Origin of the sequence: Pseudomonas zeae (assembly GCF_014268485.2) — a bacterium.
In the GTDB taxonomy this organism is placed as follows: Bacteria; Pseudomonadota; Gammaproteobacteria; order Pseudomonadales; family Pseudomonadaceae; genus Aquipseudomonas; species Aquipseudomonas neuropathica.
Window position 1 is genome coordinate 5,373,080 of sequence record NZ_CP077090.1, and the last position, 115,343, is coordinate 5,488,422.

Annotated in this window: 92 protein-coding genes and 2 pseudogenes (2 of these 94 running past the window's edge); 54 read left to right on the forward strand and 40 right to left on the reverse strand. The window is 59.2% G+C overall.

Annotation, left to right across the window (positions count from 1 at the left end):
• The 5 genes from HU754_RS23685 to HU754_RS23705 form a co-directional block, all read left to right on the forward strand.
• On the forward strand, positions 1 to 361 hold the final stretch of the coding sequence (locus tag HU754_RS23685) for a di-heme oxidoreductase family protein (RefSeq protein ID WP_186622843.1). It extends 1,067 nt beyond the left edge of the window; only the last 361 of its 1,428 coding nucleotides appear in the window; its start codon lies off the left edge, out of view; its stop codon occupies positions 359 to 361.
• Positions 362 to 387: 26 nt separating this feature from the next.
• Complete coding sequence (locus tag HU754_RS23690; RefSeq protein ID WP_038366849.1) at positions 388 to 1,452, forward strand: imelysin family protein; 1,065 nt, start codon at positions 388 to 390, stop codon at positions 1,450 to 1,452.
• 14 nt (positions 1,453 to 1,466) lie between these two features.
• A complete protein-coding gene (locus HU754_RS23695; protein WP_095048271.1) occupies positions 1,467 to 2,567 on the forward strand; it encodes a DUF1513 domain-containing protein in 1,101 nt (366 codons plus the stop codon).
• Positions 2,568 to 2,747: 180 nt separating this feature from the next.
• Positions 2,748 to 3,896 carry an efflux RND transporter periplasmic adaptor subunit gene (locus HU754_RS23700; protein ID WP_186622845.1) on the forward strand — a complete coding sequence of 383 codons (1,149 nt, stop codon included), beginning with the start codon at positions 2,748 to 2,750 and terminating at the stop codon, positions 3,894 to 3,896.
• Positions 3,897 to 3,909: 13 nt separating this feature from the next.
• Complete coding sequence (locus HU754_RS23705) at positions 3,910 to 6,945, forward strand: multidrug efflux RND transporter permease subunit (protein ID WP_186622848.1); 3,036 nt, start codon at positions 3,910 to 3,912, stop codon at positions 6,943 to 6,945.
• A gap of 84 nt (positions 6,946 to 7,029) precedes the next feature.
• On the opposite strand, the gene HU754_RS23710 is transcribed toward HU754_RS23705, so the two are convergent.
• The 5 genes from HU754_RS23710 to colR form a co-directional block, all read right to left on the reverse strand.
• Positions 7,030 to 7,257, reverse strand: a complete 228-nt coding sequence (locus HU754_RS23710; RefSeq protein WP_093430557.1) for a hypothetical protein — start codon at positions 7,255 to 7,257, stop codon at positions 7,030 to 7,032.
• 2 nt (positions 7,258 to 7,259) lie between these two features.
• Positions 7,260 to 7,976, reverse strand: a complete 717-nt coding sequence (locus HU754_RS23715; protein ID WP_093430558.1) for a lipopolysaccharide kinase InaA family protein — start codon at positions 7,974 to 7,976, stop codon at positions 7,260 to 7,262.
• 4 nt (positions 7,977 to 7,980) lie between these two features.
• On the reverse strand, positions 7,981 to 8,649 hold the full coding sequence (locus HU754_RS23720) for a class I SAM-dependent methyltransferase (RefSeq protein WP_116255106.1): 669 nt from the start codon (positions 8,647 to 8,649) through the stop codon (positions 7,981 to 7,983).
• 161 nt (positions 8,650 to 8,810) lie between these two features.
• Positions 8,811 to 10,085: a sensor histidine kinase gene (locus tag HU754_RS23725; RefSeq protein ID WP_099757045.1), complete on the reverse strand. Its 1,275-nt coding sequence runs from the start codon at positions 10,083 to 10,085 to the stop codon at positions 8,811 to 8,813.
• A complete protein-coding gene (gene colR, locus HU754_RS23730; RefSeq protein WP_186622850.1) occupies positions 10,075 to 10,758 on the reverse strand; it encodes a two-component system response regulator ColR in 684 nt (227 codons plus the stop codon). The genes HU754_RS23725 and colR overlap by 11 nt, the downstream gene beginning before the upstream one ends.
• Before the next feature lie 202 nt (positions 10,759 to 10,960).
• On the opposite strand from colR, the gene HU754_RS23735 reads away from it, so the two are divergent.
• Both HU754_RS23735 and HU754_RS23740 read left to right on the forward strand, forming a co-directional pair.
• The gene (locus HU754_RS23735; RefSeq protein WP_186622851.1) at positions 10,961 to 12,910 is read left to right on the forward strand and encodes an LTA synthase family protein; all 1,950 of its coding nucleotides are present in this window, start codon (positions 10,961 to 10,963) and stop codon (positions 12,908 to 12,910) included.
• Positions 12,911 to 12,964: 54 nt separating this feature from the next.
• Complete coding sequence (locus HU754_RS23740; protein ID WP_093430562.1) at positions 12,965 to 13,708, forward strand: phosphatase PAP2 family protein; 744 nt, start codon at positions 12,965 to 12,967, stop codon at positions 13,706 to 13,708.
• Between the two features lie 10 nt (positions 13,709 to 13,718).
• Here the strand turns inward: HU754_RS23740 and HU754_RS29525 are convergent.
• The 5 genes and pseudogenes from HU754_RS29525 to HU754_RS23760 form a co-directional block, all read right to left on the reverse strand.
• A pseudogene (locus HU754_RS29525) lies at positions 13,719 to 13,844 on the reverse strand (metal ABC transporter ATP-binding protein); the annotation flags it as partial.
• Between the two features lie 56 nt (positions 13,845 to 13,900).
• Positions 13,901 to 15,547 carry a chaperonin GroEL gene (groL, locus tag HU754_RS23745; RefSeq protein WP_093430563.1) on the reverse strand — a complete coding sequence of 549 codons (1,647 nt, stop codon included), beginning with the start codon at positions 15,545 to 15,547 and terminating at the stop codon, positions 13,901 to 13,903.
• A gap of 50 nt (positions 15,548 to 15,597) precedes the next feature.
• The gene (locus HU754_RS23750; protein WP_007916610.1) at positions 15,598 to 15,891 is read right to left on the reverse strand and encodes a co-chaperone GroES; all 294 of its coding nucleotides are present in this window, start codon (positions 15,889 to 15,891) and stop codon (positions 15,598 to 15,600) included.
• Positions 15,892 to 16,151: 260 nt separating this feature from the next.
• Positions 16,152 to 16,628 carry an FxsA family protein gene (locus tag HU754_RS23755; protein WP_186622853.1) on the reverse strand — a complete coding sequence of 159 codons (477 nt, stop codon included), beginning with the start codon at positions 16,626 to 16,628 and terminating at the stop codon, positions 16,152 to 16,154.
• A gap of 65 nt (positions 16,629 to 16,693) precedes the next feature.
• Positions 16,694 to 17,425 (reverse strand): HugZ family pyridoxamine 5'-phosphate oxidase, encoded by a 732-nt coding sequence (locus HU754_RS23760; RefSeq protein ID WP_186622855.1) that lies wholly within the window; start codon positions 17,423 to 17,425, stop codon positions 16,694 to 16,696.
• A gap of 163 nt (positions 17,426 to 17,588) precedes the next feature.
• Between HU754_RS23760 and HU754_RS23765 the strand changes: the two genes are divergently transcribed.
• Positions 17,589 to 18,347 carry an SDR family oxidoreductase gene (locus tag HU754_RS23765; RefSeq protein ID WP_053123391.1) on the forward strand — a complete coding sequence of 253 codons (759 nt, stop codon included), beginning with the start codon at positions 17,589 to 17,591 and terminating at the stop codon, positions 18,345 to 18,347.
• A gap of 165 nt (positions 18,348 to 18,512) precedes the next feature.
• Here HU754_RS23765 and apbC read toward each other — a convergent pair whose 3' ends face one another.
• Positions 18,513 to 19,607: an iron-sulfur cluster carrier protein ApbC gene (gene apbC, locus HU754_RS23770; RefSeq protein WP_186622857.1), complete on the reverse strand. Its 1,095-nt coding sequence runs from the start codon at positions 19,605 to 19,607 to the stop codon at positions 18,513 to 18,515.
• Positions 19,608 to 19,832: 225 nt separating this feature from the next.
• Here apbC and metG point away from each other — a divergent pair, with 225 nt between their 5' ends.
• The 8 genes from metG to HU754_RS23810 all read left to right on the forward strand — a co-directional run bounded on the left by metG (position 19,833) and on the right by HU754_RS23810 (position 26,858).
• Complete coding sequence (gene metG, locus HU754_RS23775) at positions 19,833 to 21,884, forward strand: methionine--tRNA ligase (RefSeq protein WP_186622865.1); 2,052 nt, start codon at positions 19,833 to 19,835, stop codon at positions 21,882 to 21,884.
• Positions 21,885 to 22,015: 131 nt separating this feature from the next.
• The gene (locus HU754_RS23780) at positions 22,016 to 22,585 is read left to right on the forward strand and encodes an electron transport complex protein RnfA (protein ID WP_186622867.1); all 570 of its coding nucleotides are present in this window, start codon (positions 22,016 to 22,018) and stop codon (positions 22,583 to 22,585) included.
• The gene (rsxB, locus tag HU754_RS23785; protein WP_186622869.1) at positions 22,582 to 23,790 is read left to right on the forward strand and encodes an electron transport complex subunit RsxB; all 1,209 of its coding nucleotides are present in this window, start codon (positions 22,582 to 22,584) and stop codon (positions 23,788 to 23,790) included. The genes HU754_RS23780 and rsxB overlap by 4 nt, the downstream gene beginning before the upstream one ends.
• On the forward strand, positions 23,777 to 24,760 hold the full coding sequence (locus HU754_RS23790) for an RnfABCDGE type electron transport complex subunit D (protein WP_186622878.1): 984 nt from the start codon (positions 23,777 to 23,779) through the stop codon (positions 24,758 to 24,760). The genes rsxB and HU754_RS23790 overlap by 14 nt, the downstream gene beginning before the upstream one ends.
• Positions 24,757 to 25,362, forward strand: coding sequence for an RnfABCDGE type electron transport complex subunit G (locus tag HU754_RS23795; protein ID WP_186622880.1), 606 nt, complete (start codon positions 24,757 to 24,759; stop codon positions 25,360 to 25,362). Before HU754_RS23790 ends, HU754_RS23795 begins: the two co-directional genes overlap by 4 nt.
• Positions 25,359 to 25,940 (forward strand): Rnf-Nqr domain containing protein, encoded by a 582-nt coding sequence (locus tag HU754_RS23800; protein ID WP_186622882.1) that lies wholly within the window; start codon positions 25,359 to 25,361, stop codon positions 25,938 to 25,940. The genes HU754_RS23795 and HU754_RS23800 overlap by 4 nt, the downstream gene beginning before the upstream one ends.
• Entirely contained in the window at positions 25,937 to 26,575 is a 639-nt protein-coding gene (nth, locus tag HU754_RS23805; RefSeq protein ID WP_008079405.1) for an endonuclease III, read from the forward strand. The genes HU754_RS23800 and nth overlap by 4 nt, the downstream gene beginning before the upstream one ends.
• Before the next feature lie 106 nt (positions 26,576 to 26,681).
• Positions 26,682 to 26,858: a PA3496 family putative envelope integrity protein gene (locus HU754_RS23810; RefSeq protein ID WP_093430574.1), complete on the forward strand. Its 177-nt coding sequence runs from the start codon at positions 26,682 to 26,684 to the stop codon at positions 26,856 to 26,858.
• 89 nt (positions 26,859 to 26,947) lie between these two features.
• Here HU754_RS23810 and HU754_RS23815 read toward each other — a convergent pair whose 3' ends face one another.
• Positions 26,948 to 27,574 carry a response regulator transcription factor gene (locus HU754_RS23815; protein ID WP_064119001.1) on the reverse strand — a complete coding sequence of 209 codons (627 nt, stop codon included), beginning with the start codon at positions 27,572 to 27,574 and terminating at the stop codon, positions 26,948 to 26,950.
• A 511-nt stretch (positions 27,575 to 28,085) separates the two neighbouring features.
• Here HU754_RS23815 and HU754_RS23820 point away from each other — a divergent pair.
• Positions 28,086 to 28,802: a hypothetical protein gene (locus tag HU754_RS23820; RefSeq protein WP_095048288.1), complete on the forward strand. Its 717-nt coding sequence runs from the start codon at positions 28,086 to 28,088 to the stop codon at positions 28,800 to 28,802.
• Positions 28,803 to 28,934: 132 nt separating this feature from the next.
• Here HU754_RS23820 and HU754_RS23825 read toward each other — a convergent pair whose 3' ends face one another.
• Both HU754_RS23825 and HU754_RS23830 read right to left on the reverse strand, forming a co-directional pair.
• The gene (locus HU754_RS23825; RefSeq protein WP_007916658.1) at positions 28,935 to 30,152 is read right to left on the reverse strand and encodes an argininosuccinate synthase; all 1,218 of its coding nucleotides are present in this window, start codon (positions 30,150 to 30,152) and stop codon (positions 28,935 to 28,937) included.
• Between the two features lie 129 nt (positions 30,153 to 30,281).
• On the reverse strand, positions 30,282 to 31,190 hold the full coding sequence (locus HU754_RS23830) for a flagellar protein MotY (RefSeq protein WP_186622884.1): 909 nt from the start codon (positions 31,188 to 31,190) through the stop codon (positions 30,282 to 30,284).
• A 160-nt stretch (positions 31,191 to 31,350) separates the two neighbouring features.
• On the opposite strand from HU754_RS23830, the gene pyrC reads away from it, so the two are divergent.
• The gene (pyrC, locus tag HU754_RS23835) at positions 31,351 to 32,397 is read left to right on the forward strand and encodes a dihydroorotase (RefSeq protein WP_093430577.1); all 1,047 of its coding nucleotides are present in this window, start codon (positions 31,351 to 31,353) and stop codon (positions 32,395 to 32,397) included.
• A complete protein-coding gene (gene rnt, locus HU754_RS23840; protein WP_007916667.1) occupies positions 32,394 to 33,071 on the forward strand; it encodes a ribonuclease T in 678 nt (225 codons plus the stop codon). Before pyrC ends, rnt begins: the two co-directional genes overlap by 4 nt.
• A gap of 78 nt (positions 33,072 to 33,149) precedes the next feature.
• Here the strand turns inward: rnt and HU754_RS23845 are convergent, their stop codons facing one another.
• The gene (locus tag HU754_RS23845; protein WP_003227723.1) at positions 33,150 to 33,752 is read right to left on the reverse strand and encodes a peroxiredoxin; all 603 of its coding nucleotides are present in this window, start codon (positions 33,750 to 33,752) and stop codon (positions 33,150 to 33,152) included.
• Positions 33,753 to 34,066: 314 nt separating this feature from the next.
• On the opposite strand from HU754_RS23845, the gene HU754_RS23850 reads away from it, so the two are divergent.
• Both HU754_RS23850 and bfr read left to right on the forward strand, forming a co-directional pair.
• On the forward strand, positions 34,067 to 34,285 hold the full coding sequence (locus HU754_RS23850) for a bacterioferritin-associated ferredoxin (RefSeq protein ID WP_093430580.1): 219 nt from the start codon (positions 34,067 to 34,069) through the stop codon (positions 34,283 to 34,285).
• A 201-nt stretch (positions 34,286 to 34,486) separates the two neighbouring features.
• The gene (bfr, locus tag HU754_RS23855) at positions 34,487 to 34,960 is read left to right on the forward strand and encodes a bacterioferritin (RefSeq protein ID WP_007916671.1); all 474 of its coding nucleotides are present in this window, start codon (positions 34,487 to 34,489) and stop codon (positions 34,958 to 34,960) included.
• 187 nt (positions 34,961 to 35,147) lie between these two features.
• On the opposite strand, the gene grxD is transcribed toward bfr, so the two are convergent.
• The 3 genes from grxD to plzR form a co-directional block, all read right to left on the reverse strand.
• A complete protein-coding gene (gene grxD / locus HU754_RS23860; RefSeq protein WP_186622885.1) occupies positions 35,148 to 35,489 on the reverse strand; it encodes a Grx4 family monothiol glutaredoxin in 342 nt (113 codons plus the stop codon).
• A gap of 97 nt (positions 35,490 to 35,586) precedes the next feature.
• Positions 35,587 to 37,692: a molybdopterin oxidoreductase family protein gene (locus tag HU754_RS23865; protein ID WP_186622887.1), complete on the reverse strand. Its 2,106-nt coding sequence runs from the start codon at positions 37,690 to 37,692 to the stop codon at positions 35,587 to 35,589.
• A gap of 134 nt (positions 37,693 to 37,826) precedes the next feature.
• On the reverse strand, positions 37,827 to 38,117 hold the full coding sequence (plzR, locus tag HU754_RS23870; RefSeq protein WP_016986650.1) for a PlzR type 4 pili assembly inhibitor: 291 nt from the start codon (positions 38,115 to 38,117) through the stop codon (positions 37,827 to 37,829).
• Between the two features lie 403 nt (positions 38,118 to 38,520).
• Between plzR and argF the strand changes: the two genes are divergently transcribed.
• Both argF and HU754_RS23880 read left to right on the forward strand, forming a co-directional pair.
• Complete coding sequence (argF, locus tag HU754_RS23875) at positions 38,521 to 39,441, forward strand: ornithine carbamoyltransferase (RefSeq protein ID WP_093430582.1); 921 nt, start codon at positions 38,521 to 38,523, stop codon at positions 39,439 to 39,441.
• Positions 39,438 to 40,547, forward strand: coding sequence for an ABC transporter ATP-binding protein (locus HU754_RS23880; protein WP_099757053.1), 1,110 nt, complete (start codon positions 39,438 to 39,440; stop codon positions 40,545 to 40,547). The genes argF and HU754_RS23880 overlap by 4 nt, the downstream gene beginning before the upstream one ends.
• Positions 40,548 to 40,665: 118 nt before the next feature.
• Here the strand turns inward: HU754_RS23880 and HU754_RS23885 are convergent, their stop codons facing one another.
• Together HU754_RS23885 and ybaK are read right to left on the reverse strand one after the other, a co-directional pair.
• The gene (locus tag HU754_RS23885) at positions 40,666 to 41,448 is read right to left on the reverse strand and encodes a PhzF family phenazine biosynthesis protein (RefSeq protein WP_186622889.1); all 783 of its coding nucleotides are present in this window, start codon (positions 41,446 to 41,448) and stop codon (positions 40,666 to 40,668) included.
• Positions 41,449 to 41,543: 95 nt separating this feature from the next.
• The gene (gene ybaK / locus HU754_RS23890) at positions 41,544 to 42,014 is read right to left on the reverse strand and encodes a Cys-tRNA(Pro) deacylase (RefSeq protein ID WP_090285884.1); all 471 of its coding nucleotides are present in this window, start codon (positions 42,012 to 42,014) and stop codon (positions 41,544 to 41,546) included.
• A 362-nt stretch (positions 42,015 to 42,376) separates the two neighbouring features.
• Between ybaK and HU754_RS23895 the strand changes: the two genes are divergently transcribed.
• The 11 genes from HU754_RS23895 to HU754_RS23945 all read left to right on the forward strand — a co-directional run bounded on the left by HU754_RS23895 (position 42,377) and on the right by HU754_RS23945 (position 55,193).
• Positions 42,377 to 43,228 (forward strand): MIP/aquaporin family protein, encoded by an 852-nt coding sequence (locus HU754_RS23895; protein ID WP_186622891.1) that lies wholly within the window; start codon positions 42,377 to 42,379, stop codon positions 43,226 to 43,228.
• Positions 43,229 to 43,305: 77 nt separating this feature from the next.
• Entirely contained in the window at positions 43,306 to 44,808 is a 1,503-nt protein-coding gene (gene glpK / locus HU754_RS23900; protein ID WP_093430586.1) for a glycerol kinase GlpK, read from the forward strand.
• Between the two features lie 238 nt (positions 44,809 to 45,046).
• Positions 45,047 to 45,802, forward strand: a complete 756-nt coding sequence (locus HU754_RS23905; protein ID WP_007916700.1) for a DeoR/GlpR family transcriptional regulator — start codon at positions 45,047 to 45,049, stop codon at positions 45,800 to 45,802.
• A gap of 309 nt (positions 45,803 to 46,111) precedes the next feature.
• Positions 46,112 to 47,650 (forward strand): glycerol-3-phosphate dehydrogenase, encoded by a 1,539-nt coding sequence (gene glpD, locus HU754_RS23910; protein ID WP_093430587.1) that lies wholly within the window; start codon positions 46,112 to 46,114, stop codon positions 47,648 to 47,650.
• 520 nt (positions 47,651 to 48,170) lie between these two features.
• Positions 48,171 to 49,097, forward strand: a complete 927-nt coding sequence (locus tag HU754_RS23915) for a glutamate/aspartate ABC transporter substrate-binding protein (RefSeq protein WP_093430588.1) — start codon at positions 48,171 to 48,173, stop codon at positions 49,095 to 49,097.
• 193 nt (positions 49,098 to 49,290) lie between these two features.
• A complete protein-coding gene (locus HU754_RS23920) occupies positions 49,291 to 50,037 on the forward strand; it encodes an amino acid ABC transporter permease (protein WP_016986630.1) in 747 nt (248 codons plus the stop codon).
• Positions 50,037 to 50,708 (forward strand): amino acid ABC transporter permease, encoded by a 672-nt coding sequence (locus HU754_RS23925; RefSeq protein WP_003227756.1) that lies wholly within the window; start codon positions 50,037 to 50,039, stop codon positions 50,706 to 50,708. Before HU754_RS23920 ends, HU754_RS23925 begins: the two co-directional genes overlap by 1 nt.
• Positions 50,705 to 51,439, forward strand: a complete 735-nt coding sequence (locus HU754_RS23930; protein ID WP_007963947.1) for an amino acid ABC transporter ATP-binding protein — start codon at positions 50,705 to 50,707, stop codon at positions 51,437 to 51,439. The genes HU754_RS23925 and HU754_RS23930 overlap by 4 nt, the downstream gene beginning before the upstream one ends.
• Before the next feature lie 177 nt (positions 51,440 to 51,616).
• A complete protein-coding gene (gene aauS, locus HU754_RS23935; RefSeq protein ID WP_186622893.1) occupies positions 51,617 to 53,518 on the forward strand; it encodes a two-component sensor histidine kinase AauS in 1,902 nt (633 codons plus the stop codon).
• Complete coding sequence (aauR, locus tag HU754_RS23940; protein ID WP_007949592.1) at positions 53,515 to 54,843, forward strand: two-component response regulator AauR; 1,329 nt, start codon at positions 53,515 to 53,517, stop codon at positions 54,841 to 54,843. Before aauS ends, aauR begins: the two co-directional genes overlap by 4 nt.
• Before the next feature lie 11 nt (positions 54,844 to 54,854).
• Positions 54,855 to 55,193 (forward strand): GlpM family protein, encoded by a 339-nt coding sequence (locus HU754_RS23945; RefSeq protein ID WP_186622895.1) that lies wholly within the window; start codon positions 54,855 to 54,857, stop codon positions 55,191 to 55,193.
• Between the two features lie 223 nt (positions 55,194 to 55,416).
• Here HU754_RS23945 and HU754_RS23950 read toward each other — a convergent pair whose 3' ends face one another.
• Positions 55,417 to 56,082 carry a DsbA family oxidoreductase gene (locus HU754_RS23950; protein WP_186622904.1) on the reverse strand — a complete coding sequence of 222 codons (666 nt, stop codon included), beginning with the start codon at positions 56,080 to 56,082 and terminating at the stop codon, positions 55,417 to 55,419.
• Positions 56,083 to 56,260: 178 nt separating this feature from the next.
• Positions 56,261 to 57,295 (reverse strand): alpha/beta fold hydrolase, encoded by a 1,035-nt coding sequence (locus HU754_RS23955; protein WP_095048301.1) that lies wholly within the window; start codon positions 57,293 to 57,295, stop codon positions 56,261 to 56,263.
• A 218-nt stretch (positions 57,296 to 57,513) separates the two neighbouring features.
• Here HU754_RS23955 and HU754_RS23960 point away from each other — a divergent pair, with 218 nt between their 5' ends.
• Positions 57,514 to 63,060, forward strand: coding sequence for a dermonecrotic toxin domain-containing protein (locus tag HU754_RS23960; RefSeq protein WP_186622906.1), 5,547 nt, complete (start codon positions 57,514 to 57,516; stop codon positions 63,058 to 63,060).
• Positions 63,061 to 63,209: 149 nt separating this feature from the next.
• A complete protein-coding gene (gene metR, locus HU754_RS23965; protein WP_007916739.1) occupies positions 63,210 to 64,127 on the forward strand; it encodes a transcriptional regulator MetR in 918 nt (305 codons plus the stop codon).
• A 110-nt stretch (positions 64,128 to 64,237) separates the two neighbouring features.
• On the opposite strand, the gene HU754_RS23970 is transcribed toward metR, so the two are convergent.
• The 4 genes from HU754_RS23970 to nosR all read right to left on the reverse strand — a co-directional run bounded on the left by HU754_RS23970 (position 64,238) and on the right by nosR (position 67,263).
• A complete protein-coding gene (locus HU754_RS23970) occupies positions 64,238 to 64,735 on the reverse strand; it encodes a GNAT family N-acetyltransferase (RefSeq protein ID WP_186622908.1) in 498 nt (165 codons plus the stop codon).
• A gap of 2 nt (positions 64,736 to 64,737) precedes the next feature.
• A complete protein-coding gene (locus HU754_RS23975; RefSeq protein WP_093430595.1) occupies positions 64,738 to 65,376 on the reverse strand; it encodes a LysE family translocator in 639 nt (212 codons plus the stop codon).
• A 23-nt stretch (positions 65,377 to 65,399) separates the two neighbouring features.
• Positions 65,400 to 65,834 carry an NUDIX hydrolase gene (locus tag HU754_RS23980; protein WP_186622910.1) on the reverse strand — a complete coding sequence of 145 codons (435 nt, stop codon included), beginning with the start codon at positions 65,832 to 65,834 and terminating at the stop codon, positions 65,400 to 65,402.
• 67 nt (positions 65,835 to 65,901) lie between these two features.
• Positions 65,902 to 67,263, reverse strand: a complete 1,362-nt coding sequence (gene nosR / locus HU754_RS23985; protein ID WP_186622912.1) for a response regulator c-di-GMP phosphodiesterase, NosR family — start codon at positions 67,261 to 67,263, stop codon at positions 65,902 to 65,904.
• Positions 67,264 to 67,515: 252 nt separating this feature from the next.
• On the opposite strand from nosR, the gene HU754_RS23990 reads away from it, so the two are divergent.
• From HU754_RS23990 to HU754_RS24010, 5 genes are read left to right on the forward strand one after another with little or no spacing between them, the layout of a single operon-like run.
• Positions 67,516 to 69,771 (forward strand): GGDEF/EAL domain-containing response regulator, encoded by a 2,256-nt coding sequence (locus HU754_RS23990; protein WP_186622914.1) that lies wholly within the window; start codon positions 67,516 to 67,518, stop codon positions 69,769 to 69,771.
• Positions 69,768 to 71,642: a putative bifunctional diguanylate cyclase/phosphodiesterase gene (locus HU754_RS23995; RefSeq protein ID WP_186622916.1), complete on the forward strand. Its 1,875-nt coding sequence runs from the start codon at positions 69,768 to 69,770 to the stop codon at positions 71,640 to 71,642. Before HU754_RS23990 ends, HU754_RS23995 begins: the two co-directional genes overlap by 4 nt.
• A gap of 40 nt (positions 71,643 to 71,682) precedes the next feature.
• Entirely contained in the window at positions 71,683 to 72,636 is a 954-nt protein-coding gene (locus HU754_RS24000) for a cytochrome-c peroxidase (RefSeq protein ID WP_186622919.1), read from the forward strand.
• Positions 72,633 to 74,447 carry a DAHL domain-containing sensor histidine kinase gene (locus HU754_RS24005; protein ID WP_186622921.1) on the forward strand — a complete coding sequence of 605 codons (1,815 nt, stop codon included), beginning with the start codon at positions 72,633 to 72,635 and terminating at the stop codon, positions 74,445 to 74,447. The genes HU754_RS24000 and HU754_RS24005 overlap by 4 nt, the downstream gene beginning before the upstream one ends.
• Entirely contained in the window at positions 74,444 to 75,847 is a 1,404-nt protein-coding gene (locus HU754_RS24010) for an ATP-binding protein (RefSeq protein ID WP_186622923.1), read from the forward strand. Before HU754_RS24005 ends, HU754_RS24010 begins: the two co-directional genes overlap by 4 nt.
• A 7-nt stretch (positions 75,848 to 75,854) precedes the next feature.
• Here HU754_RS24010 and HU754_RS24015 read toward each other — a convergent pair.
• Both HU754_RS24015 and HU754_RS24020 read right to left on the reverse strand, forming a co-directional pair.
• A pseudogene (locus HU754_RS24015) lies at positions 75,855 to 76,704 on the reverse strand (APC family permease).
• A 206-nt stretch (positions 76,705 to 76,910) separates the two neighbouring features.
• The gene (locus HU754_RS24020) at positions 76,911 to 77,732 is read right to left on the reverse strand and encodes a carbon-nitrogen hydrolase family protein (RefSeq protein ID WP_186622925.1); all 822 of its coding nucleotides are present in this window, start codon (positions 77,730 to 77,732) and stop codon (positions 76,911 to 76,913) included.
• 125 nt (positions 77,733 to 77,857) lie between these two features.
• Between HU754_RS24020 and HU754_RS24025 the strand changes: the two genes are divergently transcribed.
• Both HU754_RS24025 and HU754_RS24030 read left to right on the forward strand, forming a co-directional pair.
• Positions 77,858 to 78,658 carry a helix-turn-helix transcriptional regulator gene (locus tag HU754_RS24025; RefSeq protein ID WP_186622927.1) on the forward strand — a complete coding sequence of 267 codons (801 nt, stop codon included), beginning with the start codon at positions 77,858 to 77,860 and terminating at the stop codon, positions 78,656 to 78,658.
• Positions 78,659 to 78,830: 172 nt separating this feature from the next.
• A complete protein-coding gene (locus HU754_RS24030; RefSeq protein ID WP_186622929.1) occupies positions 78,831 to 80,450 on the forward strand; it encodes an FMN-binding glutamate synthase family protein in 1,620 nt (539 codons plus the stop codon).
• Here HU754_RS24030 and HU754_RS24035 read toward each other — a convergent pair.
• The 4 genes from HU754_RS24035 to HU754_RS24050 form a co-directional block, all read right to left on the reverse strand.
• Positions 80,359 to 82,035: a glycosyltransferase family 39 protein gene (locus HU754_RS24035; protein ID WP_186622931.1), complete on the reverse strand. Its 1,677-nt coding sequence runs from the start codon at positions 82,033 to 82,035 to the stop codon at positions 80,359 to 80,361. The two genes, HU754_RS24030 and HU754_RS24035, sit on opposite strands and share 92 nt — an antisense overlap.
• Positions 82,035 to 82,394, reverse strand: coding sequence for a GtrA family protein (locus HU754_RS24040; protein WP_186622933.1), 360 nt, complete (start codon positions 82,392 to 82,394; stop codon positions 82,035 to 82,037). The genes HU754_RS24035 and HU754_RS24040 overlap by 1 nt, the downstream gene beginning before the upstream one ends.
• A gap of 225 nt (positions 82,395 to 82,619) precedes the next feature.
• Positions 82,620 to 84,041 carry an amino acid permease gene (locus HU754_RS24045; RefSeq protein ID WP_186622935.1) on the reverse strand — a complete coding sequence of 474 codons (1,422 nt, stop codon included), beginning with the start codon at positions 84,039 to 84,041 and terminating at the stop codon, positions 82,620 to 82,622.
• Positions 84,042 to 84,381: 340 nt separating this feature from the next.
• Positions 84,382 to 87,507: a dermonecrotic toxin domain-containing protein gene (locus tag HU754_RS24050; protein WP_186622937.1), complete on the reverse strand. Its 3,126-nt coding sequence runs from the start codon at positions 87,505 to 87,507 to the stop codon at positions 84,382 to 84,384.
• Positions 87,508 to 87,799: 292 nt separating this feature from the next.
• Here HU754_RS24050 and HU754_RS24055 point away from each other — a divergent pair, with 292 nt between their 5' ends.
• Positions 87,800 to 90,943: a transglycosylase domain-containing protein gene (locus HU754_RS24055; protein WP_186622939.1), complete on the forward strand. Its 3,144-nt coding sequence runs from the start codon at positions 87,800 to 87,802 to the stop codon at positions 90,941 to 90,943.
• Positions 90,944 to 91,135: 192 nt separating this feature from the next.
• Positions 91,136 to 96,250, forward strand: a complete 5,115-nt coding sequence (locus HU754_RS24060; RefSeq protein WP_186622941.1) for a dermonecrotic toxin domain-containing protein — start codon at positions 91,136 to 91,138, stop codon at positions 96,248 to 96,250.
• Positions 96,251 to 96,392: 142 nt separating this feature from the next.
• Here HU754_RS24060 and HU754_RS24065 read toward each other — a convergent pair whose 3' ends face one another.
• From HU754_RS24065 to HU754_RS24085, 5 genes are all read right to left on the reverse strand, one after another.
• Positions 96,393 to 96,896, reverse strand: a complete 504-nt coding sequence (locus HU754_RS24065) for a CS1 type fimbrial major subunit (RefSeq protein WP_186622944.1) — start codon at positions 96,894 to 96,896, stop codon at positions 96,393 to 96,395.
• A 33-nt stretch (positions 96,897 to 96,929) separates the two neighbouring features.
• A complete protein-coding gene (locus HU754_RS24070; RefSeq protein WP_093430612.1) occupies positions 96,930 to 97,673 on the reverse strand; it encodes a pilus assembly protein in 744 nt (247 codons plus the stop codon).
• A 44-nt stretch (positions 97,674 to 97,717) separates the two neighbouring features.
• The gene (locus tag HU754_RS24075) at positions 97,718 to 98,932 is read right to left on the reverse strand and encodes a hypothetical protein (RefSeq protein ID WP_186622946.1); all 1,215 of its coding nucleotides are present in this window, start codon (positions 98,930 to 98,932) and stop codon (positions 97,718 to 97,720) included.
• Between the two features lie 4 nt (positions 98,933 to 98,936).
• Positions 98,937 to 101,459: a CS1-pili formation C-terminal domain-containing protein gene (locus HU754_RS24080; protein ID WP_186622955.1), complete on the reverse strand. Its 2,523-nt coding sequence runs from the start codon at positions 101,457 to 101,459 to the stop codon at positions 98,937 to 98,939.
• 123 nt (positions 101,460 to 101,582) lie between these two features.
• Positions 101,583 to 102,062 carry a CS1 type fimbrial major subunit gene (locus HU754_RS24085; RefSeq protein WP_099757076.1) on the reverse strand — a complete coding sequence of 160 codons (480 nt, stop codon included), beginning with the start codon at positions 102,060 to 102,062 and terminating at the stop codon, positions 101,583 to 101,585.
• A gap of 499 nt (positions 102,063 to 102,561) precedes the next feature.
• Here HU754_RS24085 and HU754_RS24090 point away from each other — a divergent pair, with 499 nt between their 5' ends.
• Both HU754_RS24090 and HU754_RS24095 read left to right on the forward strand, forming a co-directional pair.
• Positions 102,562 to 103,137, forward strand: coding sequence for a PadR family transcriptional regulator (locus tag HU754_RS24090; RefSeq protein WP_093430616.1), 576 nt, complete (start codon positions 102,562 to 102,564; stop codon positions 103,135 to 103,137).
• Positions 103,134 to 103,919 (forward strand): siderophore-interacting protein, encoded by a 786-nt coding sequence (locus tag HU754_RS24095; RefSeq protein ID WP_186622957.1) that lies wholly within the window; start codon positions 103,134 to 103,136, stop codon positions 103,917 to 103,919. Before HU754_RS24090 ends, HU754_RS24095 begins: the two co-directional genes overlap by 4 nt.
• Before the next feature lie 102 nt (positions 103,920 to 104,021).
• Here HU754_RS24095 and HU754_RS24100 read toward each other — a convergent pair whose 3' ends face one another.
• Entirely contained in the window at positions 104,022 to 104,663 is a 642-nt protein-coding gene (locus HU754_RS24100) for a Pr6Pr family membrane protein (protein ID WP_186622958.1), read from the reverse strand.
• A 1-nt stretch (position 104,664) separates the two neighbouring features.
• A complete protein-coding gene (locus HU754_RS24105; RefSeq protein WP_007916799.1) occupies positions 104,665 to 104,895 on the reverse strand; it encodes a VF530 family protein in 231 nt (76 codons plus the stop codon).
• A gap of 300 nt (positions 104,896 to 105,195) precedes the next feature.
• Between HU754_RS24105 and HU754_RS24110 the strand changes: the two genes are divergently transcribed.
• The 4 genes from HU754_RS24110 (at position 105,196) to HU754_RS24125 (ending at position 110,744) form a co-directional block, all read left to right on the forward strand.
• Positions 105,196 to 106,557 carry a carbohydrate porin gene (locus tag HU754_RS24110; RefSeq protein WP_186622960.1) on the forward strand — a complete coding sequence of 454 codons (1,362 nt, stop codon included), beginning with the start codon at positions 105,196 to 105,198 and terminating at the stop codon, positions 106,555 to 106,557.
• Between the two features lie 219 nt (positions 106,558 to 106,776).
• Positions 106,777 to 109,188 (forward strand): glucose/quinate/shikimate family membrane-bound PQQ-dependent dehydrogenase, encoded by a 2,412-nt coding sequence (locus tag HU754_RS24115; RefSeq protein WP_186622962.1) that lies wholly within the window; start codon positions 106,777 to 106,779, stop codon positions 109,186 to 109,188.
• A gap of 331 nt (positions 109,189 to 109,519) precedes the next feature.
• Entirely contained in the window at positions 109,520 to 109,855 is a 336-nt protein-coding gene (locus tag HU754_RS24120; protein WP_186622964.1) for a hypothetical protein, read from the forward strand.
• 523 nt (positions 109,856 to 110,378) lie between these two features.
• Entirely contained in the window at positions 110,379 to 110,744 is a 366-nt protein-coding gene (locus HU754_RS24125; RefSeq protein WP_099757082.1) for a DUF6124 family protein, read from the forward strand.
• 61 nt (positions 110,745 to 110,805) lie between these two features.
• On the opposite strand, the gene HU754_RS24130 is transcribed toward HU754_RS24125, so the two are convergent.
• Positions 110,806 to 110,994, reverse strand: coding sequence for a hypothetical protein (locus tag HU754_RS24130; RefSeq protein WP_186622966.1), 189 nt, complete (start codon positions 110,992 to 110,994; stop codon positions 110,806 to 110,808).
• A 690-nt stretch (positions 110,995 to 111,684) separates the two neighbouring features.
• Between HU754_RS24130 and HU754_RS24135 the strand changes: the two genes are divergently transcribed.
• From HU754_RS24135 to HU754_RS24145, 3 genes are all read left to right on the forward strand, one after another.
• A complete protein-coding gene (locus HU754_RS24135) occupies positions 111,685 to 112,059 on the forward strand; it encodes a DUF6124 family protein (protein ID WP_093430622.1) in 375 nt (124 codons plus the stop codon).
• Between the two features lie 243 nt (positions 112,060 to 112,302).
• A complete protein-coding gene (locus HU754_RS24140) occupies positions 112,303 to 112,755 on the forward strand; it encodes a hypothetical protein (RefSeq protein WP_186622968.1) in 453 nt (150 codons plus the stop codon).
• 206 nt (positions 112,756 to 112,961) lie between these two features.
• A protein-coding gene (locus HU754_RS24145; RefSeq protein WP_186622970.1) for a membrane-targeted effector domain-containing toxin crosses the window boundary here: on the forward strand, positions 112,962 to 115,343 show its 5' portion. Its footprint extends 3,345 nt past the window's final position; 2,382 of the gene's 5,727 nt are visible here — the first part of the coding sequence; its start codon is at positions 112,962 to 112,964; its stop codon lies off the right edge, out of view.

Genomic DNA, 115,343 nt, shown 5'->3' on the forward strand with positions numbered 1-115,343 from the left:
TTGCGATTCGTGCCACACGCCGAAATACACCACCGTCGCCAACGCGGCCGAACCTGAACTGGCCAATCAAGTGATTCGTCCGTACAGCGATCTGTTGCTGCATGACATGGGCGACGGCCTGGCCGACAACCGTACGGAATTCCAGGCCTCTGGCCGCGACTGGCGCACGCCGCCGTTGTGGGGGATCGGCCTGACGCAAGCCGTCAGCGGCCACACACAGTTTTTGCATGACGGTCGCGCGCGCAATCTGCTCGAAGCGGTGCTTTGGCATGGCGGCGAAGCGCAAGCCGCGCAGCAACAGGTTTTGTCTTTCAATGCCGAGCAGCGTGCCGCGCTGCTGGCGTTTTTGAACTCACTTTAAACACTGAAAAGAATCGGGAGCCCGACATGTTCCGTCCCAAGCTACTGTTCACCAGCCTTGCCGCGCTCGCCCTCGGTGCCTGCTCGCCGCAGGATCCGCAAGCGGTCACGTCGGCGGCCATCGCCAAATCGGTGATCCTGCCGACCTACACCCGTTGGGTCGAGGCCGACAAGCAACTGGCGGTCAGCGCCCTCGCCTATTGCCAGGGCAAGGAAACCCTGGAAACCGCCCGCGCCGATTTCCTGCACGCGCAGAAAGCCTGGGCCGAGCTGCAACCGCTGCTGATCGGCCCGTTGGCTGAGGGCAACCGTTCGTGGCAAGTACAGTTCTGGCCGGACAAGAAGAACCTCGTCGGCCGTCAGGTCGAGCAACTGGTCGTCGCGCAGCCGCAGATCGACGCCGCCGCCCTGGCCAAATCGAGCGTAGTCGTTCAAGGTCTGTCGGCGTACGAGTACATCCTGTTCGACGCCAAGCCTGACGTGGCCAACGCCGAGCAGAAAGCCAAGTACTGCCCACTGCTGATCGCCATTGGCGAACGACAGAAGCAACTGGCCGAAGAGATTCTGCAGGGCTGGAACAACACTGACGGCATGCTCGCGCAGATGACCAAGTTCCCCAACCAGCGCTACGCCGACTCCCACGAAGCGATCGCCGATCTGCTGCGTGTGCAAGTCACTGCACTGGACACTCTGAAGAAAAAACTCGGCACGCCAATGGGCCGTCAGAGCAAAGGCGTGCCTCAACCGTTCCAAGCCGATGCCTGGCGCAGCCAGTCCTCGCTGACCGCACTGGAGGCCAGCCTCGCCGCTGCCAAAACCGTCTGGGAAGGTGTCGACAACAAAGGCCTGCGCGGTCTGTTGCCGGCTGAGCAGAAGCCACTGGCGGACAAGATCGACGCTGCCTACGCCGCTTCGCTGAAACTGTTCGACAGCACTCAGCGTTCGCTCGGCGAAATGCTCGAAGACGACGCCGGTCGTCAGCAACTGAACGACATCTACGACAGCCTCAACGTGGTCCATCGCCTGCACGAAGGCGAACTGGCCAAGGCGCTGGGCATCCAACTGGGCTTCAACGCCAACGACGGTGACTGATGAGGGCAAGTGCCATGCTGCGACGTCAGGTTCTGACTTTAGGTAGTGCACTGCTGGGAGCAGTGACGCTGGGCGGCTGGACGCTGTTCAAACGCAAGGATCAGAGCCCGCTGTTGCTGTCGGCGCGCGACGACACCGACGGCAAGCACTACGCCGTCGGCTATCGGCTGGATGGCACGCGGGTGTTCGCCACCGAAGTCGGGCAGCGTTGCCACGACATCATCAACCATCCGACGCAGCCGATTGCACTGTTCGTCGCGCGGCGTCCGGGCACCGAGAGTTACCTGATCGACCTGCGCGACGGTAAGTTGCTGCAGACCGTGACCTCGCAGCCGAACCGGCACTTCTACGGCCACGCCGTGGTGCACAAGGACGGCGAATACCTGTACGCCACCGAGAACGACACCACCGATCCTGGCCGTGGCCTGCTCGGCGTCTACAAGTTCGAAGGCGAGCGACTGGTGCACACGGGCGAGATTTCCACCCACGGTCTCGGTCCGCATCAGGTGTCGTGGATGCCTGACGGCGAGACGCTGGTGGTGGCCAATGGCGGGATTCGTACCGAGGCAGAAAGCCGCGTCGACATGAACCTCAACGCCATGGAGCCAAGTCTGGTCTTGATGCAACGTGACGGCACTTTGCTGAGCAAGGAAACCCTCGCCCAGCAGATGAACAGCGTGCGCCATCTGGGCATCGCCAGCGACGGCACCATCGTCGCCGGTCAGCAGTTCATGGGCGCCTCGCATGAGCGTTCGGAGTTGCTGGCGATCAAGCGTCCGGGGCAGCCGTTCGTGGCGTTCCCGGTGCCGGAGCATCAGTTGCAGTCGATGGGGCATTACACCGCCAGTGTTGCGGTGCACAGCGACTTGCGCCTGGTTGCGCTGACGGCGCCGCGTGGCAACCGCTTCTTTATCTGGGATCTGGACAGTGGCGAGGTGCGCCTCGACGCGCCGTTGCCCGATTGCGCGGGTGTGGGTGCGGTGAAGGACGGTTTTGTCGTGACCTCCGGGCAAGGACGTTGCCGTTACTACGATTGCCGTCAGGATGAGCTGCTGGCCAAGCCACTGGAATTACCGGCGGGGCTCTGGGACAACCATCTGCACTTGATGGCGTAAAACTGCCTTAAAAGATCGCAGCCTGCGGCAGCTCCTGCATTGGAATGCACTCCTCTGCAGGAACTGCCGCAGGCTCCGGTCTTTTTGCGCCCCCCTGTAAGAACTGCCAGTTGGAATCCCCCCTGTACTCGGAGTAATGTGCCCGCCTGTCTCACCTGATTTATCCAAGGAACTGGAAATATGCTGCGTCGCCGCATGCTGATCATGTTGGGTGTTGTTTTGTTGATCGTCCTGGTGCTGGGCGGATACAAAGCCTTTTCGATCTACACAATGATCCAGGGCTTTTCCAAGCCGAAACCGCCGATCAGCGTTGCCGTGGCCAATGCCACCGAGCAGCCGTGGCAGATGCGTTTGCCCACCGTCGGCTCTCTCAAGGCGCTGCAAGGTGTCGAGCTGAGCCTGGAAGTGGCCGGCACCGTCACCGAACTCAAGTTCGAGTCCGGACAGAAGGTCAAGGCCGGGCAACCCTTGCTGCAACTCGACAGTGGCGTCGAAACTGCCCTGCTGGAAACCGCCAAGGCTGATCTCGGGCTGGCGCAACTGGACTTCGGCCGTGGCGCGCAACTGGTCGATAGCCGCGCAATCTCCAAAGGCGAGTACGACCGGCTCTCCGCTGTACTGCAGAAAAATAAAGCCACGGTCAATCAGCTCAACGCTTCGCTGGCGAAAAAACGCATCCTCGCACCGTTCAGCGGCACCATCGGCATCCGTCAGGTCGACGTCGGCGACTACCTCGCCAGCGGCACCAAAATCGCCACGCTGCAAGATCTGAGCAGCCTCTACGCCGACTTCTACCTGCCCGAACAATCGGTGCCGAAACTGGCCATCGGTCAGCCGGTGCAGATTGCAGTCGCCGCCTATCCCAAGCAAAACTTCGCCGGCAAGATCAGCGCGATCAACCCGATCGTCGAAAGCACTACGCGCAACATTCTGGTTCGCGCCACGCTGGCCAACCCCGACGGCAAATTGCTGCCGGGCATGTTCGCCAGCCTCGAGGTATTGCTGCCGGATCCACAGAAGCACATTGTCGTGCCGGAGAGCGCGATCACCTACACCCTCTACGGCAACTCGATCTACGTGGTCGGGCAAAAGAAGGCCGAAGACGGCAGCGTCGAAAAGGACGACAAGGGCCAACCGGTGCTGATCGCCGAACGCCGCTTCATCGAAACCGGTGAGCGCCGCGATGGCCTGGTGATGATCAAAAAGGGCGTGCAAAGTGGCGAACAAGTGGTGACGGCTGGCCAGATCAAACTGGACAACGGTGCCCACATTGCCATCAGCGACGACAAGACCCTCGGCGAGCAGAACAGTTCGCCGCGCGCCGACTGATCAAGGAAATCCCATGGCTTTTACTGATCCGTTCATTCGCCGCCCGGTGCTCGCCACCGTGGTCAGCCTGTTGATTGTGCTGCTGGGCTTTCAGGCCTGGAGCAAGTTGCCGCTGCGCCAATACCCGCAAATGGAAAACGCCCTGATCACGGTGACCACCGCTTATCCCGGAGCCAACGCCGAAACCATTCAGGGCTACATCACCCAGCCGATGCAGCAGAGCCTCGCCAGCGCCGAGGGCATCGACTACATGACTTCGGTCAGCCGGCAGAACTTCTCGGTGATTTCGATTTACGCCCGTATCGGTTCCAACACCGACCGTCTGTTCACCGAACTGCTGGCCAAAGCCAACGAGGTGAAAAACAAGCTGCCACAGGACGCCGAAGACCCGGTGCTGAGCAAGGAGTCCGCCGACGCCTCGGCGCTGATGTACATCAGTTTCTTCAGCAAGGACTTGAGCAACCCGCAAATCACCGACTACCTGTCACGGGTGATCCAGCCAAAACTGGCGACCTTGCCGGGCATGGCCGAGGCGGAGATTCTCGGCAATCAGGTGTTCGCCATGCGCTTGTGGCTCGACCCGGTGAAACTCGCCGGTTTCGGCCTCAGCGCCAGCGATGTGACCAACGCCGTGCGCCAGTACAACTTCCTCTCCGCCGCCGGCGAAGTGAAAGGCGAGTATGTGGTCACCAGCATAAACGCCAACACCGAACTGAAATCCGCTGAAGCCTTCGCGGCGATTCCGCTCAAGGTCAGTGGCGACAGCCGCGTGTTGCTGAGTGATGTCGCGCGGGTGGAAATGGGCGCGGAAAACTACGATTCGATCAGCTCGTTTGGCGGCACGCCGTCGGTGTACATCGGCATCAAGGCCACCCCGGGCGCCAACCCGCTGGACGTGATCAAGGAAGTGCGCAAGCTGATGCCCGAGCTGGAAGCGCAACTGCCGCCGAACCTGAAAAGCGAGATCGCCTACGACGCCACGCTGTTTATCCAGGCCTCGATCGATGAAGTGGTAAAAACCCTGTTCGAGGCGGTGCTGATCGTCATCGTCGTGGTGTTCCTGTTCCTCGGCGCATTGCGCTCGGTGCTAATCCCGGTGGTGACCATTCCGCTGTCGATGATCGGCGTGATGTTCTTCATGCAGATGATGGGTTACTCGATGAATCTGCTGACGCTGCTGGCGATGGTGCTGGCCATCGGTCTGGTGGTGGACGATGCGATTGTCGTGGTGGAAAACATTCACCGGCATATCGAGGAAGGCAAGACGCCGTTTGATGCGGCGCTGGAAGGCGCACGGGAAATCGCCATGCCGGTGGTGTCGATGACCATCACCCTGGCGGCGGTGTATGCGCCGATCGGTTTCCTCACCGGGCTGACCGGAGCGTTGTTCAAGGAGTTTGCGCTGACCCTGGCCGGCGCCGTGGTGATTTCCGGAATCGTCGCCCTGACCCTGTCGCCGATGATGTGCGCGTTTTTGCTGCGCCACGAGGAAAATCCCAGCGGCCTCGCGCATCGCCTCGACCGCATTTTTGACGGCCTCAAGCGCCGCTATCAGAGCATGCTGCACGGCACGCTGAACACGCGGCCGGTGGTGCTGGTGTTCGCAGTGATCGTGTTGTGCCTGATCCCGGTGTTCCTCAAGTTCACCAAATCGGAACTGGCCCCGGACGAAGATCAGGGCATCATTTTCATGATGGCCACTGCGCCGCAGCCAACCAACCTCGATTACCTGAGCACCTACACCGACGAATTCATCAAGATCTTCAAAGAGTTCCCGGAGTACTACTCCTCGTTCCAGATCAACGGCTACAACGGTGTACAGGCGGGGATCGGCGGCTTCCTGCTCAAGCCGTGGAATGAGCGCAGTCGCACGCAGATGCAAATCCTCCCCGAGGTACAAGGCAAACTGGAAGGCATTCCGGGCTTGCAGATCTTTGGTTTCAACCTGCCCTCCCTGCCCGGCACCGGTGAAGGCTTGCCGTTCGAGTTCGTGGTCAACACCGCCAACGACTATGAACTGCTGCTGCAAGTGGCTGACCGGATCAAGAAGCGCGCGATGGAATCGGGCAAGTTCGCTTTCGTCGACCTCGATCTGGCGTTCGACAAACCCGAGGTGGTAGTCGATATCGACCGCGCCAAAGCAGCGCAGATGGGCGTGTCGATGCAGGATCTCGGCGGTACGCTGGCGACGCTGTTGGGCGAGGCGGAAATCAACCGTTTCACCATTGATGGGCGCAGCTATAAGGTCATTGCCCAGGTCGAGCGCCCCTATCGCGATAACCCGGACTGGCTGAACAACTACTACGTGAAAAACACTCAGGGCGAGTTATTGCCGCTGTCGACGCTGATCAAGGTCAGCGACCGCGCACGACCGCGCCAGCTCAATCAGTTCCAGCAACTTAACGCCGCGAAGATCTCCGGTTTCCCGTTGGTGAGCATGGGTGAAGCCATCGACACCGTGTTGCAGATTGCCCGCGAGGAAGCACCGGCCGGGTTTGCTTTCGACTACGGCGGCGCCTCACGCCAGTTCGTGCAGGAAGGCAGTGCCCTGTGGGTAACCTTCGCGCTGGCGCTGGCGATTATCTTTCTGGTGCTGGCGGCGCAGTTCGAAAGCTTCCGCGATCCGCTGGTGATCCTGGTGACGGTGCCGTTGTCGATCTGCGGCGCGCTGATACCGCTGTTCCTCGGCTGGTCGAGCATGAACATCTATACCCAGGTCGGGTTGGTGACGCTGATCGGGCTGATCAGTAAACACGGGATTCTGATCGTCGAGTTCGCCAACCAGTTGCGCAAGGACAAAGGCCTGACGGCGCGTGAAGCCGTTGAGGAAGCGGCAGCGATTCGTTTACGACCGGTGTTGATGACCACGGCGGCGATGGTGTTTGGCATGGTGCCGTTGATTCTCGCCACGGGTGCCGGCGCGGTCAGTCGGTTTGATATCGGCATGGTGATTGCCACGGGGATGTCGATTGGCACGTTGTTTACGCTGTTTGTGCTGCCGTGCGTTTACACCCTGCTGGCGAAACCCGATCCCAAACAAACAGCGTAACCCTGTGTGGGAGTGAATCCACAAAATCCGCGCATAAAAAAAGGCCTCGCATCTGCGAGGCCTTTTATGTGGGCTTCAATCGGTTCAACTCTGCGGCCTCATCCCTTGAGAAAGTCCGAACATGAACAACAACAGATCATGATCGGGTTTGGTCGCCACGGAGGCTTTTGCCACCCGTGGGACTGCGCAGTGGGCGTCGTCTACGGACGAGCCCACTACCTGCATGCGGGGCTGCTCCCAGGCAGCCACCGCCAATGACGCAACTGCCAAGGCTCCAACCAAAAACAAACCTCGTGCAATTTCTAGTTTCATCGCTATAAACCTTTGATAGCGCTGCCAAACGCCGTCTCATAAAAGTAGACGAGTTTTTTCCAGTCCGTGTCGCGGAACGACGAATGGCGGCGCAATTGCTTCATGTCGTGGGAAGCGGCGCGATAGGCGGTCAGACGCTGGCGGCATTTCTCCAGATCGATCAACGCGACTTCGACCTTGGCCGACTCGCCTTCGCCCGTCACACGCACAAACACGTGCTTGATGTAGATGCAGCTGTGCTGCCAACGGCCCTTGTGCATGCGCGCCAGGTTCTCGGCGAGGTCCTTGAGCACGCGCTCATAAACCACATCACCGCACTGATCGCGACCGCCGGCGGCTGCCAGCCAATGTTCCAGTTCCTGGAAACCGTCCAGGGACTTGGTGACCAGCAGAGCGCGCCATTTGTGCTGCGGATCAGGCTGAGCGCCGCAGAAAACGATTTGCGGCACGCGCACACCGAGCTTGCTCACGCCGGTCAGCGCATCAAGTTCACGCAAAACAGTAGGACGGCCAAAAGGGTGCAACCAACTGCGATAGATGTGACCGGTCTGGCGCTTGGCATACAGCAGTTGACCATCGCGCCCCACGACCCTTTGCACGCCACTTTCCCCGCCACGTCGAACGTTGGGTTCTTCCACCCACTCGCCGCGCTGGTTCCAGTAAAAGTCAAAGCGATCTTGCGGAGCGACATCCGTTTCTGCTGCAAATTGCACTGCCATCCTGTTACCTCTTGCGTAATACGTAAACCCGCCACATGGCGTAGAGCGGAATAAAGTCCAGTTGTTCCTGAATCCGAAAACCTGCTTCCTCGAACTCCTTTTCCACCGTAGCGGCCGGTAACACAAAGCGATTCTGATACTCGCGTTTGTCACGGTTGCGCTCGGCTCGCTGGCGTTTCCAGGCTTTGAAATTGCCATCAACCCACAGCGAAACGATCACACTGTCCCGGGTAACGCGCTCGAATTCGCGCAGAATCGCCCGGCGATGCTCGGCTTCACCGATGTGGTGGAGCAGACGCATACAGAAAATGCTGTCGACGGCGTTGTCAGGCAAGGCAATGTCGAAGGCAGAGGTGTGCAAGGGTTGTACCCGTTTCACTACATCCGCCGGTTGCGACTCCATGGCCGTCTTGATCATCGACTCGGAATTGTCCGCGCCGATAATCACCCGGTTGGCCTTTTCGCCCAACAACGGCCAGAAACGCCCGGCACCGCAAGGCAGATCCAGCACCAGTCCCGGTTCACCCACCGACGCCAGCGCCTTGCGGGCCAGCTGTTCGTCACGCCAGTGGGAGAGACGCCGTCCAAGGCTTTCTTTGTGCTTGCGCAGGTATTTCTGCGCGTGTTGATCGTCGTACTTCTCGGAAAAATCGAGTTTGATCGGACCGGCCATCACCTGGACTCCTGAATTGCTGATGTCACCACCTTAAGGAGCGGCGTGTCAGCGTCAGGTCATCCATTTGTGAAAAAAATGTCCGGTAAACAGACAAATTATTACAGCGTTATACAGGAATTAGACAGGAAGGAGGGAGTAGCATCGAGCCACTCCGTGCGTCAGATTTTGCCCAGATCCACCTCGAAGCGGCAGCCATTGGGTTCCATCGTGCTCAGGCTGACAGTCCAGCCCTGGTTCTCGCAGATCCGCTGCACCAGCGACAATCCCAACCCCAGGCCTTCGCCGCGCTTTTCGCTGCCACGCACGAAAGGCTCGAACATGGCTTCGCGTTTTTCTTCCGGAATGCCGACACCGGAGTCTTCCACCACAAAGCCGTTGGTCGTCAGTGTCAGGCGAATGAAGCCCTTCTCGGTGTAGTGACAAGCGTTGCGCAACAGGTTGCCCATCACCGCGGTCAACAACGTTGCGTTGTAGCACGTGGTCGGCGGATTTCCCGGCTCGAACTGCAAGGTCAGCCTTTTGCTTTCGATCGGCTCACGCCACACGCACAACAAGCTGTCCGCGACTTGAGCGAGATTCTGTTGCGGCGCCGAACCAGCATCTTCGCGTTGAGAGCGGGCGAGCATCAGGAAGGTCTGCACCAGCTCGCGCATTTCCTCACTGGCCCGGGCAATGCGCTCGACCTGATTGCGCCCACGCTGATCGATGGCCGGGTTTTCCATCAGCAGCTCACAGGAGCTGGCCAATACCATCAACGGCGTGCGCAACTCGTGACTGACATCGCTGGTGAACAATCTTTCACGTGTCAGCGCCTGACGCAGACGCCCCAGCGTGGCATCGAACGCCACCGCCAGTTCGCCTACTTCGTCTGCCGCGTAATCCGGTGCCAGCGGCGGCGCCAGACCAAGCAACTGATCGCGATGGCGAACCTGCCGGGCCAGGCGCACCACCGGCGCCATTACCTTGCGCGCCAGCACCCAACCGAGGAACACCGCCAGGGCCAGGCTGAGCACAAAGCCCACCAGTACCACGGCAAACAGCACCCGCTCGCGCTCTTCGAAATCGCTTTGATCCTGCAGCAGCACATAACGCCGACCGTCGACGACTTCGACCATCGCGTGATACGACAGCTGCTCGCGGAACACTTCATGGAAACCCGCATCGAGGTGACGCAGGTCCTTGGGCAGCTCGAAATCGCCCGGGCCGCCACTGAAATAGAACAACTGGTCGGGTTCCGGGCGATGGCTCCAGTCCGAAACGTTGTCCATCAGCAGAAGCCGTTGCAGATCGCCGCCCAACCCCGCCGAAATCAGTTTTTCTTCCACCAGGTGCACGGTCGCGACGATGCCCATGGCAAAGGCCCCCGCGACCAGCGCGCTCATCAGCGCAAAGGCAATGATGATCCGCTGGGAAAGGCTTTGCTTAAACTCCATCGCGGCCCTCGGCCAAGCGATAACCGACGCCGTGCACGGTTTGCAGCAATGGCTTGGCAAACGGTTTATCGATCACCTGACGCAATTGGTGGACGTGGCTGCGCAGGCTGTCGCTGTCCGGGCAATCATCGCCCCACAGCGCTTCTTCGAGAATTTCCCGGCGCAGGACGTGCGGGCTCTTCTGCATCAACACCGCCAGCAGCTTGAGGCCGACCGGATTGAGTTTCAGCAGTTTGCCTTCGCGGGTAACCTCGAGCGTGTCGAGGTCGTAGCTCAGATCACCGACCTGCAGCGACCGGCGCCCGCCACCCTGGGTCCGCCGCATCACTGCTTCGACGCGCGCGGCCAGCTCGGACAAGGCGAAGGGTTTGACCAGGTAATCGTCAGCCCCGGACTTGAAACCCTGGAGACGATCGTCCAGTTGATCGCGAGCGGTCAGCATGATCACCGGCGTGTCCCGACGAGCGTCTTCACGCAGACGTTTGCACAGGGTGTAGCCATCGATGCCGGGCAACATGATGTCGAGCACGATCAGGTCGTAATGCTCGGTGGCCGCCAGGTGCAGGCCCGACAGACCGTCCTGGGCGCAATCGACGGTATAGCCTTTGAGGCCCAGATAATCGGCCAGATTAGCCAGGATGTCGCGGTTGTCTTCGACCAATAAAATTCGCATGGGCACCTCCTCCGTACGGGGTAACGGCCGTCTTGGCCCGCGCAGCTTAAGGCCAGATTCAGCTCAGAGCTAGGGCTGAGAGCCTCTTGAAGCGACTCTCACAGGCAAAATCAAACCTTAACAAGTTTTTCACTATCGGTTCACAACCTGACTACAGTGACACCGCGACACTCTCGCGCCATTGATATAAGGAAAGTGGACAATGGACTTTTTCAAGACGGCGCCCATGCGCCTTCTGTTGCTGGTCACCGGTGTGTGGCTGCTGGTATTTCTCCTGACTCGAACCGTTCTGTTGCTGACTCATCTGGATGAGGCCGGCGGTGGCACGCTTTCGCTGTTTGGCATCGGCTTGCTGTATGACTTGGGGTTTCTTGCCTATGCGGCGTTGCCGATGGGCCTGTACCTGCTGCTCTGCCCGCCGGCCCTGTGGCGCCGCCGTGGCCATCGCTGGTTTCTGCAAGGGCTGCTGACCGTCAGCCTGTTCGCCATGCTGTTCGTGGCGGTGGCCGAGTGGCTGTTCTGGGACGAGTTCGGTGTGCGCTTCAACTTCATCGCGGTCGACTATCTGGTGTATTCCGACGAAGTGCTGAACAACGTGCTGGAGTCTTACCCGATCGGCACGCTGCTGAGCATTCTGGCATTGCTGGCCGTCGCGCTCGGTTTTGCCCTGCGCAAGCCGTTCAATGCCGCGCTGAATGCGCCATTGCCGCCGCTGCGTGGGCGCCTGCTCAATGCCCTGGGGCTGTTGATCATTGCCGGTCTGAGCCTGCAACTGCTCAGCCAGGATGCGCCACGTGCGCAAGGTGGCAATGCCTATCAGAACGAACTGGCCAGCAACGGCCCGTATCAGTTCTTCGCCGCGTTCCGGAACAACGAACTGGATTACACGCAGTTCTACAGCAGCCACACGCCCGAGGTGGTCGCCCGACAGATTCGCGCCGAACTGAGCGAGCCCAACGCGCGCTTCATCGGTCAGGACCCACAGGACATCCGCCGGATGATCGATAATCCCGGCACTGCGCGTACACCCAACATCGTCCTGGTCACCATCGAAAGCCTCAGCGCCAAATACCTGGGCAGTAACGGCGACAAACGCGACCTGACGCCCAATCTGGATGCGCTGCGTAAACAGAGCCTGTATTTCAGCAATTTCTACGCCACCGGCACCCGCACCGACCGCGGCCTGGAAGCCATCACACTGGCCATCCCACCAACCCCGGGGCGTTCGATCGTCAAGCGTATCGGTCGCGAGAGCGGTTTTGCCAGCCTTGGCCAGCAACTCAGCGCGGTGGGTTACGACAGCGTGTTCGTTTACGGTGGCCGCGGCTACTTCGACAACATGAACGCGTTCTTCAGTGGCAACGGCTATCGGGTGGTCGACCAGAGCAGCGTTGATGAAACCGAGATTCACTTCAAGAACGCCTGGGGCATGGCCGACGAGGATCTGTACAAACAGACGCTGAAGCTGGCCGATGCCGACTATGCCAAACAGCAACCGTTTCTGTTGCAGTTGATGACCACCTCCAACCATCGTCCCTACACCTACCCGGACGACCGGATCGACATCAAATCCGGTAACGGTCGCGATGGCGCGGTGAAATACACCGACTATGCGATTGGCCAGTTCCTCGACCAGGCGCGGCAAAAACCGTGGTTCGACAACACGATCTTCATCTTCGTCGCCGATCACACGGCGGGCAGCGCCGGTAAAGAAGACTTGCCGATTGCCAACTATCAAATTCCGCTGTTCATTTATGCACCGAAGCTGATCGAGCCTCGCGAGAATGGCCAACTGGCGAGCCAGATCGACCTGGCACCGACGCTGCTGGGCTTGTTGAACATGGATTACGAGTCGACGTTCTTCGGGCGCAACCTGCTGCAGGACAACCCGCTGCCACCACGCGTCGTGGTCGGCAACTACCAGCATCTGGGCCTGTTTGACGGCAAGAATCTGGCGATCCTCAGCCCGCGCCAAGGCTTGCGTCGGCATGACGATGCGCTGACCGAGAGCCGCGAATCGCGGGCCTCCAGCGATGATCCGTTGATCAGCCGCGCCATCACCTATTACCAAACCGCCAGTTATGGCTTCAAGCAACAGCTGCTTGCCTGGAAAGCACCCAAGGAGGGTGTTCCACAAGTCAGCGAACGTTAATTGAAACGCCCCGGGCTGATGCCCCGGGGCGTTTTCTTTTGTTCAGGATCCGACATGTCATCAAGTGTTGTACGCCCTACCCCTCGCCCGCTGAATCTGTGGCTGTATCTGGGTATTCCAATCATCGCGGCGATAAGCCTGATTCTGCTGGAAATGACCGACCTGGACATGGTGCTGGCGCGGTTGTTCTATGACCCGGTGGCTGGCGACTTCATTGGCCGCCACAGTTTTTTCCTGGAAGACATCCTGCACGATCGCGCCAAGCAGGTGGTGATCGCGTTTTCGGTGTTTGCGGTGCTGGGGTTTCTCGGCTCGTTCTTCGTCGGCAGACTGAAACCGTTCAAGCGCGAACTGGGTTGTCTGGTGCTGTCGCTGGGCCTGGCGACCTCGTTCGTCACCCCGGTCAAAGCCGTAACGGCGGTGCAGTGCCCATGGAGCCTGGAGCAATTTGGCGGCCATGAAACCTACAGCAAACTGATGGAACATCGTCCACAAACCGACAAACCTGGCCGTTGCTGGCCTGGTGGTCATGCGGCGACGGGGTTCACCTTGTTTGCGCTGTTCTTTGTCCTGCGTGATCGCCGTCCGCGTCTGGCCCGTCAGGCGTTTATCTTTGCCTTTGCGCTGGGTTCGGTGTTTTCGATCAGCCGGATGATGCAGGGTGCGCACTTCTTTTCGCACAACGTGTGGACGGCGATTTTCTGCTGGCTGATTTGCCTGGGGTCGTATTATTGGGTGCTGTATCGCCCGGCGGTGAAAACCGAGGCCGTGGTCAAGGCACAACCGGTCAGCGCCTGACATATAAATCCAATTGTGGGAGCCAGCCTGCTCGCGAATGCGGTGTGTCATTCAACATTAATGTTGGCTGATCCGACGCCTTTGCGAGCAGGCTCGCTCCCACAGGGGATTGGTGTGAAGCTGAAATTTGGGCAATAAAAAACCCCGCTGGCTTGCGCCAGCGGGGTTTTGCGTTACAGGGGTAAGGCTGGCTTACATCATGCCGCCCATGCCACCCATACCGCCCATGTCTGGCATGCCGCCGCCTGCAGCGCCGTCTTTCTTCGGCGCGTCAGCTACTGCTGCTTCGGTGGTCAGGATCAGACCGCCGATCGACGATGCCGCTTGCAGAGCGGAACGAGTCACCTTGGTTGGGTCCAGGATGCCCATTTCGATCATGTCGCCGTATTCGCCAGTCGCAGCGTTGTAACCGAAGTTACCTTTGCCGTTCTTGACTTCGTTGACGACAACGCTTGGCTCGTCGCCGCTATTGGCAGCGATCTGACGCAGCGGTGCTTCAACAGCGCGACGCAGCACAGCGATACCCACGTCCTGATCAGCGTTGTCGCCTTTCAGGTCAACCAGGGTTTGCAGAGCGCGGATCAGCGCAACGCCACCGCCAGGTACCACGCCTTCTTCAACGGCTGCACGGGTTGCGTGCAGGGCGTCTTCAACGCGGGCCTTCTTCTCTTTCATTTCAACTTCGGAACCAGCGCCAACCTTGATCACTGCAACGCCGCCGGACAGCTTGGCCAGACGCTCTTGCAGTTTTTCACGGTCGTAGTCCGAGGAAGTTTCAGCAACCTGAGCACGGATCTGAGCGATACGCGCCTGGATGTCGGAATCTGCACCGGCACCGTCAACGATGATGGTGTTTTCCTTGGAAATGGTCACACGCTTGGCGCTGCCCAGGTTTTCCAGGGTAGCGGCTTCCAGGCTCAGGCCGATCTCTTCGGAGATAACGGTACCGCCGGTCAGAACTGCGATGTCCTGCAGCATGGCTTTGCGACGGTCGCCGAAGCCTGGCGCCTTGACGGCTGCGACTTTGACGATGCCACGCATGTTGTTCACAACCAGAGTCGCCAGGGCTTCGCCTTCAACGTCTTCGGAAACGATCAGCAGTGGACGGCCGGCTTTGGCAACGGCTTCCAGCACTGGCAGCATTTCACGGATGTTCGAGATCTTTTTGTCGACCAGCAGGATCAGCGGGCTGTCCAGCTCGGCAACCATGGTCTCTGGCTTGTTGACGAAGTACGGGGACAGGTAGCCACGGTCGAACTGCATGCCTTCAACAACCGACAGTTCGTTTTCCAGGCCAGTGCCTTCTTCAACGGTGATCACGCCTTCTTTACCGACTTTTTCCATGGCTTCGGCAATGATGTCGCCGATGGAGTTGTCGGAGTTGGCGGAGATGGTGCCTACCTGAGCGATTGCCTTGGTGTCAGCGCATGGCTTGGACAGGTTCTTCAGCTCTTTGACGATAGCGATGGTCGCTTTGTCGATACCGCGCTTCAGGTCCATCGGGTTCATGCCGGCAGCGACGGCTTTCAGGCCTTCGTTGACGATCGACTGAGCCAGAACGGTAGCGGTGGTAGTACCGTCACCAGCGTCATCGTTGGCACGGGAGGCAACGTCTTTGACCAGCTGCGCGCCCATGTTTTCGAAGCGATCTTCGAGTTCGATTTCTTTGGCGACGGAAACGCCGTCCTTGGTGATGGTCGGAGCGCCGAAGCTCTTCTCGATGATCACGTTACGGCCTTTCGGGCCCAGGGTCGCTTTTACTGCGTCAGCCAGGACGTTGACGCCCTTGAGCATTTTTTTACGGGCGGAATCGCCAAACAGAACTTCTTTAGCAGCCATGATCGATATTCCTTAAATACTTTGTAGTAGCGGGAAAATGAACGGGGTTATCAGCCTTCGATAACAGCGAGGATTTCGTTCTCGCTCATTACCAGCAGGTCTTCGCCGTCGACTTTCACTGTGTTGCTGCCGGAGTAAGGACCGAACACAACCTTGTCGCCTTCTTTAACGGACAGTGCGCGCACTTCGCCGTTTTCCAGAGCTTTGCCCGGGCCTACAGCGAGAATCACACCGTGGTTGGCTTTTTCAGCAGCCGAACCTGGCAGGACGATACCGCCAGCGGTTTTCTTTTCTTCTTCGCTGCGACGGATTACGACGCGGTCATGCAGAGGACGAAGCTTCATTGTCGATCTCTCCTAATTGTGGTTTTCATCGGCCGGTGTAGTCCCGGCGGGTTTAACAAATCCGGCCTGCGCCGGTTGCGATTCGTCGAGCGAACCGCGGAAGTCTGTCCGGTTCAAATACCGGAAACCTTTCGGTGACCGATACATAAGGGCGCATAAGCTGATTACAAGGGCGAGGCGAAAAATTTTTCACCGATGTGTTGCACAAAAGCAGCCCATAAACGAACACGGCACCCGAAGGTGCCGTGTCGATGCAGATGTTACTTGGAGTCGCGATGTTCGAACTCGCCTTCGATCACATCACCCTCGCGGCCCAGAGGCTGGCGCGGTGCAGGACCGCCACGGGGTTGCAGGTCGTCGGCGAACGCACGCTGGCGCATGGCCTGTTCTTCGGCGCGCTGGCGCATTTTGTTCGCCAGCAATCGACGGCTGACTGGCAACAACATGACCAGACCGACCACGTCGCTGATGAAGCCCGGCAGGATCAACAGGCCACCGGCCAATGCCAGCATCAAACCTTCCAGCATGGTTTGTGCGGGCAATTCGCCGCGGTTCAGGCTTTCACGGGCACGCAATGCAGTGGCCAGACCGGCGACGCGCAGCACGAACACGCCGAACATCGAGCCGACAATGATCAGCAGCAGGGCCGGGAAAAACCCGATAGCCCCTGCCACTTTGACGAATACGAACAGCTCCAGCACCGGAAACAGCAGAAAGAGCAACAGAAAAGGGCGCATCAAAGTTTCCTCAACGCAAGAAATGCCTTGCAGTAAGCCTTAGATGACGTCGCCCTTTCGTGAATTCAAGCACCAGCCACCTCATTTTTTGGCCAGACCTCGGCGTGAGCCAGAGAAACCAAGGCTTCGCGCACTTGTGTCGGCGTATTACAAGGTGCCGGGAACGGCAGCCAGAACAACGCCTGACCGATGCGCAGGTGCATGCCCTCGGTGTCGATCCCGGCCAGTTGCGCCGGCACGGTTTTCGGCAGACCGGCCAGGTCGACGTAGTGCGCGATGGCTTTGGCGTGGTCGCTGTTCATGTGCTCGACCATGCTGATTTCAGCCTTGCCGGCGAACGGGTTGGCCAGCGTCAGTTGGTCGACCCAGTGAATCGCGCCGAAACCGCCGATATAGCGATGGCGCACCGGGGTCAGCACCCAGAAGTCAAAATCGTGGGCCTTGTGGTAATTCTGCGAATCCGGGAAATAACGGTAGTAACGCTCGGCGGCGGCTTCGATGGCAGCGGCGTCTTCGAGCTTTTGCGCTTCGGCCAGATAGGTCAGCCGCCCCACGGCTTGCACGTCGTCAGCCTCGCGCTCGCCGACGAGCATTGAGCACTTCGGGTCTTTTTGCAGGTTGTGGGTGTGCTGGGCGATGCGGCTGATCAGGATCAGCGGCCGGCCCTGCTCGTCCAGGCAGTACGGCACCACGGAGCCAAAAGGAAAACCGGGCATCGATTTGGAGTGGGTCGACAGCACTCCACGGTATTCCTTGAGAAGCAATTCTCGGGCATTCTTCGCCACTTCAACGCTCAATTTATGACTCCTTAAATAGAATCCGTCGAAAAAACGGACAGGTGCCCGGGATCAAGTCCCAGTCACGCCGGCGGGCAACTCTCATGTGCAACCCAGCCACGGCCGGTGCAGATCGGGAGTCGCTGAAAACAAAAACGACTCAGACTGCTATCGGGGCATGCGAATGCAACTCAACGACAAAGTAATCATTATCACCGGCGGTTGCCAGGGTTTGGGCCGTTCGATGGCCGAGTATTTCGCCGGCAAAGGCGCCAAGCTCGCGTTGGTCGACCTCAATCAGGAAAAACTCGACGACGCGGTCGCGGCCTGCAAAGCCAAGGGCGTCGAGGCGCGCAGCTATCTGTGCAACGTGGCCAATGAAGAGCAGGTCGAGCACATGGTCGCCCAGGTCGCCGCCGACTTCGGCGCGATCCACGGCCTGATCAACAACGCCGGGATCCTCCGTGATGGCCTGCTGCTCAAGGTCAAGGACGGCGAAATGACCAAGATGAGCCTGGCACAGTGGCAGGCCGTCATCGACGTCAACCTGACCGGCGTGTTCCTCTGCACCCGTGAAGTGGCGGCAAAAATGGTCGAGCTGAAGAACAGCGGCGCGATCATCAATATCTCGTCGATCTCGCGTGCAGGCAACGTTGGCCAGACCAACTATTCGGCGGCCAAGGCCGGTGTAGCGGCGGCGACGGTGACATGGGCGAAAGAACTGGCGCGATATGGCATTCGTGTGGCGGGGATTGCCCCGGGCTTCATTGAAACCGAGATGACCCTGGGCATGAAGCCGGAAGCGCTGGAGAAGATGACTTCGGGGATTCCGCTCAAGCGCATGGGCAAGCCGGAAGAGATCGCCCATTCGGCGGCGTATATTTTCGAAAACGACTACTACACCGGGCGGATTCTGGAGATGGATGGCGGGCTGCGCATCTAACCCACACTACAAAACCAAATGTGGGAGCGACGGTGCGACGATTCGACCTGCTCGCGAATGCGGTGGATCAGCCAACTAATGAGTTGAATGACACTCCGCTTTCGCGAGCAGGTCGAATCGTCGCACCGTCGCTCCCACAGTTTTGCCCGGCGTTTACAGATAGATTTAATCGTCGCTGATGGTGATGTTCGGCATCGCCGGCGTCGCCGCTTCCTGCAACACAATCCGCGCGCCGACATGGCGGGCCAGTTCCTGATAGACCATGGCAATCTGGCTGTCCGGCTCAGCAATCACCGTTGGCTTGCCGCCATCGGCCTGCTCGCGAATCAGCATCGACAGCGGCAGTGAAGCCAGCAGTTCGACGCAGTACTGGGTCGCCAGCTTCTCACCACCGCCCTCACCGAACAGATGCTCGGCATGCCCGCAGTTCGAGCAGATGTGCACGGCCATGTTTTCCACCACGCCCAGCACCGGAATGTTGACCTTGCGGAACATTTCCACGCCTTTGCGCGCGTCGAGCAAGGCCAGATCCTGTGGTGTGGTGACGATTACCGCGCCAGCCACCGGGACTTTCTGCGCCAGGGTCAGCTGGATATCGCCAGTGCCGGGCGGCATGTCGATGACCAGATAATCCAGATCGCCCCACGCGGTTTGCGTGACCAGTTGCAGCAACGCCCCGGAAACCATCGGCCCACGCCAGACCATCGGCGTGTTGTCGTCGGTCAGGAACGCCATCGACATGACTTCCACGCCGTGCGCCTTGAGCGGCACAAACCACTTCTGGTCCTTGACCTCCGGACGGGTGCGCTCGGGAATGCCGAACATGATGCCTTGGCTCGGGCCGTAGATATCGGCGTCGAGAATGCCGACCTTGGCGCCTTCACGGGCCAGGGCCAGGGCGAGGTTGGCGGCGGTGGTCGATTTGCCCACGCCGCCCTTGCCGGACGCTACGGCGACCACGTTCTTGACGTTGGCCAGCCCGGGAATCTGCGCCTGCGCCTTGTGCGCGGCGATCACGCTGTTCACTTCAACCTTGGCGATCACCACGCCGTCGAGGTTTTCAATGGCCAGTTGCAGCAGTTGCGCCCAGCCGCTCTTGAACAGGCCGGCGGCGTAACCGATTTCCAGCTGCACGTTGACGCGATCACCGACGATCTCGATGTGCTTCACGCAACCGGCGCTGACCGGATCCTGGTTAAGGTAGGGGTCGGTGTATTGGCTGAGGACGGCTTCCACCGCTGCGCGAGTGACGGCGCTCATGGGCAACTCCGATAACAAGACTGGGAATAGATGGCGGGTATCGTACCTGAAAAAGATCGCAGCCTTCGGCAGCTCCTGCAGGAGATCGACGTACATCTGCAGGAGCTGCCGCAGGCTGGGATTTTTTCCGTCTGCTCATCCAATGAAACAGGCGCACAGGGTGAAAAATATGCGCCAGCGCTTTATAGTGGCCGACCTCCGTTTCATCAAGTAGCGAAGCCCCACATGTCCGAACCACGCAAGATCCTCGTCACCAGCGCCCTGCCCTACGCCAACGGTTCGATTCACCTTGGCCATATGCTGGAATATATCCAGACCGATATGTGGGTGCGCTTCCAGAAGCATCGCGGCAACCAGTGCATTTATGTCTGCGCCGACGACGCCCACGGTTCGGCGATCATGCTGCGCGCGGAAAAGGAAGGCATCACCCCGGAACAACTGATCGCCAATGTACAGGCTGAACACAGCGCCGACTTTGCCGAGTTCCTGGTCGATTTCGACAACTTCCACTCCACTCACGCCGAAGAAAACCGTGAGCTGTCGAGCCAGATCTACATCAAGCTGCGTGACGCCGGGCACATTGCCCAACGCTCGATCACCCAGTATTTCGACCCGGAAAAGAAAATGTTCCTGGCCGACCGCTTCATCAAGGGCACCTGCCCGAAATGCGGCACTGAAGACCAGTACGGCGACAACTGCGAGAAATGCGGTGCAACCTACGCTCCAACCGATCTGAAGGATCCGAAGTCGGCGATCTCCGGCGCCACGCCGGTGCTCAAGGATTCCCAGCATTTCTTCTTCAAACTGCCAGACTTTCAGCAAATGCTGCAGACCTGGACCCGCAGCGGCACACTGCAAGACGCCGTGGCCAACAAGATCGCCGAATGGCTGGACGCCGGCCTGCAGCAGTGGGACATCTCCCGCGATGCGCCGTACTTCGGTTTCGAGATTCCGGGCGAGCCGGGCAAGTATTTCTACGTGTGGCTGGACGCGCCGATCGGTTACATGGCCAGCTTCAAGAACCTTTGCGACCGCACGCCGGAGCTGGATTTCGACGCGTTCTGGGCCAAGGATTCCACCGCCGAGCTGTACCACTTCATCGGCAAGGACATCGTCAACTTCCACGCGCTGTTCTGGCCAGCGATGCTTGAAGGCGCCGGCTACCGCAAGCCGACCGGCATCAACGTGCACGGCTACCTGACCGTCAACGGCCAGAAAATGTCCAAGTCGCGCGGCACCTTCATCAAGGCCCGTACGTATCTGGATCACCTGTCGCCGGAATACCTGCGCTACTACTACGCGGCCAAGCTGGGCCGTGGCGTCGATGACCTCGACCTGAACCTCGAAGACTTCGTGCAGAAGGTCAACTCCGACCTGGTCGGCAAAGTGGTCAACATTGCCAGCCGTTGCGCCGGTTTCATTCAAAAAGGCAACGCTGGCCTGCTGGTTGACCAAAACGCTGCGCCAGAGCTGACCGAGGCTTTCCTCGCCGCTGCGCCAAGCATTGCCGACGCCTATGAAGCCCGCGACTTCGCCCGCGCCATGCGTGAAACCATGGCCTTGGCCGACCGCGCCAACGCGTGGATCGCCGACAAGGCACCGTGGTCGCTGAACAAGCAGGAAGGCAAACAGGATGAAGTCCAGGCGATCTGCGCCACCGGCATCAACCTGTTCCGCCAACTGGTGATCTTCCTCAAACCGGTGTTGCCGTTGCTGGCCGCCGATGCCGAGGCGTTCCTCAACGTCGCCCCGCTGACCTGGAACGACCACACCACCCTGCTGGCCAACCACCAGTTGAACGAATTCAAACCGTTGATGACCCGCATCGACCCGGTAAAAGTGCAAGCCATGAGCGACGCCTCGAAAGAAGACCTGACCGCCAGCCAGACCGACACCGGCGCCGCCGCTCCGGCCGGCAACGGCGAACTGGCCAAGGATCCGCTGTCGCCGGAAATCGACTTCGACGCCTTTGCCGCGATCGACCTGCGCGTCGCACTGATCGTCAAGGCCGAACACGTCGAAGGTGCTGACAAGCTGCTGCGCCTGACCCTGGACATCGGTGACGAGCAACGCAACGTGTTCTCCGGGATCAAGAGCGCGTACCCGGATCCGTCGAAACTCGACGGGCGCCTGACCATGATGATCGCCAACCTCAAGCCACGGAAAATGAAGTTCGGCATCTCCGAAGGCATGGTGATGGCCGCCGGCCCTGGCGGTGAAGAAATCTACCTGCTGAGCCCGGACAGCGGCGCCAAGCCGGGTCAACGCATCAAGTAAGGCCCGGCAACAAATCGATCCCACCGGCGTGCCCCGCATGCCGGTGGGATTTTTCATATCTGGCCCACCCTGCGTAGCTGCCGGATAATGCCTAACCTTATGAGATAGCCGACCGTTTCTCTGGCAGAACCATGACCGAACTCGTGCTTACGCTTATCAGTGCTGCGCTGCTTAACAACTTCGTGTTGCACTGGCCCCTGGGCGTCGATCCGCTGCTGGCGGGCAGTCGTCGCCAGGTGCATGCGCTGGGACTGGCGACGTTGTGGCTGATGCTGGTTGTGGGCGTAACCGCTTACGGGATCTGGCATTGGCTACTGGTGCCGCTTCATCTTGAAGCCCTGCGGCTGTTCGTGTTTCTGCCCTTGAGTGTGTTGCTGATCGCACCGCTGCTGAAACTGTTGTCCGGCGGCTTTCCCGGTCTGCCTTTCGACGGGCTATGGCCATTGTTGCTGGGCAATGCCGGAGTGCTCGGGCTGGCACTGATCAACGCGCAAAACGATCAAGGCCTGCCGCAGGCAATAGCGCTAAGTCTTGGCGCCGGGCTGGGTTTCTGGCTGGTGCTGAGCCTCTTCAGCGATTTACGCGAGCGCACGGTCGACAACGATATTCCCCTGCCCTTTCGTGGCCTGCCGATTGATCTGATCGGCGCCGGACTGATCGCAGTGATTTTTCTCGGATTCAGTGGACTGATCAAAACATGAGTCTGATTCAACGCATCGATGCTCTCCTGCCGCAGACCCAATGCGGCAAGTGCGGCCATCCCGGATGCAAACCGTACGCACAAGGCATCGCCGAGGGCGAGCCGATCAACAAGTGCCCGCCGGGCGGTGACGAAACCATCGCGGCGCTGGCTGAACTGTTGAAAGTGCCGGTGCTGGAACTGGACATCAGTCGCGGCTCGGCACCGCCGCAAGTGGCGTTTATCCGTGAAGCCGAATGCATTGGCTGCACCAAGTGCATTCAGGCCTGCCCGATCGACGCGATCGTCGGCGCGGCGAAACTGATGCACACGGTCATCGTCGACGAGTGCACCGGTTGCGATCTGTGTGTCGCACCGTGCCCGGTGGATTGCATCGAAATGCATCCATTGTCGCCGGGCACGTTGCCGGTGGTGGGCGGCCTCGCCGTCAGTCTCGACGAGCAGCGCGCGCGCGCGGCCAAACGCGATCACGCGCGTCAACGCTTCGAGCGCCGAAACGAGCGCTTGCACCGCGAAGAACAACAGAAACAGGCTGAGCGTGAAGCGCGAGCGAAACGGGCGGCGCAGCCTCAAGTGACCGCGACCGATCCGGTGCAGGCGGCACTGGAACGCGTGCGTGCGCAGAAAGCCGCCACCGTAGACGCGGCGCTGAAGAAAGCCAAAATCGATGTAGCGATGAGCCGCGCGCAACTGCACAAAACGCTGAAAGCCTTCGGTCATCCACCGACGTTCGAGCAGCAGGCACAATTGATCGTGTTGCAGCAGCAGTTCGAAGCGGCCGGGCAGGCCTTGGCGAAACTTGAAAGCAGCGCACCGCCTGCCCCGGCAGTCACGGCTCCGGCGAAAGATGCCGACTTGAAACGGGCAAAAATCCAGTTGGCAATGCGTCGTGCCGAACTGAAAAAAGCCCAAACCGCCGAAGTGGCGCCCGAACAGATCGCCGCGCTGGAACAAGCACTGCGCGATGCCGAACAGGCCCTGCACGCCGCCGAAGCTACAAGCGATCAGCCGTTGCCTGACCTGGTGCGCGTCGAAAAACGCCCGGTCGACAGCCAGCTTCGCCAGTTGAAAACCGAATTGGCCTACGCCCGCGCCGACCTCAACAAACTCGAACGGCGCGCCGACACGCCCACCGAAACCCTCGCCAAGGCCCGCGCCCGCCTGCAAGACGCCGAGCGCCAGGTGCAAGATCATGTTGCCCCTTGAGGCACCGGACAATCGCCTGCAACAGGCAATGAAGCTGGTGCTGCTGGCCGCTTTGCCGGGGCTGCTCGCACTGTTCTGGCTGTACGGTTGGGGGATGTTGATCAATCTGATTCTGGCGGCCACCACAGCATTGATTGTCGAAGCAGCGGTCCTACACCTGCGTCGACAGCCCCTGCAGCCAGCGCTGAGCGACGGCAGCGCGCTGGTCAGCGCGACATTGCTGGCTGCTGCCCTGCCACCTTATTGCCCCTGGTGGCTGACGGTAACGGCCATGGCTGCGGGTCTGCTGTTCGGCAAGCACGTGTACGGCGGCGTCGGCAAAAACCCGTTCAATCCGGCAATGCTCGGGTTTGCCCTGGCCATGGTGATGTTCCCGCAACCGATGACCCATTGGCCGGCTCATGGCCTGGATCTGACGGCAACGTTTCAACAAGTGTTCGGCGCAGGTCAGGCGCCGGATGCCTGGGTCCAGGCCACCGTACTGGACAGTCTGCGCATCAATAAAAGCCTGACCATGGACGAGCTGTTCACCAGCAATCCAGGCTTCGGTCGATGGGGCGGACACGGAGTGGAATGGGTGAATCTGGCGTTCCTCGCCGGTGGGGTGTTTCTGCTGCAGCGCCGCGTTTTCAGTTGGCATGCGCCAGTGGGCATGCTCGTCAGCCTGTTTGTCATCAGTCTGCTGTGCTGGAACGGTTCCGGGTCGGACTCGCATGGGTCACCGCTGTTTCACCTGCTCAGTGGCGCGACCATGCTGGGGGCGTTCTTTATCATCACTGAACCGGTCTCTGGCGCTAAGAGCGCGCTTGCCCGTCTGCTGTTCGGAGGCAGTGTCGGGCTGCTGACTTACGTGATTCGAACCTGGGGTGGATACCCGGATGGCGTGGCGTTCGCAGTGCTGCTGATGAATCTTTGCGTGCCTGCGCTGGAGCGATTTGCCGCGAGCCGCCAGTCAGAGGTGCGCCCATGAATCGCACGGCCAGCGCGTCTATTGTGCTGCTGTTGGCGGTCATCGGCGTCGCTGCGACTTATGTTTTATACCGTAGTTCTGCAGCGCAAATTGCCAGCGAGCAGCGCTTGATCGAAAGCCGCAAACTGCTGGATCTGCTTCCACTCGATGCCTACGACAATCAACCGCTCGAGCAGCCTTTGGCCTTGGCAGACTTGAACTTGAGCCATAGCACCTTGACGGGTGGTTATCGCGCGACCGAACACGGCCAGACCGTCGCAATCTTGCTGCACAGTCAGACCCAGGGTTATGCGGGCGCCATCGAACTGTTGATCGCCATCGATGCCAACGGCAAATTGCTCGGTGTAAAAACCCTTAAACAAAGCGAAACGCCAGGACTCGGCGGGCACCTGGGGGACTGGCCGAATACCTGGCTACAGTCGTTTATCGGCACATCGAGCAAGGAGCCGACAGATGCGGGATGGGCGCTGAAAAAGGATCAGGGACAATTTGATCAAATAGCTGGCGCGACCATCACCTCGCGCGCAGCCATCAGCGCGATCCATGATGCCCTGCGCTACTTCGATGAACATCGGGCCGCGCTGCTGGGGAGCGGAACATGAACCGATCAGCAGTCCTCTCGAACACTTTGATGCTGACATTGCTGCTTGGCACCAGTGACTCACTGGCAGGTGGTGTGGGGACATTATTGATGTTCGCTACTGTCGCAGGCATGTATGGCCTGTGCATGACTGCTTTGCGACCACGGCTCACAGAAAAAAGCGTGTTGCTCGCCAGCGTGTTGCTCGCCGCGACCCTCACCAGTTGCGCAGATCTTTTGGCGCAACGCTGGTTTCTGCCCTGGCAGCAAACCTTCGGCCTCTATGTCGGCCTGATCGCCTTGCAATGCGTGGTGCTGGAGCACAACGGTTTCTGGCGGCAGTCGTGGATCGAGCGGCTCAAACTCTGCGGCATGTTCGGCGGATTGCTGCTCGGGCTCGCCGGGCTGCGTGAACTCGTCGGTCACGGCAGTCTCGGCCGGGGACTGTTCGAACACTGGCCAGGTCTTGTTGTATTTGGCGAAGGGCTGCACCTGATCACGTTGATCCCCGGTGCTTTTATTTTGTTGGCGCTGCTGCTGGCGGCGCGTCAGGCGATAGTTCGCCCGAACTCGATATCCAAGGAAACACATCGCTCATGAATGCAGCAAAACGCCTGGAGATTTTCCGCCGCCTGCACGAAGACAACCCGGAACCGAAGACCGAACTGGCCTACTCCTCGCCGTTCGAGTTGTTGATCGCGGTGATTCTTTCTGCGCAATCGACAGACGTCGGCGTCAACAAGGCCACGGCAAAGCTGTTCCCGGTTGCCAACACGCCAGCGGCGATCCACGCTTTGGGCGTCGAGGGGCTATCCGAATACATCAAGACGATCGGCCTCTACAACAGCAAGGCCAAGAACGTCATCGAGACCTGCCGCTTGCTGGTCGAACGCCATGGCAGCGAAGTCCCGCAAACCCGTGAAGAGCTCGAAGCCCTGCCAGGAGTGGGTCGCAAGACCGCCAACGTCGTACTCAACACGGCTTTCCGCCAACTGACCATGGCCGTCGACACTCATATCTTTCGGGTCAGCAACCGCACCGGCATTGCGCCGGGTAAAAATGTGGTCGAAGTGGAAAAGAAGCTGATGAAGTTTGTACCTAAAGAATTCCTTCTCGACTCTCATCACTGGCTGATACTTCATGGCCGTTATGTGTGTCTGGCCCGCAAGCCACGCTGCGGCAGTTGCCGGATCGAAGACCTGTGCGAGTACAAGGACAAAACTTCGGACGATTGACCCGCTATTGGAATAATTGATAAGTCGATTGAAAAAATCTTTTTTACCCGCCGCAGGAATATCGATATAAGGAGCGCCAAAGGCATTCTTAGCCGGGAGTTAGCTGATGAGTAGCGACAAAGAGCCACTTGATGTAGATGATGATATCGCTGCGGAAACTGAGGACACCGAACCTGTGGTCGAAGTCGCCAAGACCAATCTCAGCAAGCGCCGTACGATCGATAACCTGCTTGAGGAGCGCCGACTGCAAAAGCAATTGGCCGATTACGATTTTGATGACTGATATTTGAAAGCCTCCCGAAATGGAGGCTTTTCACTTTCTGCGGCTAGCTGAGTTCGACCGGCCCATCACCCTGTCAGCCATCGATACATTCAGACCAGACCATTACGCTGCGCCAACTCGATCAGATCAACCAGGGATCGCGCATTGAGCTTCAACAACAGGCGCGTCTTGTAGGTGCTTACGGTTTTGTTGCTCAAAAACATGCCATCGGCGATTTCCTTGTTTGTCTTGCCTCGCGCCAACTGCTGCAACACCATCATTTCCCGACCGGACAGACGATCCACCATGTCGGCTTCACTGGCATTGCCCAGACTGGTGCGGACTGTATGCAAAGCCTGATTGGGAAAATAACTATAGCCCGACAATACCGCCTTGATCGCACTGAGCAACTCGGTCAGGTCCTGTTGTTTACAGACATAGCCGGCCGCTCCCGACTGCATGCAGCGCATTGAAAAGTGCCCGGGAGCCTGGGAGGTCAACACCAGAACTTTAATAGGCATGGCCGTCGTAGTCAGGCGCGCGATAACTTCCAGACCATCAAGCTTGGGTATTCCAATATCCAGAATGACAATATCCGGCATTTGTTCTCGAGCAAGTTGTAACGCATCCACACCGTTATCAGTTTCTGCGATGACTTCGTAGCCATGACGTTCCATCAGCATACGTACCGCAAGACGAATGACAGGGTGATCATCCACGATCAGCACTTTATTCATGGGCAAGTCCAGTTTCGCTGTTCGAATTTTTAGAACACGCACAATAGCCCAGTCACTTGCTCTATGGCATGCCAGGGTTAACACGCACCTGCATCGAGAGACATACCCTACAGTCATTGCGGACTATTCCTACAAAAAGCCGCTACCCCCAGTAAACATCCGACGTTATTTCCTCCTCCGCTCACGAAAATAGTTCGCTTTTAACTTGTTACAGACTAAGTCTAACGACACAGAAATCATGCCTTGTCGTTGAGTTTCACGATGCCCGAAAGGCCATGACACCTGCGAATCTGCGCTCGGCCGAGAACTTTTATTATCAACCCGAAACACCATGCAACAGCCGACACACCCACCTCACAACTTCAAACCCGATATAAACACTTGAAACAAGATATTTATACCCAACACAATACTTTTGCTATAAATACAAGTATTTGAAACCCGATTACCAAGCTACTCAACTCATACCAACTTATCACCAACGAGACAGATCAAACACAAGAGCACAAGCATGCTGAAAATAAAAAACAAAATCACTAATCCAATGACGGTAATTGCCATATTTGCAGCCATTTCGGAAACATCAGCCGCCATTTCGCTGCCTTTCCTGGACAATAAGGACAGAGAGATCTACGTGTGGTTTCTGATCAGTTTTCCGTTCTACTTGCTGTTTCTATTCTTTATAACTTTAAACTTTAACTACCGTTCCCTTTACTCACCTTCGGACTTCGGCAAGGACAAAAACTTCCTTAAGGTAATCGATAACAACGACCGCGAGAACAAACGAAACACACCACCCCTGGAGCCAGCCACACAAGGGACATTTGGACTATCAAGTTGTATCGTGCCCAGCGAGTCAGGCCCAACCGAATGCAAGGACGCGTGCAAAGTCCACAACGCGCCTGACCCGCCCTCGGCCATCAACTCAAAATCGAACCTGATTGTTCAGCACAACATTCAGTTGCCCGCGTGGGTCAGTGACCTGCACCTCATCGACGTTCGGGGTGTCGATGCATCGAGAGAGTTAGCCACGATTCTGGAAAACATCCGGAACCTGGACCGGAAAACTCCCCGGGTGGTGGTGTTTCTTTCCAATCATGTATCGGATGTTTTACTGACGCAGCATTCATTGCTGAAGATCAGGCACGTCAGGAAAGGCTCAGGCAAAACGATTTGTATTGTTTATAACCTTTGCGCACAGGCGGTAACGCTGCTGGGACGGGCATGAAAGATGAGTCGTAGCCACAGATGCCAAGACCAGGAACAGGCTTCAATCAGACGCAAACAAAGAATCATGCAAAAGGGCGGCCTTGTCTCGATGACAAGGCCGCCCTTTTCATTACGCTTCAGACCAGAACGCTTAGAACAGCTTGCGGCCCTTGTTGGCAGCAATGCGCATGCGCAGCGCGTTGAGCTTGATGAAGCCAGCGGCATCAGCCTGGTTGTAAGCACCGCCGTCTTCTTCGAAGGTCGCGATGTTGGAATCGAACAGCGAATCGTCGGACTTGCGGCCGGTAACGATCACGTTGCCTTTGTACAACTTCAGGCGCACAACGCCGTTCACGTTGACCTGCGAAGCGTCGATCATCTGCTGCAGCATCAGACGCTCTGGGCTCCACCAGTAACCGGTGTAGATCAGGCTGGCGTATTTCGGCATCAGCTCGTCTTTGAGGTGAGCGACTTCGCGGTCCAGGGTGATCGATTCGATAGCGCGGTGAGCGCGCAGCATGATGGTGCCGCCCGGGGTTTCGTAGCAGCCACGGGACTTCATGCCGACGTAACGGTTTTCGACAATGTCGAGACGGCCGATACCGTGAGCGCCACCGATCTTGTTCAGCGTCGCCAGCACGGTGGCCGGAGTCATTTCGACGCCGTCCAGTGCAACGATGTCGCCGTTGCGGTAGGTCAGTTCCAGGTATTGCGCTTTGTCAGGAGCGTTCTCCGGGGAGACGGTCCATTTCCACATGTCTTCTTCGTGCTCGGTCCAGGTGTCTTCCAGCACGCCGCCTTCATAGGAGATGTGCAGCAGGTTGGCGTCCATCGAGTACGGGGACTTCTTCTTGCCGTGACGCTCGATCGGGATCGCGTGCTTCTCGGCGTAGTCCATCAGCTTCTCGCGGGACAGCAGGTCCCACTCGCGCCAAGGCGCGATCACTTTCACGCCTGGCTTGAGCGCGTAGGCACCCAGTTCGAAACGCACCTGGTCGTTACCCTTGCCGGTGGCGCCATGGGAAATGGCGTCAGCGCCGGTTTCGTTGGCGATTTCGATCAGACGTTTGGCGATCAGCGGACGTGCGATGGAAGTACCCAGCAGGTACTCGCCTTCGTAAACGGTGTTGGCGCGGAACATCGGGAACACGAAATCACGCACGAACTCTTCGCGCAGGTCGTCGATGTAGATTTCTTTGACGCCCATGGCCTGAGCCTTGGCGCGGGCCGGCTCGACCTCTTCGCCTTGACCGAGATCAGCGGTGAAGGTCACCACTTCACAGTTATAAGTATCCTGCAGCCACTTGAGGATCACCGAAGTGTCCAGGCCGCCGGAATACGCCAGAACGACCTTGTTTACGTCCGCCATGCCATCACTCCACGGGGTTCTACGGAAAGCCGAGGAGTCTACCGCCCAAACGCGATAATTTACAGAGGCGCGACAGCTTAAGACGACAAAGCGACAGAATCTGTCGAGAGCGCGACGATGACCGGAGGGTCAGGAAGTCGCCGCAGTATTGGCTGGCGTGCTCGCTTGCGGTGCCGGAGCCGCGACCGGCGCCACGCGCGCCAGTTTGACATTGACCCGACGGTTCTTCGCGCGATTGGCCGCGTTGGTGTTCGGCACAATGGGATATTGCTCGCCATGGAAACGCACGGTGATCTGCGATTCCTGAATGCCGTTGGCCTTGAAGAAGTCGACCACCGCCAGCGCGCGGCGGCGCGACAGTTCACGGTTGGTCAGGCGATTACCGCTGTTGTCGGAATGGCCGTCGAGTTCGATGTGATTGACCGTCGGATCGGCCTTCATGTATTCGAGCATCACTTGCAGCTTGGCTTTAGCGGCAGGATCCAGGTCAACGCCTTCGCCGGGGAAGCCGATCTGCGACTGTTTGATCTGGTCGAAATTCTGCGGCAGCAATTTCGCCACACATGTCTGGTAATCATTGAAGGCTTTGCTGAACTTGACCGGCAACAGGCGTACTTCAGAGACACGGCCATCGCCTGAAGCGCGCCGTACGACCGGGCTGCGACCGTCCAGCAGGCCACTGATCAAACCGCCGGCCTGGGACTGCGAACTGCTGAACAAAACGTTGCCGCTGCCGAGCCTTACAGAGCCCAGATTGATGTCACCACGGCCCGGCTGCCAAGGTGCAGCCGCTGCCAGCAACGTTGCAGAGCCGCCGCCGAGCATGGCGTTGTAGGCGTTCAGACGGAATATCGCCTGCTCGCCGGCCTTGCGCACGAACTCACCCGAGCCGAAATCAGTGATCGGTTGGGTCAGACGACATTCGAACTTGTCGCCGGCGACCGTCCACTCAATGTTCTCCAGACGGGTCTGGTACGTGAGCGCCATCGCCGGAAGGCTGGCAAACACACTGAGCAAGGCTAAATAACGCTGGCGCACGGGAGGCTCCATTGGCTTCTGAAACACAAAGACCGATTCACACTATGTTTACGGCATACCTACGGGATATCGGAAGGTTCCGGCAAAACTTGATAGCGAGTGCCTGCAAGAGTCTTTTCCGGTAGCATTCGCCTCAGTTTGACCCGCCTGGAATCCCCTCATGTCCGACCGCCTGACCCTGCTGCGTCCCGACGACTGGCACATTCATCTTCGCGATGGTGCCGTGTTGACCAATACCGTTGCCGATGTTGCGCGCACTTTTGGCCGCGCCATCATCATGCCCAACCTGGTACCACCGGTGCGCAACGCCGCTGAAGCCGACGGCTATCGCCAGCGGATTCTCGCTGCCCGCCCGGCCGGCAGTCGCTTCGAACCGCTGATGGTGCTGTACCTCACCGACCGCACCCAGCCCGAAGAAATTCGTGAAGCCAAGGCCAGTGGTTTTGTGCACGCAGCCAAGCTGTACCCGGCCGGTGCGACCACCAACTCCGATTCCGGGGTAACCAGCATCGACAAGATCTTCCCGGCACTGGAAGCCATGGCCGAAGTCGGCATGCCGTTGCTGATCCACGGTGAAGTCACCCGAGGCGACGTCGATGTGTTCGACCGCGAAAAGATCTTCATCGACGAGCACATGCGCCGCGTGGTCGAGCGCTTCCCGACGCTGAAAGTGGTGTTCGAACACATCACCACCGGCGACGCCGTGCAGTTCGTCAACGAGGCTTCGGCCAACGTAGGCGCGACCATCACCGCGCATCACCTGCTGTACAACCGCAACCACATGCTGGTGGGCGGGATTCGGCCGCACTTCTATTGCCTGCCGATCCTCAAGCGCAACACGCACCAGGAAGCCCTGCTCGACGCCGCCACCAGTGGCAGCGCGAAGTTCTTCCTCGGCACCGACTCGGCGCCGCACGCCCAGCACGCCAAGGAAGCCGCTTGCGGCTGTGCCGGCTGCTACACCGCGTACGCCGCCATCGAGATGTACGCCGAAGCCTTCGAACAGCGTAATGCGCTGGACAAACTCGAAGCTTTCGCCAGCCTCAATGGCCCGCGCTTCTACGGCCTGCCGGCGAACACCGATCGCATCACCCTGGTTCGTGAAGAATGGACCGCCCCGACCAGCCTGCCGTTTGGCGAGCTGACCGTTATCCCGCTGCGCGCCGGTGAAAAACTGCGCTGGCGCCTGCTGGAGGAACACGCGTGAGTGAAGACCATTTCGACGACGAACTGGACGGTCAAAGTGGTGGTGGCGGCTCCCGTCACCCGATGGCAGCACGCTTTCGCGGCTACCTGCCGGTTGTCGTTGACGTAGAGACCGGTGGCTTCAACTCGGCCACCGACGCTCTGCTGGAGATTGCCGCGACCACCATCGCCATGGATGAAAAGGGTTTTGTTTACCCCGATCACACCTACTTCTTCCGCGTTGAACCGTTCGAAGGCGCCAACATCGAAGCAGCGGCGCTGGAGTTCACCGGAATCAAACTGGATCACCCGCTGCGCATGGCGGTCAGCGAAGAAACCGCGCTGACCGACATCTTCCGTGGCATTCGCAAGGCGCTGAAGGCCAATGGCTGCAAGCGCGCGATTCTGGTCGGGCACAACAGCAGCTTCGATCTTGGCTTCCTGAACGCGGCCGTTGCGCGTCTGGACATGAAACGCAACCCGTTCCACCCGTTCTCCAGTTTCGACACTGCGACGCTGGCCGGTCTGGCATACGGTCAAACGGTACTGGCGAAAGCCTGCCAGGCCGCCGACATCGATTTCGACGGTCGTGAGGCGCACTCGGCACGTTACGACACCGAGAAAACCGCTGAGCTGTTCTGCGGCATCGTCAACCGCTGGAAACAGATGGGCGGCTGGGAAGATTTCGACGACTGATTGAGGGTCGTCGGGTAAATCCCGCGCATGAAAAAACCGGCCACGTGGGCCGGTTTTTTTGTACCTCGATGTTGCGCCTTACAGGGCAGCAGCGTTCTCGGTCAGGTAAGCCGCAACGCCTTCTGGCGAAGCGTTCATGCCTTTGTCGCCTTTTTTCCAGTTGGCAGGGCAGACTTCGCCGTGCTCTTCGTGGAATTGCAGAGCGTCGACCAGACGGATCAGCTCTTCCATGTTACGGCCCAGCGGCAGGTCGTTGATGATCTGCGAACGGACAACGCCTTTGTCGTCGATCAGGAACGCGCCACGGAAAGCCACGCCGCCTTCGGATTCAACGTCGTAAGCCTTGGCGATGTCGTGCTTCATGTCGGCAGCCATGGTGTATTTCACCTGGCCGATGCCGCCATTGTTTACTGGGGTGTTGCGCCATGCGTTGTGAGTGAAGTGCGAGTCGATCGACACAGCGATCACTTCAACATTGCGAGCCTTGAAGTCGGCCATGCGGTTGTCCAGAGCGATCAGCTCGGACGGGCAGACGAAGGTGAAGTCCAGTGGGTAGAAGAACACCAGGCCGTATTTGCCTTTGATGGCCGAGGACAGGGTGAAGCTGTCAACGATCTCGCCATTGCCGAGTACGGCCGGGACGGTGAAGTCAGGGGCTTGTTTGCCTACGAGTACGCTCATTGATATCTCCTGGTGTAAAAACTTGAAGTTCAGGGTCCGCGCCAGCCTGCCACCCTCAGGCGACAGCCCTGTGACACGAACCCCCTTCGCAAGGGCCGACCATCATACACTGCGAATTTGGCCTGTCCTTAACGGTTTTTCAAAGCAGGCGCAGAACGGCACTGCATTTACGGGGCCAGGCAAAACGCCAGCAAATACCGTTCGTCAGTCACGGCTGAGAATCAGCAAAAGCCTTCCGAAAGCACTTTGACAATCATTCTCGTTAACATTAAGATCCATCGCAATTGAGTCACAACCAGCGACGGTTCTCACTTATGTATGTTTGTCTCTGCACTGGCGTCACCGACGGACAGATCCGCGATGCGATCTATGAAGGTTGCTGCAGCTATAAAGAAGTCCGCCAGGCCACCGGCGTCGCCAGCCAATGCGGCAAATGCGCGTGCCTTGCCAAGGAAGTCGTTCGCGAAACCCTGACCAAGCTGCAAACCGCTCAGGCTGCGATCCCCTACCCCGTAGAATTTACCGCCGCTTGATTGCCCCCCATTTCAAAGAACCGGACTTATGTCCGGTTTTTTTATGCCTGTAAATCAACTGCTTAGCACCCAGACGCGGAACACAAACATTCTTATTCCGATTAATTTTCATATATTATTCAATAACTTAGGTTTGACACTTATAAGTACGAAGCTCAAACTCCGCCGTATATACAGCTAATACAGGGCAGGACTCCGATCATGAAAGGCGACATTACAGTCATCCAGCATCTCAACAAGATCCTTGCCAATGAGCTGGTCGCGATCAATCAGTACTTCCTGCATGCACGCATGTATGAAGATTGGGGCCTGAACAAGCTCGGCAAGCACGAATACAAAGAATCCATCGACGAGATGAAACACGCGGACAAGCTGATCAAGCGCATCCTGTTCCTCGAAGGCCTGCCGAACGTGCAGGACCTGGGCAAGCTGCACATCGGCGAGCACACCAAGGAAATGCTGGAGTGCGACCTGCGTATCGAGAAGACCGGCCATGCTGACCTGAAGACCGCAATCGCCCATTGCGAAACCGTTGGCGATTTCGGCAGCCGTGAACTGCTCGAAGACATTCTCGAATCCGAAGAAGAACATATCGACTGGCTGGAAACCCAACTGGGCCTGATCGACAAAGTCGGTCTTGAGAACTATCTGCAATCGCAGATGGGCGAAGAGTAGGAGCTGCCGAAGGCTGCGATCTTTTCAGGTTGCACCGGCAACTTGCAGTAACTTTTCGAACGCACTAAAAAGCCCCGCCCTCTTTCGAGTGGCGGGGCTTTTTATTGGCTGAAGATCAAAAGATCGCAGCCTCGTTTCACTCGACAGCTCCTACACAAGCAGCAGCTGTCGCATGAAACCTGGCCGATCAGGCTTCGGACTTGTTCGCCGCTGCCGCTTCAACAGCCGCCTTGATGGTGCTTTGCAGCGAACCGTCTGCAGCCATCTCGGTCATGATGTCGCTACCGCCGACCAGTTCACCGCCGACCCACAGTTGCGGGAAAGTCGGCCAGTTGGCGAACTTCGGCAGGTTGGCGCGGATTTCCGGGTTCTGCAGGATGTCCACGTACGCAAACTTTTCGCCACAAGCCATCACAGCCTGCGCAGCTTTCGCAGAGAAGCCACACTGTGGGGCATTCGGCGAGCCTTTCATGTAAAGCAGAATGGTGTTGTTGGCAATCTGCTCTTTAATCGTTTCGATGATATCCATGGAGCACCTCGGCTGAACTTTCCGACTCATGGGTCGGCACGGTGACGCATTGTAACGGAATCCCGAGCGCCATGCTCGGTCTCCCCGACGGTCACATTCAGGCCGCCGCCACCGTCACCGGCACACCATTAAGTGCGGCGTTACCCGACAGCTCATCTAGCTGGCATTCATCGGTCAGATCGTTTGCGCTCGACCCAGGCTGACTGCTGGCAATCGCCATTTGCACGCCCGGCCGCGCATGCCCCCAACCATGCGGCAGGCTGACCACGCCTTTCATCATGTCCAGACTGCCGAGCACCTCGACCTCGATCTGCCCCACCCGCGAGCTGACGCGAACCAACTGACCATCGTTAAGCCCACGGCTGGCGAGATCATCCGGGTGCATCAGCAGTTGATGGCGTGGCTTGCCCTTCACCAGACGGTGATAGTTGTGCATCCACGAGTTATTGCTGCGCACATGACGACGGCCAATCATCAACAGCTCATCGGCGGCCGGCGCCTGCAATGCGGCAAAGCGTGCGAGGTCAGCAAGGATCTCTGGCGGAGCAGCCTGCACGCGCTGATTCGGCGTTTTCAGGCGCGCAGCCAGGTTCGGCTTCAACGCGCCCAGATCAATCCCGTGGGGATGATCGAACAACGTCGCCAACGAAAGCTTCTGTTCGGACGCGTCACCGTACAGGCCCATGCGCAGGCCCATATCGATCATCTTCGCCGGTGGCATGGTCGGTTTCAGTTCCTTGCCAGTCTTCTCGGCAAAGGCCTTGGCCAGGCCCACGAAGATCTCCCAGTCATGCAAGGCGCCCTCGGGTTTGGCGAGGATCGCGCGGTTGAAGCGGGTGACGTTGCGCACCGCGAACAGGTTGAACGTCGTGTCGTAGTGATCGTTTTCCAGCGCCGAGGTTGACGGCAGAATCAGGTCGGCATAGCGCGTGGTTTCGTTGATGTACAGGTCGACGCTGACCATGAACTCCAGGCCATCCAGCGCCTGCTCCAGTTGCCGCCCGTTCGGCGTCGACAACACCGGGTTGCCAGCGACGGTGATCAGCGCACGAATCTGGCCCTCGCCTTCGGTAAGCATCTCTTCGGCCAGGGCCGAGACCGGTAGCTCGCCGCCGTACTCGGGACGCCCGGAAACGCGACTCTGCCATTTGTTGAAATGCCCGCCCGAAGTCGACGCCACCAGATCCACTGCGGGTTCCGTGCACAGTGCACCGCCGACGCGATCAAGATTACCGGTGACCAGGTTGATCAATTGCACCACCCAGTGACACAAGGTGCCGAAGGCCTGCGTCGAAACGCCCATGCGTCCGTAGCACACGGCACTCGGCGCGGCGGCGAAATCCCGGGCCAGTTGGCGGATCTGCTCGGCAGGAACCGCACACAACGGGCTCATGGCTTCAGCGGTAAACGCAGCGACAGCGGCGCGCACGTCATCCAGCCCATCGACCGGCAAATGACTTTCGCTGGTCAAGCCTTCGCTAAACAGGGTGTTCAGCACACCAAACAACAACGCTGCATCGCCCCCCGGACGCACGAACAAATGCTGATCAGCCATGGCCGCCGTCTCGCTGCGCCGTGGATCGACGACCACCACTTTGCCGCCGCGCGCCTGAATCGCTTTCAAACGCTTCTCAACATCCGGCACGGTCATGATGCTGCCGTTGGACGCCAGCGGATTACCGCCGAGAATCAGCATGAAGTCGGTGTGATCGATATCTGGAATCGGCAACAGCAAACCATGGCCATACATCAGATAACTGCTCAGGTGATGCGGCAACTGATCGACCGAGGTCGCCGAGTAGCGATTGCGCGTCTTCAGCAACCCCAGGAAATAATTGCTGTGGGTCATCAGCCCGTAGTTATGCACGCTCGGGTTGCCTTGATAGACCGCCACGGCGTTCTGGCCATGACGCTCCTGGATGGCCGCCAGCTTCTCGGCCACCAGCGCAAAAGCCTCGTCCCACTCTATCGGTAGCCATTCGCTGCCCACACGGCGCATTGGCTGGCGCAGGCGATCAGGATCGTTCTGGATGTCTTGCAGGGCCACAGCCTTGGGGCAAATGTGTCCACGACTAAACGTGTCGAGTGCGTCACCCTTGATTGAAGTGATCGCGACGTTGCCCTCGGTTTCGGTGGTTTCGATGGTCAGCCCGCAAATGGCTTCACACAGATGGCAGGCACGGTGATGGAGAGTCTTGGTCATGGCCAGTCTCTGTCTTGTTCTGGGCAGGCATTCACGCCCGCGGGAACAAAACTATGGCCCCGGCGCCGATCCTGCGCCAGCGACGTTCGTCCTGTGAATCGGCGGTTATCAGGCGAGCCGATAAACCGCCATGATCAGTTCGACGGCAGCTGAGGCGGTGCGGCCAGCTGAATCTCCTGAATGGTTTCAATCTGCTCGTGGGCGACATGTACGCCGGTGAGCTCGCCGATCAATCGCCAGTGTTCGTCGAGCCCGGCACTGATGGTCGCCATGCGATCGATCATGTGGCGGCCGGCGCTCTTCACCACTTCGTCTTCGCTGCGCAGCAGTTCGAATGACATTGAAGTGACTGAGGCGGTGAGATGGGTCAGTGAGCGAGCCGTGTGGCCCAGCAGTTCCATTAACAGTTTTTCTTTCGATTCCATGCGGAGGCTTCCTGCGTCGCTCGAAACTTATTTATAACCCAGCACTTTGCTTTAGCAAATGTTTCAGCCTGAGCATCCGACCAAGTGATGGCATGGCGCCACGGTGGTAAACCGACCCAAGCGACGCGATCCCCGCCACGCCGCATTGCCAAGCCCTGCAAGGCCAGTGTACAAAGAGGCTCGCTGCTGTCCTGAACCCGGCTTCAAATGCGCGACTGCAACATTCAGTGCGCCCTCCGAATCCCGCAAAAACCGTAGCCTATTGGAAAAACGCGACATTTAGTGTCAATATCGCGCCTTCCCCTATTTCGTCGCCCCGTGCGGCTTACGCCGCAGGTCTCGCCCGTTGTTCCGTTAAACAAGGCTTTGAGCATCTGCGGTTTGTAGCAAAAGGTAGTCAATGATGAGCGCAAGGCACTTTCTCTCCCTGATGGATTGCACGCCCGAAGAGCTGGTCAGCGTGATCCGTCGAGGCGTTGAGCTCAAGGACCTGCGTAACCGCGGCGTACTGTTCGAGCCTCTGAAAAACCGCGTGCTGGGGATGATCTTCGAAAAATCCTCGACCCGCACCCGGATCTCGTTCGAGGCCGGCATGATCCAGCTCGGCGGCCAGGCAATCTTCCTGTCGCCGCGCGATACCCAACTGGGCCGTGGCGAGCCGATCGGCGACTGCGCCATCGTCATGTCGAGCATGCTCGATGCGGTGATGATCCGAACCTTTGCCCACAGCACCCTGACCGAATTCGCCGCCAACTCGCGCGTGCCAGTGATCAACGGCCTGTCCGATGACCTGCACCCGTGCCAGTTGCTGGCCGACATGCAGACGTTCCTTGAACACCGTGGCTCGATCCAGGGCAAAACAGTCGCCTGGATCGGCGACGGCAACAACATGTGCAACAGCTATATAGAAGCGGCGATCCAGTTCGACTTCCAGTTGCGCGTTGCCTGCCCGGAAGGCTACGAGCCAAATCCTGAGTTCGTCGCCAGAGCCGGCGATCGCGTGACCATCGTCCGCGACCCGCAAGACGCCGTGCGCGGCGCGCATCTGGTGAGCACCGACGTCTGGACTTCGATGGGTCAGGAAGAGGAAACTGCCAAGCGCCTCAAGCTGTTCGCGCCGTTTCAGGTCAACCGCGCCCTGCTCGACCTCGCTGCCGAGGACGTGCTGTTCATGCATTGCCTGCCGGCGCACCGTGGCGAAGAAATCAGCCTCGACCTGCTTGATGACCCGCGCTCCGTCGCCTGGGATCAGGCAGAAAACCGTCTCCACGCACAGAAGGCCCTGCTCGAGTTCCTCGTTGAACCGGCATATCACCACGCATGAGTCATGAATTACTGCTGAACCTGCGCAACCTCGCTTGCGGCTATCAAGATCAACGTGTGGTGCAGAACCTCAATCTGCACCTCAACGCCGGCGACATCGGCTGCCTGCTCGGCTCGTCCGGCTGCGGCAAGACCACCACCCTGCGTGCCATTGCCGGATTCGAGCCGGTGCACGAAGGGGAAATCACCCTCGGTGGCGAAACCATTTCCAGCGCCGGCTTCACCCTCGCCCCGGAAAAACGCCGGATCGGCATGGTGTTCCAGGACTACGCACTGTTCCCGCACCTGAGCGTCGCCGACAACATTGCCTTTGGCATTCGCAAGCACCCGAACAAGGAACGCGTCACCGAAGAGCTGCTCGAACTGGTCAACCTGAAAAACCTCGGCAAGCGCTTCCCGCACGAGCTGTCGGGCGGCCAGCAACAGCGCGTCGCCCTCGCCCGTGCGTTGGCGCCAGAGCCGCAATTGCTGCTGCTTGATGAGCCGTTTTCCAACCTCGATGGCGAACTGCGGCGCAAGCTCAGCCATGAAGTGCGCGACATCCTCAAGGCGCGTGGCACCAGCGCAATTCTGGTGACCCACGACCAGGAAGAGGCTTTTGCCGTCAGCGATCACGTTGGCGTGTTCAAGGAAGGTCGACTGGAGCAGTGGGACACGCCGTACAACCTGTATCACGAACCGGCAACGCCTTATGTGGCCAGCTTCATCGGTCAGGGTTACTTCATTCGTGGTCAGCTCGGCAGCCCGGAATCGGTGCAGACCGAACTGGGTGAACTGCGTGGCAATCGAGCCTATACGTGGCCGATTGGCGGCGCAGTGGATGTGCTGCTGCGCCCGGATGACATTGTTTATGCACCGGACAGTGGGTTGAAAGCGCGGATTGTCGGCAAGACGTTCCTTGGCGCTTCGACGCTGTATCGCCTGCAATTGCCAACGGGTGCGCAGCTGGAATCGATTTTCCCCAGCCATGCGGATCATCAGGTGGGTGCGGAGGTGGGGATTCGGGTTGCCGCTGAGCATCTGGTCTTGTTCCAGGCTTCCGGCAGCACCGCCGCACAGATCCCGGCATTGGAAAACGGTGTTCGCCGCTACAGCGCCGCACTCTGATCCGGCCCGGATCAAAACTATGGGAGCGCCCTGCTCGCGAATTCGATGTATCAGTCACAGATGATTTGACTGACCGACCGTATTCGCGAGCAGGCTCGCTCCCACAGGTGTTTTTGGGCTAGCCCAACAACAATGTGCCGCTGGCAACCAGCGTCGCATTACCGCCGATTTTCACCCGCTCTCCTTCCAGCCGACAGAACAACTCCCCACCCCGTGCCGAACGCTGGCAGGCGGTCAGGCTCGATTTGCCCAGACGCTTGGACCAATACGGGATCAGGCTGCAATGCGTCGACCCGGTCACCGGATCCTCGTTGATGCCAATCGCCGGCGCAAAATAGCGCGAGACGAAGTCGTGCTGATTGCCGCGCGCGGTGACGATCGCGCCCAGCCACGGCAATTTGGCCAGCGCGACCATGTCCGGTTTGCAATCGAGCACCGCCTGCTCCGACTCCAGCACCACAAACAGTTCGTTGGAGCCGAGCACATCCACCGCCTCGACCCCCAGCGCTCGCTCGACATCCAGCGTCACGCCAATTTCCGAGGGCACGATCGACGGGAAGTCCAGCCACAAACGGCCCTCTTCACGGCTGACACTCAACGGCCCGGACTGGCTGGTAAAGTCGATACGCTCGGCGCTTTCCTTGTAGATCTCGAACAGCACATAAGCACTCGCCAACGTGGCGTGCCCGCACAACGGCACTTCAGTGGTCGGGGTAAACCAGCGGATATGCCAGGCCTGACCTTCGCGCACCAGAAATGCGGTTTCCGCCAGATTGTGTTCGGCGGCGATCTTCTGCATCAGCTCATCCGCGAGCCACGTCTCCAGCCGATAAACCATCGCCGGATTACCACTGAACGGCCGATCACTGAACGCGTCGACCTGATGAAACTCGAGCTGCATAATTTTCTCCCTGAGTCAGTCGTCAGAGGATGCAGCCACGCCGTGATCAGCGCCAGTGACAGAACCCGTCAATTTTTTACATACAGCATTAATGACTAAGGACGGCCGATGTCGGCAAATTTGGCCTGGGTGTGTTCGGCGAGCACCGCGGGCGCCAGCTCCACTTCCAGGCCACGCCGACCGGCGCTGACATAAATAGTCGCAAAACCCTGAGCCGAGTTGTCGATAAAGGTACGCAGGCGCTTCTTCTGTCCCAACGGGCTGATGCCGCCCAACAGATACCCGGTGGAGCGCTGAGCGGCTGCCGGGTCAGCCATCTCGACTTTTTTTACGCCAGCGGCATGGGCAAGACCTTTGAGGTCGAGGCTTCCGACGACCGGCACCACCGCCACCAGCAACTCGCCTTTTTCACTGGCCGCGAGCAGGGTTTTAAACACCTGTGCCGGTTCAAGTGCCAGCTTCTCTGCGGCCTCAAGGCCATAGGACGCGGCCTTCGGGTCATGTTCGTAACTGTGCACACGATGTTCGGCACGAACTTTTTTCAACAAGTCCAACGCAGGGGTCATGGCAGCTCCAGGCTCGGCAATGGCAAAAAAAACCTCCGCCGGATTCTAGGTGATCAGCCTCCAAAAGGCTCTATCCCAAGCCACGATTCCCGCGGCTCGCAGACATTCAGCGCACGTTGTCGCACCCGGGCCACAAAGGATCATTCACCCAGCGAATAGTTTTATTGTGACCGACGGTTCACTTTCGACCTTTGACAGGTTTGTTTCTTGTCTATATTTTTTCGAATCTGAATAATGTAAGAATTGTCGTCACAGCGACACCCAGCAGTAAACCGGGAACGGAATGGGGATTCCTACTCGGGGAAAATCGCGCCTTGCCCTGTTGGCAAACGCGCCAGACAACAACAAAAACGAGGTTTTCAATGACAACTGCTTTACAGCAACCATCGCTCTCGAGCCAATGCATGGCCGAGTTTCTGGGTACTGCTCTTCTGATCTTTTTCGGCACCGGCTGTGTCGCCGCGCTCAAAGTCGCGGGTGCCAGCTTCGGCCTGTGGGAAATCAGCATCATCTGGGGCGTCGGCGTGAGCATGGCGATCTACCTCACCGCCGGAGTTTCCGGCGCGCACCTGAACCCGGCCGTGAGCATCGCCCTGGCGATCTTCGCCGACTTCGAAAAGCGCAAACTGCCGTTCTATATTATTGCCCAGATCGCTGGCGCCTTCTGCGGCGCGCTGCTGGTTTACACGCTGTACAGCAATCTTTTCTTCGATTACGAACAAACTCACCAAATGGTCCGCGGCTCGGCCGCCAGCCTTGAGTTGGCCTCGGTGTTCTCGACCTTCCCGAACCCGGTGCTGTCCACCGCCCAGGCATTCCTGGTCGAGATGATCATCACGGCGATCCTGATGGGCGTGATCATGTCCCTGACCGATGACAACAACGGCCTGCCGAAAGGCCCGCTGGCGCCGCTGCTGATCGGCTTGCTGATTGCCGTTATCGGCAGTTCGATGGGGCCGTTGACCGGTTTCGCCATGAACCCGGCGCGTGACTTCGGTCCGAAACTGATGACTTTCTTCGCCGGCTGGGGTGAAATTTCCTTCACTGGCGGCCGTGATATTCCGTATTTCCTGATTCCGATTTTTGCACCGATTGTCGGTGCCTGCCTCGGCGCTGCCGGGTATCGCGGGCTCATCGCCCGTCACCTGACCGGCGCCACACCTGCTACAAAGGATGCAGAACCGGCCATTGACGGCAAACCAAGAACTTCTTGAAACAGTCGGCGCCGGCTCCTGCCCTATAGAGCCTGCGCCACGGCCCACTCTCCCTTATTTCGTCCAAGGCAATCGACATGACCGACATTCAGAATAAGAACTACATCATTGCCCTCGATCAGGGTACGACCAGCTCCCGCGCGATCATTTTCGACCGCGACGCGAACGTGGTCTGCACCGCGCAGCGCGAATTCGCCCAGCATTACCCGCAAGCCGGTTGGGTTGAACACGACCCGATGGAAATCTTCGCCACCCAGAGCGCGGTGATGGTTGAAGCCCTGGCCCAGGCTGGCCTGCATCACGATCAGGTGGCTGCCATCGGCATCACCAACCAGCGTGAAACCACCGTGGTCTGGGACAAGACCACCGGCCGCCCGGTGTACAACGCCATCGTCTGGCAGTGCCGCCGCAGCACCGAGATCTGCCAGCAGCTCAAGCGCGATGGCCACGAAGACTACATCCGCGACAACACCGGCCTGGTCACCGACCCGTACTTCTCCGGCACCAAACTGAAGTGGATCCTCGACAACGTCGAAGGCAGCCGCGAACGAGCGCGCAACGGCGAACTGTTGTTCGGCACCGTCGATAGCTGGCTGATCTGGAAATTCACCGGCGGCAAGGTGCACGTTACCGACTACACCAACGCCTCGCGCACCATGCTCTTCAATATCCATTCGCTGGAATGGGATTCGAAGATGCTGGAAATCCTCGACATCCCGCGCGAGATGCTTCCGGAAGTGAAGGCTTCTTCGGAAATCTACGGCCGCACCAAGAGCGGCATTGCCATCGGCGGTATCGCCGGTGACCAGCAAGCCGCATTGTTCGGGCAGATGTGCGTGGAGCCGGGTCAAGCGAAAAATACCTACGGCACCGGCTGCTTCCTGCTGATGAACACCGGCGACAAAGCGGTGAAATCCCAGCACGGCATGCTCACCACCATCGCTTGCGGCCCGCGTGGCGAAGTGGCTTATGCGCTGGAAGGCGCGGTGTTCAACGGCGGTTCGACCGTGCAGTGGCTGCGCGATGAATTGAAAATCATCAACGACGCCCACGACACCGAATACTTCGCCAATAAAGTGAAGGACAGCAACGGCGTGTACCTGGTGCCGGCCTTCACCGGTCTGGGCGCGCCGTACTGGGACCCATATGCCCGTGGCGCGCTGTTCGGCCTGACTCGCGGCGTGCGCGTGGATCACATCATCCGCGCCGCACTGGAGTCGATTGCTTACCAGACTCGCGACGTGCTCGACGCCATGCAGCAAGACTCCGGCGAACGCCTCAAAGCCCTGCGCGTGGACGGCGGCGCGGTGGCGAACAACTTCCTCATGCAGTTCCAGGCCGACATCCTCGGCACGCAGGTCGAGCGTCCGCAAATGCGCGAGACCACTGCACTTGGCGCCGCGTATCTGGCCGGTCTGGCGTGCGGTTTCTGGGGCAGCCTGGACGAACTGCGTGGTAAAGCGGTGATCGAGCGTGAGTTCGAGCCGAGCCTGGACGAAACCGAGAAAGAGAAGCTGTACAAAGGCTGGAAAAAAGCCGTCAGCCGCACCCGTGACTGGGCGCGTGAAGACGCTGAATAAGCCAACCTTAGGACTGGCTAAAGCGGTCCAAACAGCGTGAAAGCGTAGCGAGCGAAGGCAAGCCAAGGCAAAAACAGGCGAGGACGCGGAGTTTACGGGCTTGTAAATGAGCAGTCCGAGCCTGTTTTTAACGCAGGATGGCCGAGCGCAGTAGCTTTCACGTTGTTTGGAAACTGGTCGGGAGCGGATTCCTGCGTCATCATGGGCAAATTTTGCACGGCAGCCCAAAGGAAGCCCCATGAATCTGCCTCCCCGTCAGCAGCAAATCCTCGAGCTGGTCCGCGAACGCGGCTATGTGAGCATCGAGGAAATGGCCACGCTGTTCGTTGTTACCCCGCAAACCATCCGCCGCGACATCAATCAGCTCGCGGAAGCCAATCTGTTGCGTCGCTACCATGGCGGCGCAGCCTACGATTCCAGCGTCGAAAACACTGCCTATGCGATGCGCGCCGACCAGATGCGCGATGAAAAACAACGCATCGGTGAAGCCATCGCCGCCCAGATCCCCGATCACGCCTCGCTGTTCATCAACATCGGCACCACCACCGAATCGATTGCCCGCGCCCTGCTCAACCACAATCATCTGAAGATCATCACCAACAACCTGCATGTGGCGTCGATGCTCAGTGCCAAGGATGATTTCGATGTGCTGCTGACCGGCGGCAATGTGCGCCGTGATGGCGGCGTGGTCGGTCAGGCGAGCGTGGATTTCATCAATCAGTTCAAAGTTGATTTCGCCCTGGTCGGGATCAGCGGTATTGATGAAGACGGCAGCTTGCTGGATTTCGATTATCAGGAAGTGCGGGTGTCGCAGGCGATCATTGCCAATGCGCGGCAGGTGATTCTGGCGGCGGACTCCAGCAAGTTCGGGCGTAACGCGATGATTCGCCTGGGGCCGATCAGCCTGATCGATTGCCTGGTAACGGATCAGCAGCCGGTGCCGGCGCTGGCGCAGTTGCTCAGCCAGCACAAGATTCGCCTGGAAGTCGTTTAACTACCCTTCTCTTCATTGTCTGTACTGACGCCTTCGTCGGATCGCCGCCCGGAGCCGGCTCGCTCCCACATTGGAATGCATTTCAAACTGTGGGAGCGAGCCTGCTCGCGAAGGCAATCGAGTAAACAGCACACCTCTAGCGCCCCTTCGCGCATTTAATGTTCGAAAATTTTCTTTTAACTGCCCTTCGATGAGTTTTTTCAATCGAACGTGACTGGCTGCGCGGGTGTTTATGGGCTACCATTTTCGCAAATGAACATTCATGTTCGATTTCCAATATAGAAAATCAAAAGAACCCGAGGCCAGCCGATGTCCACCTCTACCTTGCGTACGCCCCCAATCTCCGAGATCTACGACATCGCCGTCATTGGCGGCGGGATCAATGGCGTGGGGATCGCAGCGGATGCCGCCGGTCGCGGGCTTTCGGTGTTCCTTTGCGAAAAAGACGATCTGGCCAGCCACACCTCGTCGGCCAGCAGCAAGCTGATCCACGGCGGCCTGCGCTACCTCGAACATTACGAATTCCGTCTGGTGCGTGAAGCGCTGGCTGAGCGCGAAGTGTTGCTGGCCAAGGCGCCGCATATCGTCAAACCGATGCGCTTCGTGTTGCCGCACCGTCCACACCTGCGCCCGGCGTGGATGATCCGCGCTGGCCTGTTCCTGTATGACAACCTCGGCAAGCGCGAAAAACTGCCAGGTTCGAAAAGCCTCAAGTTCGGCGCCGACAGCGCACTGAAAAGCGAAATCAAGAAAGGCTTCGAATACTCCGACTGCTGGGTCGATGACGCCCGCCTCGTTGTCTTGAACGCCATGGCCGCCCGCGAAAAAGGCGCTCACGTGCACACCCAGACCCGGTGCGTCAGCGCCCGTCGCACCAAAGGCCTGTGGCACCTGCATCTGGAACGTGCCGACGGCAGTCTGTTTTCGATCACCGCCAAAGCGCTGGTGAACGCCGCCGGCCCGTGGGTTGCCAAGTTCATTCGTGACGACCTGAAGATGGAATCGCCGTACGGCATCCGTTTGATCCAGGGCAGCCACATCATCGTGCCGAAGTTGTATGAAGGCGATCACGCGCACATTCTGCAAAACGAAGATCAGCGCATCGTCTTCACCATTCCGTACTTGAACCACTTCACCCTGATCGGCACCACCGATCGTGAGTACACCGGCGATCCGGCGAAAGTGGCAATCACCGACGCCGAAACCGACTACCTGTTGAAAGTGGTCAACGCCCACTTCAAGCAGCAGATCAGCCGTGACGACATCCAGCACAGCTACTCGGGCGTACGCCCACTGTGCAACGACGAATCCGACAACCCGTCGGCCGTCACCCGTGATTACACCCTGGCCTTGTCGGGCAGCACTGAAGAGGCACCGCTGTTGTCGGTGTTCGGCGGCAAGCTGACCACTTACCGCAAACTCGCCGAGTCGGCGATGGCGCAGTTGATGCCGTTCTTCACCCAGATGCGCCCGAGCTGGACCGCCACCGCTACCCTGCCCGGCGGTGAGGACATGACCACCCCACAAGCCTTGTGCGCGCAGATCCGCGACAAGTTCGACTTCGTGCCGACCGAGATCGCCCGCCGCTGGGCCACCACCTACGGCAGCCGGACCTGGCGCATGCTTGAAGGTGTGGAAAGCCTCGCGGACATGGGCGAACACATCGGCGGCGGACTCTACACCCGCGAAGTCGATTACCTGTGCAGCGAAGAGTGGGCAACCACGGCGCATGACATTCTGTGGCGTCGTAGCAAGCTGGGGCTGTTTACCACTCCGGCCGAGCAGGAGAAGCTTGCAGCGTATCTGGGTAAGGTCGAGCAGAACCGTAGCAAGATTGAAGCGGCGTGATGTGAACATCGCTTAAACGAAAGCCCCTGAATTGAGAGATTCAGGGGCTTTTTGTTTTGTGGATTCTGTTGAACCTGATTGTGTCAGTCAGATCCTTCCCCCTCACCCCAGCCCTCTCCCCCAAGGGGTAGAGGGGGAAAGGGAGCCGATCTTCATGGGGTTCGAAACTTGAGTTCGACTCGATATCTCACGTCGGCATAAATCGACCATCCACCGCGTTCAGTCCCCTCTCCCTCCGGGAGAGGGCTAGGGTGAGGGCTTTTGATCGTTCGGCTTTCCGAACGCGACTTCCCGGTCGATTCGGTAAACCGGATCAGTTACGCCAAAACAAACCATCACAAAACTTTAATAACGTTATAAATCATAAAGTTAAGTACATCGCCCTGGTCTGGCACGAGTCATGCTCTACACTCTCTCGACGAATGCTTGTTGTGCCAACACTTCAGGAGCCGTCAGGCATTCGAAGCACAAAAGGGCCGACGAACTGGCTCCATAAAAAAAACAATTCGAGGAAAATTTGATGCGCATCGTTCCCCATATCCTGGGCGCAGCCATTGCGGCCGCTCTGATCAGCACGCCAGTTTTCGCCGCCGAACTCACCGGCACCCTGAAGAAAATCAACGATTCGGGCACCATCACGCTCGCTCACCGCGACAGCTCCATTCCGTTTTCCTACATCGCGGATGCTTCCGGCAAACCAGTGGGCTACTCCCACGACATTCAAGTGGCCATCGTTGAAGCCCTGAAAAAAGACCTGAACAAGCCAGACCTGCAGGTCAAATACAACCTGGTTACCTCGCAAACCCGTATCCCGCTGATCCAGAACGGCACCGCGGATATCGAGTGCGGTTCCACCACCAACAACGCCGAACGCGCCCAGCAAGTCGACTTCACCGTCAACATCTTCGAAATCGGCACCCGTCTGCTGGTCAAGAAAGACAAGGATGGCAAGCCTTCCTACGCTGACTTTGCCGACCTCAAAGGCAAAAACGTCGTGACCACCGCGGGCACCACGTCCGAGCGCATCATCAAAGCGATGAACGCCGACAAGCAGATGGGCATGAACATCATCTCCGCCAAGGACCACGGCGAATCCTTCAACATGCTGGAAAGCGGCCGCGCCGTAGCCTTCATGATGGACGACGCCCTGCTGGCCGGCGAAGAAGCCAAGGCGAAGAAGCCGGAAGACTGGGTCATCACCGGTACGCCACAGTCCTTCGAAGCCTATGCGTGCATGGTTCGCAAAGACGACCCGGCCTTCAAGAAGGCGGTCGATGACGCCATTGTCGGCCTGTACAAGTCCGGCGAGATCAACAAGATCTACAGCAAGTGGTTCGAAAGCCCGATCCCGCCAAAAAACCTGAACCTGAAGTTCCCGATGAGCGACAAGGTCAAAGATCTGATCGCCAACCCGAGCGACAAGCCGGCGCCTGACGTAAAAATCTGATTCCTGACTAACCTTGTCTCCTGAGGGGGCGACCCTCCCTCAGGCGTTTGTTACTACCTGCTGGCTTCACTGTGGAACACTCGACCTGGCGGTTTCCGAGCCGATCGCGTGTGCCTGACGTTCAGCGTCAGGCGGGAAAGGATCTTCCCCAAGCGGGTGCTTGTACATCGATCGATCTCGAGGGGAGACCCTAATGAATTACAACTGGGACTGGGGCGTGTTCTTCAAGTCCACCGGCGTCGGCAGCGAGACTTATCTCGACTGGTACGTCACCGGTTTGGGCTGGACCATTGCCATCGCCATCGTGGCATGGATCATCGCCTTGCTGCTGGGCTCCATTCTGGGCGTCATGCGTACGGTGCCGAACCGCATCGTATCGGGCATCGCCACCTGCTACGTCGAGCTGTTCCGTAACGTGCCGCTGCTGGTGCAACTGTTCATCTGGTACTTCCTGGTGCCCGACCTGCTGCCGCAAAACCTGCAGGACTGGTACAAACAGGACCTCAACCCGACCACCTCGGCTTACCTGAGCGTTGTCGTGTGCCTGGGCCTGTTCACCGCCGCCCGTGTCTGCGAGCAAGTGCGCACCGGCATCCAGGCGCTGCCACGCGGCCAGGAGTCCGCCGCGCGCGCCATGGGTTTCAAGCTGCCGCAGATCTACTGGAACGTGCTGCTGCCCCAGGCCTACCGGATCATCATTCCGCCGCTTACCTCGGAATTCCTCAACGTCTTCAAGAACTCCTCCGTGGCGTCCTTGATCGGTTTGATGGAACTGCTGGCGCAAACCAAACAGACCGCTGAGTTCTCGGCCAACCTGTTTGAAGCCTTCACCTTGGCCACGCTGATCTACTTCACCCTGAACATGAGCCTGATGTTGCTGATGCGCATGGTCGAGAAGAAAGTCGCAGTGCCCGGCCTGATCTCCGTGGGGGGTAAATAATGGACTTCGATTTCAGCGGCATCATCCCCGCCATTCCGGGCCTGTGGAACGGCATGGTCATGACCTTGCAGTTGATGGTCATGGGCGTGGTCGGCGGCATCGTGCTGGGGACCATCCTCGCACTGATGCGCCTGTCGTCGAGCAAACTGCTGTCGCGGGTGGCCGGCGCTTATGTGAACTACTTCCGTTCGATCCCGCTCCTGCTGGTGATCACCTGGTTCTACCTGGCGGTGCCGTTCGTGCTGCGCTGGATCACCGGTGAAGACACGCCGATCGGTGCGTTCACCTCCTGCGTCGTGGCCTTCATGATGTTCGAAGCCGCGTACTTCTGCGAGATCGTCCGCGCCGGTGTGCAGTCGATCCCCAAAGGCCAGATGGCCGCCGCACAAGCGATGGGCATGACCTATGGCCAGACCATGCGTCTGATCATCCTGCCCCAGGCGTTCCGCAAGATGACGCCGTTGCTGCTGCAACAGTCGATCATCCTGTTTCAGGACACCTCGCTGGTTTACACCGTGGGCCTGGTGGACTTCCTTAACTCCGCCCGCTCCAGCGGCGACATCATTGGCCGGTCCAACGAGTTCCTGATCTTCGCCGGTGTCGTCTACTTCATCATCAGCTTTTCCGCCTCGCTGCTGGTCAAGCGTCTGCAAAAAAGGTTCGCCGTATGATCTCTATCAAGAACATCAACAAGTGGTATGGGGACTTCCAGGTGCTGACTGATTGCAGCACCGAGGTCAAAAAAGGCGAAGTGATCGTGGTCTGCGGCCCGTCGGGTTCCGGCAAATCGACCCTGATCAAATGCGTCAATGCGCTGGAGCCGTTCCAGAAAGGCGACATCGTCGTCGACGGCACCTCGATTGCCGACTCGAAGACCAACCTGCCGAAACTGCGCTCGCGCGTGGGCATGGTGTTCCAGCATTTCGAACTGTTCCCGCACCTGACCATCACCGAAAACCTGACCATCGCGCAGATCAAGGTGTTGGGCCGCAGCAAGGAAGAGGCGACCAAGAAAGGTCTGCAATTGCTCGAGCGCGTCGGCTTGTCCGCTCACGCCCACAAGCATCCGGGGCAACTGTCCGGTGGTCAGCAACAGCGTGTGGCGATTGCCCGTGCGCTGGCGATGGACCCGATCGTCATGCTGTTCGACGAACCGACCTCGGCGCTCGACCCGGAGATGGTCAACGAAGTGCTCGACGTGATGGTGCAACTGGCCCACGAAGGCATGACCATGATGTGCGTAACCCACGAAATGGGCTTTGCGCGCAAAGTGGCTGACCGGGTGATCTTCATGGACGCCGGCAAGATCATCGAAGACTGCCCGAAAGAGGAATTCTTCGGCGACATCAGCGCCCGCTCCGAACGCGCGCAGCACTTCCTCGAGAAAATCCTGCAGCACTAAAAGCAACACACCTGCCGGGGCATTGCTCCATCCCTGTGGGAGCGAGCCTGCTCGCGAAGAGGCCATTACATTCAGCCTGGATGTTGAATGTCAGTCCGTTTTCGCGAGCAGGCTCGCTCCCACAAGGGCCGGCGTTGCCCTTGCAACAAGTGTGGTGGTTGACCCAAGGCAACTGTGATGAAATGCGACCCCAATCTCTATCGCGCCGCGCCGCCATCACTTGCCGTGAAGCCTCGTCTGATTCGTCATCTGTTTCTGCCGCCACTGGTCATCGTCCTGATGATCGGGTTGGGTTACGCCGGCTTCTGGACCAGTGAGCATTTCGGCATTCGCAGCCTCGGCGAAAACGGCCAGCGTCAGCTCGAACTGAACGCCCGCGCCGTCGAAAGCGAAATCAGCAAATACACCTACCTGCCCAGCCTGCTGGAGCTCGAAACCAGTGTGTCGCAGTTGCTGGCCGACCCGACCCCGGAACACCGGCGAACGGTCAACGATTACCTTGAAGGCCTGAACCGGCGCAGTCGCAGTCGGGCCATCTACGTGATGGACACCACCGGCCGTGTCATGGCCACCAGCAACTGGCGCGATGTCGACAGTTATCTCGGTGAAGACCTGTCCTTCCGCGCCTATTTCCAGAAAGCCGTACGCGGCGAGCCGGGGCGTTTCTACGGCATCGGCAGCACCAACGGCGAGCCCGGCTATTACCTCGCCCACGGCCTCGAAGAGCATGGCAAGATCATCGGCGTCGCCGTGGTCAAAGTGCGCCTGGAAGCCATGGAAGAACGCTGGCAACGCGCACGCCTAGAAGCCTTTGTAAGCGATGAGAACGGCATCATCATTCTCTCCAGCGATCCGGCCCGACGCCTCAAGTCAGTGATCCCGCTCACCGACGAAACCAAAGAAAAACTCGCCCGCAGCCTGCAGTACTACTGGTTCCCGCTCAACGAACTGCAACCGCTGGCCCGGGAAACCCTGTCCGAAGGCGTGGAAAAACTGACCTTCCCCGCCAACAGCGAAGTGCGCTCCGACGATGACGACATCAGCTATCTGGCACAGACCCGGCCACTGAGCGACACACCGTGGAATTTCACCCTGCTCACGCCGTTGCAGGACCTGCGCCGCGAAGCCATCAACCAAGGAATTCTGGTCGCCGTCGCGTTTGCGCTGGTGGCATTCCTGTTGATCGCCTGGAACGAGCGGCGCAAGGTCATCGCCACCCGTCTCGCCGCCCGCGAAGCCTTGCAGGAAGCCAACAATCAACTGGAGCGTCGGATTACCGAACGCACCACTGATCTGCGCGCCAGCAACGAGCGCCTGAAGAGCCAGATCCGCGAACGGCGTCAGGCCGAAGAGACGTTGCGCCGTGCGCAGGATGAACTGGTGCAGGCCGGCAAGCTCGCTGCCATTGGCCAGATGTCGACCAGCATCGCCCACGAATTGAACCAGCCGCTGGCAGCGATGCGTACGCTCTCGGGCAACACCGTGCGCTTCCTCGAACGGGGCCAACTGGATGTCGCCAGCACCAATCTGAAAACCATCAACGAGCTGATCGACCGCATGGGCCGGATCACCGCCAGCCTGCGTTCGTTCGCCCGGCGCGGTGACAACCAGGGCCAGGCCAGCCTCGGCAAAGCCGTGGAGGCCGCGCTGCAATTGCTCGGTGCACGCCTGGAGAGTTCGGCGGTCAACATTCACCGCCAGTTCATCGATGTCCAGGTGCAGATCGACCAGACCCGCCTCGAACAGATTCTGGTCAACCTGATCGGCAATGCCCTCGACGCCATGCAGGCGCAACCCCTGCCCGAGCTGTGGCTGGAGGGTGAAGAATTCAACGCCAAATATCGCCTGCGTGTACGTGACAACGGTCACGGCATCGACGCTGAAGCGCGCAAGCATCTGTTCGAACCGTTCTTCACCACCAAACCCGGCGAACAAGGCCTGGGCCTTGGCCTGACCCTTTCCGCCAGCCTCGCCGCCGCCACCGGCGGGCATCTGGGTGTCGAACACCCGGCCAGCGGTGGCACCACCTTCGTCCTCAGTTTACCGTTGGTAAGCCCTACTCCTGCCGAGCCAATATGAACCACGACCTTAGTGTGCTGATCGTCGAAGACGACCCCCATGTGCTGCTCGGCTGCCAACAGGCGCTGACCCTCGAAGACATTCCCTGTGTCGGCGTCGGCAGTGCGGAAGAAGCGCTGGAGCGCGTCGGCGACAACTTTGCCGGCATCGTCATCAGCGACATTCGCCTGCCGGGCATCGATGGCCTCGAACTGCTGACCCGCCTCAAGCAACGTGATCGCAGCCTGCCGGTGGTGTTGATCACCGGCCACGGCGACATTTCCATGGCCGTCGGCGCGATGCAGAAAGGCGCCTATGACTTCATGGAAAAACCGTTCTCGCCGGAGCGCCTGGTCGACGTCGCACGGCGTGCGCTGGAGCAACGCAGCCTCGCCCGCGAGGTCTCATCGCTGCGCCGGCAACTGGCCGAGCGCGACTCCCTTGAGGGGCGGATCATTGGCCGCTCGCCGGCGATGCAGAACCTGCGCGAACTGATTGCCAACGTCGCCGACACTTCGGCCAACGTGCTGATCGAAGGCGAGACCGGCACCGGTAAGGAACTGGTCGCCCGCTGCCTGCACGATTTCAGTCGTCGCCACAGCAAGCAATTCGTCGCGCTGAACTGCGGCGGGCTGCCGGAAAACCTTTTTGAAAGCGAGATTTTCGGCCACGAGGCCAACGCCTTTACCGGTGCCGGCAAACGCCGTATCGGCAAGATCGAACACGCCGACGGCGGCACGCTGTTCCTCGACGAAGTGGAAAGCATGCCGCTGCCATTGCAGATCAAACTGCTGCGCGTACTGCAGGAACGCACCCTCGAACGTCTCGGCTCGAACCAGAGCGTGGCCGTGGATTGCCGGGTGATCGCAGCAACCAAATCCGACCTCGACGAAGCGAGCAAGGCTGGCGAGTTTCGCAGCGACCTGTACTACCGCCTCAACGTCGTGACCCTGGAACTGCCGCCGTTGCGCGAGCGCCGCGAAGACATCCTGCAACTGTTCGAACACTTCACCCAGCAGTCGGCCCTGCGTTTCGACCGCGCGCTGCCGGAACTGGACAACCAGACCCTGTCGAACCTGATGAGCCACGATTGGCCAGGCAATGTGCGCGAACTGCGCAACGTCGCCGAACGTTTTGCCCTCGGCCTGCCGGCGTTCAAAAAGTCCGGCGCCAGCAGTGGCGGACAAGGCCTGGCGTTTGCCGAAGCGGTGGAAGCGTTCGAACGCAACCTGCTCAGCGACGCCCTGCAACGCAGCGGCGGTAACCTGACTCAGGCCAGCCTGGAATTGGGCATGGCCAAGACCACGCTGTTCGACAAAGTGAAAAAGTACGGGTTGAGCCATTAAGCGAGAACGATGTGGATCTGTTTTTCAAAGCCCTGTTGGGCGCCGCGGTAGTACTGATCATCGCGGCGCTGTCGAAAACCAAAAACTACTACATCGCCGGATTGGTGCCGCTGTTTCCGACGTTTGCGCTGATTGCGCATTACATCGTCGGCAAGGGGCGTTCGGTTGAGGATCTGAAGACCACGATCGTGTTCGGCATGTGGTCGATCATTCCGTACTTTGTGTATCTGGCGACGTTGTATGTGATGGTGGATCGGTTGCGGCTGGAGGCTTCGTTGGCGGTGGCGGCGGTGGCCTGGTTGATGGCTGCCACGGTGTTGGTGACTGTTTGGGTTCGGCTGCACAGCTAAGGTTAAAAGCCACCCTCACCCCAGCCCTCTCCCGGAGGGAGAGGGGGCCGACCGAGGTGTCTTGCGTTTGACATTGACCTGAAAGATCCAGTTGATTATGGATTCGGTACAGCACGTTTAGGTCGGTGTACAACTCCAGCATCCCCCAATCAGTCCCCTCTCCCTCTGGGCGGTCCGACGTTTCGGGAGGGTTAGGGTGAGGGGTTTTTGGCTCCCACCGATATCAGCTGACAGTGCCGCCCTTGGACTCAGCCATGATCTGCCGGATCGCCCCGACAAACGTCTCCACCGGCTGCCCACCCGTCACCGCATACTGCCCGTTGAACACCACCGTCGGCACCGAACTCACCCCGCGCTGCAGCCACAACTGCTCCTCCTCACGCACCTCATCGGCGAATTCGTCCGACGCCAGTACAGCCTCGGCTCGCTGACGATCCAGCCCGACACTTTCCGCAATCTGCACCAGTTGCCGATGATCCGACGGATTGCCACCATCGCTGAAATACGCCTTGAACAGCGCCTCTTTCAACAGCAGTTGCACACCTTCGAGACCGGCCCAGTGCAGCAAGCGGTGCGCATCAAAAGTGTTGTAGATACGGCTGTTGCCGTCAGTGCGAAACGCAAACCCGAGTTCAGCGCCACGGGCACGAATGGCTTCGCGATTTTTCTGCGATTGCTCCGGGGTCGAGCCGTACTTCTCTTGAATGTGCTCAGCGATGTTCTGCCCGTCTGCGCCCATTTTCGGATTGAGTTCGAACGGCTGAAAACGGATCTCGGCCTGCACTTCGTTGCGTAGGATCTCGAGTGCCTGTAACAGGCCACGCAAACCGACGACACACCAGGGGCAGGAGACGTCGCTGACAAAATCGATTTTCAAGGCAGAACTCATCACACACCTCGCGGGGGGAAATCGTGCGGGAAAGTTTGCACGATACACCTGCTCCGGATTTTGTGGTGACCGTAGTGGCCCCTTCGCGAGCAGGCTCGCTCCCACCCTTGGAATGCGTTCCCCTGTGGGAGCGAGCCTGCTCGCGAAGAGGCCCGCTCAGGCGATACAAATACCTCGATTACAGCAGATTCCCGCCCACCACCGGCTCAATCTGTGCCCAATGCGAAGTGTCTTCACGATGCGCCTGCAAATACGGCAGCACCGCCGCCAGCAACGGCTCCTTGAACGCCTCCTGAAAGCGATGCGCCAACCCCGGAATCAGTTTCAACTGGCTGCCGCGAATATGCGCCGCCAGATGAACCCCGTGCATCACCGGCAACAACGGATCCGCCGTGCCATGCACCACCAGCGTCGGTACCCGCAATTGATTGAGCAATGCCACCCGGCTCGGCTCGGCAAGAATCGCCATGATCTGCCGCTTCACGCCTTCGGGATTGAACGCGCGGTCATACGACAGCGCAGCCTGATGCAGCAAGACCTGGCGATCATCAGTGACCGCCGGGCTGCCCAGCGCGGCCAGCAGATCAGCCTGCTGTTCCAGCGCCACCTGTCGATTCGGTGCGCCGCGACGCGACAACAACTGCACCAGCGCCGCGCTGGGTGCCGGCAGACCTTCGGCGCCCGAGGTGGTCATGATCAATGTCAGACTCTCGACCCGCTGCGGTGCCATCGCCGCCATGTGCTGGGCAATCATCCCGCCCATGCTCGCGCCCAGCACGTGGAATTGCTCGACATGCAACGCGTCCATCAAGCCCAGCGCGTCGTCTGCCATGTCGGTCAGGCTGTAAGGCGCTGCCACCGGCAGACCGAGCTTGTAGCGCAGCACTTCGAAGGTCAGATTGGCGTCAGCCGGCGCCTGCCGCCAGGTCGACAGACCGACGTCGCGGTTGTCATAGCGAATCACCCGAAACCCCTGCTGACACAGCGCAACCACTACTTCGTCCGGCCAGTGGATCAACTGTCCACCCAAGCCCATGACCAGCAACAACGCCGGATCCGACGCGCGACCAATGCTCTGGTAAGCCAGGCTCACCTGCTGCAGATCAACGTGCTCGGTCGGCACATTGACGTCGCAACGCGCCGCCGCCCAAGACGACGATCCGAAAAAAATCGCGACCAGAACAGCCGCGACCGATACAAAACCCTTGACCATGAAAAACACCGAAACGCAGAACCCCAGTAGAGCGCGAGTCTGATGAAGTTTGTTCAAGCGCGCTGCCACACTTCGATGACAGTTTGATGAAGAGTGCCGAGTGGTCATGGGCGGTGGTTGCAAACAATATCTATGTACCGCCATCGCCTTGCGCGATTTCTCTTGAATGACCCGCTCAGGGACGGATTCCCCGCCCCGCCAATGCGAGTCACGCCACCATGCTCGAGCGTCTTATTCTGGATGAGCTCCCCGCACCGTCACCGTTGCCCGAGGCCGTCGAACAGCTACCGAAAACGATTGATGACAGCCTGCTGCTGCAGGCTTGCCAACGCTGGCGCGCCAGCAGCGAGGGTTTGCGCGATTTGTTTGCCGCCAGCCCGGCCCTGCGCGACAGCGTCAATGAATTGCTGCGCCAACAACTGCAACTGGACGGCGAAAACACCGGACTGCGCTTTGCGGCCACCGCTGACCAGCCGGAGCACATCGTCAGCCTCACCGACGCCTGTGCCTTTGTCGTTCAACACCCGACACTGGAAACCGATCTGGATCAGCGTTGTGTCCTCACCGGTATCCGCGCGGGCCATCTGTTATCCACCCTGAAGCCCCTGCAGCTCCTGGAAAAACTCAAAGCCCTCGACCCACGCAAAAGCCACGAGATTCGCTGGGCAGAATTCTGGGACGCGCGAGCGCCGCGCACACCGGTGTCGCGACGTACCCGCGCCACGCAGCTTTACCGCGAGCATTTCGAAGCCACTGCGCACATGGCTCTCGCCCATCAGACGATTACCCCGGCGCAACTCAAAACGCTGCAACTGATCATTGATTCAGGTGCTGGCGCGCTGACAATCGAGGGTCAACCTGTGCACACGGAAAAGTTGGCCCTGGTGCTGAGCAACGACAGCAAAATCAAACTCCCCGGTGCATGGGTCGTCAGCGTCGGCAATTTGGCCACAGCGGCGCCTTTGCTTTATCTGCCCGGAAACGCCACATCGATCCAGGCCTTCACCACCCGCGCAGACATGCAGACGTGGCTGACCCATCAGGTACAGATCCCCACCGGACTGCCCAAGGAAATCCTTCGCGTTGACTACAGCGCAGCGCTTGACCCGATGGTCACTGGCGCCAGCGATCTGTTCGCCGACCGTCACCACGCGCAGCTCGACGCCTTGAGCAATACCAACAAAGGCCATCCCGGGCTCAGGGCGCATGGCGCGCGCTCACTGGTGCATGTCGACCTGATTGATCATCAGCGCAGCAGCGCGATCATCGTGGCGGCGCCGCCAAAACCGCTCAACTCCGCCAGCGATGTCGAGACCGACGAAACACCGCTGTTCGGCAGCCTGTCCGCCGGGATTCCACTGGCGGTGCGCCACGCGGCGCTCAAACGCCAACGCGAGGCGCTTGAGCGCTTGCAGGCCAATGACAGCGACGGCTCTCGATACCGAGAATGCCAGGACGCCCTCAAAGCGCTGGAAGCCGCCGAACAAACTGGCGCGACCGCTGCCACAACCCTGCTTTACCGCGAAACGGCCCTCGACACGAATACCTTCAACACCGCGCTCAGTGCCCTGCGTCAGGCACACCGGGACGGCCTGGATGCCGAAGGCAGACTGCAAGCAACCCTTGGCCAACTAGACAGCGCCGAACACGATCTGCTCAAGGCCATGCTGGACACCCCCGTCGCGGCCGAGCGCGACACGGATATCACGGCGGCCAGCCTGACCTTGTCACTGAGCGAAACCAGGGACGGGATCACAACAACGCAAAGCGAAGTGCTCAAGGGCGCACTCGTCATCGGACGCCAGGCGGCACTCTCGGACACTTCCAGTCTGATGCTCTACTGGCCGGGCAATGGCGGTGGCCTGCAACGCTTTGCCGATCGCCGGACACTGGCGCGCGAGGTGTTCAGGATTCTCGAGGACGACAACGACCTGGCCCTGCAACTGAGTCCGATCACCACCGACCCGTTGCTTTATTGCCTCAACGCGCTGGTGAGCGACTTCGAAGCGAAAGCCACACCCCTGCGCGGCAAACCCGAACAGGCTGACGCGCTGGAGGTTCTGCGCCAGGGCTGCCTGGCCAATCTTCAGGTTCCGCTGCACGCCGCCAGACACCTGGCTTTCACTCATCTGCAGGAACAGCAACGCAGCGGCACCCTCGCCGGCAACCTGCCGGGCTGGCTGGTCAAACTCAAGGAAAACGAGCGTAGCGCGCTGAAACAGAACATCGAGGCGTACGTCGCGGCGATGCGTCAAAGCCACGCCCTCATGACCCTTGCGCTGGAACCTCGTGATGACTTCACCCGCCGTCATCTGCACGCCCGATTGCGCAGGGACTTTTCCCTTGAGGGCGACTTTTCCATACAAGTCGAACTGCCCGACTCGACCAAAACCGAACAGGTCCCGGAGTCGGGGCCGGGTGGCGTCAGAAAGATCACGACCATTGTGCCCAGCAAAGCACGCAGCAAAATGTCACTGGAGGACCTGGCCCAGCTCAATATCGATAACGTGCAATCGGTGCTCAATGACTCGCTGTCACAACGCTTGATCTTCTTGCGTCTGGAGATCACCGCGACGCATAAAAAGGATCGGACGCGCCTGCTCAACGGCATCAACCTGACCTATCTGCGCAAGGTTCTGCCGGAGCTGGACCTGCCCAAAGTCTATGAGCAGAAGATCCGTGATGCCTTTCAGGGCGCCGCCAGCGAGTCAGCATTCGTCAAACAACATCGCCGGGAAAGCCTGATCGAGCCGTGGCGCCTGATGCTGAAAATACAGAGCGAAAATGCACGCCTGCAAAAACACCTCAGCGCTGATGAAGCGGCACTGCTGAACATCGCCATCGACGCCGACACCCCACAAGCGTGGCAAGCCAGCGGCAAGCGTCTTGTGCTGTTGCCGGTGTCGCTGAAAGTCGGCGGCAAGGACACCCCCGGCGAAGGCCCGGTGACCCTGTCCGGCGTCAGCTTCATCGAAGAGCAGATCAGCGGCGTCACCCTGCTGTACCTGCCGGACAGCCACGACGGGCAGTTCTTGCGCCGCTACGACACGCTCGAAGCGGCGCGCAAAGGGCTGTTCACCTTGTGCGCAAGTGACAAGTGGATCGAGTACCTGGCGCACAGAACGTTGCAAGGTAACGTCAGGGCCCATGTCAACCGAATCGGTCAGGCCGTGGAAAAAAACTTCGATGCGATCATCGAAGTCGGTGTGCGCTGGCCGGCCAGTACCTCGCTGGCCGCACACCTGCTCGATGCGCACATGGGACGCTTGATCGAGGCCCATCGCGGCACGTCGCGCTCCAACGATGAACTGTTCTTCGAGCGCTACGCCCTGAAAGGCCCGCGCGCCTTCAACTACATCAAAATGGCCGTGGGCATGGTGCCCTTCGTCGGCAGTGTGCTGGCCCTCTATCAGGCCTGGACCGCTGCCAATCAGGCAGCCGCCGCGTTCTTGCGTGGTGACGTGGCTGACGGTCTGGTGGAAATCGAGTCAATGCTGCTGTCGCTGATCGACGCCTTCATGGATCTGCTCCCGGGTGAAGCCGCGGCCTCGACGCTCTCCCGGACGACCCGCGCGTTGACACGGGCGCGTCAGCTGCACGCGGTGGTGCGCGATGTGGCGACACTGCAGGTCAAGTCGCAGCGTCACGCCCGACATGTGCTGGCGCGCTTCAAGGATTACGACTATGAAAAACCGATTTCCCTGGGCGGCACAGAACCGGCCAGCCACGGCCTCTACCGCGGGATCTACCGGCTTGCCGACGGCGACTTCATCGAACGTCAGGGCCGCGTCTACCAAGTGGAGCTGAGCCGGGATTCGCGCAGCTGGCGTCTGTCCGGCAACTCGCGAAAAACCTACAAGCAGCCGATCGCACTGGATGAAAGCGGGCAATGGGATACCTGGTTTGGCGTCTATGGCACAGCCCTTGAAGGTGGCGTGGTGGGGGGTGGCAATGTCGGCGGGCGCCTGGTCGATACACTCGACCCTTACTGGCCGTCGGTGATTCGGCAACGCCTGCCGCGCTGGCTGGTAGATCGAAACTTCCGCCGCCACCATCAACTGGCCGCCACCGCAAACAATTTGGGCCGTCAATTGCAACTCAGGGGAGCGAAAAGTGACCAGGTGATCAATGCCTACGCCGAAGCCACGGAAGCGCAACGCCTGACCATGTTGCCAACGGCCGAAGCCGCATGCATTGGCGATATCCAACTGGCCAGGCAACGTTATGAGGCGTTGACCGAGTTGACTGCGCTGACCCAAGGCAGAAAACACAGGACTGTCGCCAAAATGCAAGGCAAGACCGCATGGCTGTTGACTGATCGTTACCAGCGGCGCGCCTTTCACCTGTCGCATAAAATTCATGGCATGACACGAGCAATCGACCGATTGAAGCAGCTACACAATGCGCTGCCGGGTGATGCTGTGGCTGATCGTTTGAAACACATTGAAAACATACACAGGTTTCGTGTCGAGATCGTCAACCAGCTCGATCAGTTGGGCGAACTCAGGGACCAGGTCAATCACTGGTTTGAACGCATGCTGGCAAAAGACCGGCCGAAAATGTCGGCGCTGGTCGATAACACTAACAGCCGTCACAGTGAAGCCATCCTGCTGTACCTGAAAACCTCCCAACGCCTGGAAATCGTCAGAAAAGCCGGCAGCCCCGACGATGCCTCGTGGCGCTATTTTGTGACGATGGCAGAGCCCCTGCGCAATAGAATCGATCTGCATCTGTACCGCCAGTACGACCTGCCGAACATGCAGAACACGACCGCCCAACGTAATCGCATTCTTCAGGAATGCGTCGACACTTGCGTCGAGTATCGGCGCGAGATGGCGGTATGGACCGCCAGCTGTCCGCAATTCTTTCATCTGGACGTAGTCGAGCCCTTGCTGGAAGGCGTTGATCGCCTGGCGGATCGAGCGCGTGCCGCTATCAACAGGCCACCCGAACCGAGGGTCGCGGGGCGACCCCTGCAGCGCGTGTTCATCACTGATGACAACCAATTGCGCCATGGCGTGGAGCAATGGGATAGCCTGACCAACGCCCGTCAATACAGAAGTACCGGGATTGGAGGCTATGAAGAAATCTGGGAACATGGCGCCGATGGCGTCGTGCGCCTGACCAACCCGCAAAACCTGGCAGTTCCCTCCCCCGCCGAGCTGAGTCTGGCCACCCTGATAAGCGAGGCACAGCAACGTCTGGAGAACGTGGCCACTTACCGCACCACGGTGCAGAGCAACGCCAATCGCGGCATGCTCCCCGTTGACCTGCAGCACATGATGGACAGTCATGCGAGTGAACTCACCACCCGTGCCGACGGTATCGCTGCCAAATCGGCAGAGCAGCCGATCATCCAGCAATTGCGCGATCAAGCCGCCGAGCTGATCGTCGAAGGTCGCGCCTTGCGCACCCAACGCTCGATGACCAGTCAAAAGCCCACCGACGGCATGCTTGATGACCTCATCGGACAGAACGCGGTGGAGATCCGCAAACCCCTTGCGATCCGAAAACTGGCGGATCATCAGGGGCGCCCCAACTACCTGCAGGAATATGAGGTCTGGAACCTCACACAGGAGCCCGCGCAATTACTCTGGTACGTGCATTTCCATTACCGTTCGGCGACCCGCCCCTTGCGCCAATTCGAAAGAGCCCACCTGAAACTGCCGGCGCATCGCAAGCTGACTCACGCTGACGACCCGACCCTGCTTGATTCCAGAATCACTGCACAGTCCATTGTCCTGCGGCATTTCGAGGGACTCTGAGCATAAGACACTGTAGTCATAGGAAGAACTGCTGAGCCATCACTCGGCGGTTCTGCCGTAAAAGAACGCGTCGATGTCGACAGCGCTATCATCATGAGACAAACTCACCATCTTTGCGCTTATCACAAGTTTTCCTCATGGAGCCTTCGGTGCTTGAAATCCGTCACCTGAAAACCCTGCACGCCTTGCGTGAAGCCGACAGCCTGGTCGATGCCGCCGACCGTTTGCACCTGACGCAGTCGGCGCTGTCCCACCAGTTCAAGGAGCTTGAGGAACGCCTGGGCATGGCGTTGTTCGTGCGCAAGACCAAACCGGTACGGTTCACCAGCGCCGGTTTGCGCTTGCTGCAACTGGCTGACGCAACCCTGCCGCTGTTGCGCGCCGCCGAGCGGGATATCGGCCGTCTCGCCGGTGGTACGGCCGGGCGTTTGCACATGGCCATCGAATGCCACAGCTGCTTTCAGTGGCTGATGCCGACCATCGACCAGTTCCGCGATGCCTGGCCGGAAGTCGAACTCGACCTCGCTTCGGGTTTCGCCTTCGCACCGCTGCCGGCGCTGGCGCGTGGCGATCTGGATCTGGTGGTGACTTCCGATCCACTGGAAATCGCCGGCATCACCTATGTACCGCTGTTCACCTACGAAGCCATGCTTGCCGTGGCCAATCAGCATGCGCTGGCGAGCAAGCCGTACATCGTCCCCGAAGACTTGCTGACGGAAACGCTGATCACCTACCCGGTGGAACGCGACCGTCTCGACATCTTCACACGCTTCCTGGAACCGGCCGACATCGAGCCGGCGCAGGTGCGTACTTCGGAACTGACGGTGATGATGATGCAACTGGTCGCCAGCGGCCGTGGCGTCTGTGGCATGCCGCACTGGGCGCTGCACGAATACAGCTCGCGCGGTTACGTGAAGGGTAAACGGCTGGGGGAAAAAGGCCTGTTCGCAACGTTGTACGCGGCGATTCGCACCGACATGCTCGATGCACCGTACATGCGGGATTTTCTCCTGACGGCGAAGGACACGTCATTCTCGACCCTGGACGGTGTCAGCGCGGTTCGCTGAGTCACTTGTGGGAGCGAGCTTGCTCGCGAAAGCGATGTATCAGACACACGAATAGTGACTGTCAGATTGCCTTCGCGAGCAGGCTCGCTCCCACAGGGATCAGCGCAATATCAGAGTTGACGCCACATGTGGATCTTGTCGAAGTAGTCTTCGCCCACCCGCACCGCCAACGGTTCGAGGCCGAACTGGATAAAGCCGCAGCGCTGGTAGAGATTGAACGCGGCGTCATTGCCGGCGGTAACGGTAAGCTGGAGCAGTTTCAGTGCCGGATGGTTTTGCGCTTCGGTAATGGCCGCCTGTACCAGTTCATGGCCCAGACCGTGCTGGCGAAAATCCGTCGAGACGTACATGCCGAACAACGTGGCCTTGTGGCGAGCCTTCTCGCGCGGTTCGAGGGCCAGGCCGACGATGCCGGCCAGCGCGCCGGCTTCAAACGCGCCAAGCACCACATCGAGCTTGCTGGTCAGACGCCCCTCCCACCAGCTCAATGGCATCACCGCGCGTTCGCGAACGCTGGAGGTGAACGCCTGCGGATGGCGGTCATAGGCTTCGAGCATCAGTTCGCGGTAAGCCAGGGCATGACTGGCGTCCAGCCGTTCGATCCACATGTTCACGCCGTCCTGCGTTGCTCAAGCATCAGCCGCACAGCGAGGCCGCCGAGGACGAAGCCCATGAAATAACGCTGCAGTGCCAGCCACGTCGGGTTACGCACAAACCACGAAGCGATGCCCGCGGCGAACAGCGCGATCAGCAAATTGACGCAGAAACTGACGCTGATCTGGGTCAGGCCGAGAATGATGCTTTGGGTGAACACCGAACCGTGTTCAGGGGAGATGAACTGCGGAAACACCGAGAGGTAGAACACGGCGATTTTCGGGTTCAGCGCGCTGGTGAGAAAGCCCATGGTGATCAGCTTTCGCGACGAGTCCGGCGGCAATTGCTGCGCCTCGAACGGTGAGCGCGCACCGGGTTTCACTGCTTGCCAGGCCAGCCACAGCAGGTACAGCGCACCGGCCCACTTCAGCACTTCATAGGCCATCGGCACTGCCAGAAACACCGCAGTCAATCCCGCAGCCGCGGCGAACATATGCACAAAGAATCCACTGACCACACCGAGCAACGACGTGACCCCGGCCTTGCGTCCCTGACAGATCGAACGCGAAATCAGATAGATCATGTTCGGCCCCGGCGTCAGCACCATCAGCAATGCGGCAGCGGCGAAGATCAGCAAGTCTTGAAGCGGGATCATGGCAAAGTCCTTTGCGTGGATGATCAGGCGATTGCGCTCAGCGATTTGCGATAAAACGGCAGGATCAGGTCACGTGTCAATGGCGCCAGAACCACAGCAGGATCAGTGGCCGGATCGACCCAGATCACTTCTTCGATTTCCGCCGCCGGTGTGACGTCGGCCTCGATCGTCAGTTGAAAGATCTCGGCCTGCACGACACACCCCGGCTCGTTGGCCGCAGGCGCCGAGAACTGGCCGAGAAAAGCCGCCTGCGCCGGATCGATCTGCAAGCCCAGCTCTTCTTCCAGCTCGCGGGCCAGCGCGTGCACCGGCAACTCATGCGCTTCGATCTTGCCGCCCGGTTGCATGAACGCCGTGGTGCCGCGCTTGCGCACCAACAGAGTCTGGCCTGCGGGATTGAGCAACAGCGCGGCGGCTATACGAATGAGGTTTGCAGAGACAACGGATGCACAAGTCATGGATCAGCCACCGGCCTGGAAAAACCGCAAGGATCCCATGCCCGGCCCAATGACGTCACCTCACCGATCATTCCCCCTGCGCCTTGAGCGTGGCTTCAACCTCCTCCGGCACCTTGACGAAAATCGTGTACTTGCCGCCCTCCATGGCTTCAAACGCAATCAGCTTTTCCACCAACAGCGAGCTGAGCACCTTGCCGGCATTGAGCAGCAGCATGCCGTTATCGGCATTGAGGTTGCGCGCCAGAATCATCCCCGCCGCCAGATCCCGAGTGGACAGCACCTTGACCGACGGATCGGCCAGCGTCACGTCGCTGAGGAACGCGGCACACACCTGAATGAAATCCTCGACCAGATCGGGATCGTACAAACGTCCGGCGTACTGGCGCAGGTACAGCAGCGCTTCATCGCTGTTCATCTGCCGCTCAAGGATCAGACCGCGCTGCAACTCGACGAAATCCACCGCCAGTTTCAGCAAGCGTGAGCCGAACGGAATGCCCTCGCCCTTGAGCCGGTCGGGAAAGCCGCTGCCGTCCCAACGCTCCTGATGATGCAGGATCAGACGCGCCGCATCCTTCATCGGGTCCAGGGTCATGAGCAACGATTCGCTCTGCTTCGGATAGCTGCGATAGCGCTCGCGTTCGGTATGGCGCAGCAGATCCGAGGGCGTGGTCATCATCGCGTCGGTCCAGCTCAGTTTGCCAATGTTGTACAGCGCCGCCGCCATGGTCAGATCACGGCTGGTGGCCTCGTCCAGACCGTGCTGTTTGCAGTAGCTGCGCACCAGCTCGATGATCTGCCGGTTGGTCTGTTTGGCAGGTGGCAAGCGCAGATTGGCCAGCAGCGAGAACACTTCGGTGCCGGTAACGTAGCTGTGCTTGAGCTCTTCGTACGCCAGATCAAGCATGTCGGCGGTCTGCTGCAGTTCGGCGGTGCGCGCTGCGACATGCTTTTCCAAAGTGCTGTTAAGCAGTTTGAGCTGATCGTTCTGCACCCGGGTCAAGCGCTCCAGCCGTTGGCGCTCCTGCTCGGAATGCTGGTGTTCGAGGGACTGGCGCAGAATCAGCAACAGCTCTTCGTCATTCCACGGTTTGCTGATGTACCGGTGAATCTGCCCGTCATTGATGGCTTTGATGATCGCCGCCGGGTCGGCATAGCCGGTGAGCATGATCCGCGCCGTCGCCGGAAAACGTTCACGGACATGCGCCAGCAACGAAGCACCGTCCATGCCCGGCATCCGCGCATCGCTCATCACCAGGTTGACCGGCTGCTGCGCGAGGATCTCCAGCGCCTGGGCGCCGCTGGTGGCCAACAGCAGATCGTAGGGTTGGCCGCGTAACAGGCGGCGCAGGCTGTTGAGGATCGACTCCTCGTCATCGACCAGCAGCACTGTGGGTCGATGCGCCGGCAGCGGCGCGGATGGCTCTTCCATGGCATGGCCTCAAGCAAACAGGGAAATTACGACGCACCAAGCCAACACTTCGCCGGTCCGCGCCTGAGTCCAAGGCTAGATGATTTTGGCCGGCATTCACGCCGATCTTTGTCCGGGGCCGAAAGCGCAGTGCCGGGGAGCCGACTATGCTGAAGACAGCGCAAGACTCCATCGGCTGATACAAACAGGCAAATGGCGAGGGAAAAGGATGCCCCGGATCACCACAGCATGCCTCCCCACGGGTGGCGCGGCATGACAGCGCCAACCGTGCACATCAATCGCCGCGTGCTGATCGTTGACGACAGCCCGGCGATCCATGGCGATTTCGCCAAGATTCTCAGCCCGGTCATCCCCGGTGACGATGGCTTGGGCGAAACCGAGAGCCTGCTGTTCGGCACGCCGTCCGCACCGCAAACCCAACATTTCGAACTGGATTCGGCGTTTCAGGGCCGCGAAGCCCTGGAAAAACTCGAGGCCGCGCTGGCAGAAAACCGCCCCTACGCCATGGCCTTCATCGACATGCGCATGCCACCGGGCTGGGATGGTTTGGAGACCATTGAACGGCTGTGGCAAGCCGACCCCAAGTTGCAAGTTGCGCTGTGCACGGCCTATTCCGATTATTCCTGGGAAGACATCGACCGGCGTCTGGCGCTGAACGACCGGCTACTGATTCTGAAAAAGCCCTTCGACGCCATCGAGATCCGCCAGATGGCCAGCGCCCTCACGGTCAAATGGCAGATGACCGAAGACGCCGAGCTGAAGATGGGCCTGCTGGAGCAAGCGGTGCAGGAACGCACCCGGGAGCTGTCCGACGCCAATGTGATCGTGCAGAACAGCCCGACCATTCTTTACCGTTTGCGCGGCGAACCCTCGTTTGCGCTGATGTACATCTCCCACAACATCACCCGTTACGGCCATGTCGCCGCCGACCTGGTGGGTTCGCCCGATTGGGCGCAGGCGCTGATTCATCCGGACGATCAGGCGAACGTCGATGCGGCCATGGCCCGGGTGCTGGATCGGCATGCGTCGGGCGCGTCCATCGAGTTCCGCATGCGCACCGGCCAGGGCACCTGGCGCTGGGTGGAGAACCGCTACATCCCGGTGCGCGATGATGACGGCCGTCTGCTGGAAGTCGAAGGCATCATCCTCGACATCACCGAGCGCCGCCTGGCCGAGGACAAGCTGGCCTTGCTCGCCCGCTCCGATGGCCTCACGGGGCTGGCCAATCGCGCCACGCTGATCGAGCGCCTGCATCAAGCGTTCGCCGCCGCACGACGAGGCGCCATGCCGTTCGCGGTGTTCTACCTGGACCTCGACCATTTCAAGCGGATCAATGACACCTTCGGCCACCCGGTGGGCGATCTGCTGTTGCAGGAAGTCGCCCGGCGCATCAAGTCCGATGTCCGCGAAAGTGACGTAGTGGCGCGCCTGGGCGGTGACGAATTCGCGATCCTGCAACTGGACGTCAGCGACCCGACCCAATCGGCCGCGATGGCCGCCAAGATTCGCGACACGCTGCTGGCGCCCTACCACCTGGCCGGTAATGCGCTGCATATTTCGGTGAGCATCGGCATCAGCAGTTACAGCGACCTCAGCCTCGATGCCGACGCGCTGCTCGGGCAAGCCGACATGGCGCTGTACCGCGCCAAGGAAATGGGCCGCAACCAGTACCACTTCCACTCCGAGGAAATCTCTCGGGAAGTGGCCGAACGCATGACCCTCGTCAGCGAGTTGATGACCGCCCTTGAGGGCAATGAGCTGATGCTGCGCTATGCGCCGGAGGTCGATCTGCACAGCGGCAGGATTCTCGGCATGGAGGCACAAGTCCTCTGGCAGCATCCTCGTCGCGGCCTGCTGCAGGCCTGCGACTTCGTGCCGATTGCAGAGAAAACCGGCGCAATCATTCCGCTCGGGCGCTGGGTGCTGGATCACGCCTGCCACCAGATGCATCTGTGGCGTAACGAAGGCGTCGCGCCGCCCGTAATGGCAATCAAACTTTCGCTGGCCCAACTCAAGAGCGGCCCCGAGCTGATCTACAACGTGCTGCGCACCACCGCCCGTTGGGAACTCGCCCCTTGGGACCTGCGTTTCGATGTCACCGAGGCCACACTGGCCCAGACCAAGTGGACGCACAACGACGCGTTGCCGCGCCTGCGTGAACTGGGCGTGAGCATCGCCATCGATGATTTCGGCACCGAATACTCCTCGTTCGACTACCTGAAAACCTACCGGGTCAATCACCTCAAACTGGCGCAGAGTTTCGTCGACAGTGCCGCCCACGATGTTGCCAGTGCCAACGCCCTGCGCGCGATGGTCAACTTCGCCCGGGATCTGGACATCGACATCATTGCTGAAGGCCAGCCGTCGTCGGATCAACCGTGCACGCCCACCGCGCCCCCGCTGCCCAGCACCCGGGGCATGTATTTCAGCGCAGCGGTCAGCGCCGAACAGGCCGGGCATTTGCTCAAGGACAGTTGCCGGCTGACACCAAAGGAGGACGAGGCATGAAAACGCCTTTTCCGCAGACCAACCGGCGCATCCTGATCATCGACGACACGCCGGCGATCCACGATGACTTTCGCAAGATCCTCGCCCCGCAGGTGAAGGACGGCGTCGATTTGCAGCAACTGGAGCAGACGCTGTTCGGCACCCAGCAGACGCCGCACCTGAGCTTCCAGCTCGACTCCGCCTATCAGGGCCAGGAAGCGCTGGCGCTGGTCAACCGCGCACTGGCCAGTGGTAATCCCTACGCCCTCGCCTTTATCGACATGCGCATGCCGCCCGGCTGGGATGGCCTGGAAACCATCGAGCAACTGTGGCGGGTCGACCCGAACCTGCAAATCGCCTTGTGCACGGCGTACAGCGACTACAGCTGGGAGGCGATGGCCGAACGGCTGGAGTTCGGCGATCAGTTGCTGATCCTGAAAAAGCCGTTCGACAGTCTGGAAATCCGTCAGATGGCCAACGCCCTGACCTGGAAATGGCAACTGGCGCAGGACGCGGCGCTGAAGATGCTCAGCCTTGAGCGGACCATCGAGGCGCGGGTGCACGAACTGCTCAAGGTCTCGCACCTGCTGCAATACGACAGCCTCACGGAGCTGCCCAACAGCACCCTGCTCGGTGATCGCCTGAGTCAGGCCATGGCCGTGTGCCGACGGCATGACAAACAATTGGTGGTGATGTTTCTCGGTCTGGATCGCTTCAAGCGCATCAACAATGCGCTGGGCCATCCGGCGGGTGACGAGATGCTCAAACGGGTCGCCCGGCAACTGTTGTCCTGCGTGCGCGATTCGGACTCGGTGTTTCGCTACGGTTCCGATGAGTTCGTGGTGATCCTCGGCGACATCAACCACCCTCAGCAAACCCACGGCATCGCGGAAAAACTCCTCGCCGCCATTCGCCTGCCGCAGACGATTGCCGGCCACGACGTCAGCGTCACCGCCAGCCTCGGCATCAGCGTCTACCCCGAAGACGGCCTCGAAGCCACCGAGCTGATCAAGAAAGCCGAGACCGCGATGCGCAACGTCAAGGAACAGGGGCCTGACAACATCGGCTTTTTTATCGAGGCCATGAACCAGCACGCCCGGGAACAGCACAGCATCGAGTCGGGCATTCGCCGCGCCCTGCAGGCGCATGAGTTCGTCCTGCACTATCAGCCGAAAATCGACCTGCGCAGTGCCAAAGTGGTGGGTGCCGAAGCATTGCTGCGCTGGCAGAAACCGGGGCATGGCTGGGTCTATCCGTCGGACTTCATCCCGGTGGCCGAAGACAGCGGCCTGATCGTGCCGTTGAGCAAATGGGTACTGGCTGAAGCTTGTCGTCAGACCCGTGCCTGGCAACTGGCCGGACTGCCGCCGATCCGCATGTCGGTCAACACGTCACCCATCGATTTTCGCCAGCGTGACTTCGTTGCCGGCATCGAGCGCGTACTTGAACAGACAGGTCTGGCCCCCGAATGGCTGGAGCTGGAAATCACCGAAGGCGTGCTGATGCAAAACGTCGAGGCGACGATGACGGCGCTCAAGCGCCTGAAAACGCTGGGCACGCGTCTGGCCATTGATGACTTCGGCACCGGCTATTCCAGCCTGAGCTACTTGCGGCGATTTCCCATCGATGTGCTGAAGATCGACCAATCGTTCATTCGCAACCTGTGCAACGACCGCAACGATGCCGCGCTGGTGAGCGCGATCATCAATCTGGGCAAGAGTCTGGAACTGGACGTCGTCGCCGAAGGCATCGAAACCGCTGAACAACTGGCCTTTCTCAAGGCCCATCACTGCGAAGAAGGCCAGGGTTACTTTTTCAGCGAAGCCCTGCCCGCAGACGCATTTGCGCGGTTGCTGGCCGGTACGCAACCCGCGCCCTGGACGATTGAATGATCACTGTGAAACCGGCCTGGAGTCAGGGAGACAATTGCCGATGAGCCTTTTCCATTACGGCATCGCGTTGCTGCTGTGCGGAGTCTGTATCGGCGCCAGTGCCGAGCCGCTGGACGAGCCGCTCAAACCGCTGCCCGCGGTGCCGCAGCAGGATCCCCGGCGCGTGGAACTCGGTCGACGGCTATTCCACGAGCCACGCTTGTCGATCAACAACACGCTGTCCTGCGCCAGCTGCCATCAACTCGACAAGAACGGTGCCGACAGCCGCGCCTTGTCGCAGGGCTTCGACGGCAAACCGGTGGCCGTCAACACACCGACCGTGTTCAACGCGGTCCTCAATTTCCGTCAGTTCTGGGATGGCCGCGTCGAAACGCTGGAGGAACAGAGCAACGTCGTCATCATCAGCCCCCATGAAATGGGCAGCGACTGGCGCACCGTGATCGAACGCATCGGCAACGACCCCGATTACCGTCGCGATTTCGCCGCCACCTACCCGGACGGCGTAACCCAGGCCAACGTCCAGCAGGCGCTGGCCAGTTTTGAACGCACCTTGCTGACGCCCAACTCACGCTTCGATCAATACCTGCTCGGCAACACCGACATCCTCACTCTGGAGGAAAAGTACGGTTACCAGCGCTTCAAGGAGTACGGCTGCATTGCCTGCCATCAGGGAGTGAACATCGGCGGCAACATGTTCCAGAAATTCGGCGTGTTCGGCGATTACATTGCCGATCGCGGCAACCCGACCGTGGCCGACCAGGGCCGCTTCAACGTCACCGCCGATGAAGCAGACCGGGCCGTGTTCAAAGTGCCGAGCCTGCGCAATGTCGCGATCACCGCGCCGTACTTTCACGACGGATCGGCCCCTACCCTCGAACGCGCCGTGGATGTGATGTTCCAGTATCAGTTGGGGCGGATGCCGAGCGCTGAGGACAAACGGCTGATCATGCTGTTTCTCACAACCCTGACCGGCCAACGGGAAGTCCAGCCATGATCAACATTTCGCGGCGACGCAGCCTGTTGTTGCTGACCCTGGTAGCCCTGGTGCTGGCCTCGATCCTGCTGTTCCTGTACTTCAAATCCAGCTCTGACCAGAGCATGACGTACACCGAATCGCGGGATCTGATCCGGCAGATCAAACAGCAGAATTCGCAGTGGGAGAACGAGATCCTCAAGGCCAGGGTGGCACTGACCCACAACTACGATCCACTGGTGTCACCGATGAATGAGATGAACCGGCTCTGGGCGCGCTTCGACGCGATCGAGTCCGGGCATGGGCGCAACGATTCGACGCAATGGAACGATGCTCACGAAAGCTTCCTGCAGGCGATGCAGGAAAAGACCCGTCTGGTCGAACAGTTCAAATCGCACAACGCACTGTTACGCAACTCCCTGGCTTTTTTGCCCACCGCTGAAGACGACATCCAACAGCAACTGGCCAGCCTGTCGGACTTCGATAAATTGCAGCTGCAAAACATCACCACCGACACCTACGACCTGCTGCTCAGCGCCCTCGAATTCGCCCAGGTCACCTCCGACGACCGGGCCGCCGACATCGAGGTCGGCCTGAACAAGCTGAAGGTCAATGCACAACGCCTGCCGCTCGCGTTTCAGACCCCGATCAGAATCCTGAGCAGCCATATCTCGCTGATTGCGCGCGAGCAGCCAGTGGTCAATCAGTTGCTCGAAAGCATCGAAAACATCCCCGTGGCCGAGCGCCTCGACAACATCACCACCATGCTCGATCACGACCAGCAAAGCGCCGATCGGGTCGACCGGCAATACCACTTCTACCTGCTGTTGTTTTCGGTCTTGCTGGTGTTGTCACTGGTGTGGCTGGCCATTCGTTTGATCGGTAGTTTCGCCGAAATCAATCGGGTCAATAACGCCCTGCAAACGGCCAACGATGCACTGGAACAAAGAGTCGAAGAACGCACCCGGGAACTGCGGGACGCCCAGAGCGAACTGCTCGACGCGGCACGTCAGGCCGGCATGGCGGAAATCGCTACCAATGTGTTGCACAACGTCGGCAACGTGCTCAACAGCGTGAACATCTCCAGCGACCTGATCACGCGCAAGCTGCGCAACAGCAAGGCCCAAGGCCTGGGCAAGGCCATGCAACTGATCAACGAACACCCGGATGACCTCGGCGTGTTCCTCAGCGAAGACGCCAAGGGCAAATTGCTCCCCGGCTACCTCAACCAATTGGTGGTCGCCATTACCCAGGAACAGCAGGAAATGCTCGACGAGTTGAACCAGATGAACAAAAGCGTCGACCACATCAAAGACATCGTCGCCACCCAGCAATCCTATGCCGGCGCCAACAGCATGACCGAACCGCTGTTCATCAACGAATTGCTCGAAGACGCGTTGCGCATGAACGCCGGGGCACTCACCCGGCACCACGTCACGGTGGTCCGGGAGTACGCTGACGTGCCGCAGGTGATGGGCGACAAACACCGTTTGCTGCTGATCCTGATCAACCTCATCAGCAACGCCAAATACGCCATGTCCGACCTCAGCAACCGCCCCCGGACCATGACCCTGGCGGTCAAAATTGTCGATGACAACTTCCTTGAAATCAGCGTCAAGGATGACGGCGAAGGCATTTCGCCGGAAAACATGACGCGAATCTTTGCCCACGGTTTCACCACCCGCAAGGAAGGCCACGGTTTCGGTCTGCACAGTTGCGCCCTGGCCGCCATCGAGATGAACGGCCACCTCACCGCGCACAGCGACGGCCCGGGCCAGGGTGCATTGTTCACCTTGCAGATCCCCCTGATCAGCGTCACGGAGAGCGCATGAGCGAGCTGTCGAACCGCCGCATTCTGCTGATCGACGACATGCCGTCGATCCATGAAGACTTTCGCAAGATTCTCGCGCCGCCGGCGGCGCAGTCCGTGGAACTGGACGAGATGGAAGCGGCACTGTTTGGCGCTCAGGTGCGCGCCGAACGTCCGCCGTTCGAGCTGGACTCGGCGTATGGCGGCGAGGAAGGTCTGGGCAAGCTGAACCAGGCCTTGGCGGAACAACGCCCCTATGCGCTGGCCTTTGTCGACATGCGCATGCCCGACGGCTGGGACGGCGCGAAAACCATCGAGCATCTGTGGCAGCAGGATCCACAGTTGCAAGTGGTGGTCTGCACCGCCTACTCGGATTATTCCTGGGATGAACTACTGGAGCGTCTGCAGGCGCATGACCGCTTGCTGATTCTGAAGAAGCCCTTCGACAACATCGAAGTGCAGCAGATGGCCAACACCCTGCTGACCAAATGGCAGATGACCGAACGCGCGTCATTGCAAATGCATCACCTGGAACATCTGGTCGATCAGCGCACGGCCCAGTTCAAGCAGGCCAGCGAAGACCTGCAGCGGGAAATCGACGAGCGCAAGCAACTGGAAAGTCAGCTGGTACAGTCGGAAAAGCTCGCCTCACTGGGGCAAATGGCGGCGGGCGTGGCCCATGAAATCAACAACCCGATCGGCTTCATCTCCTCCAACCTCGGCACCCTCGACGGCTACTTCAAACAATTGCTCAGCGTACTCGATACCTGGCAGACGCTTGGGCCAACACCAGACAGCGAATCCGTGGCGCGGCTTGAGCAATTGCGCAAAGACGCCGATCTGGATTTTCTCCTCGAAGACATTCCGGTACTGATCCGCGAATCCAAGGAAGGCATTGGCCGGGTCGGGCAGATCGTCAAGGACCTGAAGGATTTCTCCCGGGTCGATAGCCAGCAGCAATGGCAGTGGGCCAATCTGCAACAAGGCATCGAGTCGACCCTGAACATTGTCGCCAGTGAACTCAAGTACAAGGCCGACCTGATCAAGGAGTACCAGCCCCTGCCGGACATCGAATGCCTGCCGTCGCAAATCAATCAGGTGATCATGAATCTGGTGGTCAATGCGGCGCAGGCCATGGGCCCCGAACGCGGCACCATCACCTTGCGCACCGGGCAACAACAAGACACGGCGTGGGTGGAAGTCGCCGACACCGGCGCGGGGATTGCACCGGACATCCTGCAGAAAATCTTCGATCCGTTCTTCACCACCAAACCCGTCGGCCAGGGCACCGGGCTGGGCCTGTCCCTGTCCTACGGCATTGTGAAAAAGCACGGTGGCGACATTTCGGTACGCAGCGAACCTGGGGTGGGCACGACCTTTCGCATCGAGTTGCCGATGCGCCAGAGCCGACCCGCTGCCTGAAGACGCCTCAGGTCGCTTCCTGAAAGTCCATTTCCGGTGGCTGGCGACGGAAACCACCGGTGAGTACTGCCAGGTAAACAACGCCGATCGCCAGCCAGCTCAAGCCCAGGTACACCGCCAGGTGATCGAGGCTGACCATCAGCCACAAGTCCGCCACCAGCCCGATCAACGGGCAGAGCAGCGCGCGGGATGGTGCGGCGTGGATCGCGGGTTTCTTCGGTCAGCGTGCTGACCGCATCGAAGCCGAGGAACGAGTAGCAGGCGATGGCCGCGCCGCTCATGATCAGCGGCATTTGCATGTCGCCGTTGAAGAACGGCTTGATCGACCACAACGGCGTGCTCGCATCGCCACCGATGTAGTGCACGCACAGCGCGACGAAAGCGATCAGCACGAGGAACTGCACCAGCATCAGCAAGGCGTTGATGCCGTTGGCCAGTTTCAGGCCAATGATGTTGATCGCGCTGGTGATGCCGATAAAGCCCAGCACCCAGATCCATTGCGGGATCGACGGGAATGCCGAGGCCAGATAAGCCGCGCCGATCAGCCAGATCGCCATCGGCAGAAACAGGTAATCGAGCAACACCGCCCAACCGGCGATGAAGCCGAGTTTCGGGCTGATTGCCTTGCGCACGTAGCTATAGGCGGAACCGGCGACGGGGAATGCAGCGGCCATGCGCCCGTAACTCATGGCGGTGAAGAACATCGCCACCAGCGCCGCCAGATACGCGGCGGGCACCATGCCGGCGGTGGACTGGGCGAGGATGCCGAAGGTGCCGAGGACGATGATCGGCGTCATGTAGGCGATGCCGAACAGCACCACCGACCCTAATGAAAGGGTGCGTTGCAAACGAGCCATGGGCGACTTACTCCGAATGTTATTGGATTTATGGCAGAGCCGGGTTCGGCGAATGTTTTCGGGTGTGGCTGATCGTTCCCACGCTCTGCGTGGGAACGATCAGGTAAAACCTGAGTTCGACCCGTTGCTTCAGGTCGGCGTAACTCGAGCAATCAACTCGATCAGTCCCCTCTCCCTCCGGGAGAGGGCTAGGGTGAGGGCAGCGGTCAACGGCGTGGAATCAACAACTCGCGAACACCATCACCGTGCTCCACCACCTCCCCCGGCAACTTCAAGCGCTGATCATCCAGATAGCGGTAATCCCTGCGCGCAATCTCCAACCGCGCGAAATCCAGTTCAACGCAGAACGTCCCTTCCTCACGCCCGGCCTCGAACAACAACGTCCCCAGCGGATCGACCAGCGCACTGCCGCCGGCAAACATCAAACCGTCATCCCCGGCCTCGACGCGATTGACCATCAACGCAAAGGCCTGATTCTCCTGGGCACGGGCCATGATCGCGGTGCGGTGAGTCGGCGCGTACGGGTCCATGTTGCCGTTAGTCACGATCAGCAACTCGGCACCCAGTTGCGCCAAGGCACGGGCCGACTCCGGAAACTCGATGTCGTAGCAGATCAGCAGGCCAACGCGCACACCGTTCCACTCGCAGGTGGCGTAACGGTCGCCGGCCTCGAACACGCCGCGATCCGACGCCCACAGATGAGTCTTGCGGTATTTCAGGGCAATGCCTTCAGGGGTAATCAGCAGCGTGGTGTTGTAGAAGCGACCGTTGTCGTTCTCGGCCATGCCGATCACCACGGCGATGTCGCGTTCACGCGCCGCGGCCCGCACCGCGCTGACGGTCGGGCCGTCGAGCGGTTCGGCGGTTTGCGCCACGGTTTCGGCCGTCGGGAAGCCCATCAGGTGGGTCTCCGGGAACACGATCAATTGCGTGTCGGCCGCACACGCGGCAATCGCTGCCAGCGCGCGTTCGAGGTTGTAGGCCGTGGCATTGTCACGGCCTGCCAATTGCGCGAGTTCGACTTTCATGGGAATTCCTTGTGATAAGCGGCGGGCGCTGAAAGATTGCCCGGTGGCTGTCTGTGGGCCAGTATGCGCAGCAAGCAGCCGGCCAGGGAATTACGCGGCCGGGGTAACCCGATAGGGGTAGATCGATGACACTTTCGTTTGACGACATCACCTGGCACCGCGCCGTCGGGCAACTGATCGATGCGCTGGACAAGCCGAATTTCTGGGCGCAACTGGTGCGACTGCTCGACCAATACGTGCCGTTCGATAGCTGGGTGGTGCTGCTGTTCAGTGCCGATCAACACCCACAGGTCTTCGCCGAATGCCCCGGCGAAGACGGCAACCCTGACCCGTTGTTTCAGGATTATCTGCGTGGTCTGTACCTGCTCGACCCGTTCTACATCGCCTGCCGCGAGCAAACCCGCACCGGCCTGTATCGCCTCTCGGAAGTGGCGCCGGAGCATTTCGAACTGACCGAGTATTACCAGCGATACTTTCGTCTGAATGTCGTGGCCGATGAAATCCAGTTCAATTGTCAGCTCGAAGGTGAGCGCACGCTGTGTCTGTCGTTGGGCAGTGAAAAACGTTTCACTGGCGAACAGATTGCCCTGCTGTCATTGATTCAGCCCTGGGTGCTGGGTTTGTTGCGCCAACGACTACCCTATGAGATCAACGAAACCGTGGCCCTCGCCGCCGCCCCTGCCCGGGCTGACTGGCGGGTGCAACTGGAGGCGTCGGTGCAGCAACTCAAGGGCGCGCAGCTGACTGCCCGGGAACTGGATGTCGGGCGTTTGATGCTCAGCGGTTGCTCCAGTAAAGAAATCGCCCGTAAGCTGGAAATCTCCGTAGAAACCGTGAAAGTCCATAAGAAACACATGTACAGCAAGCTGGGGATCAAATCCCAGTCCGAGCTGTTTTCGATTTTTCTTCAGGCGCAAAACGCCTGATCGTTTGGTGAAGTTGCTTTTTTGTGGGAGCGAGCCTGCTCGCGAATGCGTCGGATCAGACAATAATTTTTCTACTGACAGGTCGCTTTCGCGAGCAGGCTCGCTCCCACAGGGATTTTGTACATCCCTGAGCCTTTCGCCGAAATCTCTGAGTCCGAACCAAGGAAACCGTATGAGCCTGTCACTCCTGAGCCGCTACGCCTTCTTTGCCGTCTGCGTGATTTTCACACTCGCCAGCCTGCCTTTCCTCGAACATGACTGGCTATGGCCAATCACCGCCGTCACCGGCGTACTCAGCCTGATCGGTCTGTTCGACCTGCTGCAAAGCCCGCACGCGGTACGGCGTAACTACCCGATCCTCGGCAATATCCGCTATCTGGTTGAAGGCATCCGCCCGGAGATCCGCCAGTACCTGCTGGAGTCCGACAGCGATGCCCTGCCCTTCTCCCGCGCCCAGCGCTCGCTGGTCTATTCGCGAGCGAAAAACGAAACCGCCGACAAACCGTTCGGCACGCTGATCGATGTCTATCAATCCGGTTTCGAATTCATCGGCCACTCGATGCGTCCGGCGCCGCTGAGCGACCCGAGCAGTTTCCGCGTCACCGTCGGTGGCCCGCAGTGCAGTCAGCCGTACTCGGCCTCGGTATTCAACATCTCGGCGATGAGCTTCGGTTCGCTCAGCGCCAATGCCATTCGCGCGTTGAACCAGGGCGCGAAACTCGGCAACTTCGCCCACGACACCGGTGAAGGCAGCATCAGCCCGTATCACCGCGAACACGGCGGCGACCTGACCTGGGAGCTGGGCAGTGGCTACTTCGGCTGCCGCACCAGCGACGGCCGTTTCGACCCGGAACGCTTCGCCACCCAGGCACAGAACCCGCAAGTGCGGATGATCGAAATCAAGATGAGCCAGGGCGCCAAACCCGGCCACGGCGGCATCCTGCCCAAACACAAAGTCACCAGGGAAATCGCTGAAACACGCGGCATCATGATGGGCGAAGATTGCGTCTCGCCGTCGCGCCACAGCGCGTTTTCCACGCCGCTGGAAATGATGCAGTTCATCCAGCAACTGCGTGAACTGTCCGGCGGCAAACCGGTAGGCTTCAAGTTCTGCCTCGGCCATCCGTGGGAGTTCATGGGCATCGCCAAAGCCATGCTGGAAACCGGCATCCTCCCGGACTTCATCGTCGTCGACGGCAAGGAAGGTGGCACCGGCGCCGCACCGGTCGAGTTCACCGACCACATCGGCGTACCGATGCGCGAGGGCCTGCTGTTTGTCCACAACACCCTGGTCGGCCTGAACCTGCGCGACAAGATCAAACTCGGCGCCAGCGGCAAGATCGTCAGCGCCTTCGACATCGCCAGCGTGCTGGCCATCGGCGCCGACTGGGCCAACTCTGCGCGCGGCTTCATGTTCGCCATCGGCTGCATTCAGTCGCAAAGCTGCCACACCAACAAATGTCCGACCGGCGTCGCCACCCAGGACGCCCTGCGCCAGCGCGCCCTCGTCGTCCCGGACAAGGCGCAGCGAGTTTTCAATTTCCACCGCAATACCCTCAAGGCACTGGCGGAAATGTTGGCAGCGGCTGGCCTCGAGCATCCGTCGCAACTGTCGGCCAAGCACTTGGTGCGGCGCATGTCGGCGACCGAGATCAAGTTGTTCTCGCAGTTGCATGTGTTTCTGAAACCGGGGGAATTGCTCACCGGGGAAGTGAATGGCGAGTTTTACTCGCGGATGTGGCAGATGGCACGGGCGGACAGTTTTGAGCCGCAGGAGGTGGCTGCAGCCTAGGCCCAAGCGTGGAGTAAGTGCCGGTCGCTATTGCGTTCGGTACTGGCTCTGCGATGAACAAATACGCCGAAATCCGCCCCCCATGAAGGGTGAACCGGGGCGAACGCCCCTTCGCAAACAGTGGTCTCTCGCCATGTAAGCCAGCATCCGTTACCCACCAGATTCTTAGGTTGCGGCAATCAAGAACAGTCACGCCGTCAATGTAGGTGAGGCGAACCGGATCGCTGATCAGACTCAGAACACCGCGACGGGTGAGCTTCAAAAAATCATCCAGTGAAGATCGCACTTCAAATCTCAGATCAACACCAGCGGAGCTGTAGTAAGAGAACACCGGAAACCAGTACGCAGAAGCGATGATGACCTGGTCACCAGGCAGCGCGTTCTGATTCAACTGCATTACCAATGAAGCAAACCCCGTGTCTTTGCGCACGTTTGTACCGTTTAATTCATCGTTTTGTCGGTACACCATCGTTAGCCCGTGCACTTGGACAACCACCACAAAAAACAGAACTGCACTCGCCAACCAAATTCGACGTTTCCCCCAGTTATCCAGCGCGACCGCTGTCATCATTGCCAAAGCCGGAGCCGAAAAAAACAGGTATCGAGGTACAAATAGCGCATGCACCAAGGCAATCAGATAGAGAGCAATCAGCGGCACAAAAAAATAGCTGACCAGCAGCCAGTTGAAGCGTTGTTCATCAGAGCTGTTCGCAATGATTGTCGCAGCAAACAGCAACATCAATACCAATGGAAGCAACCTCAACATCGGCGACTGGAGGCTGTCGGTGGCGATTACGGAGAACTGCCAGACAATCATCAAGGCTTGCTGCAACGTCACGGGGGCTATCCAATCCAATAACCCCGTGTCAGCCAATTGATTGAAGAGATGGGGGATCCAGGGCAGGTACAAGAACACGACAGCAATGTTGGTGATCAGCCATTCCCCAGGCCCAATGGTCACCACGGTCCGGGAACTGCGACTCTGCCACCAGAACAACCAATGCACCAACACACACAAACCGGCGAAGTAATGCGTATAAAACGCAGCAACCATCAGCAACGCGTAAATCACCGCAAAACGTTTTTGCTCCGGCGCCCGTGCCCAGTACACCAATGCCAGGGTCGCTCCCATTAGCCAGAATCCAAGCAAGGTGTACATCCTGGCTTCCTGGCTAAAACGTATCGAAATCGGTAACAACGCCAACAGCAATGCCGCAATCCACGTCGCCCGACGCGTTGAGATCAGGCTCATCAACTTGATACACAACAATAACGTGCCGACATCCGCCAACACGCTCAAGGCTCGTGCCGGCAATGGAGCATCACCCCACACTTCCCCCCAGTAATGCAAGAACATGTAGTAGAGCGGCGGATGAACGTCCAGGCTCGTCAACGCCCAGATGCGTGCCGGCGTTTCCCGCGCAAGCAGTAGGCTATAGGCCTCGTCGCCCCATATCGCCGGTACAGTAATGGAGTGGAAGCGTACGAACAGTGCAATGATCAACACCGCAACCAAAGCCAGTCGATCCAATTGCGCTGGCGCAGGAGATTGTCCAAAGAGCCCAACAGCCAACAAGTGCTTCATCACCGTTGCTCACGCAACAGCACGTACCTGAAAAAGCAGTAACCGACCAGAAAATTGATCAGCGTAAACACCACCACAGTCATCAGTCCCGGCCAATGACGCGCATCGGCAATCGTACCGATGCCGAAACTCACTCCGCCCATCAGCACAATGAACAATAGATAGCCGAACACCGAAGCTCTGCTCTCGAAGATGTACAGCATGTTTACGTAAAACGAGAACACAACCGCAACGCAGAAAGCAGCAAAATTACTGGCGGCCTGGGTCAACCCGACGGCGGTGCACAGGACGAAGAAAATCTGCCAATGGATCAATCCTTCGGCGATTCCGATACCCGTCAATGCCGAGAATCCCTTCATGCCGGTGCCCCGCTCTTGCCACGTTTGGCGAAGCTTCAACCTAGGCCAAGGCAGGTGCCAGGTCTACTGTCAGAAATTACAGGTGCGCGGCTACTTCCGACGAGTGGACATCACACTGCCACTGCAGCAAGCGCAGGTGGCTCAGCCTTGGAGACGATCCGCGGCACGGGCAATAAAAAGCCCCGGTCTCTCGACCGGGGCTTGGTTGATGCAGACGCTAAAAACTTACGAAGCCGAACGTACCGCACCTTGCGCTACGTTGCTCGGTTGCAGCTTGAACACGTAGAACAACACCGTTAGCAGCACCAGGAACGCCGGGCCCACATACAGCGCCACGCGCGTGTCCGGGAAGTACGCCATCAGGCCGACCACCAGCACCAGAAACGCTAGCGCAAAGTACGAGCTGACCGGGTACAGCCACATCTTGTACTTGAGGCCGGCACGTTCGCTGGCGCTCAGGCCTCTGCGGAATTTCAGTTGCGCCAGCAGGATCATCACCCAGGTCCAGATCGCGCCGAAGGTGGCAATCGAGGTCACCCAGACAAAGACTTTTTCCGGCACCAGATAGTTGAGCAGCACGCCCAGCAACAACGCACCGATCGACAGCAACAGCGCACGACGCGGTACACCGTTATTCGAAGTCTTGGCAAAACCGGCCGGTGCCTGGCCGTTCTGCGCCAGACTGTAGAGCATGCGTCCGGTGCTGAAGATACCGCCGTTGCACGACGACAACGCTGCGGTGATCACCACGAAGTTGATGATGCCGGCGGCAGTCTTGATGCCCAGACGCTCGAAAGTCATCACGAACGGACTGCCCTGGGTGCCGATTTCGTTCCACGGGTAGATCGACAGAATCACGAACAGTGCACCGACGTAGAACAGCAAAATCCGCCAGAACACCGAGCCGATCGCATCGGGAATGGTCTTCTGCGGGTTCTTCGCTTCACCGGCGGTCAGGCCGATCATCTCCACGCCGAGGTAGGCGAACATGACCATTTGCAGGGACATCAGCACGCCGGTCACGCCGTTGGGCATGAAGCCGCCGTGGGCCCACAGGTTGGAAATCCCCAGTGCCACGCCGTCATTGCCGAACCCGAAGGCGATGATGCCGACGCCGCCGATCACCATCGCAATGATGGTGACGATCTTGATCAGGGCGAACCAGAATTCGAACTCACCGAAGGCCTTTACCGCGATCAGGTTGACCGAACCCATGCTGACCAGCGCCGCGAGGGCCCAGATCCAGCGCGGTACATCGGGAAACCAGATGCCCATGTACACGGCCACTGCGGTGATTTCCGCGACGCAGGTCACCAGCCACAGGAACCAGTAATTCCAGCCCGTGAGGAAGCCCGCCAACGGACCGAGGTAGTCTTGCGCGTAACGGCTGAACGAGCCGGCGACCGGGTTGTGCACGGCCATCTCACCGAGAGCGCGCATGATCACCAGGATCGCCAGACCACCCAGAATGTACGACAGCATGATCGCCGGGCCGGCCATTTCGATGGCCTTGGCGGAACCTAAAAACAGACCGACGCCGATACAGGCACCGAGTGCCATCAGGCGAATATGCCGTTCGCCGAGTTCGCGTTTGAGCGGACCGCCCTGAGCGGTGTCGCCGTGAGGCAGTTGATTGCCGACTGGCATAGGGGTGCAACCTCGTCTTGTTATTGGATATGACCACCGAGTGTCGAAGCATCGGCCGATAAGCCCTGGCTTGAAATGAAACCGCGCCTGCTTTGTGAGCAGACACGTCTTGCAGGACAGCCTGCAAGATCAGCGGGACGTGCAGTATAAAAAGCCTTTGGCAGGGCATTTCACTCTATAAATCACAAGATTAAGGGGGAGTTACCGCAAAGAAGGCAGTTGATCGAGCAGATCAACTGGTAGCTGTAGGAAAACTCGCCACTAAAAGCGGTGGCGAGTATTGCACAACCTTGGTGCATCGTCTTTTCAACGTGCGTTTTTTATCCAGAGGAATCCGCTATCAGGCCGCGCTGCTTTGCCGCGCTGGGTCGGTCACGGTTTTCACGACTTTGGAACCGGTTCTGATGATCTTGTTCTGAGGAAAGGCTTTCGCCTGTCGGGTTGGCTTGTCAAAAAAACCGGGATCTTTAACGGAATATTGTGCAATGGTCGGGGCACCGTACTGGGCTTGGTAGTGAAGCATCCATTCACCCGTCGTCCGCTCATATTTCATGTAGGCGAACCCCGTCAGAATCATATACGCGTTGCCGCTTTCATCATTACGCAACCCGTAATCCGGAAACTCCATGGCGGTACTCAACCCCCAACCATGTGCGTGGTCGGGTAGATCGTTGTATTGAGCAGCCTCTTTGCCCGCTTCCACGTGTCTGACGCGCAGGACATTTTCCCCCATCTGATCCACGGTAAAAGAGCAGCCGCTGAACCCGGGCGTAAACACATGATCGGGCTCACCCCATCGCGGGTGAACGGGTATGTCCACGTATCCTCCCTGAGGAGCCCAATACCCCAACAACGCATTGCTCTGATGTGGCAGTTCGTTAGGGGTGCTCCACACGCTGATGGCATTGAACTCACTCTCCACCGCGCCGGACGTGGTCATCCGTTGCATGGAAAAAATCATCTGCCCTCCTCCTTGGGTATTGGTCATTTGCGGGTCTACGTTGAGGACATCCGACCAGAACTGCGACTTGAAAAGATCAGTGCTGACAGGAAGATGATCGAATTGTGGGGCGGCCAGGGCCTGAAGAATATTCGTCGGCCTGCCCGTGAAAGGGACGAATTCAAATGGCCCCCAATCATAGGAAAGATGGCGAACATCGTTGAGCGTCACCACTTCGATCCGAGGCTCCCACAGGCCGTTGGGCAAAAGTTCGCGGCTGAAAGGCGGGCGCAGCCAAACGGGTCTGCCGGAGGTACCTGGCTGCTGTCCGCTGACAACGTCCGTTTCATGCAGATCATCGGTAATATTGCCGCCGAACAGCGACTGCGGTTGCCATTGATCCGGCGCCACTTGCCGGTATCTGCGAGGCGCAAGTTCGTTGAAAGCCGAATCGACGAGGAGGACGTCGACACTTTCCGCGTTCAGGGTGAAATCATTCTTGACCCGGTACACCGCGACCTTGCCACGCTCATCTATATTGCGGATATAACGGCGCAGTCCATCAGCACTTTGCAAGATGCCTTTGCCTGCCGGGCTGAGACGCGCGAGTTCGGATGGTTTGACGGCATAGCGACGAAACTGCCTGTTACTGAACCCGGCCGGTGTCGGTTCGACTGATGTCGAAGGCGGCGGCAAGGCATGCTGCCATTCGCCGGCGCCATCTTGTTCAACAATCGGCTGATAAGCCTGCGGTTTGTTCGGGTGCAGAATTCTCGATTGCCCGGTGGCCGGTTCGATGACTTTCTCGAAGACGCCGTCCTCGACCTTCACATAGTGTCTGGCGCCGACCGCAAACTGATTCTGTGGATCAGGTTCCACGTCTGCCAACGACACATCGCTTCGATAGGGTACAAGGTCAGGCTTCCACAAACGCTTCTGTCCACCGGGCATTTCAATCGGCGTGAATTCCGAATGAACGCCGGCCAGCAACGGCAGCGTCGCCACACCAATGCCGATGTTTTCCAGCACGTCGGTGATGTGTTCCCAACCGGCTTCCCTATCGCCCTTGCTGAGATCTTCAAGCCCTTCCAGCACTTCGTCCATCAGTTGCACGGCGGACACTCCGAGCATGACCAAGCCCAATGGAGGTACGGCAAAAGACAGTACATTCAGCGCGGCCAGGCCGACTTCGAGGAATATCGCGAGCAAGGATTGCTCATCCCGCACATCGGCATCGGCATTGGACACGGCAGCGTCGCGGGCATCGCTGAAAATCCGCTGGTTGAACTCCCGCTGCAATGTTGTCCAGATGTCATAGTGCTGGACCCAGGGATCACCTGAAGGGTCCAGCACCCTGAGCTGCAGAAGAAAATCGGGATCATGCTTTTGCCGACGGGTTTGATGATCCCATAGCCGCGGCTTGCCTGACGCCGTTGGAATCTCTTCGGTAAAGCTGTAGTAGAACGTCGACCGATCCCTGTAACGCAAGAACCGGCTGAAGAAATGCTGATAGGCCGTTGGCGCCTTGGGTGAGTCACTTTCAGCGCGGCGCACGAACTGTTCGGTCAATCGGGCCTTGAGTGCCGTCACTGTGGCGTAGTGCTTTACGGGATGATCGGGGTCGTCGGGAATGTAGGCGATGAAATCGTTATTGGCGAAACCGTCAACGGTCGGCAGCAGGTCATCCAGAATGCTTTCATCGTCCGGATCGGCGATCTCGAAAATGATACAGCTGTGTACGGGCAACTCATTGAAACTCAAGCTGCGATACCACAGCGTCTTACCGTTGACGTGAACAGGTTCCTGCCCTGCTGCACTCGACATCAACGCTGCAAAATGTTCCGGGCGAATATCACCCTTACATAAGGCAATATAACTCGCAGCCCTCAGTGCTGCTTTCTGGTAATTGACGAACAGCTTATTCAGTTTGTCGCGAGCATTGCCGTCAGCCCAATGAAGTTCATTATGCAAATAATCCTGATACTGTTTGCCGATATCCAGTTGCCTGCATAACCCGATGAACTCATGAACATCAAGTCCGACGTCGACTGTCTTTCCACCTGAAACTGTCACATAGCAATTCGGCTTGAAAAAGAACATCGCCTTTTTTTCAGGCGAATGGTTATGCAGGGCGGCGTCAAGCAGCGAAGCGGGTGGAACTTGCGAGCTGTGAAAATCACTTTTACCGGACAAATCCACCTGTACCCGATTGACGTCCAGATCCAGCCCGGCGCTTTCCTTGATGGCCTTTGCCAGCAATGGCGCGGCGAATTCATGAGGTGTTTGCACGGAGGCCATGGCGCTATTCAGCAACGTATGCGCCGCGACACTTTCTTCGATCAGGTGTCGCGCTTCTTCGCGTTGTTTCGGCGACGCAATCTTTAACCATTGTGGCGCATCGGCATCAAACGTCTTTAACATCTCAAGGTTTTCTTTTGACATACCCAACAGTGCTGACGGCGTTGCGGCCTTAACAATATCAACATGCTCGGCAATACTGAAAACCTGACCACGAGATTCCAACATAACTTCATCCCAGACAAATAAAATTGAAGTCCGAGTTAACAACAAAACATTCAACAGGCGAAGCCCATGAGTACTACCAGACTTTAGCAACTTACATTCATATAAATAACCTTCACTAAAAAGTTACATGTGTGTTTTCTTGATTCGCGGTTTCTCAAAGCGCCACGTCGCACCGCACTCTCCGTGCCGGGGCTGCCAGCCGGCCTCCGATCGCACATTTTTTTCACCAGCCCCAACCACCGTCTAAGCTTCAGACAAGTCCGATCAATCTGCGTGAATGGATCAATCGACTATGGGCGCTTTGTGGCAAACCGATTCGAGTAAAGCCGTGGTTCCGACTGAACGAGTGGATGAAGCGCCTGTCCCTGAAAAAACCCGCCGCAACCGGCATGGGTGGAAGGCTTTCTGGTTGTTGCTGGTGATTATCGCGATCGTCGTGGGGCTGGCTGCGTCCAAGGAAATGCGCACTTCGCGCTTCCAGGCGCGTGAGCTCAGCCAATACGCCGCGTCACTGACGTACACCCTCGAACCCGGCCCCAGCGAAGCCATTCGTTATCCGGGCAATGGCCCGTTCGATCTGCGCCTGGGTTACAGCTCGCTGGATGAATTCCTGCCGCGCCTGCTCAAACGCAACTACGTCATCACCGAACAGGCGCGGTTTTCCCCGGCACTGCTCAGCTACACCGACAAGGGCCTGTTCGTGCCGTATTCGGAAAAGATTCAGGCCGGACTGTCGATCACCGATTGCCGCGCCGCACCGTTGTACAAGTACAACTACCCACAACAGCTGTATTCAAGTTTCGAATCCATCCCGCCGGTGGTGGTCAGCAGCCTGTTATTCATCGAAAACCGCTTCCTGCTCGACCCGAAACAGCCGCTGGCCAACCCGGCGGTGGACTGGCCGCGCTTCGGCATGGCCGCGTGGTCACAAGTGGCGAAATTGCTGCGCCTGCCGGGCCAGTCGGCGGGTGGCAGTACGTTAGCCACGCAATTGGAAAAGTACCGGCATTCCCCGGATGGCCTGACGGTGTCCGGTGCCGAGAAACTGCGGCAGATGATGTCGGCCAGCGTGCGCGCCTATCAGCCCGGCCCGCAAACCCTCGGGGCACGGCAGAACATCGTGCGTGACTACCTCAACAGCGTGCCGCTGTCGGCGGTGCCGGGGCATGGCGAAGTGCATGGCATGGCCGAAGGCCTGCGCGTCTGGTACGGCAGTGACTTCAACCAGGCCAACGAACAACTGAACAGCCCGGCCACCGATGCGAAGACCATGGCTGCCAAAGGTTTGGCCCTGCGCGAGATGTTGTCGCTGATGATCGCCCAGCGCCGCCCTTCGCATTACCTGACCAAGGGCCGCGAAGAGCTTGCCGACCTCACCGACAGCCATTTGCGCCTGCTCAAACAGAACGGTGTGATCGACAACGCCCTGGCCGATGCCGCGCTGACCAGCAAGGTCACCTACCGCGACTGGCAGACCCAGCCGACCCTTCAGCCGATCGAAACCAACAAGGGCATCAGCGTCGCCCGCAGTCGTCTGGCGAGCATGCTCAACCGGCCGCTGTACGACCTCGACCGCCTCGACCTCTCGGCCACCAGCACCCTGCAGGGCGACCTGCAAACCCAGGCCACCGCTTACCTGAAGAAACTCGCCGACCCGGCCTACGCCGCCGAAATCGGCTTGCTCGGTGAACGTTTGCTGACCCCGACCAGCACCACGCAAGTGCGCTACAGCTTTACCCTCTTCGAACTGACCCCGGACGGTTCCCGCGTGCGGGTGCAGACCGATAGCACCGACCAGCCGTTCGATATCAACGAAGGCAGCAAACTCGAACTCGGCTCCACCGCGAAAATGCGCGTGCTCACCACTTACCTGCAAATCATCGCCGAACTGCACGACAAGTACGGCGCCATGAGCGTGCCGGAACTGAAGAAAGTCGAAGTCCCCGATCAGGACCGCTTGAGCCAGTGGGTCATCGATTACCTGATCCAGAACAAGGATCACGACCTGTCGAAGATGCTCGGCGCAGCCCTCGACCGCAAATACTCGGCCAGCCCCGGCGAGGCGTTTTTCACCGGCGGCGGCCTGCATGTGTTCCACAACTTCCGCAAGGAAGACAACGGCCGCATACCGACCCTGCGCGATGCCCTGCGTGAATCGATCAACCTGCCGTTCATTCGGCTGATGCGCGATGTGGTGCGTTATGTCACTTATTCAGGGCCCAACAGCAGTGCCGAACTGCTCAAGGACGATCGCGATCCGCGCCGGCAGGAATACCTGGCAAGTTTCGCCGACCGCGAAGGCACGGCGTTCCAGCTCAAGTTCTGGAAAAAATACAGGAACAAAGACACACAGGCGCGTCTCGACACCTTCCTCGACAGCATGCGCCCGACACCGATCCGCATGGCCGCCGTGCATCGCTACCTGCTGCCCGATGCCAGCCAGGAAGACTTCAACACGTTCGTCCGCTCGCACCTCAAAGGCACCAAGCTCACCGAAAAACTCACCGATGATCGCCTGATCCGCCTCTACGATTCCTATGGTCCCGGCAGTTACGATTTGCCCGATCAAGGCTTCATCGCCAAGGTGCATCCGCTGGACCTGTGGATGATGGGCTACTTGTTGAACCACCCGGACGCGACCTTCAGCGAGATCGTCAAGGCCAGCCACTTCGAACGTCAGGAAGTCTACAGCTGGCTGTTCAAGAGCAAGCACAAGGGCGCCCGCGACAGCCGTATTCGCACCATGCTCGAGATTGAAGCGTTCCTCGAAATTCACCAGCGCTGGCAGAAAGTCGGCTACCCGTTCGACCATCTGGTGCCGTCGCTGGCCACCGCGATTGGCAGCTCCGGTGACCGCCCTGCCGCACTGGCCGAGTTGATCGGCACCATCCTCAATGACGGCGTGCGCATGCCGACGCTGCGCATCGACAGCCTGCATTTCGCCGCCGGCACGCCTTACGAAACGCAACTGGTCAATGACCCGCACGTGGGTAAACGAGTGATGCCGTCCGAGGTCGCCACAGCCATGCGCGAGGCACTGTCGCAAGTGGTCGACGCCGGCACGGCAAAACGTGTTTCCGGCAGTTTCAAACTGGCTGATGGCAGCCCACTGGCCATGGGTGGCAAAACCGGGACCGGCGACAACCGGATCGAAGCCATCGGTTCGGGCGGACGCATCCTCAGTTCGAAGTCGATCAACCGCACGGCGACGTTCGTTTTCTACATCGGCGATCACCACTTCGGCACCCTCACCGCGTTCGTTCCGGGGCGTTCGGCAGAGAACTTCAAGTTCACCTCGGCCCTGCCAGTGCAGGTGCTCAAGGGCATGGCGCCGATTCTGACGCCGTATCTGCAACCGGGCAGCGACTCACAGTGCAACCCGACGCAGACCGCCAGCGTGGCGATGCTCGAAGCGCCGCGCCCTACAGCGAGGTAACAAATCGTGTCGGCTTTTTCTGCATCAGGGTGACGAATTTTCGCTTCAGCGGGTGGTATTTATATATTTTTCAGATTCGAATTTTCGTCGAATTGGCGCTGCGCAAAGCCGTTTGCCTCCCGATCTTTGAACTTTTGTTTTGCCCTGCCCTGAGTAGGCTGATCACTCCTCAACAATCAAGGATGATTGGCCATGTCTCTCTCTCCCCTGCCTGCGGAAAACGCGGACAAAGGACGGCACTACGAATTCATCAAGTCCGCCGTCAACGACAACTTCAAAAGCGCCACCGTCACCCGGAGCCTCGCCTTGGCAGTTTCGCCACTGAAGAACGAAGCCTGGTACACCAAAGCACCTTCCGCGTATCTGAACAAACTCGCTGCGGCCAACCTCAAGGCCTGGGGATCGCAGAACCAGGTTGATCATCTCTTGGCGAAAATCGATCTCCATGCCTTCGCCGAGCCGCTGCTCAAGGCAAAAATCAAGGAGCGGCACGGCATCGAGCCGGACGTCAAAAGCACCTTTCTGCGCCTGTACCTGCCCAAGGACAAACCGTGGTACGCCATCGACCTTTCCGCAGGCGTCGTGACCCGCACCGTCTCGCTGCTGGATGCCGCCCTGCACAATTTCGCCAGCAGTGAAACGGTCGACCATGGCTCGGACTACATCAGCGAGCCCGATGAGCGCGGTCTGTTCGATGTCGTACCGATCAAAAGCGCCATGCCCATCAGCCAGTTTCAGGCGCTGTGCCGCGATCTGGATATCGGCGCGCGGTATAAAAAACACCTGGAAAGTTACCTGCTGCCCGGCGAACCGCTGGCCGAGAGCGTGCTGCAGTACAAGGTCAACCAGAGTCAGAAGGACGCCCTCGCCGTCGCCGCACATTTGGCCCTGGTCAAGGACGATATCCAGTACGACGCCTACAAAATGCTCTTGAGCCTGACCGAGGAAAAACCGCAACTGCTGCTCAATGGCCGCGCGATGCAGTGCGCTGACCTGTCACTGCTAGGCACCCGGCTGACCGGGATTCTGCTGCTGACGCACGCGGCGTCGGACAGCCGCGGCGTTCGACGCCTGATCGTCTACATTCCCCACGACCCGGATCACCCGGTCAAGGAGTACAACTCTCTGAAAGCCTTCCGGGAGGAGTTGGTGCGCCAGCTTCGTGAAGACCGATTCAGCGAGTGGACCGAACAGACCTACCGTCAGTTCTTCAGCCAGTTTGTCGACCATCAGCAGCGCGGGCATTTCTTTGCCGAGCTTGAGCAACGCCTGTTCATTGTCAGGTATCACCCGCGTCAGGATCCCACCGATCAGCAACCACCGTGGCGCAAGGACCCGCTGGACAATCCCAACCTGCAGTTCGGTCGGGTGAAATTGCAGGGCGATTACTGGCGCCACGCCTATCAGCAAAAGCTCAACAAGATCCTCAACGACGCCCGGGAGATCGCCGTCTCCACCGCCGACACCGACAGCAAGGCGCGCTGGGCGTGGTGGGACAACTTCAAGAAAATCCTTTCGGACATTTTCAACGTGGCGCTGTTGATCGCCACACCATTCGTGCCGGGGCTGGGCGAATTGATGATGGCCTACACGGCCTACCAGCTGACCAGCGATGTGATCGAAGGCATCGTTGATCTGGCCGAAGGGCTTTGGCAGGACGCTGCCGGGCATGTCATCAGTGTGGTCACCGACATCATTCAGTTGGCCGCCTTCGCCGCCGGCGCGCAGATCGGCAAAACCTTTCGCGTCAAACTGTCGTCGCTGGTAGACGGCATGAAACCGGTCAGGCTGCCCAATGGCAAAAACAGCTTATGGCACCCGGACCTGAGTCCCTACGAGCGCAATGAACTGATGCTCTCGCCCGGCGCCAAACCCGATCGCCATGGCCTGCATCAGTACCGCAACGAACACGTCCTGCCGCTGGAAGGTAAGCTGTATGTCGTCGAAAAGGCCACGACTGATGCGACGTCCAACACCCACCGTATCAAGCACCCGAGCCGCGCCAACGCCTACCGACCGAAAATCGAACACAACGGCCACGGCGCCTGGGTGCATGAAGCGGAGACCCCGCACAACTGGCCGAATGACGCGCTGATGCGACGACTGGGCCACAGCGTCGAACGCTTTTCGCCCGCAGAACTTGAGCAGATCCGCATCGGCAGCGGCACCGATCACGACGCCCTGCGTCAGATGCATATCGACAACAGCCCGCCTCCGCCGCTGTTGGCCGACACAGTCAAGCGCTTCAGCGCCTACGACGATGTACTCACGGCGACTGCCGACATCCGCGCGGGCCGCCCTATCGATCCACAGGCCGTCTGGCTGGAACCGGTGTTGACCGGTTTGCCGGGCTGGCCTTACAGCAAAGCGCTGGAGGTGTTTGCCGATGCCAGCCTGAGTGGTTACTCGCGCAAGTACGGCAATCCGCAGGCTGCGCCGGCGGAGACGTTGCGCATCAGCCAGGCCGATCTCAATACTGGCCGGCTGGCGGAGCGGGTGGTGGACTTTCTCGGTGGCGAAGATCTGAATAATCTGACCGGTCACGCCGCCGCCCGCGACGAACGTATCGCCCGCTTGCGCAATCGGCTCGCGGACGCGGTGGACGAGCGTCGCAGCGCCGTCGCGCATCATATTTACCTGGCCGGTGAACGCTCCGCAAACGCCGACATCCGCGTGGTCAAACAGACCTTTCCAAAACTTCCGGTCGTGCTGGCGGAGGAAGTCGTGGCCCAGGCCAGCCGGGCCGAATTGCAAAGAGTCGCGGACGAACAACGCCTGCCTCTGCGCCTCAAAAACCAGGCCCGGGAACTGGATTTCGAAGCCAGCGCCGCCCGCGCCTACGACGGCTTTTTTCACGATGACCTGATCACCGTCGACACCGAACGACTGGCCCTCAACACTCTGAAATTCAACACTGACAGCTTCAGCAACCTGCTCATCGAAGTCCGCGACGGCACTTGGGATGGGCCTTTGCGCTGCAGTGCCGGAGCGCCGGATGCGACCAGCGTCCGACGCCTGATCCGCGATGAACAGGGGCGCTATGCCGTGCTCGACGGCAACAACCGCGAGCTGCATGAGGCCGACGACTTCTATACATCGCTTCTGCGCGCGGTGCCCGAACAGACCCAATCGGTCCTGGGCCATCGACGCGGCCAGAGTCATGCACTGAAACGCTGGATCATGGAAAAAGCCGCGCCGGCGGCCGAGCGCCGGACCGTGCTGGCCGAACCGCCCATTCGCCCGGTGGCAAGCATTGAAACTGCCACCCTGGTGCGCGGCTGGCCACGGCTTTTCCGTCGATCGACACCGGAGGAAAGAGTCAGCGACCTGTACCCCAAAATGAGTGCAAGGGAAGTAACCGCGTTCATCGAGGCATTGGCACGCAAGGGCGACCCCGTCGACGCCATCGTGCGCCTTGAAAACGATCGTAAGGAATTGCACGAAGAACTGGCGAGTTGGGGTAACAGGTATCGCGAATCGGACCCCGAATCAGAATACATGCCCTTGTCATCGGACTACTTGCACGAAGGCGGTCAATTTATTGCAACACGGCTGATTGATTGCTTTGATCGCCAAAGCGAGTTTTCAGGTGAGCGCAGCGTGCATCCTGCGCAAGGCTATACGCTGGACTTGTCTTCCGAGTTTCTGGGTCACGACCTCGAGCGCTGGTGGAATGACCTGCGCAGCCGTCCGAAAATGAAGAAATACTTTGATCGCATCACCGCGTTGAAACTTGACCGGGCGCGCCTTTCCCCGGAGCCCAGCGCTCTGCTGAGTAACTTCCCTGACCTTCGCCAATTGAGCGCCCGCCAGTGCGGGCTGAAAAAAATGCCCTCCATCCTCGGGTTGATGCGCCAACTCAGAGATCTGGATCTGGCCGATAACGCCATTACACTGACCGGCGAATCCAGCCAGGACCTGGCCAGGCTGGATCAACTGCGAACGCTGGACCTGAACGGCAATCCCCTGCTTCAGCCACCGGATGTCGGGCAAATGGATCACTTGACTGAACTGCGCCTGGCCAAAACGAAAATCCAGACCTGGCCGAAAGGTTTGTTTCACGTCAAGGGTGTCGAAAAACAGCGACCACAAAGTTTCTTTCTGGATCTGCGCGAGGCGCCAATCGACACCTTGCCCAAGGTCACTTCCGGATCCGTTCAGGCCAAAATCCTGAGCCGAGCGCGCTTCGATCTGGAACGTTTGTCCATGGAAGATCGCATACGCTATGGCAAGTACCGAGAGTCCGTAGGCCTCTCTTTCGTGCAGGATTCCTTTCCGGCCGCCGAAAACGAGTTGAGCTATTGGCGATTGTTCCCGAAGGATTCCATTGACTTCAGTCCGTCGGGATCACTCAGCAAATATCGTGAGGATTCCTGGCATGACCTGATGGCCGAACCCTATTCGGACGGTTTTTTCAGTGTGATCCGCAAGCAGCGAGAGAGTGCCGAATACAGAACGGATCACGGTCGCAGACGCTTGACCCAAAGGGTCTGGGACATGGTCGATGCGGCCGCACTGGATGCCCGGTTGCGAGAAAAACTGTTCAAGCAGATTGTGTCACCGCAAGATTGCGGGGATCTCGGCGCCCAGTTGTTCAACTCATTGGGAATGAAAGTGCTGGTATCGAAGGCCTATGCCGGGTCGACCTCAGCCAGCGAACTGGACACCAGGCTGGTCCGTTTGGCACAAAGCGCAGCCCGGCTGGACCGGGTTGCCGATGAAGCCGGGGTCGAGTACAAAAATCAGAAGCAACAAAAGCGTATGGACCCCGGTAACCCCGAGCCGGACGAAGTGGAAATCCATCTGGCTTTCGAGATAGGCCTGGCTGAGAAACTGGGGCTGCCCTGGCAGTCCGAAAGCATGCTGTACCCCCGTGTCTCCGGAGTCTCTGCGGAAAACATCGAGACCGCCTACAAGTTAATCATCAAAGACGAACAGGGTGACGGACTGGTCAACGGGATGATCAACCTCACCTCCGAAAACTTCTGGGAGGAATATTTATACCGTACCCACCCGCAAGAGTACGAAGCCAATGACCGTTTGTTCGACGATAAATCAGCGCAGCTCGAAGACCTGCGCAGCGCGCAGGCGGAGTATGCCAGCTCCGTCCCTCAGACACCCCTGAATGAGCTGATACGAAAAATGGAAAGGCTCGTCGATCTGTTGGGTGCTTCCCAGGCAGAAGTGTTCAGCGGCGACGCCATGAGCGAGCAGTTTTACAAATCCTTGATCGAAAAAATCGCTTATGAGCGCAAAGCGCTTTCCAGAAAACTGACCCGTGAAGCCATGGCCAGGGCCGGTCTCTGACTACGACGATTTACAACCCGGCCAGCCCCGACAAAGACTGGCCGCACTGCCCGGCGACTTGACCGCTTACAAATGCCGGGGGCATACCGATATTGCTCGAGCAGTACCGGGCTTGCGTGCTCTGGGTCAGGCCAAACCGCGCTCATTCTGCCCCCGGCGCCCTGGCGGTGAACATCAGCACCACCGTGCCTTGGTAATCCCCGGAGAGATACCCCCCTTCCGGCTCGATCGGATCGATCTTCAACGCCACGCGTTTGCTCCTGGCGGCTTCTTCCTCGGACAGCACCTGGCGCGGAGTGGCGTGCGAACTCAGCTCGACATCATTGAAAGAGACCCGCAGATCGATCACTCCGCCGGGGCGGCCATTATCCAGATAGGGGTCAAAGACCAAACGCGCTTCGATCGCGCTGCTGTCATGGTGCACATCGAAATTGCGCATCAGCCCGCTGAGGGTCGAGCGCTGATAGTCCCACTCAAGCCGCTGTGGCCGGTGAATCCAGTCCGGTTCTGCCGGAATGATGTAGAACGGGCGGCTGGGAATGGTCAGGGACACTTCGAAGGTGTGCTCTTCGCGCGCGGCCCACGCCCCGGCGCCGGTCAGCGCAGTGGCGACCACCAGCGCGGCGGCGGTGCATTGCTTGATCATGTTGGTTACCCGATGGGTCAATGGAAAACAAACCTAGCGACTGGCGGTCTTCATGCTTTTTTTCTCGCTGCCTTCGATCAGAAAGAAGCGGTATTCGCGGCCCTTTTCCTTGTCGAAGGCAAAGGTCTTGCCCGCCAGCACATGGTGTTTGGTGGTCGCGCCGCAGTCGCTTTCCTTGCTCAGTGAACAGCTCTTGAACTCATCGACAATCAGCACGGTGTTGCCATCGTTACGCAGTTCATAGCGTTTTTCGGTGTCATTGATGACGGTGGCAAAACGCGCGTCCTTCGGCCGCACAAAGAAGATCGTGCCGAACCCGGTCATTACGTTGACCCCGGCTGAAAGCGAGTTTTTGTAGTCTTCGCGCTCCTCGCTGCTGACCACGAACTCGTCTTCCTTTTCCGGCACCACCGGGACGAAGCGCACGCGGAAATAGCGCTCGCGATCGCGCTCGCCCATGTACAGCAAACGCGTACCCTGCATGCCCTGCGCGGGCACGATCAGCCGCGCCGGACTGGCCATCACGCCATTGCGTGAAGCGCCGTCGGCCGCGTTTTGCACGGGCACTTCCTGCGGCACACCATCGGCGCCGTAGATGATCTCCAGCACATTGACTTTGACGAAGGCCGTGGCATCGCCGCTGTTGAATACGCGTTTCAGGTAAGTACTTTTATCAGCGTCGAGATAGTCGTAGACGGTGCCGACGTTGATTTGCGGGCCGGCCTGCGCCGTCAGGCAACACACGCTGAGCACGCCCAGCAGAAAACCACGTTTCATCGCGTTCAACTCCATGAAAATCGAAAAGGGCCGGACTGGAGCGCTCACGCATCCGAGTCCCAGATAATGGTGATGTTGCCGCGCAGCCGGTCGTTCTTGCCGGGGCGCAGGAGGAATTCGATCGCAAACGGGTCCAGCTCGAAATGCAGCGTGCCGCCCTTGCGCTCTACGTACATGTTTGGCTGGAACGGCCCCATCCAACTGTTGAAATGCAGTGGAATTTTGCTGACGGGGCCACCGCCGGGGCCGTCGATTCCCGCAGGCAAGGACATCGAGACCTTGACCTGAACGGAATCGCCCGAAGGGCTGCCGAGGTTGCAGTACGCCGCGCCCTGGGAACTGCATAGCATCATCACCTTGAAGCGCGAAGATGCCGAGATGAAGAACGGTTGGTCGCGGAAGATCCGCGACGGCTTGCGCCCGCTGTCGATCCACGGCGCCCATCCGCCTTCGGGTTCCAGCGACACTTTGTTGCCACCCGGCGGGAGATCGACTTTTAGGGTGTGCTGAACGTCCAGTACGAAGTCGAGGGTCAGGTTGGAGTCATCAGGTTGAAAACTCTGGCCCATATCGAAATCGCCGCCATTGCCCAGGCGGTAGCTCAGTGACCCGGTGTAAAGGCCCGATGACATGCCCAACGGATTTGGCGTGCGCAGTTCATAGGCGAAGTCGAGGGTATCGAAGTACATGGACGGAATGGTCGCCAGGGTCTTTTTGACGCAGAAGTCTTCGACGGGGGTTTTCCAGAAAAACCGGTAGTCGGTCGGGGAGTAAGCGCCGACGCCGCTGTACAGGCACGGCGGGGACGCATACACCCAACTGCTGCCTTCCCAGAGCCGTTGATGGCCGTCCAATGGATCGCTCACTCCGACCAGTTCGTGGGCCGGCTGGCTCAGGACGTATTTGGAACCGACGCCCGTAATACGCACTTCCACGGTTTCCGTTTCCATCGTATCGGTATTGGTTACTGTCAATCGGCGCCAATTGGCGGGCACCTTTATGCCGACGCCCCAATTGGGCGGAAGGGTCAGGGTGGAGTTGAACCGGACCGGCGTCTGAATGCTGAACATCGAGTTTTCCGCGCATTGATCCGGGTAAGTGGCGCAGTAACCGCTGTTGGGGGTTTTGTTGACGAATACGTTCTTGCCCGGCTGCGAAGAGTCGGGCTGAAACAACGCGCGGATCTCGTGGCTGGCCGCCTGCGCCGAGGACACACCCAGCGCCAATGCCAGCGCACAACCACCTGTCATCATTTTCATAAGATCAACCTGCCTTCTGTTCGGTGGAGGTGGCGTCAGCGAGGGTGTCCGGCGTGCAGCGCAGATCGCCGATCATCAGCACATTGTTTTCGCTGCGATGGTCGGACTCGTTGAGGCGGAACTGGCAGAGCAACTGGTTGCCCTGACGCACTTCCAGGGTCGGTGAGCCGGCGTTCATTTCCATCGAGAAGAACCCGTCGACTTCGCTCACCCCACGGCTGGCGTGGTTGATCACGTGGTGGCCCTTGAGCGGCCGTCCCTGGCCATCCACCAGTCGGCCGAGCACGGTCATGGTTTTCATCACGCGGACCTTGCGGTACTCCACGCCGCCCTTGTTCAGGTGATAGCGGGTGCGCGGCGGTTCGATGGACGCGGCCGGCACGTGGTTGCCCTCAAAGTCGAAACTCACCGAGCTGTTCTGGTACGCGGTGATCGGGATGAAATTGCGCCCCGGCTTCAACGCCGCACCGCCACCGCTGAAATCGTCGGCCCGCAGGACGATGTCCTCGATGTCCGACTCGACATCGACAATCAGCCCGGCGCCACGCACTTCGGTCTGACTGGTCATGAGCATCTGCTGCGCACCGACCACCAGCGTGCTGTCGAGGTTGAGGCCGCCGGTGAAATTGCCGTTGTAGGAGGAGCGCTGAATAAAGCCGTCACCATTGACCGCGTCGGTGCGGAAGTTGGCCAGGCTGGCGACGCCCACCCCGTAGGTGTCGGTGAGTGCCGTGACCGACACGTTCTGCAAGACGTGATCCCGGAAATCCTTGCGCCAGCCGAGCGAGGCGTTGTTGTCACGCGCACCGTCACGGGCCGTGCGTGAGCCGATACTGCCGCTGATCTGCTGACCGGGGGCGCCGAGCGCCATGTTGATGCTCAGGTCGACCCCGCGATTGCGCGCATCGCCGCTGCTGAAACTGCCCGGCCGATCAAAAATCGACAGGCGCCAACTGGCATCGCTGCCCAGCACCATCGTGCGCTGGGTCCAGCCCAGATCGACGCCCATGCCTTCGACATTGCCCTCGCTGTGCGAGACCCGCGCGTTGACCGAGCTCTTGCTGCTGAGGCGATGGTTGAGCGCCAGCGAGGAATTGCTGGTCTGGCCGATGAACACATTGCGCGGGCGCACCCGGGTGCCGTCCGGCAACGTGTCGTAGGTATTGGTGGTGTCGAGCCAGCTGCGGTTATGGCTGACGACAAGACTGCCGGCGCCATAGTTGTAGAGGCTTTGCAGATCGAGACCGGTGCCGTAATCCTCGGTCTTGTAGACGTTGGCGTAGAGGCTGATGTGATTGGCCAGGGTCCAGTCGATGGACGTGCCGTATTGCAGTTTTTCGCGAATCTGCCGCGCCGACAGCCCGAGGATGACGCGCGGATGCAACAGGTAATTCAGCGAGGCACCTGCGGTCGGGCTGCCGCTGGCCTGGGTGTCCCAGTTGCTCAGCAGTTTCTGTTCTTCGCCGGCAAAGACGTTGTAGCGCCAGCGCTCGTCGAGGTTGCGCCAGTTGTTGGGCTTGTACACCAACTCCTGAGTAGTGGAGGTGATCTGGCCGTCCTCGATCAGCCGGACTTCCACTTCATAAATGCCACCGGGCAGCGGCCGGGTGTCGAGGGTCTGCAAACCGGCCGGCACCGATTGGGTATTGATCAGCAGGCCATCGCGCCAAATCTCCACCGAACCCTGGCGGTTGGCGGTGACATAGATCGGATAAACGCTGGGCATCGGGCTGTTGATGGCCAGGCTGTCGGAGCTGCCGTACATCACGCCGACGGCGGTGTCGGGACTGCTGCCGAACGTGCGCGGCTGGCGCGTCAGCCCTTCGGAATTGGGGGTGAAATAGCCCAGGCGGAAAAAACTGCCTTGCAGTTCGCGCTGAGTGTGCAGCTCTTGAACGGAGTGAAAAAGCTTGTCGTCCGGACCGCCGAGACGGGCTACTTGCAGATTCAGTGTCTGACTCCAGTTGCCCAGACTTGAGCTGGCTTCGAGGCCGAAACGCCCGCCGAGATCCTGATCCTGGCCGCCATTGAGGTTGAGCTGGTTACGCACCATCAAGCCATGACTGCCACCATCAGGCTGTTCGAAGTAACGCTTGGCTTCAACGTCGCGTTCGGCATTTTCGGTGAGAATCGAGACCAGCGAGTTTTCCAGGTTGTAATGCACCGCCAGAAACTGGTCCGGGCAGGAACCGCTGCACGCACCCAAGGGCACGCCGGGTTTCAGATAGCTCGCCCATTTTTCCCGCTCGGCGGGGCCAAAACGATTTTCGCTGGTGTCAGTGAATTCGAGCAGGGTGAGGCGATCGTCGCGGGACAACACCACCATGGCCTCACCCAGTGGTTGCTGATCGACTTCGACCCGTACCGCCAGCGGCACATCAAAGAAATGCTCCTCGAAATCCGCCGGCAAACCCTTGGCCTGCGCCAGCAGACTGCGTGGTGTGGTGCCGGTGGAGTTGGAAGCCACAGCTGCGCTGGCACAAAACAACAGCGCAAGCGCAGCCGCGATGGGTGTCATCGGGAACATGAACGCGTACTCGGATAACAAACAATGGAAGTCCGTCGAGGCAAACAAATCGTCAGCCCCGACGGTCAAGCGTCAACATTGAAGTTGGGCTTAGTGCCTGATCGATCGATCAAGTGACTGCTGTTATGGCGTCACGGCGTCGAAGATCATCGCCACGGCCCCGGTGTAATCACCTGGCTGGAAGTTGTTGCCCACCGCGCTAATGTTCAGCGGCGCACGGTAGTTGACGTCGGACTCGGCTTCACCCACGACCAGTTGCGGAGTCAGGGTCAGTTCCTTGTTGTTGAACAGCACGCGCAGTTCGATAGAAGTACTGCCCGAGATCAGTTTTGGCAGGCTCTCGAGGCTGGCGTGTACCGAGCCGTTATTGTTGCGCACGTCGAAGAAGCCATTGACGTCGCGCATCTTGCCGGTGGTTGGCTGATAGCTCATGTCCTGGTCCTTGTTGACCAGATCCGGATCGGTCGGCACCACATAGAAACCGTTGGTCGGCACATGCGCGACAAGGCTGATCGAGTGCGACGCTTCACCAGCGGCGAATGCGCCAGTGGAACCCAGTGCCAGAAGAGCCAGTGGAGCGGCGATTGCGAGTTTCTTGAACATCGTTATGTACCTGTTTTCTTGATAGGGGGATGAACATTGAAAGTTCAGGTAAATCATTGCCCGAGTTGAGCCAGATCAACTTGAACGTTCAACGCCTAGGCATCATCGACTGTTGCCTCTGGAAAGTAAGCAAGCAACTTCCGATAACCTCGTAGTTAAACAACCCCATGACCCGCCAGAAAAAAGAACAAAATAACGATATTCGAAACAGTAACTGTAAGTTATCCCCTACAGACAGTTTAAATTAAAAAACCATACAGCAACTTCGCCCCGACAGTACGGCAACTCAGGGTCATTTAGAACATATACTCTACATCAAATAGAGTGATGACTTTAACTTTCAAGTTATCGCTGACTTACATCCCGCCGAAAAATCATCGCTTGCATTGGCGGGTGGGCTGCCGCTCGTCAGCCGAGGTCGCGACGCGGGGAAAAACGTCTTGCACAGACCTTAAGATATATCTTAAGTTGTATCTAAACACGACGAGAGAAGACCGAAATGAGAGACCATCATTCCCCCCACCGCGAACACGGCGACGGCCGTGACGGCTTCGAGAAGCGCCCCGGACGTGAGCGCGGCGGCCGTGGCCCACGGGTATTCGCCCCCGGTGACCTGAAACTGCTGCTACTGGCGCTGGTGGCCGAACAGCCGTGCCACGGCTACGACCTGATCCGCCAGATCGAAGGCATGTTCGACGGCGCGTACAGCCCCAGCCCCGGGGTGATCTACCCGACCCTGACCTTTCTCGAAGAGAGCGAACTGATCACTGGCGACGCCGAGGGCGGTAAAAAACGCTACAGCGTCACCGAGGCCGGTCGTTTATCTCTCAGTGAGCAAGCGGTCGCGCTGGACGGCGTGCGCATGCGGATCGATGTGAGCAAACGCTCACTACGTGGCCATGATCGGCCGCCGGAAATCCACGAAGCCGTGCACAACCTGCGCCATGCCCTGCAGATGCACCACGGCCGCTGGAGCGCCGCAGAAATCCTGCGCGTGCGTGACCTGCTCAACGACACCGCCAAAGCCATCGTCGACGGCCCTGCCGTTCAACCTGCCCCGGAGAAAGCCGAATGACTGCAGTCGATACCCAAACCATTCACCGTGTGATGCACGAAATCAAACGCCGCAAGCTTGAGGTGTTGCGTGTGGTCGACCTGACCCCGCGCATGCGCCGCATTACCCTTGGCGGGCCGGAGTTGGCCGGTTTCATCAGCCTCGGCACTGACGATCACGTCAAGCTGCTGTTCCCGCAGAACGCCGAACAAGCCGCCGCGCTGGAGACCATGGTGCTCGGCGCCGGCAAGGACGATGGACCAAAACCAGAAATGCGTGATTACACGCCGCGTCGCTACGACCTCGATGCGCTGGAACTGGACATCGATTTTGTCCTGCACGGTGACGGCCCTGCGTCGACCTGGGCCGAGCAAGCGCAACCCGGGCAATACCTGCACATCGGCGGCCCGCGCGGCTCGATGATCGTCCCGGATATTTTCGACAGCTACTTGCTGATCGGCGACGAAACCGCCCTGCCCGCCATCGCCCGCCGCCTCGAAGGCCTGGCGGCCAATCGCAAGGCCTTGGTGGTGATCGAAGTGGAAAACGGCGCCGAACAGCAAGTGCTCGAAAGCCCGGCGCAAGTCAATGTGATCTGGGTGTTGCGCGAGGGTAGCAAGGACAACCTGCTGGCGACGGTGAAGCAACTGCAGGTGCCTAAAGGCAATCTGTATGCGTGGGTGGCGACCGAAACGAAAGTCTCGCGACAGATTCGCCGGGTGCTGATCGATGAGCATGGGCTGGATGAACAACTCATCAAAGCCGTCGGCTACTGGCGCGCTGAAGGATCGGAAGAAGAGTGATATCCCTTGTAGGAGTGAGCCTGCTCGCGATAGCGGAGTGTCAGTCAATAAATCTGTAACTGATCCACCGCCATCGCGAGCAGGCTCACTCCTACAGGTGCTTTAACTTCGTGCGAATCTCCAGCGGTCGAGGCCAATGACCAGCAAGCCAATCCCCACAAACCCCAGCAATATCCCCCCGGCATTGAGCAGCACCTGTGGATAACCCAACAGCGCCACATCAATGAACGGATACGCATACGCGCCGAGCAAATGCCCGCGCAGCAAGGCGTAGATGAAATACACCAGCGGATAGATCAGCCACACCGGCAGATGCCCCAACCGCAGCGTGCCTTTCGGTACGCAGAGCCACCAATAGCCAAGAAACAGCAGCGGCATCACGTCGTGCAGCAACTCGTCAGCAATAAATTGCCAGCCTTCCGGGTGCCACAAATGCCGCAGCAAAAGGCTATAGGCAAGGCCGACCACAGCAATACTCACGGCAATGCCACTGCTGACCCACGGCTGCAGAAACCAGCGGCGCGCGGCGGATTCGCGAGCGGTCACGGCACAGCTCAGCACCGTCGCCACCAGCGTGTTGGTCAGAATCGTGAAGTAGCTGAAAAAGCTCACCAGCCCGCCCAACAGGCTGGCGCCGACGCTTAAACGCGCAAAGAAAATCAGATAAAGCTGAATGCCCAACCCCGCCCAGCCCAATATGGCTGCGCAGGTGATCAGGCGGCGGCGCCAACAACCGGCATGCATTTCAGAGCGGTCGCTTGGTGCGCATCAATTTCACGTACAGACGCTCGACCTTCTCGCGCGCCCATGGCGTTTTACGCAGGAACGTCAAGCTCGACTTGATGCTCGGATCACTCTTGAAGCAGCGAATATCGATGCGCTCGGCCAGTCCCGACCATTCGTAATGGCTCACCAGTGCATTGAGGATCTGTTCAAGGGTGACGCCGTGCAGCGGATCGGGAGTTTGTTCGTTCATGCCAGGCCTTTAGGCGAAGTGAAAATGCGGAAGCCGCGCACCTTAGCCGAGGGGCTGACCGGGTGGAAGGCCTGACTTCAAATGTAGGCCAACCTGGAAAGATCGCAGGCCACGACCCGGCCGACAATGCGCCCGTTTGCCGCACTGTTACCGAATCCGAAACGCTGCATGTTCACAAAAGGCCTTTGTCTTTTTGTAACAGATCTTTATCCTGCCGCCCTTCCGCTGAATCGCTTCACTGCCTGCGACATATTGAAGCGCTCGAATTGCACCCCGAAAACACCAAAAAAAGACTGAGCCATGCCCGATTTTTCCTTCTCCCGAGACAGCGCTATCTCAACCCTGCGCACCCTCGGCGGCTTTACCGCCCTCGGCCTCGCCACTTGCGTTCAAGCGGCGCCCGCGTTCGACAGTGAATCACCGTACATGCTCGGTGACTGGAACGGCACGCGCACCGAACTCTCGGAAAAAGGCTACGACTTCAAGCTCGATTACACCGGCGAAATGGGCAGCAACCTGCACGGTGGCTACGATCACGACCGCACCGCGCGTTACAGCGATCAGTTCGGCCTCGGCACACACCTCGACCTGCAAAAGATCCTCGGCTGGGACGACGCCGAATTTCAACTGACCATCACCAAGCGCAGCGGCAACAACATCAGCAACGACCGCATCAACGATCCGCGCGTTGGCGGTTTCACCTCGGCCCAGGAAGTCTGGGGCCGTGGCCAGACCACGCGCCTGACGCAGATGTGGTATCAGCAGAAATTCTTCGATCAGAAACTCGACATCAAGGTCGGTCGTTTCGGTGAAGGCGAAGACTTCAACAGCTTCCCGTGCGACTTCCAGAACCTCGCGTTCTGCGGCTCGCAGGTCGGCAACTGGGTCGGCGGCATCTGGTACAACTGGCCGGTCAGCCAATGGGCGCTGCGCGTCAAATATCACCTGACCCCGGAACTGTACGCACAGGTCGGCGCCTACGAGCAGAACCCGTCGAACCTCGATCGCGGCAACGGTTTCAAACTGAGCGGCAGCGGCACCCAGGGCGCGATCCTGCCGATCGAACTGGTGTGGACGCCAAAACTCAACGGCCTGCCGGGCGAATACCGCGCCGGTTACTACTACAGCAACGCCAAAGCCAGCGACGTCTATAAAGACAGCCACGGCCAACCGGCCGCCCTCAGCGGCGAAGCCTATCGCAGCGCGTCGAGCAAACACGGCGTATGGCTGGGCATCCAGCAGCAGATCACCAGCATGGCCAGCGATAACAGTCGCGGCTTGAGTGTGTTCGCCAACGGCACCATGCACGACAAGAAAACCAACGCGATCGACAACTACGTGCAGGCCGGCATCACCTACAAAGGCCCGTTCGATGCGCGCGCCAAGGATGACATCGGTTTCGCCCTCGCCCGCGTGCACGTCAACCCGGCGTTTCGCAAAAATGCCGAAGCCAGCAACCGCGCCAACGCCGTGTACGACTACGACGATCCGTCCTTCCTGCCGCCGCAAGACACCGAATACAGCGCCGAGCTGTATTACGGCGTGCACGTGACCAACTGGCTGACCGTACGCCCGAACCTGCAATACATCCGCCACCCCGGTGGCGTGAACAACGTCGACGACGCCTTGATCGGCGGGATCAAGATCCAGTCCTCGTTCTAAAGATTTACGTAAATCCATTGTAGGAGTGAGCCTGCTCGCGATAGCGGTGTTTCAGGCGACATCTCCAGTGACTGAAACACCGCCATCGCGAGCAGGCTCACTCCTACAAAAAAGAAATTCGTTAGCTAGACAAGTTTTTATCTGAACCATGCCTGTGCCAAATCGTCATCTAAAGTGACTACAGCGCGGGACCACATAAACGTCACGGAGAATCACACTATGAGCACCGTAAGTGCTTCGAGTCGGGGCCGTCTGCTACCGAGCCTGCTCGGCATTCTGCTTCTACTGATGGGCCTGGCCATGTTGGCCGGTGGGGTCAAGCTGAGCATGCTCGGCGGCTCGCTGTACTACCTGCTGGCCGGTATCGGTATCGCGCTGTCCGGCATTCTGATGCTGATGCGCCGTCGCGCGGCGCTGGGCCTGTACGCCATCGTCTTGTTTGCCAGCACCGTTTGGGCGCTGTGGGAAGTCGGTCTGGACTGGTGGCAACTGGTGCCACGTCTGGCGCTGTGGTTTGTCCTCGGTTTCGTCATGCTGCTGCCGTGGTTCCGTCGTCCGCTGCTGCTTAACGGCCCGGCGCCAATGGGCACTGGCGGTCTGACCGTCGCTGTGGTGCTGGCCGGCGTCACCGCTCTGGCCAGCCTGTTCACCCACCCGGGCGAAACCTTCGGCGAACTGGGCCGCGACACCGCGGACACCACCAGCACCGCGCCAGCCATGCCCGATGGCGACTGGCAGGCCTACGGCCGCACCGAATTCGGTGACCGCTACTCGCCGCTGAAGCAGATCACCCCGGCCAACGTCGGCAAGCTGCAAGAAGCCTGGCGCATCCAGACCGGCGACCTGCCAACGGCAGATGATCCGGTCGAACTGACCAATGAAAACACCCCGCTGAAAGCCAACGGCATGATCTACGCCTGCACCGCGCACAGCAAAGTGTTGGCCCTGGACCCGGACACCGGCAAAGAACTGTGGCGCTTCGACCCACAGATCAAGAGCCCGGTCGGCTTCAAAGGCTTCGCGCACATGACTTGCCGTGGCGTGTCGTACTACGACGAAGCCGCTTACGCGAAAACTGAAAACGCCGCCTCGGCGGTGATTTCCGAAGCTGGCAAAGCCGTTGCTCAGGCCTGCCCGCGTCGTCTGTACCTGCCCACCGCTGATGCCCGCCTGATCGCCCTGAACGCCGACACCGGCAAGATCTGCGAAGGCTTCGGCAACAAAGGCGTGGTTGACCTGACCCAAGGCATCGGCCCGTTCACCGCTGGTGGCTACTACTCCACCTCGCCAGCGGCGATTACCCGTGATCTGGTGATCATGGGCGGTCACGTGACCGACAACGAATCGACCAACGAGCCATCGGGCGTGATCCGCGCTTTCGATGTGCGCGACGGTCACCTCGTATGGAACTGGGACAGCGACAAGCCTGACGCCACCGAGCCTTTGGCACCGGGCGAAACCTACAGCCGCAACTCGGCGAACATGTGGTCGCTGGCCAGTGTCGACGAAAAACTCGGCATGGTTTACCTGCCACTGGGCAACCAGACCCCAGACCAGTGGGGCGCTGATCGCACCCCGGGCGCCGAGAAATTCAGCGCCGGTGTAGTTGCTCTGGACCTAGCCACCGGTAAAGTGCGCTGGAACTACCAGTTCACTCACCACGACCTGTGGGACATGGACGTTGGCAGCCAGCCAACCCTGCTCGACATGAAAACCGCCGACGGCGTGAAACCGGCGCTGATCGCTCCGACCAAACAGGGCAGCCTGTACGTCCTCGACCGTCGTGACGGCACGCCGATCATTCCGATCAAGGAAATCCCGGTCCCGCAAGGCGCCGTCAAAGGCGACCACACCGCACCGACCCAGGCCCGTTCGGACCTCAACCTGCTGGCCCCGGAACTGACCGAAAAAGCCATGTGGGGCGCGAGCCCGTTCGACCAGATGCTGTGCCGTATCCAGTTCAAGGAACTGCGTTACGAAGGCCAGTACACCCCGCCGTCGGAACAGGGAAGCCTGATCTACCCGGGTAACGTCGGCGTGTTCAACTGGGGCGGTGTTTCGGTCGACCCGGTTCGCCAGATGCTGTTCACCAGCCCGAACTACATGGCCTTCGTTTCGAAAATGGTGCCACGCGAGCAAGTCGCCGCCGGCAGCAAACGCGAAAGCGAAACCGCTGGCGTGCAACCGAACACCGGCGCGCCATACGCGGTGATCATGCACCCGTTCATGTCGCCATTCGGCGTACCGTGCCAGGCCCCGGCCTGGGGCTACGTTGCCGGTATCGACCTGACCACCGGCAAAGTCGTGTGGAAACGTAAAAACGGCACCAGCCGCGACAGCTCGCCCATCCCGATCGGTTTCACCCTGGGTGTGCCGAGCATGGGCGGTTCGATGGTCACGGCTGGCGGCGTCGGCTTCCTCAGCGGCACCCTCGACCAGTACCTGCGCGCGTACGACGTGAACAGCGGTAAAGAGCTGTGGAAATCGCGTCTGCCGGCGGGTGGTCAAGCGACCCCGATGACCTACACCGGCAAGGACGGCAAGCAATACGTGCTGCTGGTTGTCGGCGGTCACGGCTCGCTGGGCACCAAGATGGGCGATTACATCATTGCCTACAAACTGCCGGAATAAGTTTTAGCGGCGGGTAAAAAAGGCGCCACCCTGTGAGGGGTGGCGCCTTTTTACATAGAGGAATGCCCAAAATGCTCCATTCACACCAAGGCGTGGCATCAATGACTATATGTAGACTTACATCATCCTCCAAAACCAAATCGCATTAGCCCGATAAATATTCAGTAAAAACAAACTAAAAAACTGTCAACTATGACAGTACCCCCCCTAATAAAAAGAGATAACCATGCAGTTGTGTGAATAGCACTTCCCGCCAGGCGAGTGGCTGCGCACCTCCTGATGCTTGGTTCCGAGAGTTCAGGAGTACCCTTAAATATTCGAGGAATCCCCCATGAGCAATCCAGGAAACAGGCGCGCTGCGCTCTTGTTAGCCATCGTAGCGCTGGGCGCTTCAACGCTTGCTCAAGCCTTACCACGTCTTGTAGTAATGGAAGCAAATTGCAAAACAGCGCTGAGAGAGCTAGAGGCTATCGGAGTTATACCTGGCAAAGCCAGTTGTGAAGCTAATCCCAATAAGGAAATGTTCTGGCGAGCCGATGCCCCAGGGGAGCTCTTTAATAAAACGCGTGATATTTGCGACGCAAATGGACCATACACTTCAACTATCTATGAGGGTGCTGAAATCGTTGCGTGTGAATACTACAATCCAGCGAACAGCGGAAGATAATTGCACTACGGCTTATTTGAACAAGCGATCCGGTGGGTAATGATGCCGGCGCGGTTGGGTGCTAAAAAATTGCCGAGAATGGCGAACTTCCTTTACGAGCGAGCTTGCGAGCGAGTGCGGTCTGATATTCAACATCTTTGTTTACTGACTGGGCCCCATCGCTAGCAGGCTCGCTCCCACAGGTTGAAAAGTGTTTGTCTGTGGGAAAGGTGCTCGTCCTACAGACGTTGAAAGTTGCGCGGAGTTTTCCGACAAGTCGCGTCGGTTGTGCCTCGGAAATCGGCTGGATAGGCTCTGAGGGTCGCTGCAAATTCAGCGAACGGGCGTCGCGGCCCGACTTCTGGGGCATAATTGCCACCGCTTAACAGCAGCACCCCAAGTGCTTGCTTTATGGTGGCTGTACGCGGGATACCTTCGGGTATGCCGAATGCCTCAGGTCGGTCCGCGAACCCGCGTACAGCTGCCACCCCTCTTTTTGCGTCGCGGCAACTAGAGGAGTGGTCCAATTCCTGAGGAGTAACAAATGAAAAAGCCAACACCCAATCCACCCGAAACCGAAGACACCACCCCCTACGAATTCCCCGGCTCGAAGCGCTTCCACGAAGCCGCCGAACGCGCGCTCGACCACTACCTCAAACCCAACGCCTTGACCTTGCGCTTTCACAAACCCAGCACCATGTTCCAGGTTGCTCCCGAACAGGACAGCGAAAGCCTGCTGGTCCACGCCTGCGAATCGCTGGCCCAGGCCAGCCTCATGACCAGCGACATCGCCGCTTACATCGACCTGCCGCAGCGGCGCACGATTCTGGCGATCCAGCAGATCATCATGCTCGCCGAACTGGCCGTGAACCGCGTGCTGGATAACCACGAAATCCCCGCAAATACCTGACAAACCCCTTGTGCAGGAGCTGCCGCAGCTCCTGCACAAGGTGAGCGTTAGCCCGGCCGATTCAAAAAGCTTTGCCTCCACTTTCTATCCGCTGCAATCGATCATTGATCAATTGCTCGGCGTGTTTGCGGGTCTCAAGCAACAAACTCTCATCCGTTGCGCTATAGATCACCTGATAACGCAGACCTGGGGTGTCGGAGGAGTATTCGCGGATAGTGAAGCCTTCGTATTTCGTATCGGTATATCTCATGGTTTGATTCCTTGAAGTCAGTAAATTGGCATGCGCCGTCCTGCCCAAGGGCGCCTAGTTAATCTCGGATCGACCGGGGCAATGTGTCTACTGTCAGAAATTACAGGGGTTCAAGACCGGTTCGAAGTAAACCGCAATGAATTTTGATCTATGAGTTAACCGTCAGATTGAAGATGACTCCCGAGAGGCATCGCCTTTTTTGTGCACGCCATTTCTGTACCCACCGGAGAACCCTGTGGGAGCGAGCTTGCTCGCGAAGGCGTCAGCACATTCAACATCTACGGTGCCTGACATACCGCTTTCGCGAGCAGGCTCGCTCCCACAGGTTGAAAAGTGTTGGTCTGTGGGAAAGGTGCTCGTCCTACAGACGTTGAAAATTGCGCGGAGTTTTCCGACAAGTCGCGTCGGTTGTGCCTCGGAAATCGGCTGGATAGGCTCGTGGGGTCGCTGCAAATTCAGCGAACGGGCGTCGCGGCCCGAGCAGTTCATTCGATTTGATGCATAATCGCCAGCCCAAACTGAAGCGCTCAGGTGCTTGTTGTCTGGTTTGATGGTGGCTGTGCGCGGGATACCTTAGGGTATGCCGAGATTGCCGAATGGCTCGGTCCGCGAACCCGCGTACAGCTGCCACCCTCCGTCGCGTCGCGGTGATTGAGAGTGACAGCCCCACTTATCATTCGGAGCTTCACCATGAAAAAGCCAACACCCAATCCGCCCGAAACCGAAGACACCACCCCCTACGAATTCCCCGGCTCGAAGCGATTCCACGAAGCCGCCGAACGCGCGCTCGACCACTACCTCAAACCCAACGCCTTGACCCTGCGCTTTCACAAACCCAGCACCATGTTCCAGGTTGCCCCCGAACAGGACAGCGAAAGCCTGCTGGTCCACGCCTGCGAATCGCTGGCCCAGGCCAGCCTCATGACCAGCGACATCGCCGCTTACATCGACCTGCCGCAGCGGCGCACGATTCTGGCCATCCAGCAAATCATCATGCTCGCCGAACTGGCCGTGAACCGCGTGCTGGATAACCACGAAATCCGCCAATCCCCAACACACAGCTAACCCTCTGTGGGAGCGAGCCTGCTCGCGAAGGCGTCAGCGCATTCGGCAGTTGGACTGACTGATACAGCGCTTTCGCGAGCAAGCCTGCCCCACACTTGATCAACACTGTGCCTGCTATATAACTCCTATCAAGGAGGCTCATCGCGAACACGTATAAAAACCTGTCAGATATGACAGTTCACTGTATTCACCCGCCCAATCAGACTTCCTTCTCCAACCAAAATCAGGCGAAGGAAGCACCCCATGACCCATCCAAAGGCATCCCCAGCAGTTTGGGTAAACGGTATTCTCAACGTTAATGTAAAAGGCACCATTGGCGGTACGCCGGTCAATCTGACCAGCTTCGCGACAACCAGCATTTCCACCTCTGTCAACGAGCTCGGCGGTTACAGTTTTTCTTTCGAAGATAACCACGGTTCATCGAGCCGACGAGCCCTCTCCATCTCGCTTCGCAAGCTGCTGGATCCTGCAATCGCTGGCTACTTTGAATATGTCGTGACCGAACGAGGTATTCAGCCTTATGACTATGAAGTGACATCCTCTTCCGGCATTTCTGTAAGTGAACTCAATAGCGGCCTGTACTTATACTCCCTCGATAATTTGCAACTTTCCGGTAAGGCACGCCACGGTGATGAAACACGTGAACTCACCGGTAGCGGATACTTTTTTCTCCAAGAGCTGACTTACCCTGTCTAACAAACAGGTCAGGATTTCACTCGTCGGGTTAAACGTGCGTCTGCCGTTCCGTCACAGGTGTAGGGCAGACGCATGCCGACGTGAAATACCGAGTCGAACCCAAGCTCTACATCGACAGACCAATAACCCCCTATACATATATACCACCTGCCCCCCACTGCCCCTCGCCATGCTGGCCGCTCACCCTCAGCATGGAAAAAATGCCCATGAACCTCGCCACAATCCCCACCGCCGAAGAGGTCAAAAACGATCTCAACGCGATCGCCCATCACCTGTTCAATACATCAACCCCGCTGCTTCCCGAACAAAAACCGAGTACCGAACAGGCCTTTCTGAAACGCCTCGACGAACAACTGAAAACCTATCGCACCAGCTACCTGCAACGCAGCCGCGAGCTGTATCAGGCGCTGGAAAACAGCGATCTGCAAAGCGACGAAGGCAAACAACTGATCGCCACCCTGAAAGTCAGGCTGGCCACCCAACTGATCAACATGGATCAACGCGACCGGATCGACGATAAACCGGCGAAAACCTTCCTCAAATATGACGCAGGCTTCACCGCCATCGGCCACGAAGCCAGACAGGCCGTCACCGACCGCTTGCTGCACCCGCAAGCCGGCGAACTGCTGCAAAAACTCGATGCGGTGCCGATGCTGCGTCCGGCCATGTACGCGCTGCAGTTCAGCTATCAAGACACCACCGTTGAGCTGGCTGGCGCCTTTGTGGTCACGGAAAAGGACACTCGCCGAGTCAAGGACCTGCTGACCGACCAGAGCATGGGTTTCGCCCTGCTGTTTACCCCCGCAAGAGGCATCGAATTCTTCAACTCCCTTGCTGATCTCGACAACCAACTGCGCACATTGCTGACCCAGGCCAGCGGTAGCCAGGAGTTCATGTCCATGTTGCCGACGCGCTATCACGCCGTCGGCGCAGCAGGGATCTGGCCGCTGCTGCTCGCGCCAATCGACAGCAGACCGTTGTTCGAACACACCTACGACGCGCTGATCGAAAAACGCACGCAGGATATCGAGCGCGCCTTGAGCTTCGCCGAAAACCCACAGCAAGACCCCAGGCAATTGCTCACCGCGCTGGACCACGCCATTGCCGCCGCCCTGCCGGATCTCACGTCGCGTCTGGAATTACGCGCGCAAACCTTGTTCGAGCGCCACCTGCGCTACAGCGCACCGGACTGGTTTCGAAGCGCCAGCACCGCGCAAAAAGACGCACTGGCGCAGCATCTGCGCAACTACCAGCAGGCGCGGCAAGACCTGCTCGACTTGATGGAGCCGGCCGGCAGTCTGACGGCACTGGCCCGCCAGCAATGGCTGGAGCGCCTGAGCGAAGACCTGGAAATCGACGATCTCGAGCCGGCAAAGTTAAGCCTTGCGACCGATCGCCGAGTGCCGGGCTACGGCGTTTATGTGCATCAATCCAGCCTGCTCGAGCTGTCCTTGCGCGGCCCGCACACCGGCGATGAATTACCGGGCTCGGAGTTTTTGAAGTACACCACCCTCACCTACGATGACGCGCCTTTGCCGCCAGCCTACGCGGACGTGACGCCGGCGTGGCTGATCAGACAAGCCGTGGAGCTGCAACCTCGGATTGACTTCAATCACTTGCAGAATGAGCTGCAGGCCAGGCCCGCAATCAAACCCGCCATCGAGCAGATGCTCGATAAACGTATCGTCGCCCTCGCTCACACGGCGGTGCTGCAAGGGCACTTGCTCGACAGTGACTTGCAACTGATCCAGCGCCTGCGTGACGGTAGCGATGCGCGCCTGCGCGCCGCCACCCTGTCGCTGCACGGCGCCCAGTTGCAGGATTTGTGGGTGCTGCGCCAGAACGATGACCGCGGCGCGCTCAAACGGCTGTTGCTGTGCACACCACAGGCGCCGCGAACGCAACAATTCCAGGCCTTCGACAGTGAGCGCGAATGCCAGACCCACCTGCTGGGCTGGGCCAAACACAGCGATGCCGCCGACAGCATGGCCGGCTACCTGATCAGCCGTGCGCCCATGCGCTTTCGCACAAAGCTGCGCCACGTGTTGGCCGGGCTGAGTTTCAAACCAGAGGCGCTGGAGCATCAAAAGGTCACGTTCGCTCACACCGGCAGTCATCCCGATTGCCTGCGCGCGATGGCTGAACATGTTCTCGCCACACGGATCGACGACTACGATTTCTGTACACCGCTGTGGTATCGCTCCACCACGGCTGCCAACCGCCGAAAGCTGACGACCCTGAGTGAAGACGCCGAAGGCGCCTTGCGCGCGTTCAACAAGCATGCGTTGTCGGGCAGCCGCTTTCCGGCGTTTGATGACTACGTGCACGAGCAAGCCAAAATCAGCTTGAACCGCTTGCTCAAGCGCACCACCAACGATGTCGATCCGGATACCGTCTGGGCTTACTCGCCGACCGCCATCGTGCGCTCGTGGACGCCAAAACCTCTGAACTACACCACGCTGTATCGCGACGGCTACGCCGACGGCGTCGGTTTTCTCGATGAAAAATTTTCCCGCTCGGCGCGTTTCAGAGGCCCGCAGGGCATCGACCTCAGCAACCTGACCGCACAGAATGTCGCGCGCTCGGTC

Excerpts from the sequence above, each read along its gene's own strand:
- HU754_RS23790 (WP_186622878.1), top strand. The coding sequence starts at position 23,777 with ATGTTGCCCCTTGAGGCACCGGACAATCGCCTGCAACAGGCAATGAAG.
- HU754_RS23810 (WP_093430574.1), top strand. The coding sequence starts at position 26,682 with ATGAGTAGCGACAAAGAGCCACTTGATGTAGATGATGATATCGCTGCG.
- HU754_RS24030 (WP_186622929.1), top strand. The coding sequence starts at position 78,831 with ATGAGCCTGTCACTCCTGAGCCGCTACGCCTTCTTTGCCGTCTGCGTG.
- HU754_RS24040 (WP_186622933.1), bottom strand. The coding sequence starts at position 82,394 with ATGAAGGGATTCTCGGCATTGACGGGTATCGGAATCGCCGAAGGATTG.
- HU754_RS23930 (WP_007963947.1), top strand. The coding sequence starts at position 50,705 with ATGATCTCTATCAAGAACATCAACAAGTGGTATGGGGACTTCCAGGTG.
- HU754_RS23845 (WP_003227723.1), bottom strand. The coding sequence starts at position 33,752 with ATGAGCGTACTCGTAGGCAAACAAGCCCCTGACTTCACCGTCCCGGCC.
- plzR (WP_016986650.1), bottom strand. The coding sequence starts at position 38,117 with ATGGAATCGAAAGAAAAACTGTTAATGGAACTGCTGGGCCACACGGCT.
- HU754_RS23750 (WP_007916610.1), bottom strand. The coding sequence starts at position 15,891 with ATGAAGCTTCGTCCTCTGCATGACCGCGTCGTAATCCGTCGCAGCGAA.
- HU754_RS24025 (WP_186622927.1), top strand. The coding sequence starts at position 77,858 with ATGACACTTTCGTTTGACGACATCACCTGGCACCGCGCCGTCGGGCAA.
- HU754_RS23765 (WP_053123391.1), top strand. The coding sequence starts at position 17,589 with ATGCAACTCAACGACAAAGTAATCATTATCACCGGCGGTTGCCAGGGT.
- HU754_RS24035 (WP_186622931.1), bottom strand. The coding sequence starts at position 82,035 with ATGAAGCACTTGTTGGCTGTTGGGCTCTTTGGACAATCTCCTGCGCCA.
- pyrC (WP_093430577.1), top strand. The coding sequence starts at position 31,351 with ATGTCCGACCGCCTGACCCTGCTGCGTCCCGACGACTGGCACATTCAT.
- HU754_RS23695 (WP_095048271.1), top strand. The coding sequence starts at position 1,467 with ATGCTGCGACGTCAGGTTCTGACTTTAGGTAGTGCACTGCTGGGAGCA.
- HU754_RS23710 (WP_093430557.1), bottom strand. The coding sequence starts at position 7,257 with ATGAAACTAGAAATTGCACGAGGTTTGTTTTTGGTTGGAGCCTTGGCA.
- apbC (WP_186622857.1), bottom strand. The coding sequence starts at position 19,607 with ATGAGCGCCGTCACTCGCGCAGCGGTGGAAGCCGTCCTCAGCCAATAC.
- HU754_RS23885 (WP_186622889.1), bottom strand. The coding sequence starts at position 41,448 with ATGCAGCTCGAGTTTCATCAGGTCGACGCGTTCAGTGATCGGCCGTTC.
- HU754_RS24070 (WP_093430612.1), bottom strand. The coding sequence starts at position 97,673 with ATGAAACGTGGTTTTCTGCTGGGCGTGCTCAGCGTGTGTTGCCTGACG.
- HU754_RS24095 (WP_186622957.1), top strand. The coding sequence starts at position 103,134 with ATGACTGCAGTCGATACCCAAACCATTCACCGTGTGATGCACGAAATC.
- colR (WP_186622850.1), bottom strand. The coding sequence starts at position 10,758 with ATGCGAATTTTATTGGTCGAAGACAACCGCGACATCCTGGCTAATCTG.
- HU754_RS24005 (WP_186622921.1), top strand. The coding sequence starts at position 72,633 with ATGATCAACATTTCGCGGCGACGCAGCCTGTTGTTGCTGACCCTGGTA.
- grxD (WP_186622885.1), bottom strand. The coding sequence starts at position 35,489 with ATGGATATCATCGAAACGATTAAAGAGCAGATTGCCAACAACACCATT.
- HU754_RS23720 (WP_116255106.1), bottom strand. The coding sequence starts at position 8,649 with ATGGCCGGTCCGATCAAACTCGATTTTTCCGAGAAGTACGACGATCAA.
- HU754_RS23925 (WP_003227756.1), top strand. The coding sequence starts at position 50,037 with ATGGACTTCGATTTCAGCGGCATCATCCCCGCCATTCCGGGCCTGTGG.
- glpK (WP_093430586.1), top strand. The coding sequence starts at position 43,306 with ATGACCGACATTCAGAATAAGAACTACATCATTGCCCTCGATCAGGGT.
- bfr (WP_007916671.1), top strand. The coding sequence starts at position 34,487 with ATGAAAGGCGACATTACAGTCATCCAGCATCTCAACAAGATCCTTGCC.
- HU754_RS24020 (WP_186622925.1), bottom strand. The coding sequence starts at position 77,732 with ATGAAAGTCGAACTCGCGCAATTGGCAGGCCGTGACAATGCCACGGCC.
- HU754_RS23905 (WP_007916700.1), top strand. The coding sequence starts at position 45,047 with ATGAATCTGCCTCCCCGTCAGCAGCAAATCCTCGAGCTGGTCCGCGAA.
- HU754_RS23865 (WP_186622887.1), bottom strand. The coding sequence starts at position 37,692 with ATGACCAAGACTCTCCATCACCGTGCCTGCCATCTGTGTGAAGCCATT.
- HU754_RS23705 (WP_186622848.1), top strand. The coding sequence starts at position 3,910 with ATGGCTTTTACTGATCCGTTCATTCGCCGCCCGGTGCTCGCCACCGTG.
- HU754_RS23915 (WP_093430588.1), top strand. The coding sequence starts at position 48,171 with ATGCGCATCGTTCCCCATATCCTGGGCGCAGCCATTGCGGCCGCTCTG.
- HU754_RS24055 (WP_186622939.1), top strand. The coding sequence starts at position 87,800 with ATGGGCGCTTTGTGGCAAACCGATTCGAGTAAAGCCGTGGTTCCGACT.
- HU754_RS23715 (WP_093430558.1), bottom strand. The coding sequence starts at position 7,976 with ATGGCAGTGCAATTTGCAGCAGAAACGGATGTCGCTCCGCAAGATCGC.
- nth (WP_008079405.1), top strand. The coding sequence starts at position 25,937 with ATGAATGCAGCAAAACGCCTGGAGATTTTCCGCCGCCTGCACGAAGAC.
- HU754_RS23995 (WP_186622916.1), top strand. The coding sequence starts at position 69,768 with ATGAAAACGCCTTTTCCGCAGACCAACCGGCGCATCCTGATCATCGAC.
- nosR (WP_186622912.1), bottom strand. The coding sequence starts at position 67,263 with ATGGAAGAGCCATCCGCGCCGCTGCCGGCGCATCGACCCACAGTGCTG.
- HU754_RS24120 (WP_186622964.1), top strand. The coding sequence starts at position 109,520 with ATGAGCAATCCAGGAAACAGGCGCGCTGCGCTCTTGTTAGCCATCGTA.
- HU754_RS23725 (WP_099757045.1), bottom strand. The coding sequence starts at position 10,085 with ATGGAGTTTAAGCAAAGCCTTTCCCAGCGGATCATCATTGCCTTTGCG.
- argF (WP_093430582.1), top strand. The coding sequence starts at position 38,521 with ATGAGCGCAAGGCACTTTCTCTCCCTGATGGATTGCACGCCCGAAGAG.
- HU754_RS24000 (WP_186622919.1), top strand. The coding sequence starts at position 71,683 with ATGAGCCTTTTCCATTACGGCATCGCGTTGCTGCTGTGCGGAGTCTGT.
- HU754_RS23690 (WP_038366849.1), top strand. The coding sequence starts at position 388 with ATGTTCCGTCCCAAGCTACTGTTCACCAGCCTTGCCGCGCTCGCCCTC.
- HU754_RS23755 (WP_186622853.1), bottom strand. The coding sequence starts at position 16,628 with ATGCGCCCTTTTCTGTTGCTCTTTCTGCTGTTTCCGGTGCTGGAGCTG.
- HU754_RS24060 (WP_186622941.1), top strand. The coding sequence starts at position 91,136 with ATGTCTCTCTCTCCCCTGCCTGCGGAAAACGCGGACAAAGGACGGCAC.
- HU754_RS24100 (WP_186622958.1), bottom strand. The coding sequence starts at position 104,663 with ATGCATGCCGGTTGTTGGCGCCGCCGCCTGATCACCTGCGCAGCCATA.
- HU754_RS23975 (WP_093430595.1), bottom strand. The coding sequence starts at position 65,376 with ATGATCCCGCTTCAAGACTTGCTGATCTTCGCCGCTGCCGCATTGCTG.
- HU754_RS24105 (WP_007916799.1), bottom strand. The coding sequence starts at position 104,895 with ATGAACGAACAAACTCCCGATCCGCTGCACGGCGTCACCCTTGAACAG.
- HU754_RS23700 (WP_186622845.1), top strand. The coding sequence starts at position 2,748 with ATGCTGCGTCGCCGCATGCTGATCATGTTGGGTGTTGTTTTGTTGATC.
- HU754_RS24090 (WP_093430616.1), top strand. The coding sequence starts at position 102,562 with ATGAGAGACCATCATTCCCCCCACCGCGAACACGGCGACGGCCGTGAC.
- groL (WP_093430563.1), bottom strand. The coding sequence starts at position 15,547 with ATGGCTGCTAAAGAAGTTCTGTTTGGCGATTCCGCCCGTAAAAAAATG.
- rsxB (WP_186622869.1), top strand. The coding sequence starts at position 22,582 with ATGAGTCTGATTCAACGCATCGATGCTCTCCTGCCGCAGACCCAATGC.
- HU754_RS24135 (WP_093430622.1), top strand. The coding sequence starts at position 111,685 with ATGAAAAAGCCAACACCCAATCCGCCCGAAACCGAAGACACCACCCCC.
- HU754_RS24065 (WP_186622944.1), bottom strand. The coding sequence starts at position 96,896 with ATGATCAAGCAATGCACCGCCGCCGCGCTGGTGGTCGCCACTGCGCTG.
- HU754_RS24010 (WP_186622923.1), top strand. The coding sequence starts at position 74,444 with ATGAGCGAGCTGTCGAACCGCCGCATTCTGCTGATCGACGACATGCCG.
- HU754_RS23735 (WP_186622851.1), top strand. The coding sequence starts at position 10,961 with ATGGACTTTTTCAAGACGGCGCCCATGCGCCTTCTGTTGCTGGTCACC.
- HU754_RS24080 (WP_186622955.1), bottom strand. The coding sequence starts at position 101,459 with ATGTTCCCGATGACACCCATCGCGGCTGCGCTTGCGCTGTTGTTTTGT.
- ybaK (WP_090285884.1), bottom strand. The coding sequence starts at position 42,014 with ATGACCCCTGCGTTGGACTTGTTGAAAAAAGTTCGTGCCGAACATCGT.
- HU754_RS24130 (WP_186622966.1), bottom strand. The coding sequence starts at position 110,994 with ATGAGATATACCGATACGAAATACGAAGGCTTCACTATCCGCGAATAC.
- HU754_RS23980 (WP_186622910.1), bottom strand. The coding sequence starts at position 65,834 with ATGACTTGTGCATCCGTTGTCTCTGCAAACCTCATTCGTATAGCCGCC.
- HU754_RS23970 (WP_186622908.1), bottom strand. The coding sequence starts at position 64,735 with ATGTGGATCGAACGGCTGGACGCCAGTCATGCCCTGGCTTACCGCGAA.
- HU754_RS23780 (WP_186622867.1), top strand. The coding sequence starts at position 22,016 with ATGACCGAACTCGTGCTTACGCTTATCAGTGCTGCGCTGCTTAACAAC.
- glpD (WP_093430587.1), top strand. The coding sequence starts at position 46,112 with ATGTCCACCTCTACCTTGCGTACGCCCCCAATCTCCGAGATCTACGAC.
- HU754_RS23795 (WP_186622880.1), top strand. The coding sequence starts at position 24,757 with ATGAATCGCACGGCCAGCGCGTCTATTGTGCTGCTGTTGGCGGTCATC.
- HU754_RS23825 (WP_007916658.1), bottom strand. The coding sequence starts at position 30,152 with ATGGCGGACGTAAACAAGGTCGTTCTGGCGTATTCCGGCGGCCTGGAC.
- HU754_RS23850 (WP_093430580.1), top strand. The coding sequence starts at position 34,067 with ATGTATGTTTGTCTCTGCACTGGCGTCACCGACGGACAGATCCGCGAT.
- HU754_RS23880 (WP_099757053.1), top strand. The coding sequence starts at position 39,438 with ATGAGTCATGAATTACTGCTGAACCTGCGCAACCTCGCTTGCGGCTAT.
- aauS (WP_186622893.1), top strand. The coding sequence starts at position 51,617 with ATGAAATGCGACCCCAATCTCTATCGCGCCGCGCCGCCATCACTTGCC.
- HU754_RS23955 (WP_095048301.1), bottom strand. The coding sequence starts at position 57,295 with ATGGTCAAGGGTTTTGTATCGGTCGCGGCTGTTCTGGTCGCGATTTTT.
- HU754_RS24140 (WP_186622968.1), top strand. The coding sequence starts at position 112,303 with ATGACCCATCCAAAGGCATCCCCAGCAGTTTGGGTAAACGGTATTCTC.
- HU754_RS23960 (WP_186622906.1), top strand. The coding sequence starts at position 57,514 with ATGCTCGAGCGTCTTATTCTGGATGAGCTCCCCGCACCGTCACCGTTG.
- metG (WP_186622865.1), top strand. The coding sequence starts at position 19,833 with ATGTCCGAACCACGCAAGATCCTCGTCACCAGCGCCCTGCCCTACGCC.
- HU754_RS23800 (WP_186622882.1), top strand. The coding sequence starts at position 25,359 with ATGAACCGATCAGCAGTCCTCTCGAACACTTTGATGCTGACATTGCTG.
- HU754_RS23820 (WP_095048288.1), top strand. The coding sequence starts at position 28,086 with ATGCTGAAAATAAAAAACAAAATCACTAATCCAATGACGGTAATTGCC.
- HU754_RS23895 (WP_186622891.1), top strand. The coding sequence starts at position 42,377 with ATGACAACTGCTTTACAGCAACCATCGCTCTCGAGCCAATGCATGGCC.
- aauR (WP_007949592.1), top strand. The coding sequence starts at position 53,515 with ATGAACCACGACCTTAGTGTGCTGATCGTCGAAGACGACCCCCATGTG.
- HU754_RS24110 (WP_186622960.1), top strand. The coding sequence starts at position 105,196 with ATGCCCGATTTTTCCTTCTCCCGAGACAGCGCTATCTCAACCCTGCGC.
- HU754_RS23920 (WP_016986630.1), top strand. The coding sequence starts at position 49,291 with ATGAATTACAACTGGGACTGGGGCGTGTTCTTCAAGTCCACCGGCGTC.
- HU754_RS23990 (WP_186622914.1), top strand. The coding sequence starts at position 67,516 with ATGACAGCGCCAACCGTGCACATCAATCGCCGCGTGCTGATCGTTGAC.
- HU754_RS23740 (WP_093430562.1), top strand. The coding sequence starts at position 12,965 with ATGTCATCAAGTGTTGTACGCCCTACCCCTCGCCCGCTGAATCTGTGG.
- HU754_RS24085 (WP_099757076.1), bottom strand. The coding sequence starts at position 102,062 with ATGTTCAAGAAACTCGCAATCGCCGCTCCACTGGCTCTTCTGGCACTG.
- HU754_RS23815 (WP_064119001.1), bottom strand. The coding sequence starts at position 27,574 with ATGAATAAAGTGCTGATCGTGGATGATCACCCTGTCATTCGTCTTGCG.
- HU754_RS24050 (WP_186622937.1), bottom strand. The coding sequence starts at position 87,507 with ATGTTGGAATCTCGTGGTCAGGTTTTCAGTATTGCCGAGCATGTTGAT.
- HU754_RS24125 (WP_099757082.1), top strand. The coding sequence starts at position 110,379 with ATGAAAAAGCCAACACCCAATCCACCCGAAACCGAAGACACCACCCCC.
- HU754_RS24045 (WP_186622935.1), bottom strand. The coding sequence starts at position 84,041 with ATGCCAGTCGGCAATCAACTGCCTCACGGCGACACCGCTCAGGGCGGT.
- HU754_RS23950 (WP_186622904.1), bottom strand. The coding sequence starts at position 56,082 with ATGAGTTCTGCCTTGAAAATCGATTTTGTCAGCGACGTCTCCTGCCCC.
- HU754_RS24075 (WP_186622946.1), bottom strand. The coding sequence starts at position 98,932 with ATGAAAATGATGACAGGTGGTTGTGCGCTGGCATTGGCGCTGGGTGTG.
- HU754_RS24115 (WP_186622962.1), top strand. The coding sequence starts at position 106,777 with ATGAGCACCGTAAGTGCTTCGAGTCGGGGCCGTCTGCTACCGAGCCTG.